The sequence below is a fragment of the Pseudomonas sp. DF5 genome (assembly GCF_058148225.1).
The window spans coordinates 1-114,236 of record NZ_JBYVYM010000014.1 but is presented as its reverse complement, the minus strand read 5'-3'; the positions used below and the strand labels follow the sequence as shown (position 1 = coordinate 114,236).

Here is a 114,236-nt window from a genome sequence, read left to right as displayed (position 1 = left end):
GATCAGTGTCGGCCACGGGATTTGCACCCGACACAAACTCTGTAGGAGCGAGGCTTGCCCGCGAAGGCTTCAGCTCAGACACTAAGGCCTTTCAGATCACATCCCATGCTGCCTGAGCAACTTCTCATAACTCCCATCAGCCTTCATCGCCGCAATCTCGCGATCGAAACCGGCGACGATCTGTTCGTGCTGCGGATTTTTCAGGCTCACCAGAATATGCAGGCTGTTCTCGCTCAACGGCTTGGGCAGGAACTCCACGGCATTGCGCACTTTGGGTGATTCCCGCGCCAGGTAATACCGGGCGACGAACTCGTCTTCCAAAGTCAGCTTGACCCGATCGGCCGCGACCATGCGCACAGCCATGGCGAAGTTATGCACCGGGACTTTCTGCAACGACACATCGTCGTCAAATTCGTGCGAATAGGCATAACCGCGTACCACCGCTATCGGGTAGGTGTGCAGTTGTTGCAGGTTGTTGTACTCGATTGGCGTGTCTTTACGTTTGAGAAAGCGCACGCGGTTGAGCAGGTACTCGCCGGAAAATTGCCCCAGCTTCGTGCGCTCATCGGTGTACCAGGTGTTGACCAGCACGTCGTAACGTCCCTCGCCCACCCCAAACAAGGCCCGCGCCCACGGCACTTGTTCGAAATCACTGGCGTAACCGGCCCGGGCCAGTGCGGTGCTGACGATGTCCGTGGCCACACCGCCATTGACCAGCGTGGCGTCGGTAAAGGGTGGCCAGGCATCGGCGACCAGACGCAGCTTTTCCGCAGCCTCGGCCTGTGTCAGCAACAGCAATCCGATCAAAGCAAACGCTCGATGAAACCGCGGCATGCCAGAAATCCTTAGCGGGCGAGCTGCCCGACGTGTTTTTCAGCCAAAACTCCAAGATTCCTCTACCGGCGAACCCAGGTCCTAACATTAGCTCATTGAGGCCACTGCACAGCGCTTCATCGCAGATTACACAAAGAAGACAATTTCGCGAGAAATGAATGATGGCATTTTGGTCTTTATCACAGATTCCTCTGTCATAAAGACATCCCGCCTCAGGGCGCTTAGTATCGGAACAACGTTGTTCAAGGAATGTGAAGATGACAATCGATTGGGTCTGCAAACACCACAGCGATCTGGGTAAAGAACAGCTGTACGCCATTCTGCAGCTGCGCGCCGAAGTGTTTGTCGTCGAGCAGAAATGCGCTTATCAAGACATAGATGGCCAGGACCTGGAAGGTGACACTTGCCATTTGATGGGCTGGGACGGGGATCGGCTGGTGGCCTACCTGCGATTGCTCGACCCGCAATTGCAGGGCGGCGATGTGGTGATTGGCCGGGTGATCATCGCACACGCGGCACGCGGCGCCGGGCTTGGGCATGAGTTGATGAGCCAGGCGTTGAAACAGGCCGAGAAGCACTGGCCCGAGGTGCCGATCTACCTCTCGGCCCAGGCACATTTGCAGGGGTATTATGGGCGGTACGGGTTTGTAGTGGTGGGTGAGGAATACCTGGAAGATGAGATTCCGCATATCGGGATGCGTCGTCCTTGAGGGCCCCATCGCGGGCAAGCCCGCTCCCACAGGAACAGTGAACCCCCTGTAGGAGCGAGGCTTGCCCGCGAAGGCGTCATCTGCAACACCGCAAAAGCTCAGGGATACTCCAGCACCGCTTTAATCTGCCGCAGATTACGCTCGATCCACCCCCGATCGATCGCCCCCCACTCGCGAATCCGATAGCGCCCCGCGTGGTTACGTGCGCCTTCTTCCTGCTCGAATTCACAAACGATATCCAGATCCGCCAACGCCGCGATGGTGTCCTGAGCCGTGCGTCGGGGCATGCCGGTCACCTCGGTCAATGCCGGGACGCTGCTGGCCAGCCCGCTGTCGATCAGATACGCCACGTACAATCGGCGATAGAAGCTGCTCTTGGTCTTACTCACGTCCATCCATGCACTCCTTGTAGAAGATCTTGGTCTGTCAGTGCATATCCCGCCACGTCAGGTACACCCGCAAATCGAACTCCACCTGGTGATACCCCGGCAACATGTGTTCGCACAGCTTGTAAAACGCCTTGTTGTGATCCGACTCTTTGAAGTGCGCCAGCTCGTGCACCACGATCATCTTCAGAAACTGCGGTGCCGCGTCCTTGAACAGCGAGGCGATGCGGATTTCTTTCTTGGCCTTGAGCTTGCCGCCCTGCACCCGCGAGATCGCAGTGTGCAGGCCGAGCGCGCGGTGAGTCAGGTCCAGGCGGTTGTCGAACAACACCTTGTCGATGGCCGGGGCGTTACGCAGATATTCCTGCTTGAGGTCCAGGGCATAGGCGTACAGCGCCTTGTCGCTCTGCACCCCGTGTTTTTCCGGATAGCGCTGGCTCAGGTACTCGCCCAGCCGACCTTCGGCGATCAGCTGGCGCACCTGGTCCTGCAACGCGGCAGGATAAGCCTGGAGGTATTTCAACACAGTCATTGGAGCGGCAACACGCATCACGAAAAGGTTGCCAGTGTAGCGAATTCAACTCGTCAGCGCGCCCCAGTCGAACGGCTCGACAAAGTGACCGGTGTCCTCGGCCATCAACGGCCGCGCCACCAGGAAACCCTGCACATACTGGCAACCGTTGGCTTGCAGCCACTCATATTGCGCCACCGTTTCAACCCCTTCGGCGATCACCAGCAGCCCTAACCGGTTGCACAAATCGATGACACTGCGTGCCAGCGCCGCATCCCGTTCGGACCCTGGCAGGCGGGCGATCAAATGCCGGTCGAGTTTGAGTGTGTCCAGTTCCAGGTCGCGCAAATGCGCCAGCGAACAAGCCCCGGAGCCGAAGTCATCCAGCGCCACCCGCACCCCCAGATTGCGCAGCAAACGCAGTTGTTTGCGGGTCTCGTCGGGGTTAGACATCAAGGCCTCTTCCGTGACCTCGACTTCCAGCTGCTGCGGCTTCAGGCCATGGCGCTCCAGCACCTGACGCAGCTCGGTAACCAGGTTGGGCAACCCGAATTGGGTACTGCTCAAGCTGATGCCCATCACCAGGTCTTCAGCAAACAGGGTTTCCCAGGCTTTGCGCTGTTTGGCCCCGCGATGGTAAATCCAGCTACCCAGGCGACTGATCAACCGCGCCTCTTCCAGCAACGGCAAAAACAGCCCCGGCGGTACATCGCCGACACTCGGATGCTGCCAGCGCAGCAACGCTTCGAACCCGCGGATCTGCCCATCGGCAATCGCCACCTGGGGCTGATACACCAAGTTGAAATCGCGGTTCTCGATGGCCGTGCGCACGCTTTCTTCAAGCATCAGCCGCGAGCGTGCCCGGCCGTTCATTTCGTGATCGTAGAAACGATATTGCTGACGCCCGGCGCGTTTGGCTTCGTACATGGCAATGTCGGACGCGCGCATCAGCCCGTCCAGATTCGCCCCGCAATCGGGATAAGTAGCAATGCCGATGCTTGCGCCCAAGGCGATGTCCATGCCTTCGATCTGCTGACAGATCGACACCCGCTCGATGAGCTTCTCGGCAATCTTGGCCGCCTGCTCGGGGAGCTCAAGATCCAGCAGCGCAGTGAACTCATCGCCGCCCATCCGCGCCAGAATATCGAAGGGCCGCAGGCAGGCCTTCAATTGCTCGGACACCCAACGCAGCACCCGGTCGCCGGCATCGTGGCCGAGGGAATCGTTGACCCGCTTGAAGCCGTCCAGATCCAGGTACAACAGCACCCAAGTGCTGTCGGAGCGGTCGCCGCGCAGCAGCAGGTTTTCAACGGTCTGGTAGAAACCCCGGCGATTGAGCAGCCCGGTCAGCGGGTCGGTCACCGCCTGGAACTCCAGCTGCTGATGCAGATGGCGCACCACCGACATGTCCAGCACCGTCACCACCATCGCATGTTGTTCGGCGGGTAACGGCGCGCAAGACAACGCCACCGGCACTTGCTGGCCGGGTGCGGTACGCAACAGCGCATCGTGCAGGCGCAGGGTTTCACCGAGTTTGTAACCGGCAAACAATTCAGAATCGGCCCAGATCGGGATGTGCGGTTTTTGCAGGAAATCCAGAAACTCTTTGCCTTGCAGGTCATGCACCGTGGCATTGAGCAGGCGCGACATCGCCGGGTTGGCAAAGCGAATCAACCCGTCCTCGCCCACCACCAGAATGCCTTCGGCGGCGTTATCCAGCACCGAGGCATTGAAGGCCCGGGCGACTTCCAGATCATGGCTCAACCGCTGCAAGGCTCGGCGATTACGTTGGTGCTCGAGCAACGCCTGGACTTTGGGTTTGAGAATTTGCGGGTCGAACGGCTTGAACAGGTAATCCACCGCGCCACTGGCGTAGCCCTTGATCACGGCGTCCTGGGACTGTTCGTTAGCGGTTAGAAAAATGATTGGCGTAAGACGGGTTCGCTGGCTGCCGCGCATCAAACGCGCCACTTCAAAACCGTCCATGCCCGGCATCTGCACATCCAGCAGCACCAGGTCGACTTCGTGTTCGAGTAACAGGCCCAGGGCTTCAAAGCCGGAAGCCGCGGTCATGACCTGCCAGTCCTGGCGCTGTAACAACGCGCGCATGCTGATCAGGTTTTCAGGGTAATCATCGACAATTAAAAGGATTGAGTTGCCTTCAGCTGGCATAGGTTGTGCGCATTCCATGCTGCATCTCTTGTTCGGGAGCTCAGGCCGGTCTCTTGTGAAAACCGGTCACCTATTGCGACTTCACTCTAGACCCGGATCCCTGAAAGCAGAAGCTGTCAGTGAGCCAGCATTTAGACAAAGCTTCAGAAGCCGACTAACGGTAAGTCCTGCAGCCCCCGGAAACCGGGAAAGGTGGCATTTCGACAGGATGTTGACGTCAACCAATTGCCAAACGGGCATTAACAAAGATCTCTTGTACGCTTATAAAGACCCCCCCGAAGACGCGGGCTAGAGCTTCTGGCACGCACGTGCAGTAAAAAATATGGAAGCTTGAATTATGATCGATCTCGCAACCTGGAACCTCAGCGTTCCCGTCGGCAGCCCGCCGTACACCGTCGAAACCACCAAGCTGGTAGACGGCTTCAAGGATCAATACTTCCACTCCGACACCGGCACTTTGTTTTTCTGGTCACCGGTCACCGGCTCCAAAACCGAAAACGCGATCTACCCGCGCACCGAACTGCGCGAAACCTACAGCAACGGCACGCTGAAAAACTGGTACTACCCTGACGCGGACAACACCCTGCGTGCCACCCTCTCGGTCAGCCAGGTGCCCAGTTCGGGCAAGATCGTCATTGGCCAGATACACGCCTATAAGAGCCAAAAGCCCTTGGTGAAGGTCGAGTATCAATACAAAACCTCCACCTCGACCGGCAACATCGTCGCCAAAGTCCGCATGCACCCCGACGACGACACCGCCCGGGTCATCACCATCGCTACCGGCGTGAAACTCAATCAGGAATTCTCCTACCTCATCCACCTCAGCCCGGGCGGTGCATTGGGCATCAGTGCGGCGGGCTACCAGTGGGACACCGAAATAAGCACGATGTGGCGTGATAAGCCGCTGTACTTCAAGGCCGGGGTTTATGTGCAGGACAACACCGGGTACACCACTGAAGGCGGGGAAGTGACGTTCAGCCATCTGGATATCGATCACAATACGTAATCCCTGAAAGACCGCAGGAATCCACCCTTTGTGGCGAGGGAGCCTGCTCCCGCTGGGCTGCGCAGCAGACTCTCTTTTTGGGGGCCGCTTCGCGGCCCAGCGGGAGCAAGCTCCCTCGCCACAGGTTCTTTATGTCCAACTCCATCTCTTCACTGACCGGCATCAGCCCCCACTTAAACGCCCACGTTTAAAGACACTCAGCGTTACTTCATGAGGCCTACAACGGCTTGCGTCACTGCCTACAGGTACGCCAGAATCCGCCGGCTTGTGCGCTTCGAGGCCCACCGGTAACTTGATTCGTGTCACTGATTCGCAGTGATCGGGTTTAGTAGCCCGGCGTGTCCACCAACGTACAAGCGTCATTTAGTCAGGCATTTACCTGTACTTGATGGTGGCTGTGCGCATGGCGCCCTCGGGTGCGCCGGGATTTTGGTGGATTCGCCCGGTCTACTAACTTGCGTACAGCCGCCACCCTTTCGTGTAGTAGCGGATTGGTTGCGGCCCAATTGGGAATACACCAAATGTTCAAAGCTACTCCGAATCCGCCGGTCACAGACCCGGCATCCCCCTACGAATCCCCCGATTCAAAGAAATTCCACGAAGCCGCCGAGCGCGCCCTCGACCACTACCTCAACCCGGCCGCCAAAATCATGGCCTCCACCCACGAACCCGAGCCCATGTACCTCGCCAACCCGAAGTACAACGCCGAATCCCTGCTGGCCAACGCCAGCGAAACACTCGGCTCGGCCACCGAAATGCTCAACAACTTCGCGGCGCTGCTGGAAACCTCACATCGCAAGACCCTGCTGGGCATTGCGCAAGTGGTCATGCTCGGCGAACTGGCGGTGAACCAGGCGCTGGATCACGTCGAACCGAAGGAGTAATCGCAGCTCGGTTGGATAGTGCTGGATCGACTCTGAGCCCCCGAGCGTGGGTTTGATACACCTAATGCGCAATAACCCATTTTCAGCCAATAAAAACCCGCATTTCTGCGGGTTTTTATTACGCACTTACTCTGATTCTTTCGGAAGCGTGAAAGGTGCCATTAAATAAATCTGTCCCTTTAATACAATACAAGACCAGCCCTTCTTCATTTTTTGCTTTCAGCTCAAGTGATTAGCTGCTAAGTAAGTGCCATTCGTGGCGGATCTATTTATCAAACAGATCCGCCAGCGACTAGCGTAACAAACGAAAAAACAGAGAAAAGCTGAGACAATTCTACTTAACCCACGCCACTATTTAATCCATGATTATGCATCATGGATACCGGTAGACGGGAAGATATATACTTCTTTTGGAAGGCTCCAGTCGGAATACGTTCTATTGTCTAGTGTTTCTCGCACGCAAACGTCAATTGTTTGATTTTGGAAGTTTTGGATAACCTGTTCGAACGTAACGAAGTCATACCTCCCCGTGCCGTCAACGACGCCAGAACCAAGCTGTTCGCCTGTATGCGCTTTGTGTAAATACACTCTATACCCTTTAGAAGCTCGTCCAGATACAATGATCGCGCCCGGACTACCTCTGACTGAATCGATGGTTGTAGACATGATGTGTAATTCCCTTTCTGGTGGATTGAGACAGGTTTATTTAATAAGGCGAAAAAAGAAAAAAAGCGAAAAGGCAAAGCGAAAAGGGAAGCGAAAAGGGGACGGATTTATTTGTCTGCCCTGTTCCGTTTTCTTTTTGCTGCGTAGATGAGATTAGTTTTATGATTGGGAGCTGTCACCTGTAAAATCTGATAGTTTATAATGTATTTTTTCTATGGTTAAAGACGAAGTGATAAGGACGAAAAGAGAAATCAACAATCAACGAAGGCAACAAAGGCAGGCAACAAAGGGGACAGATTTATTTAATCGATTCTCTGCTGCTATGCTGCACCGACCACTACAAGGACGTAGGAAGCTATATGCCCAGAATGGGACGCGTTGTTTTACCCAATTATCCGCATCATGTCGTGCAACGAGGCCACAACAGGCAGGTTGTGTTCGCCGAGCCGAATGACTTCCAACGTTACCTCGAAGATCTGCGAGAGCTCAAAGCGCTATACAACGTCAAAGTCTATGCCTTCTGCTTGATGACCAATCATGTCCATCTATTACTCGCACCAGGAGACTCCGTCGCGAGTCTCGGGCAATTGATGAAAGGCCTGGCAGGTCGCATGACGCGCTATCGCAACAAGCTGGAGGGGCGCTCCGGCACCTTGTGGGAGAGTCGATACAAATCCAGCGTGGTTCAAACCGACACCTATTTGCTGGCTTGTAGTCGATACATCGAGCTAAATCCGGTGCGAGCGCAAATGGTTCAGCATGCGCAGAATTACCCTTGGTCGAGCTTGCACCTGCGTCTCAACGAAACGGAAGAAAATCATTGGCTGGATGAAGACCTTTGCTTCAACGAGCTCGGTGAAACTCACACCGAGCGCCTTGCTCGCTACACCTCCTTTATGGAGCAGACGATTCCTTCCTCGGAGCTTCAGTTGATCAGAGGCGCCCTCCAACGCGGACAATTGACGGGCAATCCTCGATTCACAGATGAGATTGAAAAAATCACTGGATTGCGAGTATCGCATCGAACGCGAGGCAGGCCTGCGAAACAACTCGAATAAAGTAACAGGGGACGACTAAGTAGAGTCGATTAAATAGATCTGTCCCCTTTGGCTCTACTTTGGCTCTACTTTGGCTCTAAAAAGCCAGCCACTTTCAACAACTAACCGCCTCTCAGACGAACCACCAAATCCAGAATATCATCATTAGCAATACCGTAATCCGCCAAAGTACGTCCATCCTCAAGCTTCGTACCTTTATAAATCAAGCGATTTTGATCTGGCGGAAGCTGTTTTTTATCCTGAATTTTCGCCTTGATATTATCGATAGTGTCCGAGAGCTCCGCAGCCACTGTAAAAACATCTCCATCCGCAGTTCTGATAAATACCTTCTTTGAGTTATCAGCAGAAAGGTCAGACTGAGTCACTACGAATTCTTTAATATTCCTAATAAGTATACTTTCACCATAAGGATTCGACTGTGTCTCAATCGTGATCATAGACCGCTCCTTTGACTGAAGTCTATTATCACCCAACTCGCTATAATCAGTATATACATAACACCCTTGGTCCGAGTTGTATTTATTGCCCTTCACCCTAACCAAATCACCAATTTTTGCCTTGGCTATTTCCTTCTCAATTTCATAACTCATATAAACCTCCCAATAGGACAAAGAGAACAAATAAGCCGCTTCAACCCTAAATTCTCAGGCTGTGCATCAAACAATAGGCAACGACCAGGATTAAATCACCTGTAACAATTGATAGTTTTTGATACGTTTTTGCGATAACAGAGACAACCTAAAAATTTACAATTAAGGTGACCAATTAAGGAATTAAGGTGACAGATTTATTTTCTACCCCTACTAGGATGGTAGGAAGCTATATGAGTGGACGCCAAACGTAGGTCAGTATCGATATTGACCTTACGCACGCCGTGCTTGATGCCTTCAACAATCTCTTCAACCGGCACGCCGTAGGTTTCTTTGATGTCGCCGCCGTACTGGTTGATGATCGCCAGCCACTCTTGCGGAACCGAAGAGGAACCGTGCATCACCAGGTGGGTGTTCGGGATGCGTTGGTGGGTTCTTGACGCTCTACGATCCCTGTGTCGCCGATGGCCGTGGACTTAAATACGGCGTAGATAAAATGTTGCGTATACGCTACATTTAGCTATAAATGTTACGGAAGCGGAACATGGATTATTTTCTGTTAATCAGCCGTCTTGGCAACCAAATACGCGAAAAACGTATAAATCGCGGTCTGACGCAAGCACAGCTTGCCGACCTCGCGGGGCTGACACGATACAAAGTCATCGCAGTAGAGAAAGGTACTCTGTCTGTCGGCATGATCGCCTATGCTCGCGTCCTTGGCGCTCTGGATTGTGAGCTTGCTGTCGTTCCAGCTGCTATGCCGACCCTTGAAGAGCTTGGGGATTTATTCGAATGAAAATGTCCTCTCTCAAAGTCAGCACGCCCGAGGGGCGTAGCGGCAGGCTTTTCAGCGATGCCGAAGACTTCACATTCCGTTATCACGAAGATGCATCGCCAGAAATGGCTATCAGCTTGTCGATGCCAGTAAGGCATGACGAGTTTCGTCGGCGCGAACTCCATCCTGTTTTTCAGATGAATCTGCCGGAAGGCTATGTATTGGAGCAACTGCGCAATCGATTGGCCAAGACCGTGAATGTCGATCCGATGCTTTTGCTGGCGCTTTCCGGCAGCACTTCGCCCATTGGCAGGGTGCAAGTGCGGTCTGAAACGGTTGACGCCTTGCTGGAGGAGCAACAATTTCCGGGGGAGAAACTCGAAGAGATTCTGACATGGGACGGCACGGGAGATATCTTCGCTGACATTCTTGATCGCTACATCCTGCGTGCCGGCATTTCCGGCGTTCAACCCAAAGTGTTGGTACCGGAACGCCTGGAAACCGGATTGCCACGGGTGACATCGAAAACCTCGGACCTGATTATCAAAAGTGGCCGAGACGAATTTCCCGGTCTGGCAATCAACGAGTTCCTTTGCATGTCCATTGCGAAGGAGGCCGGTATTCCCGTTCCGCCGTTTTACCTTTCCGACAATGCCAAGCTGTTTGTCATGCGTCGCTTTGATCGCGACGACCAGCTCAACCCAATTGGATTTGAAGACATGGCGGTGTTGATGGGGCTATCGGCTAACCAGAAGTACAGCAAAAGCTATGCGGCCATCGCCAAGGCTATTCGTCTGTTCTGCCCGACTAAACATTTACGCACCTCCCTTGATCAACTCTTCGATAGCGTTGCCCTGAGCTGTATTGTCGGGAATGGCGACGCTCATTTGAAAAATTTCGGATTGCTCTATTCCGATCCTACGCAACGCGATGCACGCCTGGCGCCGGCCTACGACATCGTTAACACCACGGCCTATATTCCGGAAGATGTTTTGGCTTTGGATCTGGCGGGCAACAAGTCAATGTTTGCCTCGCGGCAAGGACTGCTTGAGTTTGCGCACACCTGTGAGATCGAGCGACCTCAGGAGCGCATTCAGCAATTGCTTGCCTCGGTTGAAGCAGTACTTGAACGCTATCCTGAGTATCGGGAACAGGCGCCTCATGTGGTCAGTGCCATTGAGCAAGCGACAGCGCCGTTTTCTATGACTTTTGGGTAGTTATTGCGCGCAAAAATCCCCGCCCAGAAAAAACCCGCCTCTCGGCGGGTTTCTTATTCAACGCAGCTTAACGCTCAGGCTCAGTTAACCTTAGCGTTCAACTCACCTTTCAGGTAACGCTGGAACATCGCTTCCAACGAAATCGGCTTGATCTTCGAAGCATTACCGGCAGTACCAAACTGCTCATAACGCGCAATACACACGTCACGCATCGCAGTAACAGTCGCGCCAAAGAACTTACGCGGATCGAATTCGCTCGGGTTGGTGGCCATCAGGCGACGCATCGCGCCAGTGGACGCCAAACGCAGGTCGGTGTCGATGTTGACCTTGCGCACGCCGTGCTTGATGCCTTCGACGATTTCTTCAACCGGTACGCCGTAGGTTTCTTTGATGTCGCCGCCGTACTGGTTGATGATCGCCAGCCACTCTTGCGGAACCGAAGAGGAACCGTGCATCACCAGGTGGGTGTTCGGGATGCGCTTGTGGATTTCCTTGATGCGGTCGATGGCCAGTACGTCGCCGGTAGGTGGCTTGGTGAACTTGTAGGCGCCGTGGCTGGTGCCGATGGCGATGGCCAGGGCGTCGACCTGGGTCTTCTTGACGAAGTCCGCGGCTTCTTCCGGGTCGGTCAGCATTTGGCTGTGATCCAGAACGCCTTCGGCGCCGATGCCGTCTTCTTCACCGGCCATGCCGGTTTCCAGCGAGCCCAGGCAGCCCAGCTCGCCTTCTACCGAAACGCCGCAGGCGTGAGCCATGGCTACGGTTTGTTGGGTAACGCGAACGTTGTAGTCGTAGTCGGTCGGGGTCTTGCCGTCTTCGCCCAGGGAGCCGTCCATCATCACCGAGCTGAAGCCCAGTTGAATGGAGCGCTGGCAGACGTCAGGGCTGGTGCCGTGGTCCTGGTGCATGCACACCGGGATGTGCGGGAATTCTTCGATGGCCGCCAGGATCAGGTGACGCAGGAACGGGGCGCCGGCGTATTTGCGCGCACCGGCCGAAGCCTGGACGATCACCGGGGAGTCAGTCTTGTCAGCGGCTTCCATGATGGCGCGCATCTGCTCAAGGTTGTTGACGTTGAAGGCTGGAACGCCGTAGCCGAACTCGGCTGCGTGGTCCAGCATCTGGCGCATGCTGATAAGTGCCATTGTGTGTCTCTCCCGGTTGAGGGTCGTTAATCGTGCCAGCCTGCCGTAGCGGCGGCGGCTATTCAAGTTATTGCAGTCGGGGATGGCCCGGGCTGCGAATTCGGTACAACAAAAACCTGTGCGTAACGAAGAACCTGTGGCGAGCGAGCTTGCTCGCGTTCGGCTTCGAAGCAGTCGTAAACCCGTCGACTCGGTCCTTCTGAAACACCAAATCGACTGGCTTTGGGACCGCTTCGCGCTCCAGCGGGAGCAAGCTCCCTCGCCACAACAATAGTCCTGCGATCGGCGTTGTTACTGCGCTTTACAACCGCGGCCGATCAAATCATTGGTGGCGACCCAGTACACCAGGCCTTCCTCACCTTTTACGTGAAACGCCAGCATGTCGTTGCTGTACAGCGAACCTTCGGCACCCGGTTCAAGCTTCAGGCGGTAGACCTGGTCGGCGCCGCCCAAACGAACATCGACTTCCTTGCGGCTCACATCAGTGTAGCGCCAGAGCACTTTGGCCTGGCTATCACAGGTCCAGGTGGTCCAGTTGTCCGTTGATTGGGCAGGCTTGAACAGTTCGAAATTCGAACAACCTGCCAGCAATGCCACTGCCGCAACGGCAATAAAGCGTTTCATCCGTGTTCCTCGACTGACAGCACACGCCGCCAGCCCTGAGTTAAAGAGTCAGACCCGTCAAGGGCAGCCATGTTCCTTGGTCGGGGTCTGTGTCTCGTATTTGTCCAGGCCATCGGGCCCGGAACGCTTGTTGATCACCGGATTGGTTTCCGCTTGCCAGTCAGCCTGGTAGCAGCCTTTATCCGACGCGGAAGGCGCGGGTTCCGGCGTGGCTTTCGGGTTGCTCCCGCAAGCCGCCAGCATGCCCGCGGCGATCAACAGCATTAATGTCCTGACCATCTGAACACTCCTTTGCCTGGTCAATTGGGCGACCTCAGGCCTTGGCCCGGCTTTCCAGGACTTCAACGGCCGGCAGCACTTTGCCTTCGACGAATTCGAGGAACGCGCCGCCGCCGGTAGAAATGTAGGAGATTTGATCGGCAACGCCATATTTATCGATGGCTGCCAGGGTGTCGCCACCGCCGGCAATAGAGAACGCCGAGCTTTCAGCGATGGCCTGGGCCAGCACTTTGGTGCCGTTGCCGAACTGGTCGAATTCGAACACGCCCACCGGGCCGTTCCACAGAATGGTCTTGGACGACTTCAGCAGCTCGGCGAAATTCGCCGCGGTCTGTGGGCCGATGTCCAGGATCATGTCGTCTGCAGCCACGTCGGCGATCAGTTTGACAGTCGCGGTCGCGCTTTCAGCGAATTCCTTGGCGACCACCACGTCCACTGGCAATGGCACGCTGACTTTCGCCGCGATTTCACGAGCGGTGTCCAGCAGGTCCGGCTCGTACAGCGATTTGCCAACCGGGTGACCGGCAGCGGCCAGGAAGGTGTTGGCGATGCCGCCACCCACGATCAGCTGGTTGCAGATCTGGCTCAGGCTGTTGAGTACGTCGAGTTTGGTCGACACTTTGGAGCCGGCAACGATGGCGGCCATTGGCTGGGCCGGGGAGCCCAGGGCCTTGCCCAGTGCATCCAGTTCGGCGGCCAGCAATGGGCCAGCAGCGGCGACTTTGGCGAATTTGGCCACGCCATGGGTCGAGCCCTCGGCGCGGTGAGCAGTGCCGAAAGCGTCCATCACGAACACGTCGCACAGAGCGGCGTATTGCTTGGCCAGCTCGTCGGCGTTCTTTTTCTCGCCCTTGTTGAAGCGCACGTTTTCGAACAACACGATGTCGCCGGCTTTGACGTCGACGCCGCCCAGGTAATCGGACACCAGCGGCACGTCACGGCCCAGGGCCTTGCTCAGGTAGTCAGCCACTGGCTTGAGGCTGTTCTCGGCCGAGAACTCGCCTTCGGTCGGACGGCCAAGGTGCGAGCAGACCATCACTGCCGCGCCTTTTTCCAGGGCCAGCTTGATGGTCGGCAGCGAAGCCAGGATACGCGCATCGCTGGTGACAACACCGTCCTTGACTGGGACGTTGAGGTCTTCGCGGATCAGTACGCGCTTACCTTGCAGATCGAGGTCGGTCATCTTCAACACGGTCATGGGTCGCATTTCCTGGATAGCTGTTTTAGAGAGCAGGTTTTTGAAAGACAGATTGTGGAGTAGCAGCTGCTTGTAAATAGTGTTCTGCAACGTCCAGCATTCGATTGGCAAAACCCCATTCGTTGTCGAACCAGGCCAGGATGTTCACCAGCCGTGGGCCGGAAACGCGGGTCTGACTGGCATCGACGATGGCCGAATGTGGGTCATGATTAAAATCACAACTGGCGTGAGGCAACTCGGTGTAGGCCAGAAGGCCTTTGAGCGGGCCATGGGTGGCGGCCTCGCGCAGAATCCGGTTGACCTCGGTGGCGTCGGTATCGCTCACGGTCTGCATCGTAATATCGAGGCAGGACACGTTAACCGTCGGCACCCGCACGGCTTTGGCCTGAATTCGCCCGGCAAGTTCCGGCAGCAGGCGTTCAATGCCTCGCGCCAGACCAGTGGACACCGGAATCACCGACTGGAACGCCGAACGGGTGCGGCGCAGGTCTTCGTGGTGATAGGCGTCGATCACCGGCTGATCGTTCATCGCCGAGTGGATGGTGGTGATCGACACGTATTCCAGACCAATGGCCTGATCCAGCAGACGCAACAGCGGCACGCCGCAGTTGGTGGTGCAAGACGCGTTGGACACCAGCAGCTCGTCGCCGGTCAGGCAATCCTGGTTCACGCCGTAGACGATGGTGGCGTCGACATCCGCCTCGCTGGCCATCGGCTGGGAAAACAGCACCCGTGGCGCACCGGCGTCGAGAAAGCGCTGGCCATCCTGACGGGTGTGATAAGCGCCGGAGCACTCCAGCACCAGATCGACGCCCAACGACGCCCAATCGATGCCTTCGGGGGTGGCACTGCGCAAGACCTTCACGCAGTCGCCCTTAATATGCAGACAATCGCCCTCAACCCTCACTTCACCGGGAAACCGCCCGTGAGTGGAGTCGAAGCGTGTCAGGTATTCGATGCTGGCCATGTCGGCCAGATCATTGATCGCGACAATTTCAAACCCGGCTTTCTCGCCTCGCTCAAACAACGCACGCAAGACGCAACGACCAATTCGGCCGTAGCCGTTGAGTGCAACTTTGTAAGGACGCGGTTGAGGCATGGGGTTCTCGATAAAGCTTGGAAATTTAGTCGCCAGGTCTGCCGCCTTCGCGGGCAAGCCTCGCTCCTACAGATCTTCGTCTGTTTGCTGGATCGGGGTAATCCCGATTCCGCAAAACGACGCGATCCCTTGTAGGAGCGAGGCTTGCCCGCGAAGACGTCAGAACAGATAACGCAACTTCTGGATCAGTCTTCCAGCAGCTCTTCAGCCTGACCCAGGATGTTTTCCAGGGTGAAACCGAACTCTTCGAACAAGGCCGGCGCAGGCGCCGACTCGCCGTAGGTGGTCATGCCGATCACGCGGCCTTCCAGGCCCACGTACTTGTACCAGTAGTCCGCGTGGGCGGCTTCGATGGCGATACGCGCGCTGACCTGCAACGGCAGAACCGATTGCTTGTAGCCGGCGTCCTGGGCTTCGAAGACGCTGGTGCACGGCATCGATACCACACGGACCTTACGGCCTTGCTCGGTCAGTTTATCGAAGGCTTGAACGGCCAGGCCGACTTCCGAGCCGGTGGCGATCAGGATCAGCTCAGGCTCGCCTGCGCAGTCCTTCAAGACGTAACCGCCACGGGCGATCTCTTCGATCTGGATCGCATTGCGGGTTTGGTGCTGCAGGTTCTGACGGGAGAAGATCAGCGCCGAAGGACCGTCGTCACGCTCCAGGGCGAACTTCCAGGCCACCGCCGATTCAACGGCATCGGCCGGACGCCAGGTGTCGAGGTTCGGTGTGCAGCGCAGGCTGGCCAGTTGCTCGATCGGCTGGTGAGTCGGGCCGTCTTCGCCCAGACCGATGGAGTCGTGGGTGAACACGTAGACGATGCGTTTTTTCATCAGCGCCGACATGCGCACTGCGTTGCGGGCGTATTCCATGAACATCAGGAAGGTCGCGCCGTAAGGCACCAGGCCACCGTGCAGGGCCACGCCGTTCATGATCGCGCTCATGCCGAACTCGCGAACGCCGTAGTACATGTAGTTGCCGCTGGCGTCTTCGGCGGTGACGCCTTTGCAACCTTTCCACAGGGTCAGGTTGGAACCGGCCAGGTCAGCCGAACCGCCAAGCAGTTCCGGCAGCAGCGGGCCGAAGGCGTTCAGGGCGTTCTGGCTGGCTTTACGGCTGGCGATGGATTCGCCTTTGGCAGCGACTTCAGCGATGTAGGCTTGGGCCTTCTCGGCGAAATCGGCTGGCAGGTCACCGCTCAGGCGACGAACCAGTTCGTTGGCCAGCTCAGGGAAGGCGGCGGAGTACTCAGCGAAGCGCTGATCCCACTCGGCTTCGGCAGCGCGACCGGCTTCCTTGGCGTCCCACTCGGCATAGATATCAGCCGGAATTTCGAACGGGCCGTGGTTCCACTTCAGCGCTTCACGGGTCAGGGCGATTTCCGCGTCACCCAACGGGGCGCCGTGGCAATCTTCCTTGCCTTGCTTGTTCGGCGAGCCGAAGCCGATGGTGGTCTTGCAGCAGATCAGCGTCGGTTGTGCACTTTTGCGCGCGGTTTCGATGGCGATCTTGATTTCTTCCGGGTCGTGACCGTCGACGTTGCGGATCACTTGCCAGTTGTAGGACTCGAAACGCTTCGGCGTGTCGTCGGTGAACCAGCCTTCGACTTCGCCGTCGATGGAGATGCCGTTGTCATCGTAGAAGGCGATCAGTTTGCCCAGGCCCAGGGTACCGGCCAGGGAGCTGACTTCGTGGGAAATGCCTTCCATCATGCAGCCATCACCCAGGAATACGTAGGTGTGGTGATCGACGACGTTATGGCCAGGACGGTTGAACTGCGCCGCCAGGACTTTTTCCGCCAGGGCGAAACCGACCGCGTTGGCCAGGCCTTGGCCCAGTGGACCGGTGGTGGTTTCAACGCCCGGGGTGTAGCCGAATTCCGGGTGACCCGGGGTGCGGCTGTGCAGCTGGCGGAAGTTTTTCAGGTCATCGATCGACAAGTCGTAGCCGGTCAGGTGCAGCAACGAGTAGATCAACATCGAGCCGTGACCGTTGGACAGCACGAAGCGGTCACGGTCGGCGAACGATGGATTGCTCGGGTTGTGCTTCAGGTAGTCACGCCAAAGTACTTCGGCGATATCCGCCATACCCATAGGGGCACCGGGATGGCCGCTGTTGGCTTTTTGCACGGCATCCATGCTGAGGGCACGAATGGCGTTGGCACGCTCACGACGGCTGGGCATCGCTGATCTCCTGCGGATATTGAATCGAGAGTGAATAAAACGAAACGGAAAAAAGGCGAGCATTTTCCCTCACCGACCCGCCTCGGGGCAATGACAGATAGTCATCCGAAGGCGTTTTTCCAATCGATAACGACGTATTCGGCGGGTGAAACCTTTCCGCTGTCGGTTTGTGGACTGAAACTAACGTTAAGAAGTGCCATCCATCGAGCAATATCAAAACTTTTTGATATTGCTCTTGCGATGATTTCTGACCGTCACTAGACTGCTGGCCTTATGAATCTGCGCGTGCCTTCCATTCAACATGACGATTGCGATGAGCTGGCGGCCCTGTGCAAGGCCGGCGGCGATCCTCTGCGGCTGAATGTATTGCGCGCGCTGGCCAACGATTCGTTCGGCGTTTTGGAACTGGCACAGATCTTCGGCATCGGTCAGTCCGGCATGAGTCATCACCTCAAGGTATTGGCCCAGGCCGACCTGGTGGCGACCCGCCGTGAAGGCAATGCGATTTTCTACCGTCGCGCCCTGCCCCACACCGATCTGCTGGGCGGCAAGCTGCATGCCGCGCTGCTCGAAGAAGTGGACAACCTGACCCTGCCGACTGACGTTCAGGCGCGGATCGGTCAGGTCCACGGGCAACGTGAGGCGGCCAGCCAGGACTTTTTCTCACGGGTCGCGGAGAAGTTTCGCGCCCAGCAAGACTTGATCGCCGGCCTGCCGCAATACCGCGAAAGCGTGGTGGCCCTGCTCGACAAACTGAGCTTCGGCCCCGGCGCCACGGCCATCGAAGTAGGCCCCGGCGATGGCGCTTTTCTGCCGGAGCTGGCGCGTCGCTTCACTCAGGTCACGGCCCTGGACAACAGCCCGGCGATGCTCGAACTGGCCCGTCAGGTCTGCGAACGTGAAACGCTGGCTAACGTCAGCCTGCAATTGGCCGATGCATTGAACGGTGTAAGCCTTCAGGCCGACTGCGTTGTACTGAACATGGTGCTACACCATTTTGCCGCACCGGCCGATGCGCTCAAGCACATGGCCGGCTTGCTGCAACCAGGCGGTAGCCTGTTAGTGACAGAGTTATGTAGCCACAACCAGAGTTGGGCCAGGGAGGCCTGCGGTGATCTCTGGTTGGGGTTTGAACAGGACGATCTGGCCCGTTGGGCCACCGCTGCGGGACTCGTTCCCGGGGAAAGCCTCTATGTAGGCTTACGTAATGGTTTCCAGATACAGGTCCGCCATTTTCAGCGACCGGCTGGCGACACTCACCATCGGTAAATTCAGGAAAAAATCGAGATGAGCGAATACTCCCTCTTCACCTCCGAGTCCGTGTCTGAAGGGCATCCGGACAAAATCGCCGACCAGATTTCCGATGCGGTGCTGGACGCCATCATTGCTGAAGACAAGTTCGCCCGTGTGGCGTGCGAGACTCTGGTGAAAACCGGCGTGGCAATCATCGCAGGTGAAGTCACCACGTCGGCCTGGGTCGATCTGGAAGACATCGTCCGTAACGTGATTCTCGACATCGGCTACAACAGCTCCAATGTCGGCTTCGACGGTGCAACCTGCGGCGTGATGAACATCATCGGCAAGCAGTCCCCCGACATCAACCAGGGTGTTGACCGTGCCAAGCCTGAAGATCAGGGCGCCGGCGACCAGGGCCTGATGTTCGGCTACGCCAGCAATGAAACCGACGTGCTGATGCCAGCACCGATCACCTTCTCGCACCAACTGGTTCAGCGCCAGGCCGAAGCCCGCAAGTCCGGCCTGCTGCCTTGGCTGCGTCCAGACGCCAAGTCGCAAGTGACCTGCCGCTACGAAAACGGCAAGGTTGTCGGTATCGACGCCGTTGTACTGTCGACCCAGCACAACCCGGAAGTGTCCTACAAAGACCTGCGCGAAGGCGTGATGGAACTGATCGTCAAGCACGTGCTGCCTGCCGAGCTGCTGTCCAAGGACACCCAGTTCCACATCAACCCGACTGGCCAGTTCATCATCGGTGGCCCGGTGGGCGACTGCGGCCTGACCGGTCGCAAGATCATCGTTGACAGCTATGGCGGCATGGCCCGTCACGGCGGCGGCGCGTTCTCCGGTAAAGATCCATCGAAGGTTGACCGTTCGGCTGCCTACGCCGGTCGTTATGTGGCCAAGAACATCGTCGCTGCCGGCCTGGCCGAGCGTTGCGAGATTCAGGTTTCCTACGCAATCGGCGTCGCTCAACCGACTTCGATTTCGTTGAACACCTTCGGCACCGGCAAGATCAGCGATGACAAGATCGTCAAACTGGTCCGCGAAGTGTTCGACCTGCGTCCATACGCGATCACCACCATGCTCGACCTGCTGCACCCGATGTACCAGGACACCGCTGCGTACGGCCACTTCGGTCGCACCCCGGAAACCAAAACCGTGGGCGACGATACGTTCACCACGTTCACCTGGGAAAAAACCGACCGCGCCGACGCTCTGCGTGTCGCGGCCGGCCTGTAAGACTTCCCCGGTTGTCAAAAAGCCCCGCACGGTTCGCCGTGCGGGGCTTTTTCATGAAGAAGATCCCACCTCGAAACACGCAGAATTACACCTCCGCACTCCACACCCGAAACCTGACTAGCCTTGAAAGCATCCCAACGAGCAAGGACGCTCTCGATGCTGCCCAACCTGCGCCTGTTTTTCGGTTTCCTGCTGACCCTCACCTGCCTGACCGCCAATGCCGCCGACTGCCCTGATTGGCCGCCGGCCCGCGCTCTGGACGAAATCAACGCACTGCAAAAGCGAATCGACCTCTGGGACGACAGCTATCATCGCGAAGGACGCTCTTTGGTCGCCGATGAACTCTATGATCAATCCCGCATACGACTAAGCGAATGGCGCGAGTGTTTTGACTCAGGCCCTTCAGCCGAACCGTTGCGCACTGCCGGTGGCACGATTGCTCACCCCATTGCCCACACCGGCCTGGAAAAACTGCGCGATGGGCGCGCCGTCGAAGCCTGGTTGAAAAATCGGGATGAGGTCTGGATTCAACCCAAGGTCGACGGCGTGGCAGTGACGTTGATCTATCGCAATGGCTGGCTGCACAAGGCAATCAGTCGCGGTGACGGGGTGACAGGCCACGACTGGACTGCCTCGGCGCGCCAGATCGCCGCCATCCCTCAAAAACTTGCACACCCGCTGGACCTGCTCCTGCAAGGCGAACTCTATTGGCGACTGACCGAACACGTGCAAGCCCAGGCCGGCAGCCTCAATGCCCGCGCCACGGTGGCCGGGTTAATGGCACGCAAGGCGCTGAACCCCGAGCATGCCGCCGGCATCGGCCTGTTTGTCTGGGACTGGCCGCAAGGTCCGGAAAGCCTGCCGGCCCGCGTAGCGGCTCTGGATCAGCTGGGATTCCCGAGCACCGCGCCCTACAGCCAGCCGATCGAGGCATTTGCCGATGCCGAACGCTGGCGCGATCATTGGTATCGCTCGCCCCTGCCCTTTGCCAGCGACGGCGTCGTTTTGCGACAGAATCAGCGCCCACCCGCCGAGCGCTGGCAGGCGAAAACGCCTTTCTGGAGTGTCGCCTGGAAGTACCCCTTCGCCCAGGCGCTGGCCGAGGTGCGCAAGGTCCACTTCAAGATTGGACGGACCGGCCGGATCACACCGGTGCTGGATCTGGCACCGGTGATGCTCGATGACCGGCAGATCAAGCGCGTCAGTGTCAGTTCTCTGCAGCGCTGGGAGGCGCTGGACATTCGTCCCGGCGATCAGGTCGCCATCAGCCTCGCAGGGCTGACCATCCCCAGGCTCGACGGTGTCGTACTGCGCAGCACCGAACGCCCTGAATTGAACGTACCGTTGGCAGCCGATTTTCATCCTTCAAGTTGCTGGCAACCAACACCCGGATGCGAAAGCCAGTTCCTCGCACGCCTGGCCTGGCTCAGTGGCAAACAGGGGCTGGCCTTGCCGCATGTCGGGCCAGGCACCTGGGAGAAGCTGCTCAAGGCCGAACGTCTCGACAGTCTGCTCGATTGGTTGACCCTCGATGAGCAAGAGCTTGCTAACATTGACGGCTTCGGCGAGCGCAGCAGTGCTCGTCTTTTGAACAGTTTCAACAGCGCCCGGCAACGGCCGTTCGCTCGCTGGCTCAAAGCCCTGGGCTTGCCGCCGACCGGCCAGGCACAACTCGCCGATTCATGGCAGGTGCTGGCGCAACGAAACACCGAACAATGGCAGGCCGAAGCCGGCATCGGCCCGGGACGCGCGGCGCAATTGAGCGCATTTTTCCGCGATCCGCAGGTCCTGGCCTTGAGCGAGACATTACGTGTTGCCGGAATTGACGGTTTTTAGCAGCCGGCGACGCCCGCCAGCCCGGGAACCCAAAGGGGCCGATGCGCTCAAACAGCCCATCGCTACATCGAATTTTTCACCTGGAGCTTTTATGAAACTTCTTTCAGCGCTCGCCGTGTTGACCCTGTGCAGCGTGATGGCCGCTCCATTAATGGCCGACGAAGACGCCCCGGGCCTGACCGGCTGCGCCGCCAAAAAACAAGGCATCATCAACCAGATCGAACTGGCCAAATCTCACGGCAACGCCGATCAACAGGCAGGCCTGGAAACCGCCCTGAGCGAAGTTACCGCCCATTGCACCGACGCTTCCTTGAAGAAGGAACGGGAAAACAAGGTGCTCGACGCCAAGCACGAAGTCAGCCGGCGTCAGGCCGACCTCGACAAGGCGATGAAAAAAGGCGACGCCGAGAAGATCAACAAACGCAAAGACAAACTGGCTCAATCGCGCAAGGATTTACAGGACGCGCTCGACGAGCTGGATAAGTAATCCGGTTTGAACACGCCACCTCAATGATCCCGAAACTCTTTATGGCAGGCACTACAGGCGTCTTCGACTTTCTGCACCGCCGGCCCCAGGTTGCTGGCCTTGTAGGGTTGAACCTGGCTGGCGATCACCAGTTCACCGGTGGCGCCTTCAAGGGTGCGGGCCATTTCCTGGAAGCGTGCCTGCTTCTGCCAGACATCGTCCTTGGCGCTGGTGTGATCTTCTTCGCGCACCTGCGGGAAATGCTTCCACGGCTCATGGGACAACGCGTCGAGCTTCACGGCACCATCGGCGAATTTCGGGCCATCGAACGGAATACGCCCACGCAACATGCCACCCAGGTCTTCGCCGGTCTTGAGCATTTGCTTGAAGATCGCCTTGCGCTGGCCAAGAGGCGAGTTCGGGTCGACACCGCCGCAGGCGGACAAGGTCAGGCAGGCCAGCAATACAACAGAGAGTCTTTTAAGAGTCATGGTGGCTTCAGATCACTGGAAACGGCGGCCAGTATCCTCGCGTCACCGGCAAAGACCAATAGCCCTATTATCAATACGGGTTGTTTGAGCGCATGGAGCACTCAGGCAACCGGCAAAGGAATTACTCCATGAACAGCCGTTTCAAGGCGTGGCGTCACAACCTGGCCTGGACCCTTCCAATGGTGGCCGTGCTTGCGGGCTGCACCGGTGGCGACAGCAGCACACCGAAAACCCACGCACTGGCGACCTACTCCAGCGCTACCTGGGAAGCCCTTCCAGCGGTGTCCGACAACGACCTCGTCGCCGGTTTTGGCTCGTGGCGCAGCGCCTGCACCCGACTCAAGGCCGACCCGGTCTGGGGTGGCACCTGTGCCGCTTCCGCCAACGTGCAGCCAACCGCCAGCGACATCCGTGGTTTTCTCAAACAGAACCTCGACGTCTACGGCCTGCGCGCCGCCAATGACAACCCCAACGGCCTGATCACCGGCTATTACGAACCGGCGTATCCCGGCAGCCTGACCCAGACCAAGGAGGCGAACATCCCGGTGTACGGCGTGCCCGAGGACATGATCATCGTCTCGCTGGACAGTATCTACCCGGAACTCAAGGGCAAGCGCCTGCGTGGACGGCTCGAAGGTCGTGTACTCAAGCCTTACGACGATGCGGCGACCATTGAAACCAAAGGCGTGAAGGCGCCGGTGATTGCCTGGCTGACCGACCCGATGAACCTGCAGTTTCTGCAAATCCAGGGTTCGGGACGCATCCAGCTCGATGATGGCCGTCAATTGCGCATCGGTTATGCCGACCAGAACGGCCACCCCTATCGACCTATTGGCCGCTGGCTGGTGGATCAGGGCGAGCTGAAGAAAGAAGAGGTGACCATGAGCGCCATCGATAACTGGGCCAAGGCCAATCCAACGCGCATTCCCGAACTGCTCGGCAGCAACCCCAGCTACGTGTTCTTCAATCGCAATCCGGACAGCAACGAAGGGCCGCGCGGCTCGCTGAATGTGCCATTGACCGCAGGTTATAGCGCGGCAGTGGATCGCAAGGTGATTCCGCTCGGCAGCTTGTTGTGGTTATCGACGACGCGACCGGACGGCAGCGCACTGGTGCGTCCGGTAGCCGCTCAAGATACCGGCGGCGCGATTGCCGGCGAGGTCCGCGCAGACCTGTTCTGGGGCACGGGCGAGGCGGCCGGGCAATTGGCCGGCGACATGAAACAGCAGGGGCAGATCTGGATGCTCTGGCCTAAAGGGGCGGCGTTGCCTCAGGTGCCGCAGGTGGCTGACAAACTTTAGAAGCAAACGATCGCAGGCTGCGCCAGCGCCAGCATCGAGAGCGTTCGTCGCAATGTCGCGAATGAACATCGATCCCGCCAGGAAATGGCGCAGCCAGCGATCCTTTGATCTTGCCGTTAAACAGACACCACAAAGAAACTGACGATCAACCCCATGCCTATGGCCCACACCAGCGACCGCAGAATCGCCCAGTCCGCCAGATAGCAAATGATGTACAGCAGCCGACTGGTGATGAACAGCACCGACAGCACATTGATCGTCACCAGCTCTGCATTGCCAGCCAGATGAGCCACGATCACCGCCGCGGCAAACGCCGGGGTCACTTCGAAGCTATTCAACTGCGCCGAATGCGCACGCCTGGCCACGCCTTCGAGCGAATCCAGAAACACCCTTGGGTCGTGATTCTGTTTCAACCCGAACTTGCCACCGCTGAACCTGGCGACGGCTGCGCACAGATAAGGCAAGCAGATCGCAATCAAAATGCACCACAGAGCAACCGTCATAACGCAGTCCCTTCTTCAAGTTATAGAGAATCGAATTCCATCAGCGGCGACTAAAACTTCATCACCAACATGCCGATCAATACCAGTCCACAGGCTAAGAGCCGTGGCCTGCCAAAAGGTTCTTTGAGGTAGCGCATACCGAACAGCACCACCAGAATCACGCTGATCTCGCGCAGCGCCGCCGCCTCGGCAATTGAACCGAGCTGCATGGCCCACAGCACCAGAGCGTAGCTGAACAATACGCAGAACCCGACCGCCAACCCCAACCGCCACTGCTCACGCCAGAACAGCATGAACGCCGGGCGTTTGCGCACCAGCGCCAGCAATGGGAACGGCCAGGCACTGAGCAATGTCACCCAAACCAGGTAGTCCAGCGGATGGGACCAGCGCCGCAAGGCCTGGCCATCGATGAACGTGTAGCAACCGATGCACAGCCCGATCAGCGCCACCACCGGCAGCATCGACCACGGCAGGCGCACCCCGCCACCGCCCTGCCAGAGCAGGCACACCATGCCGAACGGGATCAGCAAAATCCCGAAGATCTGCTGAGCCGTCAGCACTTCTCCGGCGAAGATCAGCGTCAGTGCCAGCACCACCAGCGGCGACAAGCCGCGCATCAACGGATAGACCAGACCGAGATCGCCGACCCGATAGGCCTGGATCAACAGGTAGCGATAGAGCAACTCGAATGCCGCCGACGCAAGAATCCACGGCCACATATCCAGTGGCGGCAGCGCCACGAAGGGCAGCATCAGCGCGACAAACAGCAACGCCACGCTGTCCATGCAGGCCACCACCAACAGCCGCTCCGCGCTGAACTTGATCAGGGTATTCCACGCCGCATGCAACAGCGCCGCCACCAACACCAGAACCGTCGCAAGCACGGCACGCTCCTTGTATTACCCCGCTGCATCGCGGGACAGAGATTTGATTCGCCATATGTCCGCAGCTGTTTATACTGCAAGCGACCACGCCGCACTCAGTTGCGCACAGACTAATTCCAATAATTCCTGCCCCTGCCCGCTCTCATCGAGAACGGTCGTCGGCCTGCGTATGCCTGATCAAAGCGTCAAGACTACCGACAGAGACCTTGCGCATGCCACTCGCCTTGCTTGCACTGGCCGTTGCCGCTTTCGGCATCGGCACCACTGAGTTCGTCATCATGGGCTTGCTGCCCGATGTCGCCCGCGACCTCGCCGTGAGCATTCCTCACGCCGGCCTGCTCATCACCGGTTACGCCCTGGGCGTGGTGTTCGGCGCGCCGATTCTCGCGGTCGGCACCGCCAACATGCCGCGTAAAGCCACACTGCTGGGCATGACGCTGATGTTCATTCTCGGCAACATCCTCTGCGCCCTGGCGCCGAACTACGCCACATTGATGGCCGCACGAGTGATCACCGCGCTGTGCCATGGCGCGTTTTTCGGCATCGGTTCAGTGGTGGCGGCCAGTCTGGTGGCACCGAACAAACGAGCCCAGGCGATTGCCATGATGTTCACCGGCCTGACCTTGGCCAACGTGCTGGGCGTGCCATTGGGCACTGCGCTGGGGCAATACGCCGGCTGGCGCTCGACCTTCTGGGCGGTGTCGGTGATCGGTGTGATTGCGGCGGTTGCGCAGTGGGTCTGGCTGCCGAAAGAAATCCCCATGGACAAGGCCAACCTGGCCAGCGAGTTCAAAGTGCTGGGCAAGGTCAATGTGCTGCTGGCGCTGGGCATGAGCGTGCTGGCGTCCACCAGCCTGTTCAGCGTGTTCACTTACATTGCGCCGATCCTGCAGGACATCACCGGCGTCAGTCCGCATGGCGTAACCATCATGTTGCTGTTGTTCGGGGTCGGCTTGACCGGGGGCAGCATGCTCGGCGGCCGATTGGCGGACAGTCGCTTGCTGCCTTCGCTGGTGGGGATGACATTGGCCGTGGCCATCGTACTGGCCGCCTTCAGCCAGACCAGCCATTCAGTGATACCGGCGGCGATCACGCTGGTGTTGTGGGGCATCTTCGCCTTCGCGCTGTGCCCGATCCTGCAATTGCTGATCATCGATCAGGCCCATGAAGCGCCGAACCTCGGGTCGACCTTGAATCAAAGCGCATTCAATCTCGGCAACGCCGCCGGGGCGTGGATTGGCGGGCTGGTGGTGGCCGGTGGCGCGGACCTGGCGGACTTGCCGTGGACCGGCGCACTGGTCAGCGTGTTCACGCTGCTGACGGCGCTGTTCTTCATCTACCTGCAACGTCGCAGTGCTGCCGCGATCAATGTGTCTGGGTAAATCCAAGGCGCATCCATGTGTGCGGGCTTGCTCGCGAAGGCGGTGTATCAGGCGACATCAATCTTGACTGTGCCGCAGCCTTCGTGAGCAAGCCCGCTCCCACAGGTTTCGCACTTCATTTTTTGATCTTTTGCGGCTCGCGCTCCTGGCTTTGCTGAGCAGAGGACTTCGGCGGCCCGCTTTCACTGCGGATCTGCGCGTGACTGATCAGCGCGAAGATAAAACTGCCGCCGATGATGTTCCCCACCAGTGTGGGACCTGCAAATACCAGCCAGAAATCCTTCCACGGCAATTCGCCGGCAAACACCAGGTACGAAACCTCGACCGATCCGACCACGATGTGGGTGAAATCGCCCAGCGCCATGAAATAGGTGATGAGGATGATGATCCACATCTTGGCGCTTTCCATGGACGGGATCATCCAGACCATGGTGGCGATCATCCAGCCGGAGATGATGCCTTTGGCGAGCATCTTGCCGGCATCGTTCTCCATGACCTTGCGCCCGATCTCAAGGAAGGCCAGATCGGTCTTGCTGTCGAAAATCGGCAGATGCAGCATCACATACGCCACCAGCAAGGTGCCGCAGAGGTTGCCCACCAGCACCACGGTCCACAGGCGCAGCAACCGACCGACATTACCCAGCGTTGGCTTGCTCATGATCGGCAGCACGGCTGTCAGGGTGTTTTCGGTGAAGAGTTGCTGACGGGCGAGAATCACCGCGAGAAAACCTGCGCAGTAACCGAAGCTGGCGATCACTTTGAAGCCTTCGCCGTCCGGCAAACGCGAATTGAGCAGCCCCATGCCCATCAGCGACAGGCCCATGGTCAGGCCGGCCGCCAGGGCCGACCACCACAGCGCCGCAACGCTGCGCTCGAGTTCCTGATCGCCTTGGGTGCGAATGATTTCGTGCAGCACCGCCGCGCGCGGGGGCTGGTTCTTGTCGACCTCGCGCTGTTCCTGTGCCGAGAGCTCCGGGGTCTTGCCGTCTTTGGGCGTGTCCATAAGGCTGCTCCTGAACCGGTGGCGTGTCGTTTACGTACGACACGCGGGGTTCGGAGCTGTTCACTACCCGGGGGTACGCAGCAAACCCTGTGGCGAGGGAGCTTGCTCCCGCTCGGCTGCGAAGCAGTCGTAAGCTGACGTGAAGCCTGCCTGAAAGAACCCAATGACAGATTTCAGGGCCGCTTCGCGCTGGAGCGCCAGCCCGGTCCAACGGGAGCAAGCTCCCTCGCCACAGAAACAACAATCACCCGCCGATCTCGTCATCCTTGAACTGATCCTTGACGTACCTGATCTCGGTCCGGCCGTGCGGCATGGGCAGGCCGTCTTCGCCCAGGTTCACGAACACCATCTTCTCTACCGTCAAGATGCTCTTGCGAGTGATCTTGTTGCGCACTTCGCAGGTCAGGGTGATCGAGGTGCGACCGAACTCGGTGGCGGTGATGCCCAGCTCGATGATGTCGCCCTGACGCGAGGCGCTGACGAAGTTGATTTCGGAAATGTACTTGGTGACCACGCGCTGATTGCCCAACTGAACGATGGCGTAGATCGCCGCTTCTTCGTCGATCCAGCGCAGCAGGCTGCCGCCGAACAGCGTGCCGTTGGGGTTGAGGTCTTCGGGTTTTACCCATTTGCGGGTGTGGAAATTCATACTCACTCCTGACCGTCTTGCCGATTGATGCCGGCCATCATGGCAGAGCCCGGACTAGAGCTCTATCAAGCATCGACTATGGCCTCGATTACCGTTCGGACATTGACCAACAGAAACGCTTTGGAAGATCAGCATAGCCCGCTATAATCGCCCCCGTTTCAAAACGGTAATGTTCACTTGCTACCGTTTTCCCGCCACCTGTCCGAGGGGCGCTGCAGCAGGTTCATCCTGTCAGGCTCGGATGGGGCGTTGACTGGCCACGGCCAGACACTAAACGCACAACGGCGCCCATTCGCATACATTACGAATGGAGGCTCTTCATGAGCGCTGTTATCACGCCTGCAGATTTTAACGATTACAAAGTCGCCGACATGTCCCTGGCTGCCTGGGGCCGTCGCGAAACCATCATCGCCGAATCCGAAATGCCAGCCCTGATGGGTCTGCGCCGCAAGTACTCCGTGGAGCAACCGCTCAAGGGCGCGAAGATTCTCGGCTGCATCCACATGACCATTCAGACTGCCGTGCTGATCGAAACCCTGGTTGCCCTGGGTGCCGAAGTACGCTGGTCGTCCTGCAACATTTTCTCGACTCAGGATCAGGCCGCCGCTTCCATCGCTGCTGCCGGCATCCCGGTTTTCGCCTGGAAAGGCGAGACTGAAGAAGAGTACGAGTGGTGCCTGGAGCAAACCATCCTCAAGGATGGCCAGCCTTGGGATGCCAACATGATCCTCGACGATGGCGGCGACCTGACCGAGCTGCTGCACAAGAAGTACCCACAAGTACTGGATCGCGTTCACGGCGTCACCGAAGAAACCACCACCGGCGTTCACCGCCTGCTGGACATGCTGGCCAAGGGCGAGCTGAAAATCCCGGCCATCAACGTCAACGACTCGGTGACCAAGAGCAAGAACGACAACAAGTACGGCTGCCGTCACAGCCTGAACGACGCGATCAAGCGCGGCACCGACCACCTGCTGTCCGGCAAGCAAGCGCTGGTCATCGGTTACGGTGACGTGGGCAAGGGCTCGGCCCAGTCCCTGCGTCAGGAAGGCATGATCGTTAAAGTCTCCGAAGTCGACCCGATCTGCGCCATGCAAGCCTGCATGGACGGTTTCGAACTGGTTTCGCCGTTCATCGACGGTATCAACAACGGTACAGAAGCGAGCATCGACAAAGCGCTGCTGGGCAAGATCGACCTGATCGTGACCACTACCGGTAACGTCAATGTTTGCGACGCAAACATGCTCAAAGCCCTGAAGAAACGCGCTGTTGTCTGCAACATCGGTCACTTCGACAACGAAATCGACACCGCTTTCATGCGCAAGAACTGGGCATGGGAAGAAGTGAAGCCGCAGGTTCACAAGGTTCACCGCACCGGTCCAGGCGCTTTCGACGCTCAGAACGACGACTACCTGATCCTGCTGGCTGAAGGCCGTCTGGTTAACCTGGGTAACGCCACTGGTCACCCAAGCCGCATCATGGACGGTTCGTTCGCCAACCAGGTTCTGGCGCAGATCTTCCTGTTCGGCCAGAAGTACGCCGACCTGTCGCCAGCCCAGAAAGCCGAGCGCCTGACCGTTGAAGTACTGCCGAAGAAACTCGACGAAGAAGTGGCCCTGGAAATGGTCCGCGGTTTCGGTGGCGTGGTCACTCAACTGACCAAGCAACAGGCTGACTACATCGGCGTCACCGTCGAAGGCCCGTTCAAGCCGCACGCTTACCGCTACTGATCGGTCCAGCAGTCCGCTCCCCATGGGAGCGGACTTATGCAGGAACCACGCTTCCTGTAGGAGCGAAGCTTGCTCGCGAACGCTTCACCGCGGTGCTGCTGAAAGACCGCGGCGCCTGCTTCGCGAGCAAGCTTCGCTCCTACAGGAAGCACGGCGCCTACAAGGCTTACGTGTTTCCAAGGATATGACCATGTCCCAAGACCGTCGCTACAGCTTCGAATTCTTCCCGACGAAGACCGATGCTGGGCATGAAAAACTGATCGCCACTGCCCGTCAGCTGGCGACCTACAATCCCGACTTCTTCTCCTGCACCTATGGCGCTGGCGGTTCGACCCGTGATCGCACCCTCAACACCGTGTTGCAGCTGGAAAGTGAAGTCAAAGTCCCTGCCGCACCGCATCTGTCTTGCGTGGGCGACAGCAAGGACGACCTGCGCGGCCTGCTGACCCAGTACAAGGCAGCCGGCATCCAGCGAATCGTTGCGCTTCGCGGTGACCTGCCCTCGGGCATGGGCATGGCCAGTGGCGAGTTGCGTCACGCCAATGACCTGGTTGAGTTCATTCGTGAAGAGACCGGCGATCATTTCCACATCGAAGTCGCCGCTTACCCGGAGATGCATCCGCAAGCGCGCAATTTTGAAGACGATCTCAACAACTTTGTGCGCAAGGCCAACGCCGGCGCCAACAGTGCGATCACCCAGTACTTCTTCAACGCCGACAGCTATTTCTACTTCGTCGAGCGTGTAAGGGCCAAGGGCGTAAACATCCCGATCGTGCCGGGGATCATGCCGATCACCAACTACAGCAAGCTGGCGCGCTTTTCTGACGCTTGCGGTGCGGAAATCCCGCGCTGGATCCGCAAGCAACTGGAAGCTTACGGCGATGACACCCAGAGCATTCAAGGCTTTGGTGAGCAAGTCATCACCGAGATGTGCGAGCGCCTGTTGCAAGGTGGCGCACCGGGGCTGCACTTCTACACGCTGAACCAGGCTGAGCCGAGCCTGGCGGTGTGGAACAACCTGAAGTTGCCGCGCTAATAGCCGTTAACGCAAGATCAAGAGATCGCAGCCTTTGGCAGCGCCTACAGGGGAATACGCACCTCTGCAGACGCCGCCGACGGTTGCGATCTTTTGCTTTTAATGTCCGATCCAGAGCTTCTGGATCCAGTTTCTGGCTCTTTATGATTTCTCGTCGTAATCTCAAGCCATGCCCCTGATCACCCAGTTGCTGACCGCGCTTCTGTTCACTTGCCTGAGCTTCACTGCCCGGGGCGAGAAGCTGCGTATTGTCACCGAACCCTGGGCGCCCTACGTCTATGAAGAAGGCGGCAAGAACCTCGGGCTCGACTACGAAACCACGGCCATTGTCTTCAAGCGCCTGGGGATCGACGTGGAATGGCAGTTCCTGCCGTGGAAACGCTGCCTGTCAATGCTCGAGCAAGGCCAGGCGGACGGTGTGCTGGATATTTTCCACAGCGATGAACGCGAAGCGACCCTGCTCTACCCCAGCGAACCGCTGTCGCAAGTCGAGTTCGTGATGTTCTACGCCAATGAACGACCGTTTCCATTTCGCACCCTGGACGACCTGAAAGGCCTGACCATCGGCACCTCGCCGGGCTATCTGTACAGCAAGGACTTCAGCGAATCGACGCTGTTTACCCGGGAACCGGCGCCCACCCATGAAGCCAACTTCGGCAAACTGGTGCGCGGTCGGATCGACCTGCTGATCACCGATCGCCGGGTCGGCCAGTACTTGCTCGATCAACTGGACATCCGCGACAAGATCACCGAGAACCCGACTGTCATCAGCCAGCAAAGCCAGTATCTGGCGGTACGCCGCAATGCCGGGATGGATTTGCTGGTGCAGCGTTTCGGTGCCGAGCTCAAGCGCTTCAAGCGCGAACCGGCCTATGCCGAACTGAGCGCCCGCTATGGTGCCAGCCCGGTCGCCGAAACACGGGCTGCCAACGCCACCACAACCAACGGAAAAACCGTTGAGCAGCAGGAAAGCGGCGCACAGTGATTGCTCTGTTATACTCCGGCCTTCCCGCCAGGCTCACGCCCGGACGCTCGGACTTGTTCAAGGCATCTCGATCCCGCTACAGCGCAGCTTTTCAGCCCGCGCGAGCGCTCCAGACGAGCCTTCGAGGCCCAGCAGGACCGGACGGGATTGCGTCCTCTTAAACGCCATTCGCGCCAGGCAAGACTCCCATTGGGCCAAGCCCTAACTAAAACAGGATTACTCATGTCCTTTGCTTCCCTCGGTCTCTCCGAGGCTTTAGTCCGCGCCATCGAGGCAGCGGGCTATACCGAGCCTACTCCGGTGCAACAGCGGGCCATTCCCGCCGTGTTGCAAGGTCGCGACCTGATGGTTGCGGCTCAGACAGGTACTGGTAAAACCGGTGGCTTCGCCCTTCCGATTCTGGAGCGGTTGTTTCCCAACGGTCACCCGGACAAATCCCAGCGTCATGGCCCGCGCCAACCCCGCGTACTGGTCCTGACCCCAACCCGCGAACTCGCGGCTCAGGTGCACGAGAGCTTCAAGGTCTACGCCCGTGACCTGAAGTTCGTCAGCGCCTGCATCTTCGGTGGCGTCGGTATGAACCCGCAGGTTCAGGCCATGTCCCGTGGTGTCGACGTGCTGGTGGCCTGCCCCGGTCGCCTGCTCGACCTCGCCGGCCAAGGCAGTGTCGATTTGTCCCACGTGGAAATCCTCGTGCTGGACGAAGCCGACCGCATGCTCGACATGGGCTTTGTCCATGACGTGAAAAAGGTGCTCGCCCGCCTCCCGGCCAAACGGCAGAACCTGTTGTTCTCGGCGACGTTCTCCAAAGACATCACCGACCTCGCCGGCAAGCTGCTGCACAACCCGGAACGCATCGAAGTCACGCCACCGAACACCACGGTCGAGCGGATCGAACAACGCGTATTCCGTCTGGCCGCCAGCCACAAGCGTTCGTTGCTGGCGCACCTGATCACTGCCGGCGCCTGGGAACAAGTGCTGGTGTTCACCCGCACCAAGCACGGCGCCAACCGCCTGGCCGAGTACCTGGACAAACACGGCCTCACCGCCGTCGCGATCCACGGCAACAAGAGCCAGAACGCCCGCACCAAAGCCCTGGCCGACTTCAAAGCCGGTGAAGTGCGCATCCTGGTTGCCACCGACATCGCTGCTCGTGGCCTCGATATCGACCAGTTGCCCCACGTGGTCAACTTCGAACTGCCGAACGTCGACGAAGACTATGTGCACCGTATCGGTCGTACCGGCCGCGCCGGTCGTTCGGGCGAGGCGATCTCGCTGGTCGCTCCGGACGAAGAAAAACTGCTGAAAAGCATCGAACGCATGACCAAGCAGAAAATCGCCGACGGCGACCTGATGGGCTTCGACTCCAGCGCTGTGGAAGCCGAGAAACCGGAAGTTCGCGAGCGTCCGGATGTGCGTAACCCACGCGCCCCACGTGGCCCACGCGGTGACGGCCCGAACGGCAGCGGTGGTGGTGGCGGTCGTAAAGACAAAGGCAAGGACAAGGGCGGCAAGGAAAAACCTGCCGCTGGCCGTGGCGAGCGCCCGGCCCGTGAACACAAGCCACGCGAAGGCACCCCGGCCCGCGAGCAACAGCGCCCGGCTCCTCGCGCTGCCGCCGACCGTGCTCCGGACGAGTTCCTGGACGACGATATCGATAACTTCGGTAACCGCGTCGACTACGTGCCTCAAGCCAAACCGGCCCAGGGCCGTGGCCGTCGTCCGGGCGCACCGGCACAAGGCGCTGGTGCTGGTGCTCCGCGCACTGGTCAGCCACAAGGTCGCCAGAACGGTCCGCGCAACAGCAGCGGCGCAACCACCGGCACCCCGCCGGCCAAGCGCAGCGGCCCACGCAACGGCGCTCCACGTGACGGCCAGGCCCGTCGCGAAGAGTCCCGCAACCGCCGTCCGGCCCGTGACGACCAGTCTCGTTCGGAACCGGCCGTGCAGAACCCGCGGAGCCCGGCACCGAAGATCATTCACAAGGAGTCGAAGAGCGATCGCTTCCCGACCCCTGAGCAACTGGATCAACTGCCAGGCCGTCCGCGCGGCGAAAAACCAGCCTTGCTGACCCGCAACCGCTGAGTTTTCCAAAGCCATGAAAAATGCCCTGGATCGCAAAATCCGGGGCATTTTTTTGGGCCGGCGAAGAACCCTGTGGGAGCGGGCTTGCCCGCGATATCGTCAGTCCAGCAAACATTGATATTGACTGACCCTCCGCCATCGCGGGCAAGCACGCTCCCACAGTGGCTCGGCGGTGTCCATGTGGATTCTGGCAGGCAATAAAAAACGCCCCTGATCGCGAGATCGGGGGCGTTTTTTGTCAGGCGCGAAAGTTATTTCGCTTTGACACCTTCAAACGTCACGTACAGCTCGACCGCGTCGGACGCTGGGCCCAGGTCTTTTTGCTTGCCGAAATCGGAACGCTTGATGCTGGTGGTGCCTTCGAAGCCGGCACGGTAGCCGCCCCATGGATCCTTGCCTTCACCCAGGAACGTGGCTTTGACCACGATTGGCTTGGTCACGCCCAGCAGGGTCAGGTTGCCAGCCACGTCGGCGGTGTCTTTGCCTGCGGCGTTCTTGCCGGTAGGTTTGACGCTGGTGGAGACGAACTTGGCGTCGGCGAATTTGCCCACGTTCAGGAAGTCACCGCTGGCAATGTGCTTGTCGCGTTCGGCGTGGTTGGTGAACACGCTGGCGGTGCGCACATTGAACTCGATCTTGCTGTCTTCAGGCTTGGCAGCGTCAAAGCTGAACTTGCCGTCGATATCCTTGAAGGTACCGACGATGTAGCTGTAGCCCAGGTGGCTGATCTTGAAGTCAACGAAGGCGTGCTGACCTTCTTTGTCGACCACATAGTCGGCCGCCATCACGTTAGCGGACAACAGAGCAGAACCGATTGCCAGTGCGGCGAACGTCTTTTTCAACATGCTTTCTATTCCTTTGGAGTCGAGGTTGAACATCAGGCTTTGCGCCCCAGCATTCGCGTCAGGGTCGCATCACGATCGATAAAGTGGTGTTTCAATGCTGCCAACGCATGGAGACCGGAAAAAATTACCAGTGCCCAGGCGAGGTACAGATGAATCACACCAGCGGTGTCTGCCTGGTCCGGTAGTCCGGAAACCAGTGCAGGAACTTCAAACAGGCCAAACACCGGAATCCCGACACCGTCTGCGGTGGAAATCAGGTAACCGGCAATCATCACAGCGAACAGACCGAGATAAAGGAAGGAATGGCCGAACTTGGCGCCGAGACGAGTCATGCGGCTATAGCTTGGCAGGAGCGGCGGTGGTGGGCTGATGAAGCGCCACACAACCCGCAGCAACATGACGGCAAATAACACCAGACCGATGCTCTTGTGCAGATCCGGTGCGTCTTTGCGCCAGGTGCTGTAATAGTCGAGACCGACCATCCACAACCCCAATGCAAACAGACCGAAGACGGCCAACGCCACACCCCAGTGCATGAAGATGCTGACCCAACCGTAGCGGGAAGAAGAGTTACGTAGCTGCATTGCCCAAATCCTGTAAGAACTGCGCCCAAGACTATCGAGTTATCTATCGATTTAAAGCGGAAAATTTCGCTCTGAAATATCGAGAAATACGATCAAGACCTTGGGGGCGAGAGGTTAAGAGAGTGTTAACCGCGTGAAAAAACCTTCGCCCACCCTCCTTATCTTCATCCAAGCGCCGATACCACTCGTCAGGACTGTCATATTTAACAGTAGCTTTCATTGCAGGTCATTGATGAACTTGAACTTGGACGTCAGTCCAAGCGTCTGAACAGGAGTTCTACCATGAGTCACAATTCGAGTTCATCCCCCGTAACAACACGCAATCAATCCAATTCGATACCCGTAGGGGAAGGACCGCGAGGGATGGCCATCAGCAACGATGGATCACGTGTATTCGTTTGCAATTACATGTCGGGCAATGTGTCCGTCATCGATACCCGGAACAAAAAGGTCATCCGCACCATCGCCGTAGAGCAGTATCCCCGAAGCATCGCCCTTGGCCACGAGGGAAAAAGAGCTTACGTGACCAACTACGGTTCAAGTTCGGTTTCGGTTATTGATACCGAAACATACGCGGTGGGAAACATCACGGTGGGTAGACACCCTAGCGGAATCGTCGTGAGTCGAGACGGGAAACATGTTTACGTCACCGTTCGACAGAATAAAGAGTGGCTGGCAATTATTGATACCCGCCTGTATGTGGTGAGCAGAGTACAAGGCTTACCCTCACCGTCCATAAGTGTGGATATCAGCCCGGACGATTCGCGCCTTTACATTTCCAGCACCAACGCCCCGGCCGCCCCTTATGAGGACGCGCTCACGGTCATCAACAGCAAGACCTTCAAAGTCATCAATATCATCAAAACTGAAAAATATCCGTCAGCCGTCACTGTCAGTCCCGACGGTAGCGAAGTGTATATCGTGGCTCTGGACGCTCGAAAACTGACCGTGTTGGACACCCGCTCATTGACCACCCGACATTTCGATTTTGTGGCTTGCGAAGGGAAAATAGTGTTCGGCGAAAAGAACGCTTATGCCGTTGATCAAACCGAAAAAGAGGTCGTGGAAGTGAATACCTCCACCCATGAGATTGTTCGCAGGGTTCCCATCCCTGGCGCTTGCGAACCGTATGACATGGTTCTTGATCAACACAACCGCGCCTATATCAGCGACTACCAAAGCGACGAAGTCCATATCGTCGATTTACCATAAAAAAACGCGGCATCACTGCCGCGTTTCCCTTGATCCCAAGACTTACTGAGTCTTGGTTTCGGTCGCCACCGGCGCCTTGGCAGCAGTACTTGCCACTGGTTTCTTCACTGGCTCAGTCTTTTTCGCCGTTGCCTTGGCCGGAGCCTTTTTGGCCTCGGTCTTGGCAGCTGGCTTTTTCGCTGGCGCTTTGGCCGGTGCTTTTTTGGCAGGCTCGGCCTGTACCGGCGACACTGGTTTCGGTGCCTCAACCGGTGCGGCTGCCGGGGCCGGCGCAACTACTGGAGCGGGTGCCGGAGCAACAGGTGCCACGGGCTCTGGAGTCTTGGCCGGAGCCTTGTCGGAACCACCGCCGAACATCCGCGAGAAGAAGCCAGGCTTGGATTCTTCAGCTTTCACTTCAACCTTGGCCGGTTCTGCCTTGTCGGCCGCTTTATCGGACGAGCCACCGAACATATTGCTGAAGAAATTGCCTTTCTTCGCCACCACCGCGCCTGCCGCCGCAGCGGTCGCCGCTGGAACAACCTTCGCCGGTTCAAACGATTTGCCCGCTGCCAGGTCTTCAACCTGACTGGCTGCACGCTGACCGGTGCGCAAGGCGCCTTCCAGGGTGCCTGGGTACAAGGTGTCAGTGTGTTCGCCGGCAAAGGCTACACGTTGCAGCGGACGCTCCCACAGGCGCCAGTATTTGCTGATCTGCCCCGGACCGAAGGCCAGGTAAGCGCCGCCCATTGATGGGTCGGTGCTGTAGCGGCGGATTTCATAACCGGTGAACGAACCGCGTGCCTGTGGATAAAAGGTATGCAGACGAATCAGCACCTGATCGGCCATTTGCTTGTCGCCAAAGGCCTGCATCACCCGCGCGTTGTCGCCGGAAATGTTGATCACCACGTTGGCGCCGCCCTTCAAGGCCGGCTCGATCCACAACATGCCCAGACCGGCATTGCTGTAGATCTCGCCGGACATGCGCGCCTTGCTTTCCCATACCGGCGTCTTGAACTTCAGCATGATCTGGTCACGCCAGCCGTAGTTGGTGCCCTTGATGGCGCCCATGTGCTGGGTGTCCAGCGCCGGAGTCATCTGGATCTTGCTCAGTGCGCGCAACGGCACCGCCAGCACGACGTAGTCCGCCTGATAGCCAACGCTGCCGACCTTGACGGTCACGCCGTCCTTGTCCTGGGTGATGGATGAAACCGGGGAACCGGTCTTGATGGTTTTCAGTTGTTTGACGAAGGCCTGGGCCAGCACCGGGCTACCGCCGGGCAGGCGCGAGGCACGCAGGTCACGGTCGGCAACACCACGGTAGACACGGCTCTGTTGAGCGAAGTACAGCAGCGACAGGCGCGAAGGTTCGTCGTAACGGGTACGAATCTCCTGATTCACCAACTGACGCGCAGTGGCTGGCAGATTCAGGCGATCGAGCCAGTTGGCCACGTTGATCTGGTCCAGGGCGAACAGCGTGCTGTTGGCGGCCGGGTTTTGCGGGTCTTCGATCGAGCGCGCCAGGTCATCCAGGGTCTTTTCGTAGCGTTTCAGCGCGTCGCTGGTGGCCGGCTGTTTAGTCGCCAGATCGGCGGCGCTGAAGTATTCACCGTCGATCAGGTAACCCGGGGTCCGCACGAACTCAGGGGCTGGCGTGGTGCTCAGCTTGAACGTCGAGATGTACTTGTTCAAAACCGGCTGGGTCTTGTCGTTGCCGATCCACTCGCTGGTGGCCATGCCGGATCGACCGCCCAGGGTCGGTTTGGCTTCCAGCAGGGTGACCTGCCAGCCTTTGTTCTGCAGTTCGTAAGCCGCGGTGAGGCCCGAAAGCCCGCCGCCGACCACGATCGCCGTTTTATCCTTGGCCAGCGCCGAAACGCTGAACAGCCCCAACATCACCAGCGCACAGGCGCGCAGCCAACCAGCAGACATTCAGAGAACTCCGGAAATACACGAGGAAATAGCGGTTTTACGAGTCAGACGACTCAAAGAGCCGCGAAGAATACGTCAGCCATCAAAACGCCGCCAGCGACGTCTATCGTCCTATACAAAGTAGCTCAATCGACACAATGGGTTGTTCCCGTGGCGCGCATTGCATAGGCTTGCGCGATTGTTTACCCGCCTACGTCACGGGTAGCCTCGAGGAGACAGAAAATGGGCCTGAATAAACAGTGGATGGAACGCGATCTCGCCGTGTTATGGCATCCCTGCACCCAGATGAAAGACCACGAACAGCTGCCGCTGATCCCGATCAAACGCGGTGAAGGCGTGTGGCTGGAAGACTTCGAAGGCAAACGCTACCTCGACGCCGTCAGTTCCTGGTGGGTCAACGTATTCGGCCACGCCAACCCGCGGATCAACCAGCGCATCAAGGATCAGGTCGATCAGCTGGAACACGTGATTCTTGCCGGTTTCAGCCATCAGCCGGTGATCGAGTTGTCCGAGCGCCTGGTGAAGATGACGCCCGAAGGCCTGACCCGGTGCTTCTACGCCGATAACGGTTCGTCGTGCATCGAAGTCGCGCTGAAAATGAGCTTTCACTACTGGCTCAACCGCGGCCAGCCGAACAAGAAGCGCTTCGTCACCCTCACCAACGGCTACCACGGCGAGACCATGGCGGCGATGGCGGTGGGTGACGTGCCGCTGTTTACCGAAACTTACAAAGCCCTGCTGATGGACACCATCAAGGTGCCGAGCCCCGATTGCTACCTGCGCCCCGAGGGCATGAGCTGGGAAGAACACTCGCGCAACATGTTCGCCGCCATGGAGCAGACACTGGCCGACCACCACGACACCGTGGCCGCCGTGATTCTGGAGCCGCTGATCCAGGGCGCCGGCGGCATGCGCATGTATCACCCGGTGTACCTCAAGCTGCTGCGCGACGCCTGTGATCGTTATGGCGTGCACCTGATCCACGATGAAATCGCCGTCGGCTTCGGCCGCACAGGCACCATGTTCGCCTGTGAACAGGCCGGCATCCGACCGGACTTCCTCTGCCTGTCCAAGGCCCTGACTGGCGGTTACCTGCCGTTGGCGGCCTGCCTGACCACCGATGAGGTGTACAGCGCGTTCTACGACGACTACCCGACCCTGCGCGCCTTCCTGCATTCCCACAGCTACACGGGTAATCCGCTGGCCTGCGCGGCAGCCTTGGCGACGCTGGATATCTTCGAAGAAGACAACGTCATCGAAAACAACAAGGCCCTGGCCCAACGCATGGCCTCCTCCACCGCGCACCTGGTCGATCATCCGAACGTTGCCGAAGTGCGCCAGACCGGCATGGTGCTGGCGATCGAGATGGTCAAGGACAAGGCCAGCAAGACCGCTTACCCGTGGCAGGAACGTCGCGGCTTGACCGTGTTCCAGCATGCCCTGCAACGAGGTGCTTTACTGAGGCCGTTGGGCAGCGTGGTGTATTTCCTGCCGCCTTACGTGATTACCCCGGAGCAGATCGATTTTCTGGCCGAAGTGGCCAGTGAAGGCATCGACATCGCTACCCGTGACAGCGTCAGCGTGGCGGTGCCGAAGGACTTTCATCCGGGTTATCGCGATCCGGGCTGATTGACTTCACCTAAGCTTCAGCGGTGACCGGACTACCGTCATCGCGGGCAAGCCCGCTCCCACAGGATCGGCGCAAAACCTGTGGGAGCGGGCTTGCCCGCGATGGGGCCGCCAGACTTCCACACTTTTACAGAGACCATTGATGAGACTGTCCCGCTTCTTTATCGACGCCCCTTTGAGCACCGGCGAACACGAGTTGCCCGAAGCCCAGGCGCATTACATCAGCCGTGTGCTGCGCATGGCCGAGGGCGATGCGGTGCAATTGTTCGACGGCTCGGGCCACGAGTTTCGCGGCGCGCTGGTGGAAGTCGGCAAGAAACGCGTGGTGGTGCAAATCGATGAAAGCTTTACCGGTCAGGTCGAGTCGTCGCTGGCGGTCCATCTCGGCCAGGGCTTGTCCCGTGGCGAGCGGATGGACTGGGCGATTCAGAAAGCCACCGAACTGGGCGTCACCGAAATCACCCCGATTTTCACCGACCGCTGCGAAGTCCGCCTCAAGGATGAGCGCGCCGACAAACGCCTGATGCATTGGCGTCAGGTGGCGATCAGCGCTTGCGAGCAATGCGGGCGCTCTCGGGTGCCGGTGATTCATCCGCCGCTGCTGTTGGCCGACTGGTTGAAGCAGACCGCAGCCGAATTGAAACTCGTGCTGCACCCGGTGGCCGAGCCGCTGGTAAGTCACGCCAAACCTTCAAGCCTGGCATTCCTGATCGGCCCTGAAGGCGGCTTGTCCGACGTTGAAGTCGAGCAAGCCAAAGCCGGCGGCTTCCACGCCGCCCGCCTCGGCCCGCGCGTGCTGCGCACCGAAACCGCGCCGGTGGTGGCGTTGGCGGTGGCGCAACAACTTTGGGGTGACTTCTAGGACCTTATGGCAAGTGGGCAAGCCCCCTCGCCATAAAAGTAATCACAAGACATAAAACAGAATCGCCACAAAGTGCAGCACGCTCCCGGCAATCACAAACAGGTGCCAGACCCCATGGGCATGGCGCAGACGATGGTCGAGGGCAAAAAAGATGATCCCCACGGTGTACAACACCCCGCCCGACGCCAGCCAGGCAAAGCCTGTAGGGCCCAGAGCCGCCAGTAACGGCTTGACTGCCACCAGTACGATCCAGCCCATCACCGCGTAGATCACGATCGACAGGATCCGCGCTTCCGAGCGCGGCTTGATTTCTTGCAGGATGCCGATCAGCGCCAGCCCCCAGACAATCCCGAACAACGTCCAGCCCCACGGCCCGCGCAGGGTTATCAGACAGAACGGCGTGTAACTGCCGGCGATCAGCAGGTAGATCGAAAAGTGATCGACCTTCTGCATGATCGCTTTCTTGCGTCCGCGAACGCTGTGGTAAACGGTTGAGGCGCTGTAGAGCACTAGCAGGGTAAATGCGTAAATCGCCACGCTGACAATCTTCCACGGACTGCCATCCATACTGGCGATCACCAGCAGCCACACGCCCCCGATAAATGCTGCTACAGCCCCGACCAAATGCGTCCAGGCGTTCAATCTTTCCCCGTGATACATGTGTCGCTCACCTCTACGTTCATTACCGCCGCGCGCAAGGCTCGGGTTTCAAGGTTAAAAGCGCAATGTTTCAGAACACAATGCCCCCTACGAAAGCCATCGAGCCAAACGTTAGCCAATTGGGCACAATCGAGACATTCGAATAAGAGTCTGGCCCATGTTGATCGATGAAGAGTTGACCCTGAAAAAACTCGAGGTGTTCCTGGCCTTCATGCGCACCGGCAATCTGGCCCGCGCCGCCGTCGAGTTACAGACCAGTAACGTTAGCGTGCATCGCGCCATCCACTCCCTGGAAAGCGCCTTGCGTTGCCCGCTATTCAAGCACGAAGGCCGCAACCTGACCCCGTTGGAAAGTGCTTATGTGCTGGAAGAGCGGGCGCAGAAGCTGATTCAGGATGTGCTCGAAACCGTGCGCCTGACCCGCGAAGCCGCCGGGTTCTCCGCCGAGCGTTTCAAACTCGGTTCGCTGTATTCGCTGACGGTGAAGACCGTGCCACAGCTGATCATGGGCCTGAAAATCCGCCGCAGCGAACTCAATATCGACCTGATCCTGGGCTCGAACATCGACCTGTTGTACAAGCTCAAAAACATGGAAGTCGACGCGATCCTGGTGTCGCTGGACGACAGCGTCAACGACCCGGACTGCGAGCAGATCCCGCTGTTCTCCGATGACATCTTCCTCGCCACACCGGCTGATTCGCCCTTTGCCCAGCGGACCGAAGTCGACCTGGCCGAGGTACGTGACGAGACATTCATCACCTTGACCCAAGGCTTCGCCACGCACCAGGACGGTATTCGGGTGTTCAAGCAGGCGGGGTTCGAGCCGAAAGTGGCGATGCAGGTCAACGACATCTTCACCCTGCTGAGCATGGTCAGCTCGGGGGTGGGTTATGCATTGCTGCCGGGGCGGATTGCGGCGGTGTATGAAAACCGGGTGAAGCTGATTCCACTGCAGGAAAAGTACCGGTTGCAGCAGCACATTGGCGTGGTGTTTCTCAAGGCCAAGGAACGTGACCCGAATCTGCTGGCGCTGTTGGCGGAATGCCGGATGTATGCCAATCGCCAGGTCTGACAGACCGCGGCGCCTGCATCGCGGGCAAGCCACGCTCCCACAGGAAATGCGCTGTCCTTGTGGGAGCGTGGCTTGCCCGCGATGGCGCCGGAACAGTCAGCGATGATCTACCGCTTAACCAACAATCCCGCGAACAACGAAGTACAGCAACGAAGGCCCAAGCAAGCACCCAAGCCCGGTGTGGAACGTCGCCGTCAGCGCGCCATAGGGCACCAGCCGCCGATCCGTCGCCGCCAACCCGGCGGTCACACCACTCACCGTCCCGGCCAAGCCGCCAAATACCATCGCCGAGCGCGGGTTATCCAGGCCCATCCAGCGCGCCGCCACCGGCGTGCCGACCATCACCAGAATCGCCTTGATCAACCCGGTGGCAATCGACAGCGCCATCACATCGGACGAGGCCCCAATCGCAGCACCCGTCACCGGCCCGACGATGTACGTCACCGCACCCGCGCCAATGGTGGTCATGCTGATCGCATCGCGATAACCGAACACCCAGGCAATGCTCGCCCCGACAATGAACGGCAGAATCGTGCCCAGCAGCAGCGCGATGACGCCAATCATCCCGGCCTTTTTCGCTTCGGTGGCCTGCACCTCGAACGCCGTGGCAACGATGGCGAAGTCACGCAGCATGGCGCCGCCCATCAAGCCGATGCCGGAAAACAGTGACAGATCCGCCAGGCCTTTTTGCCCGCCGGTCATGGTGCCGCCAACCCAGGCCAGCACCAGGCCGATGACGATGGCAATCGCCGAGCCATGAATCCGCCCGAAAGTCAGGCGCTTGGACAGAATCACCGACACCCACATGATTACGCCAACAAACGCGAATGCCGTGACCAGACTGTTATTTACCAGGCCTTTCTCAATGAGTTCCCACATATCAGCGACCTCCTACTGGCGTGCCGACCGGTGTTATGTCCACCGGTTCATCGGGCAAGGGTTCGCCTTTGTGGGTTCGGCTGATCAACGCAATGGTGCAGCCGCAGAGCACCACCGAACCGATCGCCGCCAGCACCGCCACCGGGCCGCCGTGCAGGGCGGTGACCACGTTCTGTTGCGCCGCCATGGCAACCACCACCGGAATGTACATGGCGCCCCAGAAGCCGACGCCCATCTCGCAATCCTTGGTCATGCCGCCGCGTTTTTGCATCCACAACCGCGCGCAAATCAGCAGGATCATCGCGATCCCGACCCCGCCGACGTTGGATTTCACACCCAGCAACACGCCGAGCATGTCACCCATGATCACCCCTGCCAGCGTACAGATCGCCAACAGCGCCACACCGTAAATAATCATTGTTGTAGTCCTCAAAGTGCATCGTCGAAATTGTTGTTTTTGTAGTTCGAAGCCTGAGTCGGTGGTCTAGTGTTGGCGGCTTCCCTCCTCACGCAACAGCGCCTGCAAGGTATCGAGCCGTGCACCGTCGAAGGCAATCACGGTGCCCTGCTCGAACACCCGGCGCGCCAGCCCGGTCAACACCGCACCGGGCGGCAGTTCGATCTGTAAACGCACGCCGCGCTCGTAAGCGCTTTGCACCGTGCCACGCCAATCAACGACGCGGCACATGTTGAACGCCAGGTCGTCGCGCAACGCGTCAGTGTTAATAACGGGCCGTGCGCGGCTGCCGCTCAGGTAACCCACGGTCGGCGTTTTCAATTGCACCCCGGCGAACGCTTCGGCCAAGGTCTTTGCGGGAATTTCCAGCAGCGGACAATGGGACGGCACGCTGACCGCCAGGCGCTTGGCCAAACCGGCGCCACGCCCTTTCGCCAATTCGGCGACCGCTTTCATCGCAGCATCGCTGCCCGCGATCACCACCTGGTTATCGGCGTTGATGTTGGCCAGGTAAACCGGTGTATCAACATGGTGAACCTGCGCCAGCAACCCTTCCACCGTGGCCGGTTCCAGACCGAGGATCGCGGTCATGCCATAGCCCTGAGGATAAGCCTGCTGCATCAGTTCACCGCGCAGGCTGACCAAATGCAGCGCATCGCTGAAGCTCAAGGCACCCGCGACCACCGCTGCCGGATAGGCTCCGATGGACAGTCCCGCCACGTAATCCGGCGCCATGGATAACTGGCGTGCAGCGGCAACGCCGGCAATCAGCAGGCACAACTGAACGGCCCTCGTCGACTGCAACGCCTCGGCAGAATCGAGTAGCAAGACATCTTCGCCAAGCACCTCGCTCGCCTCGATCAGCGTTTCCCGAGGTAAACGATGGAGCATGCCCGGCTGCTGCGCGCCCTGGCCGGGGAACACCAGCAAGCTGCTCACGCTGCTTGCTCCTGCGGGTTCCACGGATCGGACACCAGACACGCTGCATCGGCGTTTTTGAGTAGAACCCGTTGCGACGGGCCAGCCCACTCGCGCAGGGCAACAGCGCCACTTGGCGTCTGCAACTGTATATCCACCAGACACTCGGCGCTGCCGAGAAGCATCATCAATGCCCGCGCTTGAGTACGGCTCAATGGCTGCGGTGTACGCAGAATCAAGTCGAGATCGCTGCGCTCATGGAGCGCCGCAAAACCGCTGGCCAATTCAAACCCGGCGCTGCCGCTGACACCCCACACCCAACCGCAGGCGTCGAGCATCGGACGCAGTTGCGCCAGCGCTCGCAGGGTCGGCAGCTTGCGAGTGCTCTCGACATGACAGAGCTCTTCCGGCCGTACCCGATGAGAAATCGCAGCAACGGCCATCGACGTTGCATAACGCTGCTCACGCAAGCGCCCACGCACCCCGACCGCGATTTGACCCGGCGCGGTGATCGCGCGCCGAACTACCACCGGCTGACCCGCGCTGATCGACTCGACCACCCACCCAGGCGCATCCGCCGGCAACTGCTCCGGGGTCATCCCCCAAAGCAGGTCGTGGGGCAAAAACCTGTTCACCACTGCGCTCTCAGCAGTTGGCGAACCTTGCTCGACGCGGCGCGGTTACTCGCACCCAGGCGGCTGCTCAGATCGCGACCGCCGGCAGCGACATCGCTAATCGCCTGGCTCAGGCACTCCGTCACGCAAGCCAAATCCGCCATCGTCGGCTGCTCGATCTGCTCCACCGACAAGGTTTCCCAGAGCAAGCCCAGGCTGGCATAGCTGTCGATGTCATAGGCCATCGGCGGCACGCTGGCGGCCAACGCCTCCAGCTCTTCGACGCTGCGCAACGTCACCCGCGCCGCCGACGCCTTGCCCATCGCATGCACCATCACCCCCGGATCGCGCAACGCGATCAGCCGGTTGGCCTGATACCCATGAGCCAAAAACGCCCCGGACATCGCCTTGCCCACCAGCAAACCGATCACCGCATGGCCGGCCAGTCGGGCTCGTGCATAACTGTCCGCCGCACCGGCCAAGGCCTGATGAATACCAAGTGCTTCTTCGCGCCGACCGTAAGCCTGGCTCGGCACATCGACGATGGCGATCAGCGCCCGTTTGTGCGGTGTATCCCGATCGGCTTCGATCACCTCATCCACCGCTTTGGCCAGGCCCCAGCCTTCCAGCAGGCCAACCTCGCCATTGCGGGCGCGGACGAAGCGGTTGTCGGGGTCGGCCACCACCGCAATAAACCGCACGGGCTGATCGCCCAATACACCGTCGGCGACTTTCAACGAAGCCGGCAAACCTTCGACCGATTTTGCACCCACACTCAAGGCGTTGAACCAGTTCAGGCCTCTAAGGGAATACGAGCTCATGAGCGCTCTCCTTGATACAGATCGCGAACCGTCGCCGGCTCGATTTGCGGTTCGGCGTCCAGACAGGCCAACCGTTGCAGGAACCATTCGGCTTGGCGGCTACGTTGTTGCTCCGGCAAACCTTGCTTGAGCAATTCGCCGACCTGCTGCTGAATCTGCGCCACGTCGTCCTCGGCATAGCGATCCACCAAGCCACTGGCGAAGCGTTGCTCGCCACCGGTCAGGCTCCAGATAAACGGGCGATCACGGGAGTCGTATTCCTCAAGCCCGGCTTCCTGCTCGATCACCTGCGGGCCGTTGAGACCAAGGCGCGCTTCCTGAGTCACCAGCAAATAACTGCACAACCCAGCGGCAATCGACATCCCGCCAAAACAACCCACGCTGCCGGCAACCACGCCGACCACAGGCTGGTACTGGCGCAAATCGACAATCGCCGCGTGAATATCGGCAATCGCCGCCAGCCCGAGATTGGCCTCCTGCAAGCGCACACCGCCAGTTTCCAGCAGCAACACGGCGCGCGTGGCAATGCCTTTGCGGTTGTCCTCGGCGGCCAGTTCCAGCGCACCGGCAATCTTCGCCCCGCCGACTTCACCCAGGCTGCCGCCCTGAAAGGCGCCTTCGATGGCCGCGATCACCACCGGCAAACCGCCGATGCTGCCCTTGGCGATGACCACGCCGTCATCGGCTTGCGGCACCACGCCCTGGCGCGACAGCCATGGCGACATGACGCGCTGAAACGGGTCGAGCAGTTCGCGGAAGGTGCCGGCGTCGAGCAGCGCTTTTGCCCGTTGCCGGGCACCGAGTTCGACGAAGCTCTGCCTTTCAAGTAATGGGTTGAGAAGCGCTGCGCTGTCAGTCATGACCGATCTCCTCAAAGCCCTGTTCCAGACGCAAGCGCACCACGCCAGGGGTGGCGCCGAAATCGTGGATATCGATCGCCATCGCCGGCGGCGTCTGGCCATCGAACATCCGTGCAAACAGATGCTGCCAGCGTTGTTCACTGCCGTTGACCGAGGTCTGCACCTGGATCGTCAGCTTGCCCGCCAGCCCCGGCTCGATCAGCACTTCCAGATCGCCCGAGCCTACACAGCCCACCAGCGCCCTGCCCCGTGGCGGCTGCCCGGCGGGGAATTCAAAGGATAAGGTTTCCATCAAAACGCTCCCTGGAAGATGCCGTCGCACGACTCAATGCGGTCGATGAACAGGCAGGCTGCGAGCAAGTCCGCAGCGCCACCGGGCGAGGCATTCAACGCGATTAATTGTTGGTCCAGCTCATGCAAACGACGGCGACCGGCGAGGCTGGCGCTGCCGCCGGCATCGAGCACGGCTTGAGCACCGAGTTGCATGGTGTGCAGGCCGGTTTCGCCCGCGCGGTAGAGCACACAGGTGTCGGCCAGTGTCGTCATGATCGCCAGCAAGGCATCGAGCCGGGCGTTCTGTTCAGCAACGCCTGCGGCGCGGCTGCGTTTGAGTTGCGGCAATGCGCGTTGAATCACCGCAGGGAAACCGAGCTGCGCCTCTTCACGGGCACCGCGTGCGCCGTAGCGTTGGGCGACCTGGGCACCGTGGCTTAAAGGACGTGGCGAATAACGGTCGTCGAGCAAGGCCAGGCGCGCAGCGCGCAAAGTGATTGAGCTTGCGGCACAGGATTCAGGTTCCAGCGCGGCGGCAGTGACCAAAAGCCCCAACGCCCAGATCGCCCCACGATGGGTGTTCACACCGTTGGTGGTGGCGAGCATTTCTTGCTCGCCTTCACGACCAATCCGCCCAACGGTTTCGCGCAGCGGTAAACCAACATCGCCAAACTCGATGGCCGCGTCCGCCATTGCCTTGAACGCCGGCCACAGGGACAACGCCGAAGCGTGCATCAGCCCGAGGTGCAAATCGGTGTGCGCACCATTGCCGCGACGGTCCACCAGCGCCGGTTTCGGCGACAGGTCCGCTTCGTCGATCAGCGCGTCCACCGCCAGGTCCGCCAGCCGTTCGGCCAGGGTGAGGGTTTTCGGTTGCAGGTTGAATGCGTGCATTACCAGCTCCTGAACTTGGCGGGCGGGTTGTAGAGGCCACCGGACCACTCCACCAGATCGGCCACGCTTTTCGCTGCGAGCAGTTCGCGAGTGGCGTCGGTGCGGCGGATGCCGAGGTCTTCAGGCAAGGCGATCAGGCCTTCGCGGCGCATGCGCGCGGTGTCTTTGGGGTTGTGGCGCAAGCCGATGGCGGTCACCCCGGCGACGGCGGCGATCATCGCCTGGCGCTCTTCGAGGGAACGGGCCTTGTACAGATAGGCGATGCCTTCTTCGGTGAGCAGGTGGGTGACGTCATCGCCGTAAACCATGATCGGCGCCAGCGGCATGCCGCTTTTCTTCGCAACGTCCACCGCGTCGAGGGTTTCAACGAAGGTCGGTTTGCCGCCCTCCTGGAAGGTCTCGACCATTTGCACCACGAGTTTCTTGCCACGTTCGAGCATCGGCTCGGCCACGTCGGTATGGCGCATGTCGAGCCAGGCCGGCGTACCGTGACGACGACCGCGCGGGTCGTGCCCCATGTTCGGCGCGCCACCGAAACCGGCCAGGCGTCCGCGAGTCACGGTAGAGGAATGACCGTCGCCATCGACTTGCAGGGTCGCGCCGATGAACAGGTCCACCGCGTATTGCCCGGCGAGCTGACTGAACATCCGGTTGGAGCGCAGGGAGCCATCGCGACCGGTGAAGAACACATCAGGCCGGGCGGCGATGTAGTTTTCCATGCCCAGTTCGGTGCCGAAGCAATGCACACTTTCGACCCAGCCACTTTCGATGGCCGGGATCAGGGTTGGGTGCGGATTGAGCGTCCAGTTGCGGCAGATCTTGCCCTTGAGGCCAAGGGACTCACCGTAAGTCGGCAGGATCAATTCAATGGCGGCGGTGTTGAAGCCGATGCCGTGGTTCAGCGACTGAACGTTGTGTTTTTCGTAGATCCCGCGGATCGCCATCATCGCCATCAACACATGCACAGGCTTGATGTGGCGTGGGTCGCGGGTGAACAACGGCTCGATGTAGAACGGCTTGTCGGCCACTACCACGAAGTCGACCCAGGACGCGGGGATATCCACGCGAGGCAGGTCGCTGACATCGTCCACCAGTTGATTGACCTGGACGATGACGATGCCGTCGCTGAAGGCGGCTGGTTCGATCAACGCGGGGGTGTCTTCGGTACTTGGGCCGGTGTAGATGTTGCCGGCACGGTCGGCCATGAAACCGGCCGAGAGCACGACGTTGGGGATCAGGTCCACCACCAGCCGCGCATAGAGCTCGATATAGGTGTGAATCGCGCCGATTTCCAGCAAACCGTCTTCGAGCAACTGGCTGATGCGCAAGCTTTGGGTGCCGGCGAACGAGAAATCGAGCTTGCGCGCGATGCCGCGTTCGAACAGGTCCAGGTGCTCGGAACGCCCGACACTGGGCATGATCATGTGTAAGTCATGCAGCTTGCCCGGATCGGCCTTGGCCAGGGCGCGGGACAGGAAGTCCGCCTGCTTCTGGTTATTGCCCTCCAGCACCACACGGTCGCCGGGCAGAATCAACGCCTCCAGCGCCGCCACGATTTTGTCGGTGGGCAGCACCACACCGTCGGCAAGCCCCTTCACCAATTCGAGACGCCGCTGCTTTTCGCTGCGCCGCCGCGTCCATCGCGAGTCGGGGGATATTGTTGTTGTCATGACCACTCCACGGGTTCGCTGTCGTGGGGTCACCTTAGGAGTGTTGGGTGGGGGGCATCAATCAAGCAGAGTGTTGGATCGTTACGGTCAGGGTAATGATCGACAGAAGATCTCTGTTGCCAGTCCTGGCCTCATCGCGGGCAAGCCCGCTCCCACAGGTATTGTGTATGACTCAGGATTTGAGCACGACACGGACACTGTGGGAGCGGGCTTGCCCGCGATGAGGCCAGTACATTCCCCGCAGCTTTCGATGACGAAGACTTCGTCGCTCATGGCAGAGAGCAACAACCGATAAGTCCCAAAATAGGACCGATCGGTCCCTTTTTGGGAATCCTTTGTGGTGAGGGGGCAAGCCCCCTCGCCACAGGGAGGTCCGACAGCCTGAGGTTTTGTGTTTAAAAGTTTGTCCGCAGGAACGGTGTGAGGCTACGCAGTCTGGCGTCGCTGCCTACAGCAATGCCGGAACCCGCCGACTGGTGGGGTTTTGTGTTGGTCTTTATCGTTTGAGTGTCGCTGCCAATTCAGCGACCGGGCTTGGAACCCCGAGGTGTAGAAGGCGCAAAAGCGCCCCCTCATGACGTATGCTTGCGCACCTTTAATGTGTGTACTCCGTTATGGCGGCTGTGCGCGGGAGACCTTCGGGTCTGCCGGGTTTTCTCCACCTCGGGTTCCAACCTGCGTACAGCTGCCACCCCTTCGCTTGGAACCGATGGAGCAGTTGAAACACATTACTGGAGACTCACTATGTTCAAAGCTACTCCCAATCCCCCGGAAACCGGCGTCGATTCCCAAGCCTCCCTCGAAGCCGAGAAACTCAAGGAAGCCGCCGACCGCGCCTTCTCTCATTACTTCCCGTCACCCCACGAAAAACCGGCCAAACGCCGTAAGTCCCGGCTCTTCAGCGTCGCCCCCGACATCGATACCGAAGCCCTTCTGGCCAATGCCTCCGAAGACCTGCTGTCCATCAGCGCCATTGCTGCCGATCTGGCGGACGATGTGGAAGGCTCACGCCGCTCCGTAGCCTTGGCGCTCAGCCGTTTGGCGGATGGCGTGCAGTTGTTGGTGGAGCGGGTGCTGGATCATCATGAGTCGTTGCAAATGAAGGCTCGGGCCGGGGTTTAGCAGCCAGGTCTTTGGTAAGTTGGAGGCCGCCTTCGCGGGCAAGCCTCGCTCCTACAGGGTTTTGTGCACGCTGCAGATCCAACGTAGGAGCGAGGCTTGCCCGCGAAGGGGCCAGTCAGACCAACCCAGCACTCACAAGCAGTTCTTCCAACGCCAACAAATCAGGCACCTTGGCCACTTGCTCGGCCACCTGCACTGCGGCCTTTTCCAGCGAACACAACGGCACGTCGACATAACTCAACTGACTGTCGAGTTTGTAAGAGCGCGGAATTCCCTGCACCAGCAGCGCAATGAACTTCAACTCAGGCCGCCCGCCGAGGGCGTTGAGGATGACGATCCGTGCTCGCTCGCCAATCACCACTTTGTTGCCACACGCCGACTCGAAACTGAGCAGTGGAATCTGCCGTTCGCGCCAGGTCACCCGCCCCAGGTACCACGGCGGTGTATCGAGATCGAAAGCCCCCGGCTGATAGTCGATGAGTTCAGCGACGGCGACGTTGGGCAGGATCAGGTTGCGGTCAGCCAAAGGCAGCAGCAAGCCGGTAAGGTTGCTGGAGCGGTGCTCATGCATGGGTTTTGCTCCACCGGGCGATGCTGTCGAGCAGCACCGATTCCTGATACGGCTTGCCGAGGTAGTCGTTGACGCCAATGGCCATGGCGCGGTCGCGGTGCTTTTGACCCGTGCGGGAGGTGATCATGATGATCGGCAGATGCTGCAAGCGCTCGTCGGCGCGCACCTGGGTCGCCACTTCAAAGCCGTCCATGCGCGGCATTTCGATGTCCAGCAGCATCAGGTCGGGCATCTGTTCTTCCAGCAGCAACATGGCATCGACACCGTCCTTGGCGGTCAGCACGTTCATGCCGTGGCGTTCCAGCAGACGACTGGTGACCTTGCGCACGGTGACCGAATCGTCGACCACCAGCACCAGCAACGGCCGTTGCGATTCGGGCTCTACGTCTTGCGTCACCGGCCGTTGCGGCACCCGCGTTTGCATCGCGCGGATCGGCGCCAGCAAGTCGAGAATCAGTACCACCCGGCCATCGCCCAGAATCGTCGCGCCGGACAAACCCTGCACTGCGGCGAATTGCGGGCCAAGGCTTTTGACCACGATTTCCCGGGTGCCGGCCATGGCATCCACCTGCACCGCGACGTGCCGTTCGTTGCACTGCACCAGCAACACCGGCAACGGCAGGCTCTGGCCCAGCAGTTTCGGGCGCGTGCTGGTTTTCAGCAGCTCGCCGAGGTAGCACAACTCATAACGTTGCCCGGCGTATTCGTAGGTCGGTGGATCGAGCCGGTAATGCCCTTCGAGCTCGTTGGGCAACACCCGAACGATGCCATCGATGGTGTTCAGCGGAATCGCGTATTGATCCTCTCCGCATTGCACCATCAGCGCGCGGTTGACCGACACGGTGAACGGCAGGCGAATGCGGAAATGCACGCCCTGCCCCGATGTCGAGTCGATGCTCATGGTCCCGCCGAGCTGCCGGACCTCTTCGTGAACCACGTCCATGCCCACGCCACGCCCGGAGATCTGAGTGATTTTCTCGGCGGTGGAGAACCCCGGTTGCAGAATGAATTGCAGCACGTCGTGATCGCTGATGTCGCTGTCCGGGTCGAGCAGCCCGCGTTTGATCGCCTTGCGCCTCACGGCGTCCAGCGGCACGCCGGCACCGTCGTCGCGGATGTCGAAAATGATGTCGCTGCCCTCCCGGGACAAATCCAGGGTGATCTTGCCCTGGGCCGGTTTACCGGCCGCGATCCGCACCTCGGCCGATTCCAGCCCATGGTCGACGGCGTTGCGCAGCATGTGTTCCAGCGGCGCGGCCATGCGCTCGAGGACGTTGCGGTCCATCTCGCCTTCGGCGTTGCCAACGATGAACTCCACGTCCTTGCCCAGTTCGCTGGCAACCTGACGCACGATACGCTTCAACCGCGGCAGCATCCGCTCGAACGGCACCATGCGCGTGCGCATCAAGCCTTCTTGCAATTCAGTGTTGATACGGCCCTGCTGTTGCAACAGGTTTTCCGCATCCTGATTGCGCCGGTCGAGGGTTTCCTTGAGGTCGAGCAGGTCGGAGGCGGATTCGAACAGTGCCCGCGACAACTGTTGCAGCTGCGAGTGACGGTCCATCTCCAGCGGGTCGAACTCTTCATAACCCAGGCGCTCGGCCTCGACTTGCTGACGGCTGAGAATCCGCCCCTGGGTTTCGGTGTCGAGGCGGCGCAACTGGTCGCGCATACGCTCGATGGTGGTTTCCATCTCGCTCAGGGCCACCCGTGCATCGTTGACCTGTTGTTCGATGCGGCCACGGAAGATCGAGGTCTCCCCGGCCAGGTTGACCAGGTCGTCGAGCAGCTCCGCCGAGACCTTGACCGTGTCGGCGGCTTCGGGTTGCAGCGTGGCTGGCTCGGCTTTGGGCGCCGCGGGCATCGCCACCGGTGTCGGTGTTTCGGGTACCGCCGGATGGCTGAAGTTCTTGATCGCCTCGATCAGCTGATCGGCCGGTGGCAGTGGCTGACCGGCGCGGGTGGCGTCGAGCATCTGCGCCAGTCGGTCATGGCTGCTCTGCAACAACGTGAACAGCGCCGCGGTCGGTTGCAGCACGCCGGCGGACAAGCCTTCGTAGAGGAATTCCAGCTCATGGGCCAGGTCGCCGATCGGCGCGATTTCCACCATTCGCGCGCCACCCTTGAGGGTATGCAGGTCGCGCAGCAGGGTTTCCACTTCCTGACGATTCGATGGTTCGGCCTGCCAGCGCAACAGCGCTGCGCCGGAGTTTTCAATGATGTCGAAACCTTCCTCGAGGAAGATCTCCAGAAGCTCGGAATCGTGGCTCGCCGAGTCATTGCTGGCCGCCGGTTCAATCACATCCGCACTGCCGGCATTGCCCAGACGAAACTCTCGAATGGCCTCGATCAATTCGCCCGGGTCGCCCAACGGACGGTTGTGCTGCAACTGTTCGAGGAACACGGCCAGTCGGTCATGGCTCTGTTGCAGCAATTGCGCCAGTGCTTCGCTGTGGCTGTAACGGCGGTCCACCAGGCCTTCGTAAAGGCTTTCCAGTTCATGGGCCAGATCGCCCACCGGCTCGACCTCGGCCATCCGCGCACCGCCCTTGAGGGTGTGCAAATCGCGCTGCAAGGACAGTAGCGGCGCGGCGTTGTCCGGGTCGCTCAACCAGCGCTGCAAGGCCTGGCCGGCGCTTTCGAGGATATCCACCGCCTCCTCAAGGAAGATCGAAACGATCTCGTCGTCCAGCTCCACCTGCGTCGCGGTCTGCTCCAGCTCGGCCGTGGCGCTGCCCAGCTCCCGAATGCTCAAGGTGCGGCTGCCGTCACTGCGGATCAGGCCCATGGAGGATGGGTCGAGACTCTCATCGAGCAAGCCGCGCAAGGCCCGCACCCGCTGTGGTTGCGCGGTGACTTCCTGGCCGGCGGCCAGTTCGTCGAGCATGTTGATCAGCGCTTCGTGGGCACTTTGCGCCTCGTGGAAAAACCTGTCGCTGACCGCCAGGCTGCTTTCTTCCACCGCGCCATAAAGGTCGAGCAAGGCTTCACAGAGCTCGTCCACCGGATGCAGGTCGGCCAGGTGCGCGCCTTCGCCGAGGGTGGTCAATTCGTCCAGCAGCGCGCTGAGTTCCTGGCGCTCGCCGGGATGCTGCTGCCAGCGCTGTAACAGGCTTTCGGCGTCCAACAGGATGTCCATGCCCTGGGCGAGGAAGTTGTTGATCAACTGCGGATCACGCTTGATCCGCAGCCCCGTGTTGGGCGCGCTCGACAGGCTTTGCAGACGCTCGGCCAGCAATGTCTGGGTTCGTTCGATCAACGAACGGGCGCCGGGAATGGTGGCCAGCGGGTCGCTCTTGAGTTGGCGCAGCCCTCGGCGGAACAAGCCTTCGGCTTCCAGCAGCAATTCGACTTCGTCCAGATCGAGGGCGATCCGGTGCGCCTTGTACTCCCGGGCCAGTTGATCCAGCGACGCCGCCAGCTCGGCAATCGGCAGCACGCCGGCCATCGAGGCACTGCCCTTGAGGGTGTGCAAGGCCCGCTGCAACTCATCGCTGGCCTGCAGCGGCACATGCTCGGCGGCTTGCTCAAGAAAGCGATTGAGACTGTTCAAATGGGTTTCGGCTTCGTTGCGGAAGATCTCCAGCAACAGCGGATCGAGCGCTGCGACATCCTGCGCGTCCTCATCGGACAGCAGTTCATCGCCCTTGGCGAGGGCATGGGCGCGGGCGGCCAATCGATCGACATCGTTGCGCTGGCGCTGGGCATGAGCGGCGAACTCGGCCACCAGCTCCGGCAGCAACTTCAGCGCGTCGCCCACCAGTTGCTGCACTGCAGGCAAAGGAGCAACGCTGTGTTCAAGCACGCGGTTGAGCAAGTTTTCCACCGCCCAGGCCAGCTCGCCCAGCACCAGTGCACGGACCATCCGGCCGCTACCCTTGAGGGTGTGAAACGCGCGGCGTAATTCACTCAAGGCCGATGTGCTATCCGGATTGGCCAACCAGCGCGGCAGGTATTCCCGGAGGATTTCCAGAACCTCGTCGGTCTCTTCGAGGAAGACTTCCCGCAGCTCATCGTCCACCGGCTCTTCACCGGCGGGCGGCGGCAACAGACTACCGGGCATCGTCAGTGCCGGCGGGTTGACGGACGACACCGGGCTGGCGAGTACATCGGCCAACGACTGGACGGTTTCGGGGTCGTCCAGCTCCTGCATGTCCTGCATCACCAGGGCTTCACTGGGGCTGAGCACATCCTCAAGCATCGGCACGTGCTGTTCGCTGGGGAAACAGCCGAGTGCGGCCAGGCCTTTTTCCGCAACGTCGAGCAGTTGCTCCCCTGGCGCTTCGGGGTCGTCACTCAGGCGCTCCAGGTAATACTCGATGCTGGTGATGACGTCGGCCAAACTGTCCAGTTGTTGCCAGCCGGGCTGGCCCGGATCCACCAGCAGATGCTCGCGGATGAAGCCGTTACACGCCTCGATCAGGCTCGCCGCACGGGCCAACGGAATCATCGCCAGCGCACCGCGCACTTGGGTCAGCAACGCCGGCAGCGGTTGCAAATGCTGACGGTCCCAGTCGGCGTCGATGTAGTCGACGATCATGTCCTTGGCCTGTTGCAGACAGATGCGCGCTTCCTTGATCACGATCTGGTGGATCTGCGTCAGGTCGGTGGTTGGCAGACGGCTGTCTTCCTGGCTTTCCGGCTCCACGGTACCGACCATGCCGGCCAGGGTCGCTTCGACATAGAGCAAGGCCCCGGCTACGTCCATGAGGGTCGCGTCGTTGGGTTCGCGCTGGCCCTGGGCGAGGCTCAGCACCACCGCCAGTTGATCGATGATGACCTTGCGCGGCTGGCCGAAGCCGAGCACCGCCAGGGTGTCGGCGATTTGCCGCAGGGGCGCCAGCAGGCTTTCGAGGTCCGAGGTGTGCTGACGGTCGCTGCGCACGAACAGGTCCAGGCGCTCCTTGACCCGCACCAACTCTTCGCACAACGCCGCCAACACCGAGCGCATGGCATCGCGATCAGGGCCGGCCAGCCGTGCCCGTTCTTCATGAACCATCGCGCTGTCGGGTAATGCGTCGTCCAGTGAGTAGCGATCTTTCATGGTCAGCATCTGCCCGGTGGGGTGTTCGGCCTTGGCAATATAGAACAACAAACTCTTGAGCAGCTCTGGCGGTGCCGGTTGATTGATCGCGGGCATGCCTTGTTCGAGCAGACGCTTGAGTTCTTTGTCGGCGTCCTTGAACAGGCTGCGCAACGCGGGGCTGTTGGCGATCGAGCCATTTCGCAGGCCTTCGACCAGCGCCGAAGCGACTTGCCACAACGGGCTCAGGGGCGCATTGGCGCACAGCCCTTCGAGACGGGCAAAAACTTTGGCCAGATAAGCCAAGTGGGTTTCGTCATCCTGCTCGCGCAGCAAGCCGGCCAGCGCCATTTGCAGCATTTGCCGCAATTTGCGCAGCACATTCGGCAAGTCGGACGGTTCCAGCAGCGCCAGGGCTTCTTCGCTCAGAGGCGGCAATTCAGGGAGTTGCGGGCTGAACAGGCTGGTTTCCGACAACAGGCTTTCACCACGGGCGCTGCGCAGGTCGTTGATCAACGGCAACACCACCAGCGGCAAATCGCGACGGGCGCCTTGCACCCGATCGAGGTAAGTCGGCAATCGCCCCAGGGCACGCAGCAACAGATGGATAGCCTCGTCGCGATGGCTGACGCGGCTCTGTTGCAAGGCGATGATCAACTGTTCGATCTCTTCGGCAAGCAGAGCCGCGCCGTAGAACTCGACCATCTGCAAACTGCCATGAACCTGATGGACACAGGCCAGGCACTCACTCAGGGCGTGCGTTGCCTGCGGGTCGTCGATCAGGGTTTCGATCGCCTGATGAGCCTGCTTCAGCGTTTCGGCAATCTCGCCTTTGACCCATTCGAGGGCCACATAGTCGTGCCGATCACCCATAACTACTCCAATACAAATGCATACGCCCTGAGGCGCTTCAAGCGTTGTCCGCAGGCTTGGCCGGCAAGGTGAAACCGGATACCGAACGCCGCAACTGGCTGGCCATTTTCGCCAGGTTGCCAATGCTCTCGGCCGTGGCGGTGGAGCCGGACGAGGTCTGCGTGGTGATCTGCTGGATCACGTTCATCGTCAAGGAAATCTGGCCGGCCGAAGACGTCTGCTGCTGCGCGGCGTTGGAAATGCTCTGGATCAGTGCCGCGAGGGTCTTCGATACGCCTTCGATTTCTTCCAGGGCCACCCCGGCATCCTGCGCCAGACGCGCGCCGCGCACCACTTCGGTGGTGGTCTGCTCCATGGAAATCACCGCTTCGTTGGTGTCGGTCTGGATCGCCCGCACCAGGGTTTCGATCTGCCGGGTCGCCGCGGACGAACGCTCGGCCAGGCGCTGTACTTCGTCGGCCACCACCGCAAAACCGCGCCCGGCGTCACCGGCCATGGAGGCCTGAATCGCCGCGTTGAGGGCGAGGATGTTGGTCTGATCGGCAATGTCATCGATCAGGCTGACAATGTCACCGATTTCCTGCGAAGACTCGCCGAGACGCTTGATGCGCTTGGCGGTGTCCTGGATCTGTTCACGAATATTGTCCATGCCGTGGATGGTGTTGTGCACCACCTCGTTGCCTTTGTTGGCAATTTCTACCGAGCGCTCGGCCACCGCCGAGGATTCGGCGGCGTTGGCCGAGACCTGATCGATGGACTGGGCCATGTCGTTGATCGCCGTGGACGCTTCGGAAATCTGCTGCGCCTGATGCTCCGAAGCCTGGGCCAGGTGCATGGCGGTGGCCTGGGTTTCCTGCACGGCGGCGGCGACCTGGCCGGCGGTGAGGTTGATGGTCGCTACCAGATCGCGCAGTTGGTCGACGGAATAGTTGATCGAGTCGGCAATGGTCCCGGTGAAGTCTTCGGTCACCGAGGCGGTCACGGTCAGGTCGCCGTCGGCCAGGTCTTCAATCTCGTCCAGCAAACGCATGATCGCGTTTTGGTTGCGCTCGTTCTTTTCTGCGGTTTCGCGCAACTGACGGTTGGTTTCGCGCACCATCACCAGGCCGATGAGGATGATCGACATCAGCGCCAGCAGGCCCAGCACATAGCCGCCGATAGTGTCGGTATTGCGCCCGCCGGCGAGGTTTTCGAAACGGCTGGCCAGGTGCGAGGCTTCATCGAGCAGGGTTTGCGACAGGGTAAAAATATTGGTGGCCGATTCTCGGACCTTGAGCAGCTCCGGCGAGGTTTCGAGGATTTCGTCCACCGAACCCGAGACGAATTCGAACAGTTCGGAAATCTCGGTCAACCGGGCACGGGCATCGCGGTCTTCGACCTGGCTGATTTTCAGCGCCGCATTGCCCTGAAGCATGCCGTTGAGCACCTGGCCAAAACGCGCCGCATCGCGACCGAAGGCGTCGGCGGCCTGCTGCGAGTTTTCGTCGCCGGAGAGCACGGTGTTCACTGCACCGAGAATGCGCTCGGCCAGCAGCGACTGACGCTGGGCCATCGCCACCTGAGCGGCTGGGGCACCACGTTGCAGGAGGGTTTCGACGACCTTTTCATACTCGACCTGCAACTGCGGCACGGTTTCGGCCAGCGTCGCGGCGACTTGATGCAACGACAGCACGGTCTGTTCGCTGGAGAGAATGGCGTCGGTGTTTTTCAGCAGCCGCTCCCAATCCAGCTGCACAGCGCGCATTTCCGGGCGCACGGTGGACGGTGCCGGCGGCAGGCCGGTGGAGGGGTCGCCTTTCTTCAGATAGCCCCAACGCAGGGCGAAGTCGTTGCGCGCATCGCTGAGCAACTTGAACGCCGCAGCCTTGCCGGCGGCGGCTTCGGTGGCGTTCTTGGCGATGCGTTGCGACAGCACGCGCAACTCACCGGCGTGGCCGATGTACTGTTTGTCGTAATTCGCCTGGGTGTTGAGGTACGCGAAATTGGCGAACAGCAGCATGATGAAGATGATCAGCGCGATGAACAGCACGATAATCTGAGACCGACTGCGCGACCCTTCCGGCGTACCTGCGTTTGCTTTAATCATCGGTCCTCGCCTGTTAACCAACACCCTTGTGAGACCTGACAGGAACCCTGTGGGAGCGGGCTTGCCCGCGATGAGGGCGTGTCAGTCGACATTTATTGAACCTGACGCACCGCTATCGCGGGCAAGCCCGCTCCCACAGGTTATGCGGCGACGTTCATAAAGCCTTGCGACTGCGCCAACGCAAACGGGCTGAACACCTGCCAATTCTGTTCACGCTGAAACCGGCCTTTGACGAACGGCGCAATCGGCCCCTGCTGCTCGTCCATAGGCACCGGTTCCAGGCTGTCCTGGGCAAAGTGCTGCAAGCCGAAGACCTCATCGACCAGCAACCCGGCGAACACGTCGTTATGCTCCACCACCAATATCCGCCGCTGCTTGCGCAGGGACGACAGTTCATGGCCGGCCTCATAACCATGAAAGAAGCCGTACACGTCCATGATCGGCAGCAGTCGCCCCCGCAGGTTCGCCACGCCCTTGACCCAAGGTTTGACTCCCGGCAATTGGGTAACACGCGGCTCGTGCAGGACTTCGCCGACTTCCCCCATGGGCGCGACGTACCAGCGCTCGCCCAGGCGAAAACCGATGCCGCTCCAGCTGTCCTGACGAGTCGGCTGGGACGGCAAGTCCGCCGCCAGCAGACGACAGCGCTGGTCAATCTGCAGCAGCAGTTCGAAAGCCGTCAGCGACTCGGTCATGGCCGGACGATCAACCGGCCAGCACGTTGTTCAGGGTCTTGATCAGGGTGTCTTCATCGACCGGTTTGGTCAGGTAGTCCTTGGCGCCCTGGCGCGTGCCCCAGACTTTGTCGGTTTCCTGATCCTTGGTGGTGATGATAATCACCGGGATGTGCCCGGTTTCCGGGTCTTTGGTCAGCTGGCGGGTCGCCTGAAAACCATTGAGGCCGGGCATGACGATGTCCATCAGTACCGCGTCGGGCTTTTCCTGACGGGCCAGGGCCACGCCGTCGGCGCCGTTTTCGGCTTTCAACACTTCATGACCGTGCTTTTCGAGCATGCCGGTCAGTTTGTACATTTCAGTCGGCGAATCATCGACGATCAGAATACGTGCCATGGTCTTCCCCATTCTTGTCGACGCAAGGCCCACTGGCCGAGCGTCACTGTGCGTGTCCTACTGCGGCGAAACGACAGCAAAGCCCGGTACGTGGGCCTGGATCGCGTTCAGCAGTTCTTCCTTGCTGAAAGGCTTGGTCAAAAACTGGTCGGACCCGACGATCCGCCCCTTGGCCTTGTCGAACAACCCGTCCCTGGACGACAGCATAATCACTGGCGTGGACTTGAACGCACTGTTGTTCTTGATCAACGCACAGGTCTGATAGCCATCCAGACGCGGCATCATGATGTCGACAAAGATGATGCCTGGGTGATTGTCGGCAATCTTGGCCAGGGCATCGAAACCATCGATTGCGGTGATGACTTCACAGCCCACGTTTTTCAACAGCGTTTCGGCGGTGCGACGAATCGTTTTCGAATCATCGATCACCATGACCTTCAAGGCGCTGGAATGCTGTTCCATAGGGGCTCTACCGTCGCCTTTGTGAATCAATTTGTCCGTTTGTGACCCGAAACCCTTGATACTCAAGGGCCAGCACCACTTGGCTGCCTTTTTAGCACAGTCTCCCCCTCCAATCTATCGGGTGACCTGTGCGGTGGTTTTTCCTTGACCGGGAACCCACTCAGCGCCACTCTGACGCCACTTTTTCACCGCATTTTTCACCCCAATTTCGAGGAAAACCCCATGAGCGTTCGCGTCGGGATTGTCATGGATCCTATCGCCGGCATCTCCTATAAAAAGGATAGCTCGCTGGCCATGCTGCTGGCCGCGCAAAAGCGTGGCTGGGAACTGTTCTATATGGAACAGCGCGATTTGTATCAGGCCGAGGGCCAGGCGCGCGCGCGGATGCGTCCGCTGAAAGTCTTCGCCGACCCGCACAAGTGGTTCGAGCTGGGCACCGAATCCGACGCACTGCTGAGCGATCTGGACGTGATCCTGATGCGCAAGGATCCGCCGTTCGACATGGAGTTCGTCTACTCCACTTACCTGCTGGAGCAAGCCGAGAACGCCGGCGTGCTGGTGGTCAACAAGCCGCAAAGCCTGCGTGACTGCAACGAGAAACTGTTCGCCACGTTGTTCCCGCAGTGCACGCCGCCAACCATCGTCAGCCGTCGCCCGGACGTGTTGCGTGAATTTGCCGACCATCACGGTGACGTGATCCTCAAGCCGCTGGACGGCATGGGCGGTTCGTCGATCTTCCGTCACACCGCGGGCCACCCGAACCTGTCGGTGATCCTTGAAACCCTGACCTTGCATGGCAAGCAGCAGATCATGATCCAGGGTTACCTGCCGGCGATCGTTGACGGCGACAAGCGCATCCTGATGATCGACGGCGAGCCGGTGGATTATTGCCTGGCCCGGATTCCGGCCGCCGGCGAAACCCGTGGCAACCTCGCCGCCGGTGGCCGTGGCGAAGCCCGACCGCTGACCGAGAAAGATCGCTGGATCGCCGCGCAAGTCGGCCCGACCCTGCGCGAGAAGGGCTTGCTGTTCGTCGGTCTCGACGTGATCGGTGAGCACCTGACCGAAATCAACGTCACCAGCCCGACCTGCATTCGCGAGATCGATAATGCGTTCGGCACCGACATTGGTGGCCAGTTGATGGATGCCATCGATCAGAAGCTCAAGGCTCGTTGATCGAGAACAGCCAAGAAACATCCAACATTGCGTTATCATCGCCGGCCTGTAAAAAACGCGATGTTGGTTTTCTTGTCATGACACTCCCGTCCGATCTGCCCCCTGAACTCGCCCATCGTGGCGTGCGCCCGGCCGATCGCCTCGGTTTTACCCTGTTTCTCGCGGCACTGATTCACCTGGCCTTGCTGTTGGGCGTCGGGTTCACCATGGTCGAACCCAAGCAAATCAGCAAAACCCTGGAAATCACCCTCGCCACCTTCAAAAGCGAAACCAAGCCGAAAAAAGCCGATTTCCTCGCTCAAGAGAATCAGCAAGGCAGCGGCACCCTGGATAAAAAGGCCATTCCAAAGACCACCGAGGTCGCGCCCTTCCAGGACAACAAGGTGCAGACGGTCACTCCGCCGCCAACCGCCAAACCCCAAGTGCAGGAAGCCGCGCCCAAGGCCGCCGTGACGACTGTCGCGCCGAAGCCGAAAAAAGCCGCGACCAAGCAGGAAGACGTCAAGACCGAGACCAAGCCCAAGGTCGAAGCACCGACCTTCGACAGCTCACAGTTGTCCAGCGACATCGCCAGCCTGGAAGCGGAACTGGCCAACGAGCAACAGCTGTACGCCAAACGCCCGCGCATCCACCGCTTGAGCGCCGCGTCGACCATGCGCGACAAGGGTGCCTGGTACAAGGATGAATGGCGCAAGAAGGTCGAGCGCATCGGCAACCTCAACTACCCCGACGAGGCCCGACGCAAACAGATTTATGGCAATTTGCGCCTGATGGTCTCGATCAATCGCGACGGCTCGCTGTATGAAGTATTGGTGCTGGAATCGTCCGGCCAACCGCTGCTGGATCAGGCGGCGCAGCGCATCGTGAGGCTGGCCGCGCCGTTCGCACCGTTTACCGGGGATCTGTCGGACATCGACCGCCTGGAAATCATCCGCACCTGGAGGTTTGCGCGCGGGGATAGACTCTCCAGTAATTGACACCCCACGGATCCCTGTGGGAGCGGGCTTGCCCGCGATAGCGGTCTGTCTGACGCTACTATTTTGGATGTGCCGCCGTCATCGCGGGCAAGCCCGCTCCCACAGGGAACAGGTTGTTTGCTGGGATTCGGGGCATTTCCTGTGCATCCTCAGCTTGTCAGTTCGCCCCTCCAACGCCACACTAGCGCTCATGAAGAACGTCAGCCCCAGCTACCTCAAGCATCACTTCCTGATCGCCATGCCCCACATGGCCGACCCGAACTTTGCGCACACCTTGACCTACATCGTCGAGCACACGGCCAATGGTGCCATGGGGCTGGTGGTCAACCGTCCGCAGGACCTGAACCTGGCCGATATCCTCGAGCAATTGCGCCCCGATATCGAACCGCCAGTGCTCTGCCAGCACGTGCCGATTTTTATCGGCGGCCCGGTGCAAACCGATCGCGGCTTTGTCCTGCACCCGTCGGGAAAAACCTATCAGGCTACCGTTGATCTGGATGGCGAGTTGTCGCTGTCGACCTCCCAGGACGTGCTGTTCGCCATCGCCGATGGCGTCGGCCCCGCGAAAAGTTTGATCACCCTCGGCTATGCCGGTTGGGAAGCCGGGCAACTGGAAGCCGAACTGGCCGACAACGCCTGGCTGACTTGCCCGTTCCATGCCGACATCCTGTTCAACACCAGCAGCGAGTTACGTCTCGAAGCGGCGGCCAAGCACCTGGGTATCAACCTTAGCCTGCTCACCAGCCAGGCGGGGCACGCCTGATGGCCCTGCGGCTGATTCTGGGTTTCGACTACGGCACCAAGCAGATCGGCGTTGCGGTCGGCCAGGTGATTACCGGCCAGGCCCGCGAGCTGTGCACCTTGAAGGCACAAAATGGCATTCCCGACTGGAATCAGGTCGAAGCCCTGATCAAAGAGTGGAAACCCGACGCCGTGGTGGTCGGCCTGCCGTTGAACATGGACGGCACGCCCAGCGACATGTGCCTGCGGGCCGAAAAATTCGCCCGGCGCCTGAACGGCCGCTACAACCTGCCCTTCTATACTCACGACGAGCGCCTGACCACCTTCGAGGCCAAAGGCGAACGCCTGGTCCGTGGCGGCCAGAAAGGCAGTTACCGCGACAACCCGGTCGATGCCATCGCCGCCGCCCTGCTGCTGCAAGGCTGGCTCGACGAAAACACCGCACTGTTCGAATCCTCCAGCACCTGATTCTGAAGAGTCGCTACGGCGGCTCCCTTAGCTACAACCCGAGCCCTACCCACGCGCCATACCCACAAAGCGGGCTCGGGACCAAGAAGGAGCAAACCATGAGCCTGCCTAATCCCGCCGAACTGATCAGCCAGATGGCGATCCGTCTCAAGGCTTACCTGGAAAACCGTGGCATCAGCGAACCGCGTTATATCGGTATTCGGACCGGTGGCATCTGGGTCGCTCAGACGTTGCTCAAGGAGTTGGGCAGCGACGCGCCGCTGGGCACCCTTGATGTGTCCTTCTACCGCGACGACTTCAGCCAGAGCGGCCTGCACCCGCAAGTGCGTCCTTCGGCGCTGCCATTCGAGATCGAAGGCCAGCACCTGGTGCTGATCGACGACGTGTTGATGAGCGGTCGGACCATCCGCGCCGCGATGAACGAACTGTTCGACTACGGTCGCCCGGCCAGCGTGACGCTGGTGTGCCTGCTGGACCTGGACGCCGCTGAGCTGCCGATCCGCCCGAATGTAGTCGGCGCGACCCTGTCACTGGCGGCCCACGAACGGGTGAAGCTGTCCGGTCCGGAACTCAAGCTCGAACTGCAAGACCTCGCCCTTTAATTCGCCCTATTGAGAGTCCCCCTCGCGATGACGCCTCTAGAAACCAAGCGCCCGCTGCAGCTCAATGATCAGGGCCAGCTGCGCCACTTCCTCTCGCTCGACGGTTTGCGCCGCGAGCTGCTGACGGAAATCCTCGACACCGCCGACTCGTTCCTCGAAGTCGGCGCCCGGGCGGTGAAGAAAGTCCCGTTGTTGCGCGGCAAGACCGTGTGCAATGTGTTCTTCGAGAACTCCACCCGCACCCGCACCACCTTCGAACTGGCGGCCCAGCGGCTGTCGGCCGACGTGATCACCCTGAACGTATCCACGTCGTCGGCGAGCAAGGGCGAAACCCTGCTCGACACCCTGCGCAACCTCGAAGCCATGGCCGCCGACATGTTCGTCGTACGTCACGGTGATTCCGGCGCGGCGCACTTCATTGCCGAACATGTCTGCCCACAAGTGGCGATCATCAACGGTGGCGACGGCCGTCACGCGCACCCGACCCAGGGCATGCTCGACATGCTCACCATTCGTCGGCACAAGGGCGGCTTCGAAAACCTCTCGGTGGCCATCGTCGGCGACATCCTGCACTCGCGGGTGGCACGCTCGAACATGTTGGCGCTGAAAACCCTCGGCTGCCCGGACATCCGCGTGATCGCGCCGAAAACCCTGCTGCCGATCGGCATCGAGCAATACGGTGTGAAGGTCTACACCGACATGACCGAAGGCCTGAAAGACGTCGACGTGGTGATCATGCTGCGCTTGCAGCGTGAGCGCATGACCGGCGGCCTGCTGCCAAGCGAAGGCGAGTTCTACCGCCTGTTCGGCCTGACCACCGCACGCCTGGCCGGTGCCAAACCCGATGCCATCGTGATGCACCCTGGGCCGATCAACCGTGGGGTGGAAATTGAGTCGGCGGTGGCCGACGGTCCGCACTCGGTGATCCTCAACCAAGTGACCTACGGCATCGCGATTCGTATGGCCGTGCTGTCCATGGCCATGAGCGGGCAAACAGCCCAGCGCCAATTCGAGCAGGAGAACGCCCAGTGAAGCTCAGCATTCTCGGCGCACGCGTTATCGATCCGGCCAGCGGCCTGGATCAAGTGACTGACATCCATGTTGAAGCCTGCAAGATCGTCGCCCTTGGCGCCGCTCCGGCCGGTTTTGTTGCCGTCGACACCATCGACGCCAAGGGCCTGGTGGCCGCCCCGGGCCTGGTTGACCTGAACGTTGCCCTGCGCGAGCCGGGCTACAGCCGCAAAGGCTCGATCGCCAGCGAAACCCGCGCGGCCGCCGCCGGCGGCGTGACCAGCCTGTGCTGCCCGCCGAAAACCAAACCGGTGCTGGACACCTCGGCCGTGGCCGAACTGATCCTCGACCGTGCTCGTGAGGCCGGCAACACCAAAGTGTTCCCGATCGGCGCCCTGAGCAAAGGCCTGGACGGCGAGCAGTTGGCCGAACTGGTCGCCTTGCGCGATGCCGGCTGCGTGGCCTTCGGCAATGGCCTGGAGAGCTTCCGCAACACCCGCACCCTGTGCCGGGCACTGGAATACGCGGCGACGTTCGACCTGACGGTGATTTTCAACTCGCAGGATCACGACTTGGCCGAAGGTGGCCTGGCCCATGAAGGCCCGACCGCAAGCTTCCTCGGTCTGCCGGGCATTCCGGAAACCGCCGAAACCGTGGCCCTGGCCCGGGATCTGCTGCTGGTCGAGCAAAGCGGCGTACGTGCGCACTTCAGCCAGCTCACCAGCGCGCGCGGCGTAGCGCTGATCGCTCAGGCCCAGGCTCGCGGGCTGAAGGTCACGGCGGATGTGGCGTTGTATCAACTGATCCTCACCGACGAAGCGCTGATCGACTTCAGCAGCCTCTATCACGTCCAGCCGCCACTGCGCACCCGCGCCGACCGCGATGGCCTGCGGGCAGCGGTGAAGTCCGGTGTGGTATCCGCCATCTCCAGCCATCACCAGCCCCATGAGCGCGACGCCAAGCTGGCACCGTTCGGCGCGACCGAACCGGGCATCAGCAGCGTTGAACTGCTGCTGCCGCTGGCGATGACCTTGGTGGAAGACGGTTTGCTCGACCTGCCGACGCTGTTGACACGCCTGAGTGCCGGCCCTGCCGAGGCGTTGCGCCTGCCAGCGGGGAAATTGGCAGTAGGTGGCGCGGCAGACATCGTACTGTTTGACCCGACAGCCTCGACCGTAGCCGGTGAAACCTGGCTGTCCAAGGGCGAAAACTGCCCATTCATTGGCCATAGCCTGCCGGGCGTGGTGCGTTACACCCTGGTGGATGGGCGGATCAGCCATCAGGCGTAAAACGCGGTGCTCCAATCGCGGGCAAGCCCGCTCCCACAGGGTATTCGGTTGGCCGCAAGATTTGCGCACAACACATCCACTGTGGGAGCGGGCTTGCCCGCGATGACTTACTGGAAGGCGCCTCTATTCTGCGCGTTGCGAATCGACACTTGGTCATTCAACGTCCAGAAGTCATACAACACCCCCAGAAAGAACAACCCGCCCGTCACCAGGTACAGCAACCCACTGATCCACTTCCCCTGATACATCCGATGCACACCGAACACCCCAAGGAACGTCAACAGAATCCACGCGACGTTGTATTCGATGGGGCCGGCGGTAAAGCGCAGGTCTGCTTCACGATCCATGGCCGGAATCAGGAACACGTCGATCAACCAGCCAATTCCCAGCAAGCCTAAGGTCAAAAACCAGATCGTCCCGGTCACCGGTCTGCCGTAATAGAAGCGGTGAGCCCCGGTAAAACCGAAAATCCACAGCAGGTAACCGATCACTTTGCTGTGCGTGTCTTGTTGTGAAACGGGTTGTCGATAGGTGTTCATGGATGACCTCGATTCACGCGATAGAGAAATATTCTTGAATTCTTTGTGACTTTTTTACAGGCAGCCGACGTACGGCAGATGCTACCTTCACTCCCGTCAAACCCCTGTACCGCCTGACTTGTGTCCGACAATTGCGCCAAATTGCCGCTTATTTGGTTCCGTTGACCCCAAGGTTGAATCGACCAACGGCCTCGGAAGGGACAAAAAAGCTGTTATAAAGTTGCGCGCTAACCCATACGAGCCTTGCCTAATGCGTCCATTTTTCAAGACATGGCTAACCATTTGCCTATTATTGCCCCTGGCCGCCCACGCCACCAATCGTGAGCAACGTCTTCCTAACGTTAATGGTTACACCCCAAAATCCCATGCTTCTGCTCCTTCGAGCAAAAACCAACAGACCGTACAACGCTCCACCCAACTGAGCAGCGCCAACGGCAAGCTGGTTCCTCCGATGGCGACCAAGGAAAGCAGCAACGTGTTGAGCCGTGCGGTAAACGTCCTCGGCACACCTTATCGTTGGGGCGGCAGCAGCCCAAGTAAAGGGTTCGATTGCAGCGGCCTGGTGAAATACGCGTTCAACGACGCCACCTTCGACCTGCCACGCACCTCCAATGCCATGGCCAGCGGTCACGGTGAGAAAGTCGATCGCAACGAACTGAAGCCAGGCGACCTGATCTTCTTCAACATCAAGAGCCGCCGGGTCAATCATGTGGCCATCTACCTGGGCAACGACCGCTTCATCCACGCACCACGCCGTGGCAAGTCGGTAAGCATCGACACCCTGAAGAAGCCGTACTGGGATAACCACTACGTGGTTGCCAAGCGGGTTCTGCCGAAAGAACCGAACGCAATGCGGGTTGTTCAGCGTTGATCCGAAAGCGCTCCTTCTGAAGACGGCATCTGTGGCGAGGGAGCTTGCTCCCGCTCGAGTGCGCAGCGCTCGCAGTTTTTTGGGGCCGCTTCGCAGCCCAGCGGGAGCAAGCTCCCTCGCCACAGGTTCATATTCCAGCCTCAAAAATTATCCGGCGACCGCGCCTTCTCCCGCGCATGCTCGCGGCTGATCACGCCCTTGGTCACCAACTCCTTCAGACACATATCCAGCGTCTGCATCCCCAGCGACCCTCCGGTCTGAATCGACGAGTACATCTGCGCCACCTTGTCTTCACGGATCAAATTACGGATCGCCGAGGTGCCGAGCATGATTTCGTGTGCGGCAACCCGCCCGCCGCCGACTTTTTTGATCAGTGTCTGGGACACCACCGCCAGCAATGACTCGGAGAGCATCGAGCGCACCATCGATTTCTCGTCACCCGGAAACACGTCCACCACCCGGTCGATGGTTTTCGCCGCCGAGGTGGTGTGCAGCGTACCGAATACCAGATGGCCGGTCTCGGCAGCGGTCAATGCCAGCCGAATAGTCTCCAGGTCACGCATTTCCCCCACCAGAATTACGTCCGGGTCTTCACGCAGGGCCGAGCGCAGGGCCGTGGCAAAGCTGCGGGTGTCGCGATGGACTTCACGCTGATTGATCAGGCATTTGCGCGACTCGTGGACGAACTCGATGGGGTCTTCGATGGTAAGGATGTGGTGATGGCGATGGTTGTTCAGGTAATCGATCATCGCTGCCAGCGTGGTGGACTTGCCGGAACCGGTGGGGCCGGTCACCAGCACCAGACCTCGGGGGGACTCGGTAATCTTGCGAAACACGTCCCCCATGCCCAAGTCGTCCATGCTCAGGACCTTCGACGGAATGGTCCGGAACACCGCGCCCGCGCCACGATTCTGGTTGAAGGCGTTGACCCGGAAACGCGCCACGCCGGGCACTTCGAAGGAAAAGTCGGTTTCAAGATGCTTCTCGAAGTCCACCCGCTGGAGGTCGTTCATGATGTCGTAGATCAGCTCATGCACCTCCTTGTGGTCCAGGGCCGGCAAGTTGATGCGTCGCACATCGCCATCGACACGGATCATCGGTGGCAGGCCGGCGGACAGGTGCAGGTCGGACGCGCCTTGTTTGGCGCTGAAAGCCAGCAGCTCAGTGATATCCATAGCGCTCCTCAATTCCAGTAGAATGCCGCGAACCTCAGACCCGCTGGCGCCTCTTGAATGTCCACGATAGCAGACAACATCGCTCAGGTTAGTTCACGCATCCACGCGGCCGCCCTCGCCGCAAAGCGTGATGAACACAGCATCCAGCTACTGGCCGTGAGCAAAACCAAGCCCGCCGAGGCCCTGCGTGAAGCCTATGCCGCCGGGATCCGCGACTTTGGCGAAAACTACCTGCAGGAAGCCTTGGGCAAACAGCTCGAGTTGGCCGACCTGCCCTTGATCTGGCACTTCATCGGCCCCATTCAATCGAACAAGACTCGTGCTATCGCCGAGCACTTCGACTGGGTGCACTCCGTGGATCGTTTGAAAATCGCACAACGCCTGTCCGAACAGCGCCCTGCCGATTTGCCGCCCTTGAACATCTGCATCCAGGTCAACGTCAGTGGTGAAGCCAGCAAATCCGGCTGCACCCCGGCCGACCTGCCCGCCCTGGCCGATGCCATCAGTGCGCTGCCGCGTTTGAAATTGCGCGGGCTGATGGCGATTCCCGAGCCGACTGAAGATCGCGCCGCCCAGGACGCCGCTTTTGCTGCCGTGCAGAGCCTGCAAGCCAGCCTGAACCTGCCACTCGACACACTTTCCATGGGCATGAGCCACGACCTTGAGTCGGCCATCGCCCAGGGCGCCACTTGGGTCCGCATCGGTACGGCCCTGTTTGGCGCCCGCGATTACAGTCGACCATGAACATGGCTGACTCACCTCTCTATAAGGACCTGACATGAGCAAGACTCGTATTGCCTTTATCGGAGCCGGCAACATGGCCGCCAGCCTGATCGGCGGCCTGCGCGCCAAAGGTCTGGACGCCGCGCAGATCCGCGCCAGCGATCCGGGCGAAGAAACCCGCGCCCGCGTGCACGCCGAACACGGCATCGAAGTGTTTGCCGACAACACCCAAGCCATTGAGGGCGTGGACGTGGTTGTGCTGGCGGTCAAGCCACAGGCGATGAAAGCCGTTTGCGAAGCCATTCGCCCAAGCCTCAAGCCGAACCAGCTGGTGGTGTCGATTGCGGCCGGCATCACCTGCGCCAGCATGAACAACTGGCTGGGTGCCCAGCCGATCGTGCGCTGCATGCCCAACACCCCGGCGCTGGTGCGCCAGGGCGTGAGTGGCTTGTATGCCACGGCCCAAGTGAGCGCCGAGCAACGCCAGCAGGCCCAAGAACTGCTGTCAGCGGTCGGCATTGCTTTGTGGCTGGACGAAGAACAGCAACTGGACGCGGTCACTGCCGTTTCCGGCTCCGGCCCTGCGTATTTCTTCCTGCTGATCGAAGCCATGACCGCCGCTGGCGTGAAGCTCGGCCTGCCACCCGAAATTGCTGCACAACTGACTGTGCAAACCGCGCTGGGCGCTGCACACATGGCAGTCGCCAGCGATGTCGACGCCGCTGAACTGCGTCGCCGCGTGACCTCGCCTGCGGGCACCACCGAGGCGGCGATCAAATCGTTCCAGGCCGGCGGCTTCGAAGCCCTGGTGGAAAAAGCACTCGGCGCCGCCGCGCACCGCTCGGCCGAGATGGCCGAACAACTGGGCAAATAAGGAGCCTTACATGATTGGATTGAATACTGCAGCGATTTACGTGCTGCAAACCCTCGGCAGTTTGTACCTGCTGATCGTGCTGCTGCGTTTCGTGCTGCAACTGGTGCGCGCAAACTTCTACAACCCGCTGTGCCAGTTCGCCGTGAAAGCCACCCAGCCACTGCTCAAGCCACTGCGCCGGATCATCCCGAGCCTCTTCGGCCTGGACATGTCCTCGCTGGTGCTGGCAATCCTCGTGCAACTGGCGTTGATGGCCCTGACCCTGCTGCTGACTTTCGGCACCACCGGCAACCCGCTGCAATTGCTGATCTGGTCACTGATCGGCGTAACGGCGCTGTTCCTGAATATCTTTTTCTATGCCCTGATCATCAGCGTGATCCTGTCCTGGGTCGCGCCGGGCAGCCACAACCCCGGCGCCGAGCTGGTGAACCAGATCTGCGAGCCGGCCCTGGCGCCGTTCCGCAAGATTCTGCCAAACCTCGGCGGCCTGGATATCTCGCCGATCCTGGCGTTCATGGTGCTCAAGCTGATCGACATGCTGGTGATCAACAACCTCGCGGCCTTGACCATGATGCCGCAAATCCTGCGTCTGCTGATCTGACCCGGTGAGCTACTTTCGCTGGGACGGTGATGACCTGATTCTGGAATGTCACCTGCAACCTGCGGCCCGCAGCGATGATTTCGCCGGGCTGCACGGTGATCGCCTGAAGATCCGCCTGACGGCGCCGCCGGTCGAGGGCAAGGCCAATGCGTATCTGATCGCGTTTCTGGCCAAGGCGTTCGGGGTTTCCAAAAGTCAGGTGAGCTTGATCAGCGGCGAGTTGAACCGGCAGAAACGGGTGCGGATCTGTTCGCCGAAGAATCTGCCGGAGTTGCCTGGGTTGGTGCGACAGAACTGATCTACCGAGGCGCTGCATTCGCGAGCAAGCCCGCTCCCACACTGGAATGCGTTCCCCTGTGGGAGCGGGCTTGCTCGCGAATGGCACACCTCGGTCGCACTGAATGAAATCAGGCCCGGCCTTTGCTTGCCGCTAGCCACAGTGGTCTTTAGACTTACGCCTCATTTCAATGAGAGCAGGGTCGATGCCAGCTGCCTTCCCCCCCGATTCTGTTGGTCTGGTGACGCCGCAAGTGGCGCACTTCAGTGAACCCCTGGCCTTGGCCTGTGGCCGTTCGCTGCCCGCTTATGACCTGATCTATGAAACCTACGGCACGCTGAACGCCACGGCGAGCAATGCCGTGCTGATCTGCCACGCCTTGTCCGGTCACCATCACGCCGCCGGCTTCCACAGCCCCGACGATCGCAAACCCGGTTGGTGGGACAGCTGCATCGGCCCCGGCAAACCGATCGACACCAACAAATTCTTCGTGGTCAGCCTGAACAACCTCGGCGGCTGCAACGGTTCCACCGGCCCCAGCAGCATCAATCCGGAAACCGGCAAGCCGTTCGGCGCCGATTTCCCGGTATTGACCGTGGAAGACTGGGTGCATAGCCAGGCACGCCTGGCCGACCTGCTCGGCATCGGCCAATGGGCGGCAGTGATCGGCGGTAGTCTGGGCGGCATGCAGGCCTTGCAGTGGACCATCACCTACCCGGATCGCGTGCGGCACTGCCTGGCCATCGCCTCGGCACCGAAACTGTCGGCTCAGAACATCGCGTTCAACGAAGTCGCACGTCAGGCGATTCTTACCGACCCGGAGTTCCACGGCGGTTCGTTCCAGGAATACGGGGTGATCCCCAAGCGCGGGCTGATGCTGGCGCGAATGGTCGGGCACATCACGTACCTGTCCGATGACTCCATGGGCGAGAAATTCGGCCGTGGCCTGAAGAGCGAAAAGCTCAACTACGACTTCCACAGTGTCGAGTTCCAGGTCGAAAGCTACCTGCGCTATCAAGGCGAGGAGTTTTCCGGACGTTTCGACGCCAACACCTATCTGCTGATGACCAAGGCGCTGGACTACTTCGATCCGGCGGCGAACTTCGACGATGACCTGGCGAAAACCTTCGAAGGCGCGAAAGCCAAGTTCTGCGTGATGTCCTTCACCACCGACTGGCGTTTCTCCCCTGCCCGCTCGCGGGAGCTGGTGGACGCGCTGATGGCGGCCAGGAAAGACGTCTGCTACCTGGAGATCGACGCTCCGCAAGGCCACGATGCCTTCCTGATTCCGATCCCGCGTTACTTGCAGGCTTTCAGCAATTACATGAACCGCATATCGCTTTGAGGAAGACATGAGAGCCGATCTGGAAATCATCCAGGAATGGATCCCCGCCGGCAGCCGCGTGCTCGACCTCGGCTGCGGTGATGGCGAGCTGCTGACCTGGCTGCGCGACCACAAGCAGGTCACCGGCTATGGCCTGGAAAACGACCCGGACAACATTGCCGAGTGTGTCGCCAAAGGCATCAACGTCATCGAGCAGGACCTGGACAAGGGCCTGGGCAACTTTGCCAGCAATAGCTTCGACATCGTGGTCATGACCCAGGCCCTGCAAGCCGTGCATTACCCGGACAAGATCCTCGACGAAATGCTGCGGGTCGGTCGCCAGTGCATCATCACCTTCCCCAACTTTGGCCACTGGCGCTGCCGCTGGTACCTGGCGAGCAAGGGCCGGATGCCGGTTTCGGAGTTTCTGCCGTACACCTGGTACAACACGCCAAACATTCACTTCTGCACCTTCGAAGACTTTGAAGCGCTGTGTCGCGAACGTGAAGCCAAGGTCATTGATCGACTTGCCGTGGATCAACAGCATCGACACGGGTGGGCCAGTAAGCTATGGCCTAATCTGTTAGGTGAGATCGGTATCTATCGCGTCAGCAGCCCCGGTCTGCCGGACCACAAGGTCGCGGTCTGAATCACGACACTTCGAGGAGAACGATCATGGGTCGTCTAGCGCTGTTTGTACTTACTGCCTGCCTGAGCGTCACCGCCATGGCCGCCGACGTCATCAAAAGCGAACGCCAGGAAACATTTGGCGATGTGACAGTGCACTACAACACCTTCAACTCGACTTATCTGACACCGGACATCGCCAAGGCTGCCGAGCTGATCCGCAGCAAGAACCAGGGCGTGATCAACGTGTCGGTGATCAAGGACGGCAAACCGCAAACCGCACAAGTCAGCGGGACGGTCAAAGACCTGACCAGCCAAAGCGTCCCATTGCAGTTCAAACAGATCACCGAAACCGGCGCGATCTACTACATCGCCCAGTACCCGGTGCCACAGCAGGAAATCCGCACCTTTGAAATCAAGGTGCAGACCGGCGACAAAATCAACACCATCAATTTCAACCAAGAGCTCTTCCCCGGCGAATGATCAATTTCACGCAACTCGTACTGGCCAGCCATAACGCCGGCAAACTCAAGGAACTCCAGGCCATGCTGGGCGAATCGGTGCACTTGCGCTCGATCGGCGAGTTCAGCAGCGTCGAGCCTGAAGAAACCGGCCTGTCGTTCGTTGAAAACGCCATTCTCAAGGCCCGCAACGCCTCGCGCATTTCCGGCCTGCCGGCCTTGGCCGACGATTCGGGGCTGGCGGTGGATTTCCTCGGCGGTGCGCCGGGTATCTATTCGGCCCGTTACGCTGACGGCAAGGGCGATGCGGCGAACAATGCCAAACTGCTCGACGTCATGAAAGACGTGCCACAAGCGGAGCGCGGCGCGCAATTCGTCTGCGTGTTGGCGCTGGTGCGTCATGCCGACGATCCGTTGCCAATCCTCTGCGAAGGCCTGTGGCATGGACGCATCCTGACCCAGGCCAGCGGTGAGCACGGTTTTGGCTACGACCCGCTGTTCTGGGTGCCGGAACGCGAGTGCTCCAGCGCCGAGCTTAAGCCCAGCGACAAGAACCAGATCAGTCACCGCGCCCGTGCAATGGATCTGCTGCGCCAGCGTCTGGGCTTGAAATGACCATTGAATCATCCGCGTCGCCGCTGATCTTCGGCGGCGCGCAATCGCCTCGGGCCGCTTTGCCTGTGCTGCCGCCCTTGGCGCTGTACATCCACATCCCGTGGTGTGTACGCAAATGCCCTTATTGCGACTTCAACTCCCACACCGCCAGCCCGGTGCTGCCGGAACAAGAGTATGTGGACGCCTTGCTCGCCGACCTCGATCAGGACCTGCATGCGGTCTATGGTCGCGAGCTGAGCTCGATCTTCTTTGGTGGCGGTACGCCGAGTCTGTTCAGCGCCGAGGCGTTGGGCCGTTTGCTCAAGGGTGTCGAGCAACGCATTGCGTTTGCCAGCGACATAGAAATCACCCTGGAAGCCAACCCAGGAACGTTCGAGCAGGAGAAATTCCGCGCTTACCGGGCGCTGGGCATCAATCGCCTGTCGATCGGTATCCAGAGCTTTCAGGAAGAAAAACTCAAGGCGCTGGGGCGGATCCACAACGGCGATGAAGCCGTGCGTGCCGCCGACATGGCGCGCCAGGCTGGCTTCGACAACTTCAATCTGGACCTGATGCACGGTTTGCCCGATCAGACGCTGGACGATGCCCTGAGCGACCTGCGCCAGGCCATCGCCCTGAAGCCGACGCACCTGTCCTGGTATCAGCTGACCCTGGAGCCGAACACGGTGTTCTGGAACCAGCCGCCGACGCTGCCGGAAGATGACGCCCTGTGGGATATTCAAGAGGCCGGCCAGGCGCTGTTGGCCGAACACGGTTACGCGCAGTACGAAGTCTCGGCCTATGCCCAGCCCGGCCGGCCGGCGCGGCATAACCTCAATTACTGGAGTTTCGGCGACTTCATCGGCATCGGCGCCGGTGCCCACGGCAAGCTCAGCCATCCGGACGGGCGCATCGTACGCACCTGGAAAACTCGCCTGCCGAAGGATTACCTCAATCCAGCCAAAAGCTTCAAGGCTGGCGAGAAAGCGCTGACCAACGAAGAACTGCCGTTCGAGTTCCTGATGAACGCCTTGCGCCTGACCGAGGGTGTCGAAGCGCAGTTGTATACGGAGCGCACCGGGCTACCCCTGGAAAGCCTTGCCGAAGGCCGCCGCGAGGCCGAACAAAGTGGCTTGTTGCAGGTCGAACCGTCACGTCTGGCAGCCACGATGCGCGGACAACTCTTTCTCAATGACTTGCTGCAGACTTTTCTGACATAAGGAAATCGAATGGATCTGGTACTCGACCTGCTCGCCACCGTGTCCCGCTGGAGCCGTAGCAACCTGTCGGAAATCGCTCTGGCGCTGGTGGGCTGCCTGCTCGTGCTGTTTGGCGCCGACCTCAAGGGCTGGGTCGACCAACGCCTGGGCAGCATCGCCGGCGCCTTGCGCATCCCGCTGATGGCCCTGCTGTGCATGGTCGGCAGCGGCGTGGCGCTGATCTATGCCACGCCATGGATCATCAAAGGCCTGAGCCAGTTCAACAACTACAGCCTGGCGCCGGTGTTGTTGGTGGTGCTGGTGCTGATCGGGGTTGTGGCAGACCGCCGCTAAATTCGAATAGCACACAAAACAATGTGGGAGCGGGCTTGCCCGCGATGAGGCCATAACATTCAACATCTCTGTTGACTGTCAAACCGCCATCGCGGGCAAGCCCGCTCCCACAGGTTTTACGCCAGTTTTTCGAACTTCAGATCCCACACGCCATGCCCAAGACGTTCGCCGCGGCGTTCGAACTTGGTGATCGGGCGTTCGGCCGGGCGCGGGACGCACTTGCCGTCTTCGGCGAGGTTGCGATAGCCCGGAGCGACGTTCATCACTTCCAGCATGTACTCGGCGTACGGCTCCCAGTCGGTGGCCATGTGCAACACACCGCCGACCTTCAACTTGCTGCGCACCAGCTCAGCGAACGATGCCTGAACGATACGACGCTTGTGGTGACGGCTCTTGTGCCACGGATCCGGGAAAAACAGCATCAGGCGGTCGAGGCTATTGTCGGCGATGCAACGGTTGAGCACTTCGATCGCATCGCAATCGTAGACACGCAGGTTGGTCAGGCCCTGAGTCAGCACGCCATTGAGCAGCGCGCCGACACCTGGACGGTGAACTTCAACGCCAATGAAATCCTGCTCCGGCGAAGCCGCGGCCATTTCCAGCAGCGAATGGCCCATGCCGAAACCGATTTCCAGCGAGCGCGGCGCCGAACGGCCGAACACCTGATCGAAATCCACCGGCGCATCGGCCAAAGGCAGTACGAACAATGGAGCGCCCTGCTCCAGGCCGCGTTGCTGGCCTTCGGTCATGCGCCCGGCGCGCATCACGAAACTCTTGATACGGCGGTGTTGGCGCTCTTCGCCTTCTTCCTGCTGGATAGGCGTGTCGTTTGATTCAGTCATCAATGGCTCTTACTTGATCAGACCATCCAGCGGCGAAGAGGCGCTGGCATAGAGTTTTTTCGGCATGCGGCCCGCGAGGTAGGCCAGACGACCTGCCACGATGGCGTGTTTCATGGCTTCAGCCATCATGATCGGCTGCTGGGCATGGGCGATGGCCGAGTTCATCAGCACCGCTTCACAGCCCAGCTCCATGGCGATGGTGGCGTCGGAGGCAGTACCGACACCGGCATCCACCAGCACCGGGATTTTCGCCTCTTCGAGGATGATCTGCAGGTTGTACGGGTTGCAGATCCCCAGGCCCGAGCCGATCAGACCAGCCAGCGGCATCACCGCGATACAGCCGATTTCCGCCAGTTGACGGGCAATGATCGGGTCATCGCTGGTGTACACCATCACGTCAAAACCTTCCTTGACCAGCACTTCGGCGGCCTTGAGGGTTTCGATCACGTTGGGGAACAGGGTTTTCTGATCCGCCAGCACTTCCAGCTTCACCAGGTTGTGGCCGTCGAGCAGCTCACGGGCCAGGCGGCAGGTGCGCACGGCTTCAATGGCGTCGTAGCAACCGGCAGTGTTCGGCAGGAAGGTGTAGCGATCCGGCGACAGGACTTCGAGCAGGTTCGGTTCGCCCGGGTTCTGGCCGAGGTTGGTCCGGCGCACAGCGAAGGTGACGATCTCGGCACCCGAAGCCTCGATGGCCAGGCGGGTTTCTTCCATGTCACGGTACTTGCCGGTGCCTACCAGCAAACGCGACTGGTAAGTACGACCGGCCAGGACGAAGGGCTTGTCGCTACGAACGATGCTCATGGGAAATCCTCTGTTGGGGTGAGGTTCTTGCACAATGATTCTGTGGCCGCTCGGGCCAGACGGCTAGCCGCCGCCGATGGCGTGTACCACTTCGACCGAGTCGCCGTCGTTCAGCGTGGTTTCAGCGTGCTGGCTGCGCGGGACGATATCCAGATTGAGCTCGACCGCCACCCGGCGCCCGGTCAGTTCCAGACGGGTCAGCAGGGCCGCAACGGTTTCACCGTCGGGCAGTTCAAGGGATTCGCCGTTCAACTGAATGCGCATGCCGAATGCCGCCATCATTTTTAGGGGCTGGCATTCTAGCCCGATCAGACTTGACGACCCAAGCCATTCGTCACGAAATGGACTGCGTGGTCAGCTCAGCCGCCAGGCGGCTAGCCCCAGGCAAACCCAGCCGACCAGAAACGCGAGGCCGCCGAACGGTGTAACGATCCCGAGCTTGCTGACGCCGGTCATCGTCAGCAGGTACAAGCTGCCGGAAAACAACACAATGCCAATGGCAAATGACGCGCCAGCCCAGGTAATCAGACGACCGGGAATCTGCGTGGCCAGCAATGCAACACCCAGCAACGCCAAGGTATGCACCAGTTGATAAGTGACGCCCGTGTGGAAAATCGTCAAATACTCAGGCGTCAGGCGGCTTTTCAGGCCGTGGGCGGCGAATGCGCCCAAGGCAACGCCGGTGAATCCGAAGAAAGCGGCAAGCATCAGAAAGCCACGCAGCATGAAGAACTCCAGTCAGACTCGATCAGCAGGGTCTGTATAATGGCCGGCTCAACGGGTTCGGCCAAGCCATCTCTATGCTGCAGTTAATTTTCCGTCGTTTCACAAAGGCCCTGCTCTGGTTCGCGGCCGGCAGTGTTTTGCTGGTTCTGCTGTTTCGGGTGGTGCCGCCACCAGGAACGGCGTTGATGGTCGAGCGCAAGATCGAATCCTGGGTCGACGGCGAGCCCATCGATCTGCAACGCACCTGGAAACCCTGGGATGAAATCTCCGACGACCTGAAAGTCGCGGTGATTGCCGGTGAAGACCAGAAGTTTCCCGAGCATTGGGGCTTTGATTTCAGTGCGATTCAGGCGGCGTTTGCACATAACGAGCGCGGCGGCTCGATTCGCGGCGCCAGCACCCTGAGCCAGCAAGTGTCGAAAAACCTGTTTCTGTGGTCTGGCCGCAGCTGGCTGCGTAAAGGCCTGGAAGCCTGGTTTACCGGATTGATCGAAGTGTTCTGGCCCAAGCAGCGGATTCTTGAGGTATACCTCAATAGCGTCGAGTGGGATGAAGGTGTGTTCGGCGCCGAAGCGGCGGCCCGGCATCACTTTGGCGTGGGCGCTGGTTCGCTGTCCCGGCAGCAGGCAAGTTTGCTGGCTGCGGTACTGCCGAACCCGCGGGTGTGGAGTGCCAGCCATCCGACTTCTTACGTTGCAAGGCGGGCCGGGTGGATTCGCCAGCAGATGAATCAGTTGGGCGGTGACAGCTATCTGGTCGGCCTCAACGATTCCCGCCGGGCGCCATGGGCTCAATGACACCGAAGATCCCACAAGGTCGACGCTAAACCGGAAATTGGGCAGAAATAAAAACGCCCCGATCAGTGATCGGGGCGTTTTTTATTGCCGTTGCCGCAGTTACGCAGCGATCGACAACTTGAGCTTGTTCATCGCGCTCTTCTCGAGCTGACGAATACGCTCGGCCGACACGTTGTACTTCTGCGCCAGGTCGTGCAGCGTGGCCTTTTCTTCTGCCAGCCAGCGCTGGTAGAGGATGTCGCGGCTGCGGTCGTCCAGCACTTCAAGCGCTTCGTGCAGGTTGTGGTTGGAGTTGTCGCTCCAGTCGGCGTCTTCCAGTTGACGAGCCGGATCGTACCGGTGGTCTTCCAGGTAGTTGGCCGGCGATTGGAAGGCACTGTCGTCGTCCGCTTCCGCGGCCGGGTCGAAGGCCATGTCATGGCCGGTCAGGCGACTTTCCATCTCGCGCACTTCCCGCGGCTCTACACCGAGGCTTTCCGCCACACGATGGACTTCCTCGTTGTTCAGCCAGGCCAGACGTTTCTTCTGGCTGCGCAGGTTGAAGAACAGCTTGCGCTGAGCCTTGGTGGTCGCGACTTTGACGATCCGCCAGTTGCGCAGGATGAACTCGTGGATTTCCGCCTTGATCCAGTGCACCGCAAAGGACACCAGGCGCACACCCATTTCCGGGTTGAAACGCTTGACCGCTTTCATCAGGCCGACGTTGCCTTCCTGGATCAGGTCAGCCTGGGCCAGGCCGTAACCGGAATAGCTACGGGCAATGTGTACGACAAAACGCAGGTGGGCGAGCACCATCTGCCGAGCCGCCCCCAAATCCTGCTCATAATAGAGACTCTCGGCCAGTTCACGCTCCTGCTCCGGCGTCAGCAATGGAATGCTGTTCACCGTGTGCACATAGGCCTCCAGGTTCGCACCCGGGACCAGAGCATATGCAGGTTGCAAAGAATTGGTCATACGAAAAAACCTCCGACTTACATAACTCGTGCAGTTCAGCACTGCGAAAATTGACCGGAAACCAAAAAACAAGTTCCCATAAACGCTGAAAGGTCAATACGAGCAAAATGATATTACTTTGGCGCAAGCTCCCGCAGGTGGCGTGCGACTGCAATCCATGCACCGATATACCCCAACAGCACCGCGCCAAGCAAGAGCGACAGACCGTCGGCAACTGGCACTCCGGCCAGCGCAAAATCACTGCCGTACAAACCGGCCAGTCCAACCACCGCGTCGTTCAGCCAGTTCAGGCCGAACGCCAATACGCCCCAGGAAAGAATCCCCGCACCGAAGCCATATAGCGCGCCCATGTACAGAAAGGGCCTGCGCACATAACTGTCCGTGCCGCCGACGAGTTTAATCACTTCTATCTCTGTGCGGCGGTTTTCAATATGAAGACGAATGGTATTGCCTATCACCAAAAGTAATGCAGAAACCAAAAGCACGGTCAGACCGAAGACAAAACGGTCGCCCAGCTTGAGGATGGCTGCCAGACGCTCGACCCAGACTAGATCAAGTTGCGCCTGTTGTACCTTCGGCAACTCGGAAAGTTTTTGTCGTAATGCTTCAAGCCCAGGCTTGTCGACTTCTTTCGGGGTCACCAGAACCACGCCCGGCAGCGGGTTTTCCGGCAGTTCCTTAAGGGCTTCGCCCAGTCCGGACTGCTGCTGGAACTCTTCCAGTGCCTGATCGCGACCCACGTATTCGGCATCCGCTACGCCCGGCATGCCTTTGATCTGCTCACGCAACGACTCACCCTCGGCAGGGCTGGCCTCAAGTTGCAGGTACAGGGAAATCTGCGCCGCACGCTGCCAGGAGCCACCGAGACGCTCGACGTTATTCAGCAAAAGTGACAGGCCCATCGGCAAGCTCAGGGCCACAGCCATCACCATGCAGGTAAAAAAGCTGCCGATCGGGTGCTTGCCCAAGCGACGCAAGCTGTCCAGCAAACTGGCGCGATGACTTTCGATCCAGGCGCGGAACAGCGTGGCGAAATCCGGGCCATCGTCATCGTCGCGTTTTTTCTTCTGCTGTGGTTGCGGGTCGGCGGCCTTCGGGGCCACACGCTCGGAAACCTTGGGGCTACGTGTCGCACTCATACGCCGGCCTCCCCGTCGCCGATCAATCGGCCACGCTGCAGGGTCAGCATGCGATGACGCATGCGGGCAATCAGCGCCAGGTCGTGACTGGCGATCAGCACGCTGGTGCCCAGACGGTTGATGTCTTCGAACACGCCCATGATTTCTGCCGCCAGACGCGGGTCGAGGTTACCGGTCGGTTCATCCGCCAGCAGCAAGGCCGGACGGTGAACGATGGCGCGAGCGATGCCGACGCGCTGTTGCTGGCCGGTAGACAGGTCGCCAGGGTAGAGATCGGTTTTGTCCGAGAGCGCCACGCGCTCCAGGGCCGAGTCCACGCGCTTGACGACCTCGGCCTTGGACAGGCCAAGGATCTGCAACGGCAACGCGACGTTATTGAACACCGTGCGATCGAACAGCAACTGGTGGTTCTGGAACACCACGCCGATCTGTCGGCGCAGGAACGGAATCTGTGCGTTGCTGATGGTGCTCAGGTCTTGCCCGGCCAGCAGCAATTTGCCGGTGGTCGGACGTTCCATGGCCAGCAACAGCCGCAACAAGGTGCTTTTACCGGCGCCGGAATGGCCGGTGACAAACAAGAATTCGCCCCGACGGACTCGAAAGCTCAGCTCATGCAAGCCGACGTGACCGTTCGGGTAGCGTTTACCGACCTGTTCGAAACGAATCATGAACGCTCCCGCTCGGCAAACAATGCCTGGACAAAGGGTTCTGCTTCAAAAGTACGCAAATCGTCGATGCCTTCACCAACGCCGATGTAACGGATCGGCAAGCCAAACTGCTTGGCCAGGGCGAAAATCACCCCACCCTTGGCCGTGCCGTCGAGTTTGGTCAGCGCCAGGCCGGTCAATTCGACGGTCTGGTTGAATTGCTTGGCCTGGTTGATGGCGTTCTGGCCGGTACCGGCGTCGAGCACCAACAGCACCTCATGAGGCGCGTCGGCATCGAGCTTGCCGATCACCCGGCGAACCTTCTTCAACTCTTCCATCAAATTGTCTTTGGTGTGCAGGCGACCGGCGGTGTCGGCGATCAACACATCAATGCCACGGGCCTTGGCGGCCTGCACAGCGTCGAAGATTACCGAAGCCGAGTCGGCGCCGGTGTGCTGGGCGATCACCGGGATCTTGTTGCGCTCACCCCAGACCTGCAGTTGCTCGACCGCCGCGGCGCGGAAGGTGTCACCAGCGGCGAGCATGACTTTCTTGCCTTCCAGTTGCAGCTTCTTCGCCAGCTTGCCGATGGTGGTGGTTTTGCCGGCACCGTTGACGCCGACCACCAGAATCACGAACGGCTTGTTCTGCGAGGTGATTTTCAGCGGCTGCTCGACCGGTTTGAGCATCGCTGCCAATTCGGCTTGCAGGGATTTGTACAGCGCGTCGGCATCGGCCAGTTCCTTGCGGGCGACTTTCTGAGTCAGGCGCTGAATGATCACCGACGTCGCTTCGACGCCCACATCGGCGGTCAGCAGACGGGTTTCGATGTCTTCGAGCAACTCGTCATCAATGATTTTCTTGCCGAGGAACAGGCTCGCCATGCCCTCGCCAATGCTGGCGCTGGTCTTGGACAGGCCTTGCTTGAGACGGGCGAAGAAACCGGCTTTGGTCTCTTCGGTACGCACAGGCTCGACTGGAGTTTCGAGGGGCGCAACCGGTGTGGCGGCAACAGGAGCGATGACGGGTGCAGGCGCAGGCGCTGGAGCAACCGGAGCAACAAATGCTGGCACTGCAGGCTCTGGAACCACTGGAGCAGGTTCGGCCACGAACACGGGCGCAACGGCTGCCGGCTCAACCACTGGCGCCCGAACCGGCTCCGGAGCAAACGCTGTCGGGGCCGGAATCGGTGGTGTGATGTGCGGCGCTTGCTCATCTGCAACCAGCGCCACCGGCTCTTCCGCTACCGGCAAAGTCAGCCACGGTGTGGCAACTGGCGTCAGCGGCAATGGGGCCGCGACTTCGGTTTCAGGGGCAAGCTCGGCAGCAGGTTGTAGCACCGGCTCGGCAATCGGCGCGGGCTTTTGCTCTATAACCGGTGCCAGGGTTGGCTCGGAAAGTGGCTGTGGCTGTTCGACAACGGGTTCCTGCGGTTTTTTGCGCAGCCATCCGAACAGGCTTTTCTTCTCACCAGCCGCAGCTGGGGTCTTCTTGTCGTCGTTGGAACCAAACATGGAGGACGGCTATCTCACGGTAGCGACGCGCCAATAGGCGCCTCGGCAAATAAAAATTCGATGCTGAACAGACTGCGATTCATCCAGCTTGTTCACGCGCAACATTTTGTCGAGGAGCCAACGGCGCCTCAAAGGTCGACTAATACGAAGGACTGGAACGGCATCGTCGGCGAAAACGCAGAGTTTAGCTGACAAACTCAAAGTTTCTGCCGGTAACCCATGCAACCTGCAAGCCGATCAAAGGCCTGATAGGCGTGGCCGCCAGTAAAACGGATCAGTATCCTAGCACCCTCTCGCCCGCCGACGCTAAGACCAGCGGGCAGCCCAACAGGTTTAAAAACGAATGAATGCTCTAGCCCGCCGCGCTGCAGGCCTGCTGCTCAGCACAGTTTGTCTGCCCCTCTCAGCCTTGGCTGCCGACCCACAACCGACCCACGAATTCACCCTCGACAACGGCCTGAAGGTTGTCGTGCGCGAAGACCATCGCGCACCGGTCGTCGTTTCTCAAATCTGGTACAAGGTCGGCTCGAGCTACGAGACCCCAGGCCAGACCGGGCTGTCCCATGCGCTGGAACACATGATGTTCAAGGGCAGCGAGAAAGTTGGCCCCGGAGAAGCCTCGCTGATCCTGCGCGACCTTGGCGCCGAAGAGAACGCTTTCACCAGCGACGACTTCACCGCGTATTACCAGGTGCTGGCCCGCGACCGCCTGGGCGTGGCCTTCGAACTGGAAGCCGACCGCATGGCCAATCTGCGCCTGCCGGCCGACGAGTTCACCCGCGAAATCGAGGTGATCAAAGAAGAACGGCGCCTGCGCACCGACGACAAGCCGATGTCCAAGGCCTACGAACGTTTCATGGCCATGGCCTACCCCGCCAGCGGTTACCACACGCCGACCATCGGCTGGATGGCCGACCTCGACCGCATGAAAGTCGAAGAACTGCGCCATTGGTACCAGTCCTGGTATGTGCCGAACAACGCCACTCTGGTGGTGGTCGGCGATGTGACCCCGGACGAAGTCAAAACCCTGGCCCAGCGTTACTTCGGCCCGATCGCCAAGCGCGACGTGCCACCGGCGAAAATCCCGCTGGAACTGGCTGAGCCCGGCGAACGCAAGATCACCCTGCATGTGCAGACTCAATTGCCGAGCCTGATGCTGGCCTTTAACGTGCCGAGCATCGCCACCGCTGAAGACAAACGCTCGGTGAACGCCCTGCGCCTGATTTCGGCCCTGCTCGACGGTGGCTACAGTGGCCGCATCCCGACGCAACTGGAACGCGGCGAAGAGCTGGTGTCCGGCGGCTCGTCGAGCTACGACGCCTACACCCGTGGCGACAGCCTGTTCACCTTGTCGGCTTCGCCGAACACCCAGAAAAAGAAAACCATGGCTCAGGCCGAAGCCGGTTTGTGGAAACTGCTCGAACAACTGAAAACCACCGCGCCATCCACTGAAGAACTGGAGCGGGTACGAGCGCAGGTCATTGCCGGCCTGGTTTTTGAGCGTGACTCGATCACCAGCCAGGCCACCGCCATCGGTCAATTGGAAACCGTCGGCCTGTCCTGGAAGCTGATGGACACCGAACTCGCCGACCTGGAAAGCGTGACCCCGCAAGACATCCAGAAGACCGCCAAGCTGTATTTCACCCGCGAACGTCTCAGCGTCGCCCATGTACTGCCACAGGAGACGACTCATGAGTGAGCGTAAAAAGTCGCGTCTGGCCCTGATCGGCCTGATCGCTGTTGCACTGATCGGGTCTGCCGCCTTCTATCTGTCAAAACCCGACGAGTCCAACGCCAGCGAAGCCCTCGACAAGGCCAAGTCCAGCCAAAAGCTGCAATCGCTGGCCGAACTCGACGGCAAGGCCCCAAGCCATCGCTCGCTGAACGTGCAGACCTGGAACACCGCCGAAGGCGCCAAGGTATTGTTCGTCGAAGCCCGTGAACTGCCGATGTTCGACATGCGCCTGATCTTCGCCGCCGGCAGCAGCCAGGACGGAGATGCACCCGGCCTTGCACTGCTGACCAACGCCATGCTCAACGAAGGTGTGGCCGGCAAAGATGTCGGCGCCATCGCTCAGGGCTTCGAAGGATTGGGCGCCGACTTCAGCAACGGCGCGTACAAAGACATGGCGCTTGCCTCCTTGCGCAGCCTCAGTGCCGCAGACAAACGCGAGCCGGCCCTGAAGCTGTTCGCTGAAGTCGTCGGCAAGCCGACCTTCCCCGCCGACTCGTTTGCGCGCATCAAGAACCAGATGCTCGCCGGCTTCGAATACCAGAAACAGAACCCCGGCAAACTCGCCAGCCTGGAGCTGATGAACCGCTTGTATGGCGATCACCCGTACGCACACTCCAGCGACGGCACAGCCAAGAGCATTCCCCCGATTACCCTGGCGCAGTTGCGAGCCTTCCATCAGAAAGCCTACGCCGCCGGCAACGTGGTGATTGCGCTGGTGGGCGACCTGTCGCGCGCCGAGGCAGAGGCGGTTGCCGCCCAGGTGTCCGCCGACCTGCCCAAGGGCCCGGCCCTGGCGAAAATCGAACAACCGACCGACCCCAAGCCCAGCATCGGCCACATCGAGTTTCCGTCCAAACAGACCAACCTGATGATCGCGCAACTGGGTATCGACCGTGACGATCCGGATTACGCAGCGCTGTCCATGGGCAACCAGATTCTTGGCGGCGGCGGTTTCGGCACCCGGCTGATGAGCGAAGTGCGCGAGAAGCGTGGCCTGGCTTACGGCGTGTATTCGGGTTTCAGCCCGATGCAGGCTCGTGGCCCGTTCATGATCAACCTGCAAACCCGCGCCGAAATGAGCGAAGGCACCCTGAAACTGGTGCAGGATGTGCTCGCCGACTACCTTAAGACCGGCCCCACCGAGAAAGAACTCGACGACGCCAAGCGTGAACTGGCCGGCAGCTTCCCGCTGTCCACCGCCAGCAACGCCGATATCGTCGGTCAGCTCGGCGCCATGGGCTTTTACAACTTGCCGCTGAGCTACCTGGAAGACTTCATGCAACAGTCCCAGAGCCTGACCGTCGAGCAAGTCAAAGCCGCACTGAACAAACACCTGAGCACGGATAAACTGGTCATCGTCAGCGCTGGCCCGACCGTGCCACAAAAGCCGTTACCGGCCCCCACTGACAAACCTGCCGAGCAACCGCTCGGGGTTCCGGAGCATTAATGGCCAGTCCATCGCGTCCTAAAAAGCCTGTTCACAATGTGCACAACGGCGTGAACCAACTGCGCATCATCGGTGGCGAATGGCGCAGCCGAAAGCTGAGCTTCCCTGACGCCCCGGGCCTGCGTCCGACGCCGGATCGGGTGCGTGAGACCCTGTTCAACTGGCTCGCGCCTTACGTCGCCGGGGCCAAGGTGCTCGATCCGTTTGCCGGCAGCGGCGCGCTGTTCCTGGAAGCCTTGTCCCGTGGCGCGGCCATGGGTCAGGCGCTGGACGCCAGCAACGTTGCGGTGTCCAGTCTGAAAGAACATCTGGGCACCCTGCGCTGCACCAACGGCCAGGTACAGACTGCCGACGCCTTGCGCTATCTGGAAACCCAACCGGCCACGGCATTCGATCTGGTGTTCCTCGATCCGCCGTTCAATCAGAATCTGTTGCCGGCCGTTTGCACCCTGCTTGAGGAGCGTCACTGGCTGGCCGACGATGCGTGGGTCTACACTGAAAGCGAAACAGCACCGTCGATACTTGGCTTGCCGGGAAACTGGCGCCTGCATCGGGAGCAGAAATCCGGACGAGTGTATTACGCGTTGTGGCAACGTATGGCAGGGATCGCCGGCTAGTCCGGCCTGAGAAAACGGTGCGCAGCTCAGTCAGCTAACGCTGCGGGTACGCGCCGCAGCATCGAGAGCAATCGTGTCCCATCTGCCAGAACGTTTCACCCCTGCCTTCACGCCCGCCTACGGCCTGGGTAATCCGCACTTACAAACCTTGTGGGGACCGCTATGGCGCAAAACCACGCATATCGAGCGTGAGCGCGAGCGATTGTGGCTTGAAGATGGCGATTTCCTTGACCTGGACTGGCACGGCCCCCACAGCGTGAATGCTCCGTTGGTGCTGGTATTGCACGGCCTGACCGGCTCGTCGAATTCGCCTTATGTGGCAGGCGTGCAGAAGGCGCTGGGCGCCCAAGGCTGGGCCAGCGTCGCGCTGAACTGGCGAGGCTGCTCCGGCGAGCCCAATCTGTTGCCGCGCAGCTACCATTCCGGAGCCAGTGAAGATTTGGCCGAAACCATTAGACACCTGCGCACCCAACGCCCCCTCGCGCCGCTGTATGCAGTCGGTTATTCCATGGGCGGTAACGTGTTGCTCAAGCATCTGGGCGAAACCGGCAGCAACAGCGGAGTGCTAGGCGCCGTGGCGGTGTCGGTACCATTTCGCCTCGATCACTGCGCCGATCGTATCAGCCAGGGTTTTTCCCAGTTTTACCAAGCGCATTTCATGCGGGAGATGGTCGCCTACATCAAGAACAAACAGCGCAGATTCCAGCATGAGGGACATGAGGATGGCCTGGCGGCATTGGAGGCGCTGGGTTCTTTGGAGAACTTGCGTACTTTCTGGGATTTCGACGGCCGGGTCACCGCACCGCTGAATGGTTTCGCCGATGCCGCGGATTACTATCGCCGCGCTTCGAGTCGTTATTTCCTTGGAGAGATTCGCACGCCGACCCTGATTATCCAGGCAGCTGACGACCCGTTTGTGTTTCCGCACAGCCTGCCGCAGGCCAACGAATTGTCCGCCAGCACCGAATTCGAATTGCAGGCCAAGGGCGGGCATGTCGGTTTCGTCGAGGGCTCGTTCAGGCAGCCGGGTTACTACCTGGAACGGCGCATTCCCCAATGGTTGGCCACCACGGGGCGCAAGTAATCAGTGGAAGTCGATCAGGGCGAGTCGATCCACTTCTGGCAAACGGCACCGCTGGCCGGGGTCGAGTTGTTGTCCGCGCGCTACATCGAACACCGTTTCGCCCCGCATGTGCATGACGGCTATGTGATCGGCATGATCATGGCCGGCGCCCAGCGTTATCGCTATCGCGGCGCCGAGCATCTGGCGGGCAGCGGCACGCTGGTGCTGATCAACCCGGACGAACTGCACACCGGCCACAAAGGTACGGAAGACGGTTGGTTGTACCGGGCGTTTTACCCCGACAGCGGGCAGATTCTCTCGCTGCTGGAGGAACTCGAACTGCCGAGCGACACCTTGCCGGTGTTTGGCGCCACGCTGTATCGCGACCTGGATCTGGTGAGGGGATTCTGCCAATTGCATCGACTGCTGGAAAGTCCGTCCACGGCCCTGCAGCAGCAAACGGTCTGGCGGGAAATGATGCTGTCGTTGTTGCAACGCCACGCCGCCGTCCCGATCGCCGGCAAACCTGGCAAGGAACACCGGGCGGTGACCCTGGCCAAGGAACGGTTGCAATCGCAATTGGCGGCACCGCCCTCGCTGGAGGAACTGGCGGCGACGGTGAACCTGTCGCCCTTCCACTTCGCCCGGGTGTTCCGCCGCGCCACCGGCATGCCGCCGCACGCCTGGCTGATGCAGCAGCGTATCGCTCGGGCACGGGCGTTGTTACAGGACGGCTGCCTGCCGCTGGAAGTCGCGACGCAACTGGGCTTTGCCGACCAGAGTCATCTGAGCCGGCAATTCAAGCAGGTTTATGGCGTTGGACCGGGAGCGTATCGCAGCGCGCGGCAGTTACCCGGTTGATGACACCAAAGATCCAAATGTGGGAGCAAGCCAGCCCCCACATTGGCTCTGCGCTTACTCGCCGGTGGCGACGCCTCGCGCGGGGTCGTTGATCCACTCGCTCCACGAACCGGCATACAACGCCCCCAACGGATAGCCCGCCAGGCACAGGGCGAACAGGTTGTGGCAGGCCGTCACGCCGGAACCGCAATAGGCGACCAACTCCGTCGGCGAACGATCACCGAGCTTCGCAGCAAACCGCTGTTTGAGCTGATCGGCGGGCAGAAAACGCCCGTCGCTGCCCAGGTTTTCGGTGAACGCGGCGCATTGTGCGCCGGGAATGTGCCCGGCAATCGGATCGATCGGTTCCACTTCGCCCTTGAAGCGCGGCATGGCGCGGGCGTCGAGCAAGGTCAACGCGGGCTGACCGAGACGTTTCTGGAGCTGTTTGGCGCTGAGCACCAGCGAAGCATCCGGCGTCCCGGTGAAGGTGCCGCGAGTGATCGACGGCGGATCAAGACTCAGGGGCAATCCGGCGGCATGCCAGGCCTTCAGCCCGCCATCGAGAATGAACACACCGTCGCGCTTGCCCAGCCAGGCCAGCAACCACCAGGCCCGTGCCGCGTAGGCGCCAGGACCGTCATCGTACAAAACCACTTCGCTGTCGGTATTGATGCCCCAGGCTTGCAGGCGCTCGATCAGCTTTTCGGGTTCAGGCAACGGATGACGCCCGGTAACGCCCTTGACCACTGCCCCGCTCAGATCACGCTCGAGATCGGCAAAGCTCGACCCGGCAATATGCCCTTCGGCATAGCTGCGCTGACCATAATCCGGGTCTTCGAGGGCAAAACGACAATCCAGAATCACCAGCCCCGGGGTCTCCTTTTTCAGGTCCAACGCTTGCGGGCTGATCAGTTGCGCTATGGGCATAACGGGCTCCTGTGATGTTGTCGGTTTTTAATCCTAATGCACTTCTTCCAGCGCCTGGGCCAGCGGCACGTAAAACTCGTCGAACAGCGCATTCACTGCTTCGCGAGATTGATCGGTGACGAATCCGGCCTCAAGCACCAACACTTGGTACACGCCGCGCTTGATGGCCTGCTCGCTCAAGTGGTTGGAATTTTCCCGCGTGGTGCACAGAAACCGCACCCAGGACGTGAGGATGATCCAGGCATTCAGCGTCAAGGATTCGATCTGAACCTTATCCATGTTCAGGATGCCTGCGGCGACGAACCCTTCGTAAATGGCGGAGCCCTGGATCAGGCAGCGCTGGGAAAAACGCCGGTAACGGGCGGCGAGTTCGGGATCGCTGTCGAGCAAGTGCTCGAGGTCGCGATGCAAAAACCGGTAGCGCCACATGGCGGCAAGCAATTCCTTGAGGTAGAAGCGCTTGTCTTCGACCGTCGCTGCGCGGCCCTGGGGCGGGCGCAGGAAGCTGTCCACCAGGCCTTCGTACTCACCGAACAGCACAGCGATGATCGCCTGCTTGTTGGGGAAGTGGTAGTACAGGTTGCCCGGAGAAATCTCCATATGGGCAGCAATGTGGTTGGTGCTGATGCTGCGCTCGCCCTGCTGATTGAACAGCTCCAGGCTGTTCTGCACGATGCGCTCGCTGGTTTTGATCCGAGGGGCCATGGCTTGAGCTTTAATTCAGAGTGCGGTGACGGGCATCTTACGACCTATCCGTGGGTGGATAAAACAAAGCTGCGTCAGGATGTCATTTGACTTTTTAGAGTACTGACTCTAAAAATCCCCTTATTACAATAAATCCGGAGCCGACCATGCCTGCTGACATCGCCTACCTGAAGAACTTGCAGCAGCCTCTGGACGAGCTCCAAACCCTGTTCGATGCTCAACGCGCTGCGTATACAGGCAACCCGATGCCGCCGGCAGCTCAGCGCCAACAATGGCTAAAGGCATTGCGGGACCTGTTGAGCAATGAGCGCCAGGCCTTGATCGACGCCATCAGCCAGGATTTCAGCCACCGCTGCGCCGACGAAACCTTGCTCGCCGAATTGATGCCCAGCCTGCACGGCATTCACTACGCCAGCCAGCACCTCAAAGGCTGGATGAAAGCCTCGCGGCGCAAAGTCGGCATCGCCTTTCAACCCGCGTCGGCCAAAGTCGTTTATCAACCGCTGGGCGTAGTCGGGGTGATCGTGCCGTGGAACTACCCACTTTATCTGGCCATCGGGCCGTTGGTGGGTGCGTTGTCGGCGGGCAACCGGGTAATGCTCAAACTCAGCGAATCGACCCCCGCCACCGGTTTGCTGCTCAAGGAATTGCTGGGGCGGATATTCCCTCAAGACCTGGTTTGCGTGGTGCTCGGCGAGGCTGATATCGGTGTGGCGTTTTCCCGGCTGCGCTTCGATCATCTGCTGTTCACTGGCGCCACCAGCATCGGCAAACACGTGATGCGCGCTGCCGCCGAGAACCTGACCCCGGTGACCCTCGAACTGGGCGGCAAGTCCCCGGCCATCGTTTCCCGCGATGTGCCGCTCAAGGATGCCGCCGAACGCATCGCTTTCGGCAAGACTCTCAACGCCGGGCAAACCTGTGTCGCCCCGGACTACGTGCTGGTGCCGGAAGACCGCGTCGGCGCTTTCGTCGAAGCCTATCGCCAGGCAGTTCGCGGGTTTTATCCGACCCTGGCCGACAATCCGGACTACACCGCCATCATCAATGACCGACAACTGGCGCGGCTCAACGGTTACCTCAGCGACGCTACCAGCAAGGGCGCGCTGCTGATTCCGCTGTTCGATCAGGGCCAGGGCCGACGCATGGGTCATAGCCTGCTGCTCAACGTCAGCGACGACATGACGGTGATGCAGGACGAAATTTTCGGCCCGCTGTTGCCGATCGTCCCCTACAAGGATCTCGATGAAGCATTTGCCTACATCAACCAACGGCCTCGTCCGCTGGCGCTGTATTACTTCGGCTACGACAAGCGCGAGCAAAACCGCGTTCTCCACGAAACCCATTCCGGCGGCGTATGCCTCAATGACACCTTGCTGCACGTTGCCCAGGACGACATGCCGTTCGGCGGCATCGGCGCCTCGGGCATGGGCCACTACCACGGCCATGAGGGTTTCCTGACCTTCAGCAAGGCCAAGGGCGTGCTGATCAAACAGCGTTTCAATGCGGCGAAGCTGATCTATCCGCCGTACGGCAAATCCATTCAGAAACTGATCCAGAAGCTGTTTATCCGCTAACGATCAACACCGCCGGGTAATAACAATAATGAGCCCAAGCCTGTCCGACACACCCGCGCTGTCACGGCGCGGCCTGCTTAAATTCAGCCTGGGCGCCAGCGCATTTCTGGCCACAGCCGGATTCGGCGCGAGCCTCAGCGGCTGCTCGTCGAGCACAGCGGCCAGCGGTTTCGCGACTCTGCGCAGCGGTGACCTGTTGTTTCTGCGGGCACTGATCCCGGTAATGCTCGACGGTGCCGTGGCCGTCGAGAAAATGCCGGCCGCCGTCGAAGGCACCCTCAAAAGCCTAGATTACAGCCTCGATCACCTGTCTGCGGAAATGCTCAAGCTGACCCGGCAATTGTTCGATGTGCTGGGGATGAGCATCACCCGCGGCCCACTGACCGGGATCTGGGGCAGCTGGGAAAACGCCAGCAGCGAAGCCATCCGACATTTTCTCGACCGTTGGGAAAACAGCTCGTTGAGCCTGCTGCGCATGGGCCATAGCTCGTTGCTGCAAATGGTGATGATGGCGTGGTACAGCCGGGCGGAGTCTTGGGCGCATTGTGGGTATCCGGGGCCGCCTACGGTCTGAAACCGTGGCGTCCCTTTCGCGGGCAAGCCGCCTCACCATCGCACCCAAAACATAACAACAAGAGAACCCGAACATGCCCGTACCCGATCCGTTTCGCGAAGGCCTGGCCCGTGGCTGGAAAACCTACAACGGTTCGCAATTACCCCAGGACCTGACCCTCGAAGCGGATGTGGCGATCATCGGCAGCGGTGCCGGTGGCGGAACCACCGCCGAAATCCTCAGCGCCGCAGGCTACAAGGTCTTGCTCATCGAAGAAGGCCCACTCAAGACCAGCAGCGACTTCAAGATGCTTGAGGATCAGGCCTACACCAGCCTCTATCAGGAAGGCATCGGGCGCATGAGCAAGAACGGTGCGATCACCATCCTCCAGGGTCGGGCGGTGGGCGGTACCACGCTGATCAACTGGACCTCCAGTTTCCGCACCCCGGATCAGACGCTCGAACACTGGGCCAAAGAACATGACGTCGTAGGTCACACACCGGCCGAGATAGCGCCCTGGTTCGAGAAAATGGAACAACGCCTGGGCGTCGCCCCGTGGCGGGTGCCGCCCAACGCCAACAACGACGTCATCCGCAAAGGCTGCGAAAAACTCGGCTACGCTTGGCATGTGATCCCGCGCAACGTGCGCGGCTGCTGGAACATCGGCTACTGCGGCATGGGTTGCCCGACCAACGCCAAGCAATCGATGCTGGTCACGACCATCCCGGCGACCCTGGAAAAAGGTGGCGAGCTGCTTTATCTGGCTCGCGCTGAAAAGCTGTCGATCAAGGACGGCAGGGTCACGGGTCTGCACTGTGTGGCGATGGATGAGCGTTGCGTTGCCCCTACCGGACGCACAATCACAGTCAAGGCACGGCATTACGTGCTGGCCGGCGGCGGGATCAACAGTCCGGCGCTGCTGTTGCGCTCGGAGGCGCCGGATCCGCATGAGCGACTGGGAAAACGGACGTTCCTGCATTTGGTCAACATGTCCGCCGGGCTGTTCGACGAGGTGATCAACCCGTTCTACGGCGCGCCGCAGTCGATTTATTCCGACCATTTCCAGTGGCAGGACGGCATCACCGGCAAGATGTCCTACAAATTGGAGGTCCCACCGCTGCACCCGGCGCTGGCCACCACCCTGCTCGGTGGCTTCGGCACGGAAAACGCCCGGCACATGGAGAATCTGCCACATACCCACGCGATGCTGGCGTTGCTGCGAGACGGTTTTCACCCGGACAGCCCCGGCGGCAATGTCGAATTGCGCAGTGACGGCACGCCGGTACTCGACTATCAGGTTTCACCGTATGCCTGGGACGGGTTGCGCCGGGCGTTCCATAGCATGGCCGAGATCCAGTTCGCCGGTGGCGCAAACGCTGTGATGCCGCTGCATGCCGACGCCCGTTACGTGAAAACCCTCGCCGAAGCGCGCGCATTGATCGACGGATTGAGCCTTGAGTTGTATCGCACGCGCCTGGGCAGTGCTCATGTTATGGGCGGTTGTGCCATGGGTGAGGACCCGAAAAACGCCGTGACCGACAGCCTCGGCCGACATCACCAACTGCGCAATCTGTCGATCCACGACGGCTCGCTATTCCCCACCAGCATTGGTGCAAACCCACAATTGTCGGTCTACGGACTGACGGCGAAACTGGCGAATTCGCTGGCTGATCGTTTGAAAAACCCATGAAAACGCGGAATATTCCCATCGTCTATAGTGCTTTCTTACCCAACAGGCGACTTGGCCGACCGGGAAGGCTGCGATACCATCCGACTCCCCAACGGACTCCCGCCAGGACGACGCGATGAACCGAGTGTTGTACCCAGGTACCTTCGACCCTATTACCAAGGGCCATGGCGATCTGGTCGAACGCGCCTCCCGCCTGTTCGATCACGTGATCATCGCCGTCGCCGCCAGCCCGAAGAAAAACCCGCTGTTTCCCTTGGAACAACGTGTGGAGCTGGCCCGCGAGGTCACCAAACATTTGCCGAACGTTGAAGTCGTCGGCTTCTCGACGCTGCTCGCGCATTTCGCCAAAGAGCAGAACGCCAATGTGTTCCTGCGTGGTTTGCGCGCGGTGTCAGACTTCGAATACGAATTCCAGCTGGCCAACATGAACCGCCAACTGGCACCGGATGTGGAAAGCCTGTTCCTTACCCCGTCCGAGCGTTATTCGTTCATTTCCTCGACGCTGGTCCGTGAAATCGCGGCCCTGGGCGGCGATATCACCAAATTCGTCCACCCGGTGGTGGCCGACGCCCTCACCGAACGCTTCAAAAAGTAGGCGTTGCCGAAGGCTGCGATCCACTGCACTTGATCGCGCCCGCGTGCACTGCGGGCGCCAATGCGGCACAATTGTGCGCATTGGTTTATTGCGCCCGGGCCTGCCGCCCCGGCTGGAGTTAGCATGTCCCTGATCATCACCGACGATTGCATCAACTGCGACGTCTGCGAACCCGAGTGCCCAAACGCCGCCATTTCCCAGGGCGAAGAGATCTACGTGATCGACCCGAACCTGTGCACGCAATGTGTCGGCCACTATGACGAACCGCAGTGCCAGCAGGTCTGCCCGGTGGATTGCATTCCGCTGGACGAAGCCCATCCGGAAACTGAAGAACAGTTGATGGAGAAGTACCGGAAGATTACCGGTAAGGCTTGAAAGCCTGGAAAGATCGTCCGAAGGCGGCCCGAACCTTCGGACGATCTTTTTTATGCCTCACTCCCGCTGCTCAAACCCCTCCCCGATACACCCCAGACACCGCACAAACGCCGCTTTCGCCGGGTCGACCACCAGCGCCTGCCCTGCATCGCCAATGCCGCCGCCCAGCGCGGTAAATGGCAGCGACACCACAAACGCCCCGGCACCGATCACTGTCGCCACCACCAGCAACGGTCGGGCAATCAGCAGATCGCCAAGCATGGCGTAGGCCGGTGGATTCTGGATGGTGTAACGCGGGTCGCCGCTGCCGTTCTCATTAGCCAGCGCGGGCGCAGCGACGCTCAGCAGCAGCGTGACGACAAGGGTTCGAAACAGATTCATGGCACGGTCCTTCGGCTAGGCAGTGAGAACACTGACTATAGACCGTAGCCGATATCAGCTCTGACAACGGGGACAAAAGACGCTGGCGCGCTGCCCGAGTTTGACTTCCCGCAGCCCCGTGCCACAGACCTTGCAGTGTTCACCGCCACGGCCGTATACGAACAGCTCCTGCTGGAAGTACCCCGGCTGGCCGTCGCCGCCGATAAAGTCCCGCAACGTGGTACCGCCCCGTTCGATGGCGAGCGCCAGGATGCGCTTGATCTCGATCGCCAGCTTCAAATAACGCCCCCGGGAAATGCTCTTGGCCTCGCGGCGCGGGTCGATGCCGGCAGCAAACAGCGCTTCGGTTGCGTAGATATTGCCGACGCCAACCACCACCGCGTTATCCATGATGAACGGCTTGACCGCCATGGATCGCCCACGGGACAGCTGGAACAGACGCTCGCCATCGAACAGATCGGTCAACGGCTCCGGCCCCAGGCGAACCAGCAGTTCGTGATTCAGCGGGTCGAGACTCCAGAGCATCGCCCCGAACCGACGCGGGTCGGTGTAACGCAGGGCCAGGCCCGATTCCAGCTCGATGTCCACATGCTCATGCTTGGCCGCCGGCAAGCCGGCTTCCACCAGCCGCAGATTCCCCGACATGCCCAAATGGCTGATCAACGTGCCGACTTCGGCATTGATCAGTAAATACTTGGCCCGCCGTTCCACCAGCACGATGCGCTGGCCCGACAGCCGCACATCCAGGTCTTCGGGGATCGGCCAGCGCAGACGGCGCTCACGCACGATCACCCGGCTGACGCGCTGGCCTTCCAGGTGCGGTGCAATTCCGCGGCGGGTGGTTTCGACTTCCGGCAGTTCAGGCATGAGGCTCTCGAATCAGGCGAGGTTCGACACTCAACGTGTGGCGAGGTCGCGAATTTCTTGTTTCTGGGTTTCGAAATCGTATTCCGATAGACCGATGTAATCGAGCACCAGATGCCCGACATTGTTCCATTCGTGGTCTTCGGCCTGGTTGCCCAGCACCCGATAGGAGGCGCAAATGTGCTCGGCCATCTTCAGGATTGCCAGCAGGTTTTTCAGCGGTGTATTGCGGCACGACTCATCGCTGAAAATGGCCAGGGCATTGTGATGGTTGGCAATGGCCTGGGTGACATGTTCCGGCAGACGCCAGGACTTGGCGGTGTAATACCCGACCACGGCGTGGTTGGTGTTGTACTGCCTGTTCTCGGTATCCACCACGCGGCATTCGGCGCTGGCGTTGGCGTAGGCCTGTTCCAGAACCTTCATGTAATCAGGGAATTTCTTGAGCATCAGCGGGATGCCACAATCGTGGAACAGGCCCAGCGCATAGGCTTCATCGCCGGCCTGGACACCGACGCGCTTGGCCAGGCTCAGGCAGGTCATCGCCACATCCTGCGCCGTGTCCCAGAAACGATTGAGGGTGACGATGGCGTCGTCGTTCAGCTCGCCCTTGATCGACTGCGCGTTGATCAGGTTGATGATCGAACGGCTGCCCAACAGGTTTACTGCACGCTGGATCGCGGTGATCTTGTTGCTCAAGCCGTAGTACGGCGAATTGACGATTTTCAGCAAGGCGCCGGAAAGGCCAGGGTCCTGGGAGATCAGCTTGGCGATCACCTCCAGGTCCGGGTCGGGCATATATTGCTCCATCTGCAGATCCACCATGATCTGCGGCTGGGCCGGCACACTGATGCCTTGCAGGGACTGTTGAATCTGTTCAGAAGACAGCTCTTGGGACATAAGTACGCACTCCGGGTCAGGCGGGGATTCTACCCCTTAAAAAGATCGATCCGACAGCCAGTCAAACTCAATCCATATGTGTGCGGGCCCGCGATGGCGTCATGCGCGTTTCATCGTCCGTCAAACCCGCCACTCCCTCAACACGCTATACTTCCGCTCTTTTTTCCGGAGCGACGTCATGTCCCTGCCTAGCCTGCGCCTCAAAGCCAACGCCGACCGACGCCTGCGCAACGGTCACTTGTGGGTCTACAGCAACGAAATCGATGTAGCCGCCACCCCATTGCACGGCTTCAAGGCTGGCGATCAGGCGATCCTCGAAGCCGCCGGCGGCAAGCCGCTGGGCATCGTTGCCATGAGCCCGAACAATCTGATCTGCGCCCGCCTGCTGTCGCGCGACATCAAGTTGCCGTTGGACAAGTCGCTGCTGGTGCATCGCCTGAACGTCGCCCTGTCGCTGCGCGATCGCCTGTTCGACAAGCCGTTCTATCGTCTGGTCTACGGCGACTCCGACCTGCTGCCAGGCCTGGTGGTCGACCGTTTCGGCGACATCCTGGTGGTCCAGATCGCTTCGGCGACCATGGAAGCTCACAAAGATGACGTGATCGCGGCGCTGACCCAAGTGCTCAAGCCAAGCGGCATCCTGTTCAAGAACGACTCCGCAGCCCGTGACGCCGAAGGCCTCAACCGTTACGTCGAAACCGTGTTCGGCCTGGTGCCGGAGTGGGTGGCGCTGGAAGAGAACGGCGTGAAGTTCGAAGCGCCGGTCATCCAGGGCCAGAAAACCGGCTGGTTCTATGACCACCGCATGAACCGCGCGCGTCTGGCACCTTATGCCAAAGGTAAACGCGTGCTGGACTTGTACAGCTACATCGGTGGCTGGGGCGTGCAAGCAGCCGCCTTCGGCGCCAGTGAAGTGTTCTGCGTCGATGCGTCGGCCTTCGCCCTCGACGGCGTCGAGCGCAACGCCGCACTGAACGGTTTCGCCGAAAAAATGACCTGCATTGAAGGCGACGTGTTCGAAGCCCTCAAAGAGCTGAAAGCCAGCGAAGAGCGTTTCGACGTCATCGTGGCCGACCCTCCTGCATTCATCAAACGAAAGAAAGACATGAAAAACGGTGAAGGTGCCTACCGTCGCCTGAACGAACAAGCCATGCGCCTGCTCAGCAAGGACGGCATCCTGGTCAGCGCCTCGTGCTCGATGCACCTGCCGGAAGACGATCTGCAGAACATCCTGCTGACCAGCGCCCGTCACCTGGACCGCAACATCCAGATGCTGGAGCGCGGCGGACAAGGCCCGGATCACCCGGTTCACCCAGCCATTGCCGAAACCCGCTACATCAAGAGCATTACCTGCCGTCTGCTGCCAAACAGCTGAGTACGCCGGTTTGACGGGGAGCCGACAGGCTCTCCGTCAACCATTCTGACGCCGCGACATCTCCTCTCCCGCCCCATCGCCTTACTCTTGCAGTCCTACAAACTTGCAGGACGTTTCCCTGCACATTTGATTTGAAAGAATATAACTTACAAATTTTCTCCAACCCCAAGACCGCTCCGACAAAATTACTGGAATATTCCTACTTAATCTCCCCTTGATAAGAACCCATTAAAGCCTATGATTGAGTTGTCACCTCGAAGTGACACTCACTATCAAATGACAAGGAGTCAACAACATGAAAGCAATTACTCTGGAAGCTAACAAAATCGCCAACCTGGCTTTTCTGGTCGCACCAAAAGCCCGCTAAGTAAATGAGACGCTGGGGAGTGCCGGCTACCCAGCGTTTTCTATGGCACCCGTCCAGAGGGAACCGCCCACCATGCAGATAAACCCATATCTACTCATACTTCCTCGCACGCCTGGCCAAATAGTCTGGGACTACAAAAATCACAAACAATTTGAACTAAGCCTTGAATACTCAAGCAGACTTACGCAACTAATCAACAACCCAAAACTGTATAACGACAGCAACATAGTTGACACTCAACTCCTGAACGCAGGAATACTGACAACATCAATACAAGGCACTGTTGAATGGGGTTGGGATGAACTGTCGAAGATATTCCATATCGGTACCAAAAACATCCCCTGCGAACATGTCCCTCAAGATATTCATGAATGGTCAAGACACTATCTGGACCATTGCACCGAAGTGCTTAGCTCACCTGCGCCGGGCAGTAGGCTCAAAGAGCATCAGGCACAGGAGCTGATTGCCCTGCCAAGACCTTCCTGCCTGCCGGAAGGGTCTCTTGCCAACACCCTGATCAGCCGAAAAACCTGCCGCACCTTCACCGATGCCGCCGTTTCACTGGAAGCTATCGGCACGCTGCTTTACCTGTCCCTGGGCTACTTGCATGAACGCGAAAACGACGTCGACGAAACCCTTGTCGAAGGTCTCGATGCCCGGCGCAGCAGCCCATCCGGTGGCGGGCTGAATGCCTGCGAAGGCTTTCTTCATGTACACAACGTCAGCGGCCTGAAACCCGGGCTCTACGCCTACCATCCCACCGACCACGCCTTGAGTTTCGTCAACCCTGAACCTGACTCACCACTGGGGCAGTTGCTGTGTGGGCAGCACTTCATCAACAACCTGCCCGTGGGCCTGTTCATCACCAGTCGGTTCGACAAGCTGTGGTGGAAATATGAACACTCGCGAGCCTATCGAATGGCATTCGTGGAAGCGGGGCATATCTCGCAAACATTCCAACTGGTGGCCACTGCACTGGGGTTGAACACCTGGCTGACGGGGGCGTTGGCCGATGATCAGGTCGAGGTCTTGCTGGGGATCGAGGACAGCGCAGAGCAACCGTTGTTTTTTGTCGGCTGTGGCTACAGCGACGGACAAATGATGTGCAAGGAATTGAAAGATCTTCTGAGCAGTCGGGAGCCGCAACAATGACCACTCCCATCATTGCCCCGTTGGAGCAACCCGTGTCCTGGGCTCATCGTTACACCCTGGGCGACTGGAATACCCGTGCGTCAGTGCGCACCAGCGAACACGACTATCTATTACCACCAGACCTGGAACAGCAACTGGAAACGCGCCACTGGTTTCCTCCAGGCTTCCTGGCTTACCTGACTCACCCGGCTATCCAGGCGGCAGGTCAAACCGTCATCCATCGGTTGTCGGCCAATCATCTGGTGTACTTCCTCGACTACACCACCTTGCTTGAGCACCGCATCGTCAACCGCTCCGTGGAAACCATCATCCATGATGAACTGAACGTCCACATTCCCGCACGAATGAAGACCGCCGCGCTTCAGCTTTATACCGACGAGGGTTATCACGCCCTGTTTTCCAACAGCCTTGCCGAGCAAGTTGCCAGTTTCTACGGGATCAGCCGACGTCCGGCCATGCCCCACCGCATCATGCGATTGAACGCCCTGCTTGACGACGCCCCTGAAAGATACAGGGCGCTGGCCTGGTTTCTCGTCGGGTTCGTGTCGGAGACGATCATTGCCAAGGAACTGCTCGATGTCTGCCGTAACGACCTGGTTTCCAGCGTCCAGGCAATGCTCAGGGATCATCTGGCGGACGAGGCGCGCCATAGTCGCTATTTCTCTGAAGTGTTCCATTACCTGTGGCTGACGCTGAACAGCCCTCAACGCACGTTTGTCGCCAAAGCGCTGCTGGACATCATCCGGATGTTCTTCGAAGCCGATGAGCGATGGATGCGCGAAAGCCTGCTCAGCGCGGGTCTTGGCGAGACCACCATCACGGCAATTCTTGGCGGACTGACCAGCCCCCAAGCCACCCATCAACGGGCGCGATCCGGTGCTGGCGCAACGCTTCAGGCGTTAAAAAAGGCTGGTTTCTTCGACCTGCCCTCCAACCAGCAACTGTTCATGAAGGCAGGGCTTATCGATGGCTGAAGGACAATCCGCGGCGACCGTCAAACAACGTCGGGGGGCGGTCAGCCTGTTGTTGGCCATGGTGCTGCTTGGCGTGTTCCCGCTGGATGTCCTGCTGCCCTCTTTCCCGGCGCTCGCCGAACACTTTCGCAGTACGCCCGCCGATATTACGCTGTCGATCAGTCTGTTTGCTGTCGGCATAGCGGCCTCTCAACTGCTGATCGGGCCGCTGTCGGATGTGATCGGGCGCAAAGGACTGTTGCTCGCTGGAATAACCATCTCGATGCTGGGTGCGGTGGGCTGCACACTGACCACGGACTATGTTCACTTCCTGTTGTTCCGTGTGATTCAGGCACTCGGCTGCGGGTGTTTCGTGCTGTCACAAGCATTGATCCAGGACCTGTTCGAGGGCGAGGAGCGTGACCGGTTGCGGATCCTGATGGTGACTGCCACCGGCGTTTTCATCTCGGTCTCACCGTTGGCCGGCACGTTCCTGCAAGCCACGCTGGGCTGGCAGGGCAGCTTTGTGGTGTTTATCGCACTGGCTGGAATAGTGCTGCTCAAGGCCTGTTTTTTTCTCGAAAACACTCGGCCTGCGGCAACCGGGGCGCTATCGAATATCTTCCAGCCCTACCGCCGGGTCTTGTGCGATGTCGACTTTCTATCCTACTGGCTGATTTCCGCCTTTGCTTTCGCCTGCCATTTTTCCTTCATAGTGATTTCGCCACTGATTTTCATGGATCAACTCCAGCTGTCGGCCTATGACTTCTCGCTGATCCTGCTGGTCTATGGCGGCGCCTACATTGTCGGCGGCACGGTTGCGACGCTGCTGGGTAAACGTATCAGTCCCGGTCATCAAGTCATCAGCGGGCTCATCCTGATCCTGCTGTCTGGCCTGATCATGCTTTACCTCGCAAGCCACTTTACGTTATCCCCGTTTACCGTCCTTGTACCGATGCTCATCTGTACCGCCGGTACCACCATCGCCCGACCAGCCGCCACGTCCAAAGCCATGAGCCTGTTCCCCGATAATGCAGGAACCTCGGCGTCAGCCGGCAGTACGGTGATTTTCATCTGTGGCGGGTTGATCAGTACGCTTATCAGCTTGAGCCCGGCCAATCTGCAATCGACGCTGGGATACAGCTTTATCATTTTGAGCAGCGTGGCGCTGGCGCTCAACAGTCGTATCCATAGCCGAGCCAAAAGCCCGGGAGCCAACCCAAGCATCGAATAACCCTGCCAGTCGTCATCCCACACGCCCCGTCAGCACTGGATCAGCACTTTCCGGCATTCCCTCCTGACGCCAGCGGTGTAGAATCGCGAGATTCATCGCCAGTCATCCCCCGGCGGGTTTATGAGCTCAAGCTGAAGCGCGCGGCGATCCCGCAAAGTTATCGGCAACTTCCGGACACACGGCCATTTCTGAGTGTTCCAGACGTCAATAGAAGCTCACTTCCCTTTTGATACCTGATTTGCCGCCCGGAGTGCTCCATGCCTGATTACCGCTCGAAAACATCCACCCACGGCCGCAACATGGCCGGTGCTCGCGCACTGTGGCGCGCCACGGGGATGAAAGATGACGACTTCAAGAAGCCGATCATCGCCATTGCCAACTCCTTTACCCAGTTCGTACCGGGCCATGTGCACCTGAAGGATCTGGGTCAACTGGTCGCTCGTGAAATCGAACGGGCCGGCGGCGTAGCCAAAGAATTCAACACCATCGCCGTGGATGACGGCATCGCCATGGGCCACGACGGCATGCTCTATTCGCTGCCGAGCCGCGAGATCATCGCCGACTCCGTCGAATACATGGTCAACGCCCACTGCGCCGACGCCATTGTCTGCATTTCCAACTGCGACAAGATCACCCCTGGCATGCTGATGGCCGCCTTGCGCCTGAACATCCCGGTGATCTTCGTGTCCGGCGGCCCGATGGAAGCCGGCAAGACCAAACTGGCCAGCCACGGTCTCGACCTGGTCGACGCCATGGTGATCGCCGCCGACTCCAGCGCCTCTGACGAGAAGGTCGCCGAGTACGAGCGTAGCGCCTGCCCTACTTGCGGCTCTTGCTCCGGCATGTTCACCGCCAACTCGATGAACTGCCTGACCGAAGCCCTCGGTCTCGCATTGCCGGGCAACGGTTCGACCCTGGCTACCCACAGCGACCGCGAACAGCTGTTCCTGCAGGCCGGCCGTACCATCGTCGAGCTGTGCAAGCGCTACTACGGCGAGAACGATGAGTCGGTATTGCCGCGCAACATCGCCAACTTCAAGGCGTTCGAAAACGCCATGACCCTGGACATCGCCATGGGCGGTTCCACCAACACCATCCTGCACTTGCTGGCCGCAGCCCAGGAAGCCGAGATCGATTTCGACCTGCGCGACATCGACCGCCTCTCCCGCCATGTACCGCAACTGTGCAAGGTCGCGCCGAACATCCAGAAATACCACATGGAAGACGTGCACCGTGCCGGCGGGATCTTCAGCATCCTCGGCTCCCTGGCCCGTGGCGGTCTGTTGCACACCGACCTGCCGACCGTACACAGCAAGACCATGGCTGAAGGTATCGCCAAGTGGGACATCACCCAGACCAACGACGAAGCGGTGCATCACTTCTTCAAGGCTGGCCCTGCGGGCATCCCGACGCAAACCGCGTTCAGCCAGTCGACCCGCTGGGAAACCCTGGACGACGACCGTGAAAACGGCTGCATCCGCAGTGTCGAACACGCTTACTCGAAAGAAGGCGGCCTGGCCGTTCTGTACGGCAACATCGCGCTGGACGGTTGCGTGGTGAAAACCGCCGGTGTCGACGAGTCGATCCACGTTTTCGAAGGCAACGCGAAAATCTTCGAAAGCCAGGACAGCGCCGTACGCGGCATCCTCGCCGACGAAGTGAAGGCTGGCGACATCGTGATCATTCGTTACGAAGGCCCAAAAGGTGGCCCGGGCATGCAGGAAATGCTCTACCCGACTTCGTACCTGAAATCCAAAGGCCTGGGCAAAGCCTGCGCCCTGCTCACCGACGGCCGTTTCTCCGGCGGCACTTCGGGCCTGTCCATCGGCCACGCTTCGCCAGAAGCCGCTGCCGGTGGCGCGATCGGTCTGGTGCAGGACGGCGACAAGGTCCTGATCGACATTCCGAACCGCTCGATCAACCTGTTGGTCAGCGACGAAGAACTGGCCGCGCGCCGGGTCGAGCAGGACAAGAAAGGCTGGAAGCCAGTGGAAAAGCGTCCACGTAAAGTGACCACCGCTCTGAAAGCCTATGCCCTGTTGGCGACCAGCGCCGACAAGGGTGCCGTGCGTAACAAAGCGATGCTCGACGGGCTGTAATACTTAACCGTCGAACAAAAAATGCCCCGCTCATGGGACTTCTACCCTAATGGTACATAGTATCTAGAAGTCTCCGCGAAAGCCTACTGACTATGGGCTTTGGGCGTTAAGGCATTACTATGTACAAATACATAGTAATGCATCGCAATTCCTGAGCGTCGGCGGCAATGCCGACGCTTTTTTCGTTGGGAGAACCGTGCGGGACTGCACCGTTACCTCAATTTCTAACCCCTCAATACGTCCTGCAACAGTCCAGAATTGCCCTTAGCCTAAAATCTAGCCACATCAACGTTTAGGGCTGGAAGCATTAATATAACTTTTTGATATTGACCTATTTAGTTGCTTCATTATTTTTTGCCGTTGATTCCAGCTTTTGCGAATCTCTAAATCTTCGGTTATCGGACTGTAAGCACCCTGTAAAAATGTCTGTAGTTCATATACTTGCGAGACTAACTGCCCTGCCGGCCTGCATTCAGAACCCGTAATAGTGTCAAACGTAATTTCCGCATTTTGATCGTCCAATCTAGAGGCATGGCCTTTAAATTGACGATAAATTTTTCCAACTCCGGCCTGCATACCTGTCATGGTACTAGCGAGTAAGTATGGGTCGCGAGTTGGATCGCCACCTAGAACAGTAGAGCTTTGATCTATCTCGCTTACGGGACTCTGCATTATGGGTTGAAGAAGGAACACTGAAGGTTTGTGAAGTTGAAAGCTGAATATAGGTGATTTTATTTTTCTTGTAGCTTTAAATTCATCCATCTGCAGATAGCCTGAGCTCTCACCATCTAGATGCAACTTCATGCTGGCGGGATATGGAAAACCACAGCGCCCTGAAAAAATATAATCACTTGAGCAGTTTATCAAAAAAATGCTGTTGATTCTTAAACCGAAAGCCGACGGAGCTCCGTGAAATGACAGCGTTTCCACACCATGCGCATTTAGTCCCGCATTTTCCTCTTGAAGTGGGTAGATCGCGACAAAACGATCCTTTTTACGTAACCGAGAATTAATGTAAAATGAGGGTGTAATGCCAGTAGGGTTGCCCATCAAAAGATGATAGTTTAACCACAAGCCTACGCGAACTTTATCAAGCCAATCCAATAGCGTACAGTAGTTGGCGACTGATAAAGGTTCTCGCTCAAGGAGGGCCTCTACTATTGGGCGCACTTCACTTTCTAAAGACGCATACTCTGTGTTGCATGCCTCACAGGCTGGAGTGACTAGCGATTTCCAGCGGAAAGAGATTTCTGTTTTTCTTTTGTAGTTGTACCCCATGCTAACAACCCTATTAGGATCGCCAGTCAATTTCAACAACCATTGAGGCAATACGTGCTCTTTGTTTTTTGACTCGGGCGGCCTTCCACAAAATACACAAAACTTCACATCTACCATTATTTCTCCTTCGAAAAGCTAGGACGCTTAAAATATATGCGACCAGTAAGTAGCGGTTAGTCAGCGATAATGACGATGTTTTCTGGGCGCCCAAGTTGAACCATAAGCATTGTCTCTACGAACTGAAAGTTTTGTTGAAACAGCTCATTAGCTGCTAGATCTTCGAGCTCCAGCTCTTCAGCTACCAACGATTTAAATTTGTCGAACCAATATTTATCTTCATATGTATTTACGAGCATGTTGGTTTTGATGTGTATGGCAGCATATTGATTATGATCTAATAGCTTTTTATCGTCGCGCAAATATGTTAAAACGTCTCTTGTATATGACATTCTAAAGAGACCGGATATTATCTCGCGCCAAGTGTATGGTCGTGATTTCAGCGCTATAGGTAAATAAACTGCAACTCTGCTTAAGAGTCGTAAAACAAATGTCGCAGCGTGGTCCGAGTTAATTGGCGCAAATGTACCAAGGACACTGCAGGCTCCTGACTCCAAAAAACCGTTTGCTACGGACGCATGGGAACCTTCTACCGGATGCGTGCTACAAGCAGCTAAAACGATTATCGGTGGAACTCTGGCGGATTGGTATATGTGCCAAACACTTATGTTTTCTCCTCCGACATGCAGCCAGGCTGAGTCCTCCTCACCTCCATGTCCTCCATGGCAATCAAAGATAACCATGAGTCCTTTAAATGAATTCAGTGCTTCTATTACTTCCTCTTTAGATGCTACATCTACCAGCTCTACTTTAAGGCCTTTCAGGCGCCCTTCCTCATGCCCCCACTGCACGACTTCTGACAGATGGTCTCTGATTTCATCATCTGCATCAAAAGAACGGATTATGAGAATATCGCACAGCGCGCTATAGGCATAAGCACGTTTGGGTAGAGATAATAATACGTTGGTTGTAACATTTCCTGGTGTGGAAGGAATGCGAGAAAGCTCATGCCTAAACATCGTTGGCAATAGATCAATTGAAACCCATTCGATAGGGAAGTCGCAGACTGCTAATATTTTTTCTCGATTATTAAAAATTCCACAAAGTAATTCTTTGCCAATGTCCGCCTTAAGTAGTTCGCTGTAATCGAAAAACTTTTTACTTAATTTTTCATGCCACTGCTTTACGTTTGAGTTTACAGTTTTCCCAATATCTTTAAGCTTGTCGTGGTGTAGCATAACGGAGTTTGGAAGTCTCAACGCAGGCACAAACTGATTAGATGCTATTATGGAAATTGTGGTTGTAAATATTTTAAGTTCGACTTGACGATCTCGTAATAGCGGGCCAAGTATTCCGTCTTCATAGGGGTTGAATACGTCTTCTTCAGACATGGCTATTGAGGAATTTCCATATCCTTTACCCCGAATCAAGGTTGCCTTAAGAAAATTTCGTTTCGGGTTGGTTAAATGTCTATTCAGGTCACGCCAGAGTTTTCCCTCTGCACGATAAAGGAAGCTGTAAGCAGATGGACAGTGCACAATAATGTCATTTTTTCGAAAAGGGGATTCAACAATGTTCTTTGGGCGAAGAGCATCTATTTTGCGCGTTAAATGCATCATGCCCGATATGTGTTCTGTAATGTTGCCAGAAGGCTTAATTCCTGTGACTTTGATTTTCGCTCCATAATTAACAAGCGTCTCGATAAGGGGTTCGGTGCAATTATGACCTTTGGCGTTCAAACGCAACCCAATTTTCTCCCGACTCTTAAACTTTTTTGATTTCAAAAAAGCCCTGAACTTGTTCAGTTCTGAGTCGGTACATGCGGCACGTGCGAAAAGATTATCAATTATTCTAAAAACCGTCTTTTCATTCAGGCTAACTACTGAAGTGCAATCTTTTCTATCTGCGGTTGTAATATGTAGCGGCTTTAAATTAAGTTCGGAAATGGCTTTTTCAACATAATCGAACGTTTCTTCTGTACTCCACAAAACGGTTAAGGGGTTATACGGTACGCCTAAATACTTTTCCACCAAATCGGCGCGCAGAAAATCTACCTGTAAGCACGCGCCAATAGATCTTGCTTTGACAAAATTTCCACCAGAGAGGTAGATATCAGAGGCGTCATGTGGAAAAAAAACTAAACAGTTTAAAATTTTTATAAAATCAGGATGCCAAAATTCAGAATACCCCTGAAAAAATGTCGTCCTTCTCTCGGTAGAGTTACTTGGAACAACAACTAAGTGGCTGATCGCGCTGGTACTCATAACGCTTCCTTGGCTATATGATCGAGTGAGTCAGGTATCGATAGGTAGTGCAAAGCACTGCTGCTTATCGAATGCTGAGGGAGGGGCCAGTCCGTGCAACTATTTGTACGTTGAGTCGCCTAGTATCTTTCGAATCGCCCGGGCAAAGCCCACTTCGAACATTATCCGGCCGCGCTCGTTGACGATTTCGCCATGGCTACCCTCCCTCAGTCCACGCTCTTCCAGGTAATCCGACGATACCGCTTTTTTGAAGGCTTCGCGCTCAGACTGGGTCAGTTGTGCGGCCATCGCGAGCACTGGTACAGGTTGCGCTTCAGGTGCAGCAACGATGGTCGCACCCTGTGGGCGCCGGTCTACAATCACCTGCGTATTTGCCTTTAGGAGGTTAAGTTGCGCCTTGAGCTTGTCACGCTCGGTTATAGCAGTCTGCATAATTGAGCGTATGGCGGGGTCTTCTATGCGCATCAGATATTCGTAACTCGCGAGCATTTTTGACGGCTTGATAGGGGGCGGCCCGGCGTAGGCGGCCCAAGCTTCTATGAGCAATCGGTAGTCAGCGGACTGGGCATTATAGAGCGCCCGCCCTTTCATTATGCTGGCGGCTTCCGCTAGTCGGCCAATGGCGGGTATAGAAAAGTCTCGGGAGCCGACCTCATGCTGTTTTCGGCAAACCTCGTGCATCTTCACCAAGTTTGCGCGCCGGTTCGAACGCCCCCCCTTGGCGAGCAAGGCCTCCAAGACCACGCTCGGGTGAATGTCCGTTTTATCGTTCATAAGTGATCTCCCGCAACGGACGAGTGCCTTGTTCGAATTGCCTGAGAGTGATTTGTCGTAGTCAAAAGTGCAGAGAGGTCTATATCGAAGTGCTGGCTAAGGCTTACGCCTGCATCCATCAAACGTATCACTTGACGTTGACCGAGTGCGGGATTCTCTGGGTTCATTTGCTGAGCAAGGCGACGCATGAAAGCATTACCAGCGAGCAATTGTTCCTGTTCGCCCAACAGCATGAAGACGGGCGCTAGATCCTCACGATAAAGGACTGCGTCGAGCAACTGGCTACGGCGGAACACGGCCTTGCCGGGTTCAAGATCGGGGTACACCTCAACGTTTTCACACACACCGGCGAGTTGAAGCAGTTCTGACTCTGTTTCCTCGAAGGCAATATGCACATCGCTTACTGTGCCGAGGGCCATCAAATTTGTACCGTCTCCTTCTGGGGATTCGAGTGCCACCTTACAGCGCTCAATCAGACGCCAGCAGGCAACGAGGTCTTCTGCAAGATCGCTGAAGCGTTGCATAGCGCTTTCCCATACTCGTTCGGCTTGTCGGAACGCGTCCAGTTGGATGAAAGGCCGACCGGTGTCTTCTGTGTCGGCTTTCTGTTTCTTCAGGTCCTGAAGTTCGTCTTCGCGAGTGAGACAGATGTTGCGCGCCTCGTCAAAGTGGTAGGCAAGCGTATTGAAATGAGCAACTAACGCTGGTAGGTAATGCGGCTCAGTCAAAAACCAGCGACAGCGCACGCAATTCCGGCAACCGCCTGGAACAGGCCCAAATTTGGGTGCCATTGACGCTGTGCCGCTCGAAAGCATCGGCCCACCATTGTAACAGCCACCTGTTGAGCCATTGCTCTCGGCCTCGCTGGTGTTGCCTCCGACCAAGCACAGGCCGTGGTGCATGGGCATCCAGCCCACCGCGTTTCGAGCCGCTGGGTGCTGTGGGATCGCAGCGGAGAGGCTAGACACGCTGTTGCATATCGCGTTTTGAAGGAGTTCTTCGTGCTCGGTGTCGAGTAGGAAGTTCTGGATACTCGCCTCCTTATTCGCTTCCAACCGCTCCGCCGCGCCAACTAGCACGTCACGGATTTGCGACGCGCCGGGCTTAAAGTAGTAGAGGGTCATCAACAGACGGCTATGGCCGGCGAGCTTTTGGAGGATGGAGAATGGCACTCGACCTTCCAGCGCTAAAGCGGTGATCAGAGAGACGCGCAGGCTGTGAAGGGGGAACAGGGTTTTCACCCCATTGCGGTGTTTTTGCTGCAACGGTAGGAAGCGAATCGGTGTGCCGTTACGATGAGTTTCACATCGATTGGAGAGCCTTAATTCCAGTGCCCGCAGCAGGCGGAACCAGCCCGGTAACAATGTCATTTCTTTTAATGGAAGATGACGTTCTCCCTCGTCAGCCTCAGGCATCCTAAAAAGGAAGCAGGTATCGGGGTAACTCGCGAGCTGCACCTCACTTTTAATTTTGAAGTAGCGGTGATCTAGAGTTGACCAGGGCGTACGACGTGAAACGGGATTGTACTTCTCCTGCCAGTTGCGCAGCTTCTCCAACCAGTAAACGATGTCCTGATGCATCGGTCCGCCGACGGGCCAAGGCAGGACGTAGCCCTTATCGGGGCCGGACTTAGCGATGTCTGCGGTCTTGTTGGTGTTGATGTAGAGTACAACTGAGATGGTATTGCCATCAGCTAGCGGATTGTTGCGGCGAAATACTCCCTGATGCAGCAGCCTTCGCTCACTGCCTTGCGCGAGACGGTTTGAATTCAACGTCCAGCACCCTTCAGCGTAACGCCAGGTATCCGCTTCGCCCGAATCGAGCATGCGCACTTGGAAAGTGCGCAAAGGCACGATGAGCTTCACGAGCTGTGCCACCCAGCGAACCGGGCTCCACAGCTCAAATCGTTGTCTGTTTTTTACCAATCGCCGGCGCCAAACACAGTCCGGGTCGATCCGGTCTATCTGGTCCTCGTTTACTTCAAACCAGTCAGGACCATAATACCCGGGCCGACCGATTTCGACCCCGAGCGCATTTTGGGCCCACTGCCAGTCTCGAAAGTGTGGCCCCTCTGCGAGCATTTGCCGCAGCTCATCAATGTAGCCGTAGGGAAGGGGCGAATGCACGCTCTCGTCTCGCTTCGGAAGACCGCTCTTGGTCATCCGAGGTACGGGGTTGTAGAAGCGCGGTGAGATAACCATTTGGCCGTCGTCAGCGGCTTCGCTGAACTCACGCAACAAGACGAAGTGGAGAAAGGCATGGATGTAATTGGTGTACTCGATGCCTTGTGCCGAATCAGGGCAGACCGTCTGAAAGAAGTCGGGCAGGATATTGTTGCGTGACAGGAATAGAGCCGGGGTCACCGGCAGTCCTTGCTTAATTAGGTAGCGCTCCAGGAAGACCGCCAATGCATCGAGTTTATGGGAGACACCGCGCACTTCGCCTTTTAACCATTCCATCGCCAAGACTCGCCAATCGGTAAGCTGGGGATACTCCCGCTCGACCCAACCGAGGGTTGTGTCCGATGTGCGTACCGTCTTTTTAGTCTCGAAAGCCGGAATAGCGGTTACTTTCGATGACTTTTTGGGATTCTTTTCGGCCACGAGGCGTCCTCAATCGTTGTGTTCTATTGCAGGCAACAACAGATCTGATACGGGCTGAATACTTGGGTAAATGCTGCGCAACCGCTGCGCGGCTGCTTCGAGCTCCACTAAGGTTTCACGGGCGTTCGCCTGCGTGTAGACCTCCTGACTTTCCACCGAGGAGTGATGCATGAACCGACGAATCAGCTCCTTGTCTACGCCAGCGATACGCAGCCGTTGGCCGTAGGCATGACGATGTCCGTGTGGTGTCGTACCCAATGCCTTGCCCACCCTAAGGCCTATGCACTCGCACGCAGCGGCGTGCGCCTTGTTGTACTGGGTGAGCGTATACATCGCGCCAATGGGGTCGCGGTATAAGTTGATGAAGGCGAATGGGTGATCGCGCTCGACGCGCGCAACCTGTTCCATGTAACGGTTCCAGAGGTGCAGAAACCATTCGCCATACTCCGGCAGAAACCAGTATGCCAGCTTGTAGTAGGGGCCATCGTGTGTGCCACCCTTCCAGCCTGCGTGACGGCGATCCATCAGATCGGTGCGGGGAACAAGGCTGAACTCTTTGGCGAGGTACTCCTCTCGGTTGCCTTTACGATGTCGCCCCCGCTCATCGCGCCAATCGGCGGGTGCAACGCTATAGCTCGGGTGGTGAATGTGAACTTTGGCTTGGCGCGGGTTGGCGATATCCTGGAACACGTCCGGGATGTAGAGATGGAAAGGCTCCGACTCCCGAAAGCCCGCGCCGTGCAGCAGCAGTGTGATGAGCATACCTCGATAATCTTGGCGTCCAGACTTGCTGAATCCCTTGACCAGTAGTTCTTCGAAGCGCTCCTCCGGGAAGGCGGGTGGCTCTCCCTTTTCAATCTTAGGAAGGCGTCGACCTCGCACTCGGTGCCCGATCTCCGTAGGAGATGCGTTTGCCGCCCAAGTGTGTCCAAGGAAGGCTTTGCTCCGTCGGTAGTGATAAGCGGAC

At 59.1% G+C, this 114,236-nt stretch carries 110 protein-coding genes, 1 pseudogene and 1 riboswitch; of the genes and pseudogenes, 55 read left to right on the top strand and 56 right to left on the bottom strand.

From position 1 onward, the window contains the following. Positions 1-96: 96 nt before the first annotated feature. Complete coding sequence (locus AC30D7_RS15130; protein WP_490134598.1) at positions 97-834, bottom strand: substrate-binding periplasmic protein; 738 nt, start codon at positions 832-834, stop codon at positions 97-99. 257 nt (positions 835-1,091) lie between these two features. Between AC30D7_RS15130 and AC30D7_RS15125 the strand changes: the two genes are divergently transcribed. Further along, positions 1,092-1,544, top strand: a complete 453-nt coding sequence (locus tag AC30D7_RS15125; RefSeq protein WP_490134597.1) for a GNAT family N-acetyltransferase — start codon at positions 1,092-1,094, stop codon at positions 1,542-1,544. A 98-nt stretch (positions 1,545-1,642) separates the two neighbouring features. On the opposite strand, the gene AC30D7_RS15120 is transcribed toward AC30D7_RS15125, so the two are convergent. The 3 genes from AC30D7_RS15120 to AC30D7_RS15110 are packed head-to-tail and all read right to left on the bottom strand — an operon-like array spanning position 1,643 to position 4,631. After that, positions 1,643-1,939 (bottom strand): winged helix-turn-helix domain-containing protein, encoded by a 297-nt coding sequence (locus AC30D7_RS15120; protein ID WP_007894945.1) that lies wholly within the window; start codon positions 1,937-1,939, stop codon positions 1,643-1,645. A 31-nt stretch (positions 1,940-1,970) separates the two neighbouring features. Next, positions 1,971-2,462, bottom strand: coding sequence for a M48 metallopeptidase family protein (locus tag AC30D7_RS15115; protein ID WP_490134596.1), 492 nt, complete (start codon positions 2,460-2,462; stop codon positions 1,971-1,973). A 45-nt stretch (positions 2,463-2,507) separates the two neighbouring features. Beyond that, positions 2,508-4,631 carry a putative bifunctional diguanylate cyclase/phosphodiesterase gene (locus AC30D7_RS15110; protein ID WP_490134595.1) on the bottom strand — a complete coding sequence of 708 codons (2,124 nt, stop codon included), beginning with the start codon at positions 4,629-4,631 and terminating at the stop codon, positions 2,508-2,510. 319 nt (positions 4,632-4,950) lie between these two features. Here AC30D7_RS15110 and AC30D7_RS15105 point away from each other — a divergent pair, with 319 nt between their 5' ends. The 3 genes from AC30D7_RS15105 to AC30D7_RS15095 all read left to right on the top strand — a co-directional run bounded on the left by AC30D7_RS15105 (position 4,951) and on the right by AC30D7_RS15095 (position 8,227). Next, the gene (locus tag AC30D7_RS15105) at positions 4,951-5,619 is read left to right on the top strand and encodes a polysaccharide lyase family 7 protein (RefSeq protein ID WP_490134594.1); all 669 of its coding nucleotides are present in this window, start codon (positions 4,951-4,953) and stop codon (positions 5,617-5,619) included. 521 nt (positions 5,620-6,140) lie between these two features. Further along, on the top strand, positions 6,141-6,503 hold the full coding sequence (locus AC30D7_RS15100; RefSeq protein ID WP_490134593.1) for a DUF6124 family protein: 363 nt from the start codon (positions 6,141-6,143) through the stop codon (positions 6,501-6,503). 1,025 nt (positions 6,504-7,528) lie between these two features. After that, a complete protein-coding gene (locus AC30D7_RS15095; protein ID WP_490134592.1) occupies positions 7,529-8,227 on the top strand; it encodes a transposase in 699 nt (232 codons plus the stop codon). A gap of 101 nt (positions 8,228-8,328) precedes the next feature. On the opposite strand, the gene AC30D7_RS15090 is transcribed toward AC30D7_RS15095, so the two are convergent. Both AC30D7_RS15090 and AC30D7_RS15085 read right to left on the bottom strand, forming a co-directional pair. After that, positions 8,329-8,817 (bottom strand): ubiquitin-like protein, encoded by a 489-nt coding sequence (locus AC30D7_RS15090; protein WP_490134591.1) that lies wholly within the window; start codon positions 8,815-8,817, stop codon positions 8,329-8,331. A 236-nt stretch (positions 8,818-9,053) separates the two neighbouring features. Continuing rightward, positions 9,054-9,263 (bottom strand): annotated as a pseudogene (locus AC30D7_RS15085) (class II fructose-bisphosphate aldolase); the annotation flags it as partial. 98 nt (positions 9,264-9,361) lie between these two features. Here AC30D7_RS15085 and AC30D7_RS15080 point away from each other — a divergent pair. Both AC30D7_RS15080 and AC30D7_RS15075 read left to right on the top strand, forming a co-directional pair. Next, positions 9,362-9,613 carry a helix-turn-helix domain-containing protein gene (locus tag AC30D7_RS15080; RefSeq protein WP_064620880.1) on the top strand — a complete coding sequence of 84 codons (252 nt, stop codon included), beginning with the start codon at positions 9,362-9,364 and terminating at the stop codon, positions 9,611-9,613. Then, on the top strand, positions 9,610-10,809 hold the full coding sequence (locus AC30D7_RS15075; RefSeq protein ID WP_490134590.1) for a type II toxin-antitoxin system HipA family toxin: 1,200 nt from the start codon (positions 9,610-9,612) through the stop codon (positions 10,807-10,809). Before AC30D7_RS15080 ends, AC30D7_RS15075 begins: the two co-directional genes overlap by 4 nt. A gap of 80 nt (positions 10,810-10,889) precedes the next feature. Here the strand turns inward: AC30D7_RS15075 and fba are convergent, their stop codons facing one another. The 6 genes from fba to tkt form a co-directional block, all read right to left on the bottom strand. After that, the gene (gene fba, locus AC30D7_RS15070; protein ID WP_064620888.1) at positions 10,890-11,954 is read right to left on the bottom strand and encodes a class II fructose-bisphosphate aldolase; all 1,065 of its coding nucleotides are present in this window, start codon (positions 11,952-11,954) and stop codon (positions 10,890-10,892) included. A gap of 291 nt (positions 11,955-12,245) precedes the next feature. Continuing rightward, positions 12,246-12,578, bottom strand: coding sequence for an MliC family protein (locus tag AC30D7_RS15065; protein WP_064620891.1), 333 nt, complete (start codon positions 12,576-12,578; stop codon positions 12,246-12,248). A gap of 57 nt (positions 12,579-12,635) precedes the next feature. Beyond that, a complete protein-coding gene (locus AC30D7_RS15060; protein WP_064620894.1) occupies positions 12,636-12,857 on the bottom strand; it encodes a hypothetical protein in 222 nt (73 codons plus the stop codon). A gap of 34 nt (positions 12,858-12,891) precedes the next feature. After that, on the bottom strand, positions 12,892-14,055 hold the full coding sequence (locus AC30D7_RS15055) for a phosphoglycerate kinase (RefSeq protein WP_490134589.1): 1,164 nt from the start codon (positions 14,053-14,055) through the stop codon (positions 12,892-12,894). Between the two features lie 25 nt (positions 14,056-14,080). Continuing rightward, positions 14,081-15,154, bottom strand: coding sequence for an erythrose-4-phosphate dehydrogenase (epd, locus tag AC30D7_RS15050; RefSeq protein WP_490134588.1), 1,074 nt, complete (start codon positions 15,152-15,154; stop codon positions 14,081-14,083). Between the two features lie 185 nt (positions 15,155-15,339). Further along, positions 15,340-17,337: a transketolase gene (tkt, locus tag AC30D7_RS15045; RefSeq protein ID WP_490134587.1), complete on the bottom strand. Its 1,998-nt coding sequence runs from the start codon at positions 17,335-17,337 to the stop codon at positions 15,340-15,342. A gap of 273 nt (positions 17,338-17,610) precedes the next feature. Here tkt and AC30D7_RS15040 point away from each other — a divergent pair, with 273 nt between their 5' ends. From AC30D7_RS15040 to AC30D7_RS15025, 4 genes are all read left to right on the top strand, one after another. After that, entirely contained in the window at positions 17,611-18,606 is a 996-nt protein-coding gene (locus tag AC30D7_RS15040) for an ArsR/SmtB family transcription factor (RefSeq protein WP_490134586.1), read from the top strand. Between the two features lie 18 nt (positions 18,607-18,624). After that, on the top strand, positions 18,625-19,815 hold the full coding sequence (gene metK / locus AC30D7_RS15035) for a methionine adenosyltransferase (protein WP_028939060.1): 1,191 nt from the start codon (positions 18,625-18,627) through the stop codon (positions 19,813-19,815). Positions 19,816-19,971: 156 nt separating this feature from the next. Continuing rightward, positions 19,972-21,651: an NAD-dependent DNA ligase LigB gene (gene ligB / locus AC30D7_RS15030; RefSeq protein WP_490134585.1), complete on the top strand. Its 1,680-nt coding sequence runs from the start codon at positions 19,972-19,974 to the stop codon at positions 21,649-21,651. A gap of 91 nt (positions 21,652-21,742) precedes the next feature. Further along, positions 21,743-22,138, top strand: a complete 396-nt coding sequence (locus AC30D7_RS15025; RefSeq protein WP_490134584.1) for a DUF1090 domain-containing protein — start codon at positions 21,743-21,745, stop codon at positions 22,136-22,138. 20 nt (positions 22,139-22,158) lie between these two features. Here the strand turns inward: AC30D7_RS15025 and AC30D7_RS15020 are convergent, their stop codons facing one another. Continuing rightward, on the bottom strand, positions 22,159-22,608 hold the full coding sequence (locus tag AC30D7_RS15020) for a c-type cytochrome (RefSeq protein WP_026286618.1): 450 nt from the start codon (positions 22,606-22,608) through the stop codon (positions 22,159-22,161). 128 nt (positions 22,609-22,736) lie between these two features. Here AC30D7_RS15020 and mltA point away from each other — a divergent pair, with 128 nt between their 5' ends. Continuing rightward, positions 22,737-23,909: a murein transglycosylase A gene (mltA, locus tag AC30D7_RS15015; RefSeq protein WP_490134583.1), complete on the top strand. Its 1,173-nt coding sequence runs from the start codon at positions 22,737-22,739 to the stop codon at positions 23,907-23,909. A gap of 116 nt (positions 23,910-24,025) precedes the next feature. On the opposite strand, the gene AC30D7_RS15010 is transcribed toward mltA, so the two are convergent. Further along, on the bottom strand, positions 24,026-24,412 hold the full coding sequence (locus AC30D7_RS15010; RefSeq protein ID WP_490134582.1) for an MAPEG family protein: 387 nt from the start codon (positions 24,410-24,412) through the stop codon (positions 24,026-24,028). Positions 24,413-24,462: 50 nt separating this feature from the next. Then, on the bottom strand, positions 24,463-25,296 hold the full coding sequence (locus AC30D7_RS15005; protein ID WP_490134581.1) for an EamA family transporter: 834 nt from the start codon (positions 25,294-25,296) through the stop codon (positions 24,463-24,465). A 212-nt stretch (positions 25,297-25,508) separates the two neighbouring features. Between AC30D7_RS15005 and AC30D7_RS15000 the strand changes: the two genes are divergently transcribed. Continuing rightward, a complete protein-coding gene (locus AC30D7_RS15000) occupies positions 25,509-26,678 on the top strand; it encodes an MFS transporter (RefSeq protein ID WP_490134580.1) in 1,170 nt (389 codons plus the stop codon). 115 nt (positions 26,679-26,793) lie between these two features. Here the strand turns inward: AC30D7_RS15000 and AC30D7_RS14995 are convergent, their stop codons facing one another. After that, positions 26,794-27,681, bottom strand: a complete 888-nt coding sequence (locus AC30D7_RS14995; RefSeq protein WP_490134579.1) for a formate/nitrite transporter family protein — start codon at positions 27,679-27,681, stop codon at positions 26,794-26,796. 244 nt (positions 27,682-27,925) lie between these two features. Beyond that, entirely contained in the window at positions 27,926-28,330 is a 405-nt protein-coding gene (locus AC30D7_RS14990; protein WP_018928741.1) for an acyl-CoA thioesterase, read from the bottom strand. Between the two features lie 198 nt (positions 28,331-28,528). Further along, positions 28,529-28,627, top strand: a riboswitch (S-adenosyl-L-homocysteine riboswitch). Between the two features lie 23 nt (positions 28,628-28,650). Between AC30D7_RS14990 and ahcY the strand changes: the two genes are divergently transcribed. The 4 genes from ahcY (at position 28,651) to rhlE2 (ending at position 34,166) form a co-directional block, all read left to right on the top strand. Further along, positions 28,651-30,060, top strand: coding sequence for an adenosylhomocysteinase (ahcY, locus tag AC30D7_RS14985; RefSeq protein ID WP_018928740.1), 1,410 nt, complete (start codon positions 28,651-28,653; stop codon positions 30,058-30,060). 190 nt (positions 30,061-30,250) lie between these two features. Beyond that, positions 30,251-31,096, top strand: coding sequence for a methylenetetrahydrofolate reductase [NAD(P)H] (gene metF / locus AC30D7_RS14980; protein ID WP_349747491.1), 846 nt, complete (start codon positions 30,251-30,253; stop codon positions 31,094-31,096). 169 nt (positions 31,097-31,265) lie between these two features. Next, positions 31,266-32,081, top strand: a complete 816-nt coding sequence (locus tag AC30D7_RS14975) for a substrate-binding periplasmic protein (RefSeq protein ID WP_490134578.1) — start codon at positions 31,266-31,268, stop codon at positions 32,079-32,081. A 222-nt stretch (positions 32,082-32,303) separates the two neighbouring features. Then, on the top strand, positions 32,304-34,166 hold the full coding sequence (gene rhlE2 / locus AC30D7_RS14970; protein WP_204124782.1) for an RNA helicase RhlE2: 1,863 nt from the start codon (positions 32,304-32,306) through the stop codon (positions 34,164-34,166). Positions 34,167-34,417: 251 nt separating this feature from the next. Here the strand turns inward: rhlE2 and AC30D7_RS14965 are convergent, their stop codons facing one another. Together AC30D7_RS14965 and AC30D7_RS14960 are read right to left on the bottom strand one after the other, a co-directional pair. Next, complete coding sequence (locus AC30D7_RS14965; protein ID WP_490134577.1) at positions 34,418-35,011, bottom strand: YceI family protein; 594 nt, start codon at positions 35,009-35,011, stop codon at positions 34,418-34,420. A 32-nt stretch (positions 35,012-35,043) separates the two neighbouring features. Further along, complete coding sequence (locus AC30D7_RS14960) at positions 35,044-35,595, bottom strand: cytochrome b (protein ID WP_490134576.1); 552 nt, start codon at positions 35,593-35,595, stop codon at positions 35,044-35,046. A 282-nt stretch (positions 35,596-35,877) separates the two neighbouring features. Here AC30D7_RS14960 and AC30D7_RS14955 point away from each other — a divergent pair, with 282 nt between their 5' ends. Beyond that, positions 35,878-36,807, top strand: coding sequence for a YncE family protein (locus tag AC30D7_RS14955; RefSeq protein ID WP_490134575.1), 930 nt, complete (start codon positions 35,878-35,880; stop codon positions 36,805-36,807). Positions 36,808-36,849: 42 nt separating this feature from the next. Here AC30D7_RS14955 and AC30D7_RS14950 read toward each other — a convergent pair whose 3' ends face one another. Beyond that, positions 36,850-38,718 carry a flavin monoamine oxidase family protein gene (locus AC30D7_RS14950; protein WP_490134574.1) on the bottom strand — a complete coding sequence of 623 codons (1,869 nt, stop codon included), beginning with the start codon at positions 38,716-38,718 and terminating at the stop codon, positions 36,850-36,852. A 222-nt stretch (positions 38,719-38,940) separates the two neighbouring features. Between AC30D7_RS14950 and AC30D7_RS14945 the strand changes: the two genes are divergently transcribed. Both AC30D7_RS14945 and AC30D7_RS14940 read left to right on the top strand, forming a co-directional pair. Further along, a complete protein-coding gene (locus AC30D7_RS14945; protein ID WP_105340838.1) occupies positions 38,941-40,347 on the top strand; it encodes an adenosylmethionine--8-amino-7-oxononanoate transaminase in 1,407 nt (468 codons plus the stop codon). Positions 40,348-40,489: 142 nt separating this feature from the next. Next, a complete protein-coding gene (locus AC30D7_RS14940) occupies positions 40,490-41,209 on the top strand; it encodes a 16S rRNA (uracil(1498)-N(3))-methyltransferase (protein ID WP_490134573.1) in 720 nt (239 codons plus the stop codon). A gap of 42 nt (positions 41,210-41,251) precedes the next feature. On the opposite strand, the gene trhA is transcribed toward AC30D7_RS14940, so the two are convergent. After that, positions 41,252-41,869, bottom strand: coding sequence for a PAQR family membrane homeostasis protein TrhA (trhA, locus tag AC30D7_RS14935; RefSeq protein ID WP_490134572.1), 618 nt, complete (start codon positions 41,867-41,869; stop codon positions 41,252-41,254). Between the two features lie 157 nt (positions 41,870-42,026). On the opposite strand from trhA, the gene AC30D7_RS14930 reads away from it, so the two are divergent. After that, positions 42,027-42,941: a LysR family transcriptional regulator gene (locus AC30D7_RS14930; RefSeq protein ID WP_105340833.1), complete on the top strand. Its 915-nt coding sequence runs from the start codon at positions 42,027-42,029 to the stop codon at positions 42,939-42,941. 114 nt (positions 42,942-43,055) lie between these two features. On the opposite strand, the gene madM is transcribed toward AC30D7_RS14930, so the two are convergent. From madM to mdcA, 9 genes are all read right to left on the bottom strand, one after another. After that, positions 43,056-43,820 (bottom strand): malonate transporter subunit MadM, encoded by a 765-nt coding sequence (madM, locus tag AC30D7_RS14925; RefSeq protein WP_018928728.1) that lies wholly within the window; start codon positions 43,818-43,820, stop codon positions 43,056-43,058. Position 43,821: 1 nt separating this feature from the next. Beyond that, positions 43,822-44,238, bottom strand: a complete 417-nt coding sequence (gene madL / locus AC30D7_RS14920) for a malonate transporter subunit MadL (RefSeq protein WP_018928727.1) — start codon at positions 44,236-44,238, stop codon at positions 43,822-43,824. A gap of 66 nt (positions 44,239-44,304) precedes the next feature. After that, on the bottom strand, positions 44,305-45,216 hold the full coding sequence (gene mdcH / locus AC30D7_RS14915; protein WP_490134571.1) for a malonate decarboxylase subunit epsilon: 912 nt from the start codon (positions 45,214-45,216) through the stop codon (positions 44,305-44,307). Next, on the bottom strand, positions 45,213-45,833 hold the full coding sequence (locus tag AC30D7_RS14910; RefSeq protein WP_490134570.1) for a malonate decarboxylase holo-ACP synthase: 621 nt from the start codon (positions 45,831-45,833) through the stop codon (positions 45,213-45,215). The genes mdcH and AC30D7_RS14910 overlap by 4 nt, the downstream gene beginning before the upstream one ends. Beyond that, positions 45,827-46,630 (bottom strand): biotin-independent malonate decarboxylase subunit gamma, encoded by an 804-nt coding sequence (mdcE, locus tag AC30D7_RS14905; RefSeq protein WP_490134569.1) that lies wholly within the window; start codon positions 46,628-46,630, stop codon positions 45,827-45,829. The genes AC30D7_RS14910 and mdcE overlap by 7 nt, the downstream gene beginning before the upstream one ends. Next, positions 46,627-47,490, bottom strand: a complete 864-nt coding sequence (locus AC30D7_RS14900) for a biotin-independent malonate decarboxylase subunit beta (RefSeq protein ID WP_490134568.1) — start codon at positions 47,488-47,490, stop codon at positions 46,627-46,629. The genes mdcE and AC30D7_RS14900 overlap by 4 nt, the downstream gene beginning before the upstream one ends. Then, the gene (locus tag AC30D7_RS14895; RefSeq protein WP_007941972.1) at positions 47,483-47,782 is read right to left on the bottom strand and encodes a malonate decarboxylase subunit delta; all 300 of its coding nucleotides are present in this window, start codon (positions 47,780-47,782) and stop codon (positions 47,483-47,485) included. Before AC30D7_RS14895 ends, AC30D7_RS14900 begins: the two co-directional genes overlap by 8 nt. Next, positions 47,782-48,657, bottom strand: coding sequence for a triphosphoribosyl-dephospho-CoA synthase (locus AC30D7_RS14890; RefSeq protein ID WP_490134567.1), 876 nt, complete (start codon positions 48,655-48,657; stop codon positions 47,782-47,784). Before AC30D7_RS14890 ends, AC30D7_RS14895 begins: the two co-directional genes overlap by 1 nt. Continuing rightward, positions 48,657-50,327, bottom strand: coding sequence for a malonate decarboxylase subunit alpha (mdcA, locus tag AC30D7_RS14885; RefSeq protein ID WP_490134566.1), 1,671 nt, complete (start codon positions 50,325-50,327; stop codon positions 48,657-48,659). Before mdcA ends, AC30D7_RS14890 begins: the two co-directional genes overlap by 1 nt. Before the next feature lie 744 nt (positions 50,328-51,071). Between mdcA and AC30D7_RS14880 the strand changes: the two genes are divergently transcribed. Next, positions 51,072-51,449 (top strand): DUF6124 family protein, encoded by a 378-nt coding sequence (locus AC30D7_RS14880; RefSeq protein ID WP_490134565.1) that lies wholly within the window; start codon positions 51,072-51,074, stop codon positions 51,447-51,449. A 115-nt stretch (positions 51,450-51,564) separates the two neighbouring features. On the opposite strand, the gene AC30D7_RS14875 is transcribed toward AC30D7_RS14880, so the two are convergent. From AC30D7_RS14875 to pilG, 6 genes are all read right to left on the bottom strand, one after another. After that, positions 51,565-52,020: a chemotaxis protein CheW gene (locus tag AC30D7_RS14875; RefSeq protein ID WP_490134564.1), complete on the bottom strand. Its 456-nt coding sequence runs from the start codon at positions 52,018-52,020 to the stop codon at positions 51,565-51,567. Next, on the bottom strand, positions 52,013-57,916 hold the full coding sequence (locus AC30D7_RS14870) for an Hpt domain-containing protein (protein ID WP_490134563.1): 5,904 nt from the start codon (positions 57,914-57,916) through the stop codon (positions 52,013-52,015). Before AC30D7_RS14870 ends, AC30D7_RS14875 begins: the two co-directional genes overlap by 8 nt. A gap of 37 nt (positions 57,917-57,953) precedes the next feature. After that, complete coding sequence (locus tag AC30D7_RS14865) at positions 57,954-60,002, bottom strand: methyl-accepting chemotaxis protein (RefSeq protein WP_490134562.1); 2,049 nt, start codon at positions 60,000-60,002, stop codon at positions 57,954-57,956. 140 nt (positions 60,003-60,142) lie between these two features. Next, positions 60,143-60,697 (bottom strand): chemotaxis protein CheW, encoded by a 555-nt coding sequence (locus tag AC30D7_RS14860; protein ID WP_490134561.1) that lies wholly within the window; start codon positions 60,695-60,697, stop codon positions 60,143-60,145. 10 nt (positions 60,698-60,707) lie between these two features. After that, positions 60,708-61,073, bottom strand: a complete 366-nt coding sequence (gene pilH / locus AC30D7_RS14855) for a twitching motility response regulator PilH (RefSeq protein WP_007897961.1) — start codon at positions 61,071-61,073, stop codon at positions 60,708-60,710. Positions 61,074-61,130: 57 nt separating this feature from the next. Continuing rightward, a complete protein-coding gene (gene pilG, locus AC30D7_RS14850; protein WP_007897954.1) occupies positions 61,131-61,535 on the bottom strand; it encodes a twitching motility response regulator PilG in 405 nt (134 codons plus the stop codon). A gap of 222 nt (positions 61,536-61,757) precedes the next feature. On the opposite strand from pilG, the gene gshB reads away from it, so the two are divergent. The 7 genes from gshB to AC30D7_RS14815 all read left to right on the top strand — a co-directional run bounded on the left by gshB (position 61,758) and on the right by AC30D7_RS14815 (position 67,799). Continuing rightward, positions 61,758-62,711, top strand: a complete 954-nt coding sequence (gene gshB, locus AC30D7_RS14845; RefSeq protein ID WP_490134560.1) for a glutathione synthase — start codon at positions 61,758-61,760, stop codon at positions 62,709-62,711. A gap of 77 nt (positions 62,712-62,788) precedes the next feature. After that, on the top strand, positions 62,789-63,688 hold the full coding sequence (locus tag AC30D7_RS14840; protein ID WP_026286615.1) for an energy transducer TonB: 900 nt from the start codon (positions 62,789-62,791) through the stop codon (positions 63,686-63,688). A gap of 190 nt (positions 63,689-63,878) precedes the next feature. Continuing rightward, positions 63,879-64,451 (top strand): YqgE/AlgH family protein, encoded by a 573-nt coding sequence (locus tag AC30D7_RS14835; RefSeq protein WP_018928713.1) that lies wholly within the window; start codon positions 63,879-63,881, stop codon positions 64,449-64,451. Further along, the gene (ruvX, locus tag AC30D7_RS14830) at positions 64,451-64,897 is read left to right on the top strand and encodes a Holliday junction resolvase RuvX (protein ID WP_018928712.1); all 447 of its coding nucleotides are present in this window, start codon (positions 64,451-64,453) and stop codon (positions 64,895-64,897) included. Before AC30D7_RS14835 ends, ruvX begins: the two co-directional genes overlap by 1 nt. Positions 64,898-64,995: 98 nt before the next feature. Beyond that, positions 64,996-65,499: a bifunctional pyr operon transcriptional regulator/uracil phosphoribosyltransferase PyrR gene (gene pyrR, locus AC30D7_RS14825; RefSeq protein ID WP_490134559.1), complete on the top strand. Its 504-nt coding sequence runs from the start codon at positions 64,996-64,998 to the stop codon at positions 65,497-65,499. A 27-nt stretch (positions 65,500-65,526) separates the two neighbouring features. Next, a complete protein-coding gene (locus AC30D7_RS14820) occupies positions 65,527-66,531 on the top strand; it encodes an aspartate carbamoyltransferase catalytic subunit (RefSeq protein ID WP_007939362.1) in 1,005 nt (334 codons plus the stop codon). After that, positions 66,528-67,799 (top strand): dihydroorotase, encoded by a 1,272-nt coding sequence (locus tag AC30D7_RS14815; protein WP_490134558.1) that lies wholly within the window; start codon positions 66,528-66,530, stop codon positions 67,797-67,799. The genes AC30D7_RS14820 and AC30D7_RS14815 overlap by 4 nt, the downstream gene beginning before the upstream one ends. A gap of 107 nt (positions 67,800-67,906) precedes the next feature. Here the strand turns inward: AC30D7_RS14815 and AC30D7_RS14810 are convergent, their stop codons facing one another. Next, positions 67,907-68,338: an NINE protein gene (locus AC30D7_RS14810; protein ID WP_490134557.1), complete on the bottom strand. Its 432-nt coding sequence runs from the start codon at positions 68,336-68,338 to the stop codon at positions 67,907-67,909. A gap of 250 nt (positions 68,339-68,588) precedes the next feature. On the opposite strand from AC30D7_RS14810, the gene AC30D7_RS14805 reads away from it, so the two are divergent. Next, entirely contained in the window at positions 68,589-69,209 is a 621-nt protein-coding gene (locus AC30D7_RS14805) for a C40 family peptidase (protein WP_490134556.1), read from the top strand. Positions 69,210-69,349: 140 nt separating this feature from the next. Here the strand turns inward: AC30D7_RS14805 and AC30D7_RS14800 are convergent, their stop codons facing one another. Next, on the bottom strand, positions 69,350-70,384 hold the full coding sequence (locus AC30D7_RS14800) for a type IV pilus twitching motility protein PilT (protein ID WP_230173307.1): 1,035 nt from the start codon (positions 70,382-70,384) through the stop codon (positions 69,350-69,352). Positions 70,385-70,441: 57 nt separating this feature from the next. Between AC30D7_RS14800 and AC30D7_RS14795 the strand changes: the two genes are divergently transcribed. The 10 genes from AC30D7_RS14795 (at position 70,442) to AC30D7_RS14750 (ending at position 77,418) form a co-directional block, all read left to right on the top strand. Beyond that, positions 70,442-71,128 carry a YggS family pyridoxal phosphate-dependent enzyme gene (locus AC30D7_RS14795; protein WP_258671477.1) on the top strand — a complete coding sequence of 229 codons (687 nt, stop codon included), beginning with the start codon at positions 70,442-70,444 and terminating at the stop codon, positions 71,126-71,128. A gap of 34 nt (positions 71,129-71,162) precedes the next feature. Further along, positions 71,163-71,981 carry a pyrroline-5-carboxylate reductase gene (gene proC, locus AC30D7_RS14790; RefSeq protein WP_490134555.1) on the top strand — a complete coding sequence of 273 codons (819 nt, stop codon included), beginning with the start codon at positions 71,163-71,165 and terminating at the stop codon, positions 71,979-71,981. A gap of 10 nt (positions 71,982-71,991) precedes the next feature. Beyond that, on the top strand, positions 71,992-72,582 hold the full coding sequence (locus AC30D7_RS14785; protein ID WP_019580613.1) for a YggT family protein: 591 nt from the start codon (positions 71,992-71,994) through the stop codon (positions 72,580-72,582). 4 nt (positions 72,583-72,586) lie between these two features. Continuing rightward, the gene (locus tag AC30D7_RS14780; RefSeq protein WP_490134554.1) at positions 72,587-72,880 is read left to right on the top strand and encodes a DUF167 domain-containing protein; all 294 of its coding nucleotides are present in this window, start codon (positions 72,587-72,589) and stop codon (positions 72,878-72,880) included. A 184-nt stretch (positions 72,881-73,064) separates the two neighbouring features. Then, a complete protein-coding gene (metX, locus tag AC30D7_RS14775) occupies positions 73,065-74,204 on the top strand; it encodes a homoserine O-succinyltransferase MetX (protein WP_019580611.1) in 1,140 nt (379 codons plus the stop codon). Between the two features lie 7 nt (positions 74,205-74,211). Further along, a complete protein-coding gene (metW, locus tag AC30D7_RS14770) occupies positions 74,212-74,832 on the top strand; it encodes a methionine biosynthesis protein MetW (protein WP_007939351.1) in 621 nt (206 codons plus the stop codon). 26 nt (positions 74,833-74,858) lie between these two features. Next, positions 74,859-75,293, top strand: a complete 435-nt coding sequence (locus tag AC30D7_RS14765) for a DUF4426 domain-containing protein (RefSeq protein WP_490134553.1) — start codon at positions 74,859-74,861, stop codon at positions 75,291-75,293. Continuing rightward, on the top strand, positions 75,290-75,886 hold the full coding sequence (gene rdgB, locus AC30D7_RS14760) for an RdgB/HAM1 family non-canonical purine NTP pyrophosphatase (RefSeq protein ID WP_007939349.1): 597 nt from the start codon (positions 75,290-75,292) through the stop codon (positions 75,884-75,886). Before AC30D7_RS14765 ends, rdgB begins: the two co-directional genes overlap by 4 nt. Then, entirely contained in the window at positions 75,883-77,085 is a 1,203-nt protein-coding gene (hemW, locus tag AC30D7_RS14755) for a radical SAM family heme chaperone HemW (protein WP_490134552.1), read from the top strand. Before rdgB ends, hemW begins: the two co-directional genes overlap by 4 nt. A gap of 9 nt (positions 77,086-77,094) precedes the next feature. After that, complete coding sequence (locus AC30D7_RS14750; protein ID WP_096479421.1) at positions 77,095-77,418, top strand: DUF3392 domain-containing protein; 324 nt, start codon at positions 77,095-77,097, stop codon at positions 77,416-77,418. Between the two features lie 116 nt (positions 77,419-77,534). On the opposite strand, the gene trmB is transcribed toward AC30D7_RS14750, so the two are convergent. The 4 genes from trmB to AC30D7_RS14730 all read right to left on the bottom strand — a co-directional run bounded on the left by trmB (position 77,535) and on the right by AC30D7_RS14730 (position 79,790). Continuing rightward, positions 77,535-78,260, bottom strand: coding sequence for a tRNA (guanosine(46)-N7)-methyltransferase TrmB (trmB, locus tag AC30D7_RS14745; protein WP_105340803.1), 726 nt, complete (start codon positions 78,258-78,260; stop codon positions 77,535-77,537). A 9-nt stretch (positions 78,261-78,269) separates the two neighbouring features. Further along, positions 78,270-79,064, bottom strand: coding sequence for a thiazole synthase (locus AC30D7_RS14740; RefSeq protein ID WP_007939343.1), 795 nt, complete (start codon positions 79,062-79,064; stop codon positions 78,270-78,272). Positions 79,065-79,127: 63 nt separating this feature from the next. After that, the gene (gene thiS / locus AC30D7_RS14735) at positions 79,128-79,328 is read right to left on the bottom strand and encodes a sulfur carrier protein ThiS (protein ID WP_007897898.1); all 201 of its coding nucleotides are present in this window, start codon (positions 79,326-79,328) and stop codon (positions 79,128-79,130) included. Positions 79,329-79,418: 90 nt separating this feature from the next. Then, positions 79,419-79,790: a DUF423 domain-containing protein gene (locus AC30D7_RS14730; RefSeq protein ID WP_490134551.1), complete on the bottom strand. Its 372-nt coding sequence runs from the start codon at positions 79,788-79,790 to the stop codon at positions 79,419-79,421. Positions 79,791-79,864: 74 nt separating this feature from the next. On the opposite strand from AC30D7_RS14730, the gene mtgA reads away from it, so the two are divergent. Continuing rightward, the gene (gene mtgA / locus AC30D7_RS14725) at positions 79,865-80,587 is read left to right on the top strand and encodes a monofunctional biosynthetic peptidoglycan transglycosylase (protein WP_019580606.1); all 723 of its coding nucleotides are present in this window, start codon (positions 79,865-79,867) and stop codon (positions 80,585-80,587) included. 99 nt (positions 80,588-80,686) lie between these two features. On the opposite strand, the gene rpoH is transcribed toward mtgA, so the two are convergent. The 4 genes from rpoH to ftsY form a co-directional block, all read right to left on the bottom strand. After that, positions 80,687-81,541, bottom strand: coding sequence for an RNA polymerase sigma factor RpoH (gene rpoH, locus AC30D7_RS14720; protein ID WP_007897890.1), 855 nt, complete (start codon positions 81,539-81,541; stop codon positions 80,687-80,689). Between the two features lie 113 nt (positions 81,542-81,654). Further along, positions 81,655-82,680: a permease-like cell division protein FtsX gene (gene ftsX, locus AC30D7_RS14715; RefSeq protein ID WP_490134550.1), complete on the bottom strand. Its 1,026-nt coding sequence runs from the start codon at positions 82,678-82,680 to the stop codon at positions 81,655-81,657. Further along, positions 82,677-83,348, bottom strand: a complete 672-nt coding sequence (gene ftsE / locus AC30D7_RS14710) for a cell division ATP-binding protein FtsE (RefSeq protein WP_018928694.1) — start codon at positions 83,346-83,348, stop codon at positions 82,677-82,679. The genes ftsX and ftsE overlap by 4 nt, the downstream gene beginning before the upstream one ends. Next, positions 83,345-84,841, bottom strand: coding sequence for a signal recognition particle-docking protein FtsY (ftsY, locus tag AC30D7_RS14705; RefSeq protein WP_490134549.1), 1,497 nt, complete (start codon positions 84,839-84,841; stop codon positions 83,345-83,347). Before ftsY ends, ftsE begins: the two co-directional genes overlap by 4 nt. Positions 84,842-85,184: 343 nt before the next feature. Here ftsY and AC30D7_RS14700 point away from each other — a divergent pair, with 343 nt between their 5' ends. The 5 genes from AC30D7_RS14700 (at position 85,185) to AC30D7_RS14680 (ending at position 90,564) form a co-directional block, all read left to right on the top strand. Beyond that, a complete protein-coding gene (locus AC30D7_RS14700; protein ID WP_096479418.1) occupies positions 85,185-86,540 on the top strand; it encodes a M16 family metallopeptidase in 1,356 nt (451 codons plus the stop codon). After that, complete coding sequence (locus AC30D7_RS14695; RefSeq protein WP_490134548.1) at positions 86,533-88,023, top strand: M16 family metallopeptidase; 1,491 nt, start codon at positions 86,533-86,535, stop codon at positions 88,021-88,023. Before AC30D7_RS14700 ends, AC30D7_RS14695 begins: the two co-directional genes overlap by 8 nt. Beyond that, positions 88,023-88,640, top strand: coding sequence for a 16S rRNA (guanine(966)-N(2))-methyltransferase RsmD (rsmD, locus tag AC30D7_RS14690; protein ID WP_490134547.1), 618 nt, complete (start codon positions 88,023-88,025; stop codon positions 88,638-88,640). The genes AC30D7_RS14695 and rsmD overlap by 1 nt, the downstream gene beginning before the upstream one ends. A gap of 73 nt (positions 88,641-88,713) precedes the next feature. Further along, on the top strand, positions 88,714-89,724 hold the full coding sequence (locus AC30D7_RS14685) for a hydrolase (RefSeq protein ID WP_490134546.1): 1,011 nt from the start codon (positions 88,714-88,716) through the stop codon (positions 89,722-89,724). 3 nt (positions 89,725-89,727) lie between these two features. After that, positions 89,728-90,564, top strand: coding sequence for an AraC family transcriptional regulator (locus AC30D7_RS14680; RefSeq protein WP_490134545.1), 837 nt, complete (start codon positions 89,728-89,730; stop codon positions 90,562-90,564). 54 nt (positions 90,565-90,618) lie between these two features. Here the strand turns inward: AC30D7_RS14680 and AC30D7_RS14675 are convergent, their stop codons facing one another. Next, positions 90,619-91,473 carry a sulfurtransferase gene (locus AC30D7_RS14675; RefSeq protein WP_490134544.1) on the bottom strand — a complete coding sequence of 285 codons (855 nt, stop codon included), beginning with the start codon at positions 91,471-91,473 and terminating at the stop codon, positions 90,619-90,621. Between the two features lie 33 nt (positions 91,474-91,506). Further along, positions 91,507-92,178 carry a TetR/AcrR family transcriptional regulator gene (locus AC30D7_RS14670; RefSeq protein WP_490134543.1) on the bottom strand — a complete coding sequence of 224 codons (672 nt, stop codon included), beginning with the start codon at positions 92,176-92,178 and terminating at the stop codon, positions 91,507-91,509. Positions 92,179-92,324: 146 nt separating this feature from the next. Here AC30D7_RS14670 and AC30D7_RS14665 point away from each other — a divergent pair, with 146 nt between their 5' ends. From AC30D7_RS14665 to AC30D7_RS14645, 5 genes are all read left to right on the top strand, one after another. Then, a complete protein-coding gene (locus AC30D7_RS14665) occupies positions 92,325-93,755 on the top strand; it encodes a coniferyl aldehyde dehydrogenase (RefSeq protein ID WP_490134542.1) in 1,431 nt (476 codons plus the stop codon). Between the two features lie 28 nt (positions 93,756-93,783). Continuing rightward, positions 93,784-94,329: a twin-arginine translocation pathway signal protein gene (locus tag AC30D7_RS14660; protein WP_490134541.1), complete on the top strand. Its 546-nt coding sequence runs from the start codon at positions 93,784-93,786 to the stop codon at positions 94,327-94,329. Positions 94,330-94,402: 73 nt separating this feature from the next. Beyond that, positions 94,403-95,998: a GMC family oxidoreductase gene (locus tag AC30D7_RS14655; RefSeq protein ID WP_490134540.1), complete on the top strand. Its 1,596-nt coding sequence runs from the start codon at positions 94,403-94,405 to the stop codon at positions 95,996-95,998. 115 nt (positions 95,999-96,113) lie between these two features. Then, entirely contained in the window at positions 96,114-96,593 is a 480-nt protein-coding gene (gene coaD, locus AC30D7_RS14650) for a pantetheine-phosphate adenylyltransferase (protein WP_007939322.1), read from the top strand. A gap of 123 nt (positions 96,594-96,716) precedes the next feature. Further along, the gene (locus tag AC30D7_RS14645; RefSeq protein WP_003195146.1) at positions 96,717-96,968 is read left to right on the top strand and encodes a YfhL family 4Fe-4S dicluster ferredoxin; all 252 of its coding nucleotides are present in this window, start codon (positions 96,717-96,719) and stop codon (positions 96,966-96,968) included. Between the two features lie 57 nt (positions 96,969-97,025). On the opposite strand, the gene AC30D7_RS14640 is transcribed toward AC30D7_RS14645, so the two are convergent. Genes AC30D7_RS14640 through AC30D7_RS14630 form a run of 3 tightly spaced genes read right to left on the bottom strand, consistent with a single transcriptional unit; the run spans position 97,026 to position 99,059 of the window. After that, a complete protein-coding gene (locus AC30D7_RS14640) occupies positions 97,026-97,349 on the bottom strand; it encodes a multidrug transporter (RefSeq protein ID WP_490134539.1) in 324 nt (107 codons plus the stop codon). Between the two features lie 54 nt (positions 97,350-97,403). After that, positions 97,404-98,216: a bifunctional DNA-formamidopyrimidine glycosylase/DNA-(apurinic or apyrimidinic site) lyase gene (gene mutM / locus AC30D7_RS14635; RefSeq protein ID WP_018928680.1), complete on the bottom strand. Its 813-nt coding sequence runs from the start codon at positions 98,214-98,216 to the stop codon at positions 97,404-97,406. A gap of 30 nt (positions 98,217-98,246) precedes the next feature. Continuing rightward, a complete protein-coding gene (locus AC30D7_RS14630) occupies positions 98,247-99,059 on the bottom strand; it encodes an HDOD domain-containing protein (RefSeq protein ID WP_490134623.1) in 813 nt (270 codons plus the stop codon). Positions 99,060-99,291: 232 nt separating this feature from the next. Here AC30D7_RS14630 and AC30D7_RS14625 point away from each other — a divergent pair, with 232 nt between their 5' ends. The 5 genes from AC30D7_RS14625 (at position 99,292) to ilvD (ending at position 106,293) form a co-directional block, all read left to right on the top strand. Beyond that, positions 99,292-100,488: a class I SAM-dependent rRNA methyltransferase gene (locus tag AC30D7_RS14625; protein ID WP_017341306.1), complete on the top strand. Its 1,197-nt coding sequence runs from the start codon at positions 99,292-99,294 to the stop codon at positions 100,486-100,488. A gap of 439 nt (positions 100,489-100,927) precedes the next feature. Further along, positions 100,928-102,007: a SagB family peptide dehydrogenase gene (locus tag AC30D7_RS14620; RefSeq protein ID WP_490134538.1), complete on the top strand. Its 1,080-nt coding sequence runs from the start codon at positions 100,928-100,930 to the stop codon at positions 102,005-102,007. Continuing rightward, positions 102,004-102,981: a diiron oxygenase gene (locus AC30D7_RS14615; RefSeq protein ID WP_490134537.1), complete on the top strand. Its 978-nt coding sequence runs from the start codon at positions 102,004-102,006 to the stop codon at positions 102,979-102,981. Before AC30D7_RS14620 ends, AC30D7_RS14615 begins: the two co-directional genes overlap by 4 nt. Beyond that, positions 102,974-104,194, top strand: coding sequence for an MFS transporter (locus AC30D7_RS14610; RefSeq protein WP_490134536.1), 1,221 nt, complete (start codon positions 102,974-102,976; stop codon positions 104,192-104,194). The genes AC30D7_RS14615 and AC30D7_RS14610 overlap by 8 nt, the downstream gene beginning before the upstream one ends. A 257-nt stretch (positions 104,195-104,451) precedes the next feature. After that, positions 104,452-106,293 carry a dihydroxy-acid dehydratase gene (ilvD, locus tag AC30D7_RS14605; RefSeq protein WP_018928674.1) on the top strand — a complete coding sequence of 614 codons (1,842 nt, stop codon included), beginning with the start codon at positions 104,452-104,454 and terminating at the stop codon, positions 106,291-106,293. A gap of 285 nt (positions 106,294-106,578) precedes the next feature. Here ilvD and AC30D7_RS14600 read toward each other — a convergent pair whose 3' ends face one another. The 5 genes from AC30D7_RS14600 to gmtY form a co-directional block, all read right to left on the bottom strand. Beyond that, positions 106,579-107,688, bottom strand: coding sequence for a hypothetical protein (locus tag AC30D7_RS14600; protein WP_490134535.1), 1,110 nt, complete (start codon positions 107,686-107,688; stop codon positions 106,579-106,581). Between the two features lie 56 nt (positions 107,689-107,744). Beyond that, positions 107,745-109,892: a CHAT domain-containing protein gene (locus AC30D7_RS14595; RefSeq protein WP_490134534.1), complete on the bottom strand. Its 2,148-nt coding sequence runs from the start codon at positions 109,890-109,892 to the stop codon at positions 107,745-107,747. A 99-nt stretch (positions 109,893-109,991) separates the two neighbouring features. Then, positions 109,992-110,666, bottom strand: coding sequence for a gamma-mobile-trio protein GmtX (gmtX, locus tag AC30D7_RS14590; protein ID WP_472509075.1), 675 nt, complete (start codon positions 110,664-110,666; stop codon positions 109,992-109,994). Continuing rightward, a complete protein-coding gene (gene gmtZ, locus AC30D7_RS14585; RefSeq protein ID WP_490134533.1) occupies positions 110,663-113,269 on the bottom strand; it encodes a gamma-mobile-trio integrase GmtZ in 2,607 nt (868 codons plus the stop codon). Before gmtZ ends, gmtX begins: the two co-directional genes overlap by 4 nt. A gap of 9 nt (positions 113,270-113,278) precedes the next feature. Then, the coding region (gene gmtY / locus AC30D7_RS14580) for a gamma-mobile-trio recombinase GmtY (protein ID WP_490134532.1) at positions 113,279-114,236 on the bottom strand (958 nt) is incomplete at its 5' end.

Coding starts and splice junctions, on each gene's coding strand:
- gshB (WP_490134560.1), top strand. CDS start 61,758: ATGAGCGTTCGCGTCGGGATTGTCATGGATCCTATCGCCGGCATCTCC.
- AC30D7_RS14820 (WP_007939362.1), top strand. CDS start 65,527: ATGACGCCTCTAGAAACCAAGCGCCCGCTGCAGCTCAATGATCAGGGC.
- AC30D7_RS14955 (WP_490134575.1), top strand. CDS start 35,878: ATGAGTCACAATTCGAGTTCATCCCCCGTAACAACACGCAATCAATCC.
- ftsE (WP_018928694.1), bottom strand. CDS start 83,348: ATGATTCGTTTCGAACAGGTCGGTAAACGCTACCCGAACGGTCACGTC.
- AC30D7_RS14640 (WP_490134539.1), bottom strand. CDS start 97,349: ATGAATCTGTTTCGAACCCTTGTCGTCACGCTGCTGCTGAGCGTCGCT.
- AC30D7_RS15120 (WP_007894945.1), bottom strand. CDS start 1,939: ATGGACGTGAGTAAGACCAAGAGCAGCTTCTATCGCCGATTGTACGTG.
- AC30D7_RS14975 (WP_490134578.1), top strand. CDS start 31,266: ATGCCCCTGATCACCCAGTTGCTGACCGCGCTTCTGTTCACTTGCCTG.
- mutM (WP_018928680.1), bottom strand. CDS start 98,216: ATGCCTGAACTGCCGGAAGTCGAAACCACCCGCCGCGGAATTGCACCG.
- AC30D7_RS14750 (WP_096479421.1), top strand. CDS start 77,095: ATGGATCTGGTACTCGACCTGCTCGCCACCGTGTCCCGCTGGAGCCGT.
- AC30D7_RS15080 (WP_064620880.1), top strand. CDS start 9,362: ATGGATTATTTTCTGTTAATCAGCCGTCTTGGCAACCAAATACGCGAA.
- AC30D7_RS14835 (WP_018928713.1), top strand. CDS start 63,879: ATGAAGAACGTCAGCCCCAGCTACCTCAAGCATCACTTCCTGATCGCC.
- trhA (WP_490134572.1), bottom strand. CDS start 41,869: ATGTATCACGGGGAAAGATTGAACGCCTGGACGCATTTGGTCGGGGCT.
- thiS (WP_007897898.1), bottom strand. CDS start 79,328: ATGCGCATTCAGTTGAACGGCGAATCCCTTGAACTGCCCGACGGTGAA.
- ahcY (WP_018928740.1), top strand. CDS start 28,651: ATGAGCGCTGTTATCACGCCTGCAGATTTTAACGATTACAAAGTCGCC.
- AC30D7_RS15095 (WP_490134592.1), top strand. CDS start 7,529: ATGCCCAGAATGGGACGCGTTGTTTTACCCAATTATCCGCATCATGTC.
- AC30D7_RS15075 (WP_490134590.1), top strand. CDS start 9,610: ATGAAAATGTCCTCTCTCAAAGTCAGCACGCCCGAGGGGCGTAGCGGC.
- mtgA (WP_019580606.1), top strand. CDS start 79,865: ATGCTGCAGTTAATTTTCCGTCGTTTCACAAAGGCCCTGCTCTGGTTC.
- mdcE (WP_490134569.1), bottom strand. CDS start 46,630: ATGAGCTCGTATTCCCTTAGAGGCCTGAACTGGTTCAACGCCTTGAGT.
- AC30D7_RS14800 (WP_230173307.1), bottom strand. CDS start 70,384: ATGGATATCACTGAGCTGCTGGCTTTCAGCGCCAAACAAGGCGCGTCC.
- AC30D7_RS14860 (WP_490134561.1), bottom strand. CDS start 60,697: ATGACCGAGTCGCTGACGGCTTTCGAACTGCTGCTGCAGATTGACCAG.
- ftsX (WP_490134550.1), bottom strand. CDS start 82,680: ATGAGTGCGACACGTAGCCCCAAGGTTTCCGAGCGTGTGGCCCCGAAG.
- AC30D7_RS14645 (WP_003195146.1), top strand. CDS start 96,717: ATGTCCCTGATCATCACCGACGATTGCATCAACTGCGACGTCTGCGAA.
- AC30D7_RS14655 (WP_490134540.1), top strand. CDS start 94,403: ATGCCCGTACCCGATCCGTTTCGCGAAGGCCTGGCCCGTGGCTGGAAA.
- rdgB (WP_007939349.1), top strand. CDS start 75,290: ATGATCAATTTCACGCAACTCGTACTGGCCAGCCATAACGCCGGCAAA.
- metW (WP_007939351.1), top strand. CDS start 74,212: ATGAGAGCCGATCTGGAAATCATCCAGGAATGGATCCCCGCCGGCAGC.
- AC30D7_RS15065 (WP_064620891.1), bottom strand. CDS start 12,578: ATGAAACGCTTTATTGCCGTTGCGGCAGTGGCATTGCTGGCAGGTTGT.
- AC30D7_RS14805 (WP_490134556.1), top strand. CDS start 68,589: ATGCGTCCATTTTTCAAGACATGGCTAACCATTTGCCTATTATTGCCC.
- AC30D7_RS14785 (WP_019580613.1), top strand. CDS start 71,992: ATGATTGGATTGAATACTGCAGCGATTTACGTGCTGCAAACCCTCGGC.
- coaD (WP_007939322.1), top strand. CDS start 96,114: ATGAACCGAGTGTTGTACCCAGGTACCTTCGACCCTATTACCAAGGGC.
- fba (WP_064620888.1), bottom strand. CDS start 11,954: ATGGCACTTATCAGCATGCGCCAGATGCTGGACCACGCAGCCGAGTTC.
- AC30D7_RS14960 (WP_490134576.1), bottom strand. CDS start 35,595: ATGCAGCTACGTAACTCTTCTTCCCGCTACGGTTGGGTCAGCATCTTC.
- AC30D7_RS14695 (WP_490134548.1), top strand. CDS start 86,533: ATGAGTGAGCGTAAAAAGTCGCGTCTGGCCCTGATCGGCCTGATCGCT.
- AC30D7_RS14880 (WP_490134565.1), top strand. CDS start 51,072: ATGTTCAAAGCTACTCCCAATCCCCCGGAAACCGGCGTCGATTCCCAA.
- metK (WP_028939060.1), top strand. CDS start 18,625: ATGAGCGAATACTCCCTCTTCACCTCCGAGTCCGTGTCTGAAGGGCAT.
- AC30D7_RS14865 (WP_490134562.1), bottom strand. CDS start 60,002: ATGATTAAAGCAAACGCAGGTACGCCGGAAGGGTCGCGCAGTCGGTCT.
- mdcA (WP_490134566.1), bottom strand. CDS start 50,327: ATGACAACAACAATATCCCCCGACTCGCGATGGACGCGGCGGCGCAGC.
- AC30D7_RS14740 (WP_007939343.1), bottom strand. CDS start 79,064: ATGAGCATCGTTCGTAGCGACAAGCCCTTCGTCCTGGCCGGTCGTACT.
- AC30D7_RS14700 (WP_096479418.1), top strand. CDS start 85,185: ATGAATGCTCTAGCCCGCCGCGCTGCAGGCCTGCTGCTCAGCACAGTT.
- ruvX (WP_018928712.1), top strand. CDS start 64,451: ATGGCCCTGCGGCTGATTCTGGGTTTCGACTACGGCACCAAGCAGATC.
- AC30D7_RS14995 (WP_490134579.1), bottom strand. CDS start 27,681: ATGGACACGCCCAAAGACGGCAAGACCCCGGAGCTCTCGGCACAGGAA.
- AC30D7_RS14660 (WP_490134541.1), top strand. CDS start 93,784: ATGAGCCCAAGCCTGTCCGACACACCCGCGCTGTCACGGCGCGGCCTG.
- rpoH (WP_007897890.1), bottom strand. CDS start 81,541: ATGACCAATTCTTTGCAACCTGCATATGCTCTGGTCCCGGGTGCGAAC.
- gmtX (WP_472509075.1), bottom strand. CDS start 110,666: ATGAACGATAAAACGGACATTCACCCGAGCGTGGTCTTGGAGGCCTTG.
- AC30D7_RS14950 (WP_490134574.1), bottom strand. CDS start 38,718: ATGTCTGCTGGTTGGCTGCGCGCCTGTGCGCTGGTGATGTTGGGGCTG.
- AC30D7_RS15010 (WP_490134582.1), bottom strand. CDS start 24,412: ATGACGGTTGCTCTGTGGTGCATTTTGATTGCGATCTGCTTGCCTTAT.
- AC30D7_RS14600 (WP_490134535.1), bottom strand. CDS start 107,688: ATGGTAGATGTGAAGTTTTGTGTATTTTGTGGAAGGCCGCCCGAGTCA.
- AC30D7_RS15130 (WP_490134598.1), bottom strand. CDS start 834: ATGCCGCGGTTTCATCGAGCGTTTGCTTTGATCGGATTGCTGTTGCTG.
- trmB (WP_105340803.1), bottom strand. CDS start 78,260: ATGACTGAATCAAACGACACGCCTATCCAGCAGGAAGAAGGCGAAGAG.
- AC30D7_RS14625 (WP_017341306.1), top strand. CDS start 99,292: ATGTCCCTGCCTAGCCTGCGCCTCAAAGCCAACGCCGACCGACGCCTG.
- hemW (WP_490134552.1), top strand. CDS start 75,883: ATGACCATTGAATCATCCGCGTCGCCGCTGATCTTCGGCGGCGCGCAA.
- AC30D7_RS14620 (WP_490134538.1), top strand. CDS start 100,928: ATGCAGATAAACCCATATCTACTCATACTTCCTCGCACGCCTGGCCAA.
- AC30D7_RS15125 (WP_490134597.1), top strand. CDS start 1,092: ATGACAATCGATTGGGTCTGCAAACACCACAGCGATCTGGGTAAAGAA.
- proC (WP_490134555.1), top strand. CDS start 71,163: ATGAGCAAGACTCGTATTGCCTTTATCGGAGCCGGCAACATGGCCGCC.
- AC30D7_RS14890 (WP_490134567.1), bottom strand. CDS start 48,657: ATGCACGCATTCAACCTGCAACCGAAAACCCTCACCCTGGCCGAACGG.
- AC30D7_RS14945 (WP_105340838.1), top strand. CDS start 38,941: ATGGGCCTGAATAAACAGTGGATGGAACGCGATCTCGCCGTGTTATGG.
- pyrR (WP_490134559.1), top strand. CDS start 64,996: ATGAGCCTGCCTAATCCCGCCGAACTGATCAGCCAGATGGCGATCCGT.
- AC30D7_RS14595 (WP_490134534.1), bottom strand. CDS start 109,892: ATGAGTACCAGCGCGATCAGCCACTTAGTTGTTGTTCCAAGTAACTCT.
- pilH (WP_007897961.1), bottom strand. CDS start 61,073: ATGGCACGTATTCTGATCGTCGATGATTCGCCGACTGAAATGTACAAA.
- AC30D7_RS14895 (WP_007941972.1), bottom strand. CDS start 47,782: ATGGAAACCTTATCCTTTGAATTCCCCGCCGGGCAGCCGCCACGGGGC.
- epd (WP_490134588.1), bottom strand. CDS start 15,154: ATGCCTCAACCGCGTCCTTACAAAGTTGCACTCAACGGCTACGGCCGA.
- AC30D7_RS14870 (WP_490134563.1), bottom strand. CDS start 57,916: ATGGGTGATCGGCACGACTATGTGGCCCTCGAATGGGTCAAAGGCGAG.
- ligB (WP_490134585.1), top strand. CDS start 19,972: ATGCTGCCCAACCTGCGCCTGTTTTTCGGTTTCCTGCTGACCCTCACC.
- metX (WP_019580611.1), top strand. CDS start 73,065: ATGCCAGCTGCCTTCCCCCCCGATTCTGTTGGTCTGGTGACGCCGCAA.
- AC30D7_RS14670 (WP_490134543.1), bottom strand. CDS start 92,178: ATGGCCCCTCGGATCAAAACCAGCGAGCGCATCGTGCAGAACAGCCTG.
- AC30D7_RS14730 (WP_490134551.1), bottom strand. CDS start 79,790: ATGCTGCGTGGCTTTCTGATGCTTGCCGCTTTCTTCGGATTCACCGGC.
- AC30D7_RS15040 (WP_490134586.1), top strand. CDS start 17,611: ATGAATCTGCGCGTGCCTTCCATTCAACATGACGATTGCGATGAGCTG.
- madL (WP_018928727.1), bottom strand. CDS start 44,238: ATGATTATTTACGGTGTGGCGCTGTTGGCGATCTGTACGCTGGCAGGG.
- AC30D7_RS15000 (WP_490134580.1), top strand. CDS start 25,509: ATGCCACTCGCCTTGCTTGCACTGGCCGTTGCCGCTTTCGGCATCGGC.
- AC30D7_RS15060 (WP_064620894.1), bottom strand. CDS start 12,857: ATGGTCAGGACATTAATGCTGTTGATCGCCGCGGGCATGCTGGCGGCT.
- AC30D7_RS14965 (WP_490134577.1), bottom strand. CDS start 35,011: ATGTTGAAAAAGACGTTCGCCGCACTGGCAATCGGTTCTGCTCTGTTG.
- AC30D7_RS14840 (WP_026286615.1), top strand. CDS start 62,789: ATGACACTCCCGTCCGATCTGCCCCCTGAACTCGCCCATCGTGGCGTG.
- AC30D7_RS14615 (WP_490134537.1), top strand. CDS start 102,004: ATGACCACTCCCATCATTGCCCCGTTGGAGCAACCCGTGTCCTGGGCT.
- madM (WP_018928728.1), bottom strand. CDS start 43,820: ATGTGGGAACTCATTGAGAAAGGCCTGGTAAATAACAGTCTGGTCACG.
- AC30D7_RS14795 (WP_258671477.1), top strand. CDS start 70,442: ATGTCCACGATAGCAGACAACATCGCTCAGGTTAGTTCACGCATCCAC.
- AC30D7_RS14675 (WP_490134544.1), bottom strand. CDS start 91,473: ATGCCCATAGCGCAACTGATCAGCCCGCAAGCGTTGGACCTGAAAAAG.
- ftsY (WP_490134549.1), bottom strand. CDS start 84,841: ATGTTTGGTTCCAACGACGACAAGAAGACCCCAGCTGCGGCTGGTGAG.
- rhlE2 (WP_204124782.1), top strand. CDS start 32,304: ATGTCCTTTGCTTCCCTCGGTCTCTCCGAGGCTTTAGTCCGCGCCATC.
- mltA (WP_490134583.1), top strand. CDS start 22,737: ATGAACAGCCGTTTCAAGGCGTGGCGTCACAACCTGGCCTGGACCCTT.
- ilvD (WP_018928674.1), top strand. CDS start 104,452: ATGCCTGATTACCGCTCGAAAACATCCACCCACGGCCGCAACATGGCC.
- AC30D7_RS14875 (WP_490134564.1), bottom strand. CDS start 52,020: ATGCATGAGCACCGCTCCAGCAACCTTACCGGCTTGCTGCTGCCTTTG.
- AC30D7_RS15020 (WP_026286618.1), bottom strand. CDS start 22,608: ATGACTCTTAAAAGACTCTCTGTTGTATTGCTGGCCTGCCTGACCTTG.
- AC30D7_RS14990 (WP_018928741.1), bottom strand. CDS start 28,330: ATGAATTTCCACACCCGCAAATGGGTAAAACCCGAAGACCTCAACCCC.
- tkt (WP_490134587.1), bottom strand. CDS start 17,337: ATGCCCAGCCGTCGTGAGCGTGCCAACGCCATTCGTGCCCTCAGCATG.
- metF (WP_349747491.1), top strand. CDS start 30,251: ATGTCCCAAGACCGTCGCTACAGCTTCGAATTCTTCCCGACGAAGACC.
- AC30D7_RS14930 (WP_105340833.1), top strand. CDS start 42,027: ATGTTGATCGATGAAGAGTTGACCCTGAAAAAACTCGAGGTGTTCCTG.
- AC30D7_RS14810 (WP_490134557.1), bottom strand. CDS start 68,338: ATGAACACCTATCGACAACCCGTTTCACAACAAGACACGCACAGCAAA.
- AC30D7_RS15055 (WP_490134589.1), bottom strand. CDS start 14,055: ATGACCGTGTTGAAGATGACCGACCTCGATCTGCAAGGTAAGCGCGTA.
- AC30D7_RS15100 (WP_490134593.1), top strand. CDS start 6,141: ATGTTCAAAGCTACTCCGAATCCGCCGGTCACAGACCCGGCATCCCCC.
- AC30D7_RS15110 (WP_490134595.1), bottom strand. CDS start 4,631: ATGGAATGCGCACAACCTATGCCAGCTGAAGGCAACTCAATCCTTTTA.
- pilG (WP_007897954.1), bottom strand. CDS start 61,535: ATGGAACAGCATTCCAGCGCCTTGAAGGTCATGGTGATCGATGATTCG.
- AC30D7_RS14940 (WP_490134573.1), top strand. CDS start 40,490: ATGAGACTGTCCCGCTTCTTTATCGACGCCCCTTTGAGCACCGGCGAA.
- AC30D7_RS14665 (WP_490134542.1), top strand. CDS start 92,325: ATGCCTGCTGACATCGCCTACCTGAAGAACTTGCAGCAGCCTCTGGAC.
- AC30D7_RS15025 (WP_490134584.1), top strand. CDS start 21,743: ATGAAACTTCTTTCAGCGCTCGCCGTGTTGACCCTGTGCAGCGTGATG.
- AC30D7_RS14765 (WP_490134553.1), top strand. CDS start 74,859: ATGGGTCGTCTAGCGCTGTTTGTACTTACTGCCTGCCTGAGCGTCACC.
- AC30D7_RS14610 (WP_490134536.1), top strand. CDS start 102,974: ATGGCTGAAGGACAATCCGCGGCGACCGTCAAACAACGTCGGGGGGCG.
- AC30D7_RS15090 (WP_490134591.1), bottom strand. CDS start 8,817: ATGAGTTATGAAATTGAGAAGGAAATAGCCAAGGCAAAAATTGGTGAT.
- AC30D7_RS15105 (WP_490134594.1), top strand. CDS start 4,951: ATGATCGATCTCGCAACCTGGAACCTCAGCGTTCCCGTCGGCAGCCCG.
- AC30D7_RS15115 (WP_490134596.1), bottom strand. CDS start 2,462: ATGACTGTGTTGAAATACCTCCAGGCTTATCCTGCCGCGTTGCAGGAC.
- rsmD (WP_490134547.1), top strand. CDS start 88,023: ATGGCCAGTCCATCGCGTCCTAAAAAGCCTGTTCACAATGTGCACAAC.
- AC30D7_RS14900 (WP_490134568.1), bottom strand. CDS start 47,490: ATGACTGACAGCGCAGCGCTTCTCAACCCATTACTTGAAAGGCAGAGC.